Source organism: Acerihabitans sp. TG2 (assembly GCF_035013185.1).
In the GTDB taxonomy this organism is placed as follows: Bacteria; Pseudomonadota; Gammaproteobacteria; order Enterobacterales; family Enterobacteriaceae; genus Acerihabitans.
The window spans coordinates 1-114005 of the sequence record NZ_JAYGJO010000016.1; the positions used below are offsets into that span (position 1 = coordinate 1).

Below are 114005 nucleotides of genomic sequence, written 5' to 3' on the forward strand. Positions count from 1 at the left end.
GGCCGCGCGCATTCACCCGAATCACTTACGTGAGTAAGCTCATCGGGGTTCTTTTGCTTGCCGTTTTTGGACCATGCAAACGCATCACCTGTGGTAATTTTGCATCTTTTAGCACTCATGTTAACGTGCTGTAATTAGTTTATTAATCAGTTTTTTACCGGTATATGTTGATGTTTAACCATTTTTTATAGCGAATAAGGTGTTTTTTGCCGAGTAATAATTATTATTAGGCTGAGGATGTCGAATTTTGTCATTTGCCTGCCTTATCAACAGGCGTTATCGTTACCAGTCATAAATTAATAACAAAAATAATGCAGGGGCAGTTTTTCTCTTCCCTATCGTCAAACGGCAGTTGTTGTCGCGCTGTCGGAGAACCTACGTAAGCCTGGAGGCAAACCCATGGAGATGTTGTCAGGAGCCGAGATGGTGGTCCGGTCGTTAATCGATCAGGGCGTGAAACATATATTCGGTTATCCCGGCGGAGCCGTATTGGACATCTATGATGCGCTGCATACGGTGGGGGGCATTGAACATATTTTAGTGCGCCACGAGCAGGGTGCCGTACATATGGCCGACGGTTACGCACGTGCCACCGGTAATGTTGGCGTGGTGCTGGTGACCTCCGGTCCGGGTGCTACCAATGCGGTGACCGGTATTGCTACCGCCTATATGGATTCCATCCCGCTAGTGGTGATTTCTGGTCAGGTAGCCAGCTCGCTGATTGGTTTTGACGCCTTTCAGGAATGCGATATGGTGGGCATTTCCCGCCCGGTGGTCAAACACAGTTTTTTGGTGAAAAGGGCCGAGGATATTCCCGGCATCTTAAAAAAAGCCTTTTACCTCGCATCCACCGGTCGACCCGGTCCGGTAGTGATTGATGTGCCGAAAGATGTTGTCAATCCGGCCAATAAATTTCCTTATTTGTATCCTGACTCCGTCTCCCTGCGCTCATATAACCCCACGGTTCAGGGCCACAAAGGTCAGATTCGCCGCGCGTTGCAGACCTTGCTGGGTGCCGAGCGGCCGGTATTGTATGTTGGCGGAGGGGCCATAACCTCGGGTTGTCACCGGGAACTGCGTCAACTGGGCGAAAAACTCAATCTGCCGGTGGTGAGCTCTTTGATGGGGCTAGGCAGTTTTCCTGGCACTCATCGCCAGAGCCTGGGCATGTTGGGTATGCACGGTACTTATGAAGCCAATATGGCCATGCACCGTGCCGATGTCATTTTTGCCGTAGGGGTGCGCTTTGACGATCGTACCACCAATAATTTAACAAAATACTGCCCTGAGGCCACGGTATTGCATATCGATATCGATCCGGCCTCAATCTCCAAAACCGTGCCAGCAGATGTGCCCATTGTGGGTGACGCACGCCAGGTGTTGTTCCAAATGCTGGAACAATTAGAACTGGCGGAGACCCAGCAATCCTTCGACGCCCTGCGTGATTGGTGGCGGGATATTGAGCAATGGCGCGCTCGTCACTGTTTGGATTACGACCACACCAGCGGTAAAATCAAACCGCAGTCGGTCATTGAAATGCTGTACCGCCTTACCGATGGTAAAGCCTATGTCACCTCGGATGTTGGCCAGCATCAAATGTTCGCTGCGCTCTACTATCCGTTCGATGAACCCCGCCATTGGATAAACTCTGGCGGCCTAGGCACCATGGGCTTCGGTTTGCCCGCCGCCCTAGGGGTGAAACTGGCGTTGCCCGATGAAACCGTTATTTGCATCACCGGCGACGGAAGTATTCAGATGAACATTCAGGAACTGTCCACTGCGCTGCAGTATGGTTTGCCGGTAGTGGTCGTGAGTCTCAATAACCGCTATCTGGGTATGGTAAAGCAGTGGCAGGATATGATCTATTCCGGACGTCACTCACAATCCTATATGCAATCACTGCCAGATTTTGTCAAACTCGCCGAGGCCTACGGTCACGTGGGTATCTCGATTCAGTCACCCGACGAATTAGAAAGCAAGTTAGCCGAGGCCCTGGCGCAAAAAAACCGCCTGGTGTTTGTGGATGTCATGGTCGATAGCACCGAACACGTCTACCCCATGCAAATACGCGGTGGCGGAATGGATGAAATGTGGTTAAGCAAAACGGAGAGGACCTGATCATGCGGCGGATTTTATCAGTCTTATTGGAAAACGAATCGGGAGCCTTGTCGCGGGTCATCGGCCTGTTCGCCCAGCGCGGCTATAACATCGAAAGTCTCACCGTGGCGCCCACTGACGATCCTACCTTGTCCCGCATGACGATTCAAACCATGGGTGACGCCAAGGTATTGGAACAAATAGAGAAGCAATTGCATAAGTTGATTGACGTGCTACGCGTCAGCGAACTGGGGCAAGGTTCTCATGTAGAACGGGAAATTATGCTGGTAAAAGTGCTGGCCAGCGGAGCAGGTCGCGAGGAAGTTAAACGCTGCACCGACATTTTCCGTGGCCAAATTGTCGATGTCTCTCCGGCGATGTATACCGTACAACTCGCCGGCACCAGCGACAAATTAGACGCCTTCCTCGCCACCATCAGGGAAGTAGGGGACATTGTTGAAGTGGCGCGCTCGGGTATCGTGGGCCTGGCCCGTGGTGATAAAGTGATGCGCTAACGATACCCGCCATTCTTCACGCCGCAGGTGCGTTGGCAATACTCGGCCCTTCCCTGGGCCTCGCCCCAAAAGGGGCCGCGACAGGTCACGTTCAAATCTGTTCCCGACAGATTTGTCCTCGCTCACCCCAGTCACTTACTAATGTAAGCTCCTGGGGATTCGCTGCGTTGCCGCCTTCCTGCGACGCGATATACCCGTCATTATTCACGCCGCAGGTGCGTTGGCAATACTCGGCCCTTCCCTGGGCCTCGCCCCAAAAGGGGCCGCGACAGGTCGCGTTCAAATCTGTTCCGGACAGATTTGTCCTCGCTCACCCCAGTCATTTACCGATGTAAGCTCCTGGGGCTTCGCTGCGTTGCTGCCTTCCTGCGCCGCGAATTATTTAGGCTATTTCGTTATTTTTCCAGTCGCAGGTGCGAGTCAGCAAACTTCAGCATTTATCGGCATACAGGGTTAACCTTGTCCGACAATTTCGGTTGTTCCATGCATAAATACGACATATCTCCAAGGTAAGCCGGAGTTGTAACGTTTCAGCTAAATCTTTTCAGGCATTTACTTCTTAGCGTTTTTTGCTGATAGTTGTAGCATAGTCATATACCCCGTTGACACTATGGATATCACGGGAATTGTTAATTCTTCAGCGCCAAGGAGTCTATGTGAAACTGGATGAAATCGCGCGCCTGGCTGGCGTTTCGCGCACTACCGCCAGTTATGTGATTAATGGTAAGGCGAAGCAGTACCGCGTAAGCGATAAAACTGTGGAAAAAGTGATGGCGGTGGTGCGCGAGCATAACTACCATCCGAACGCAGTGGCGGCGGGACTCAGGGCGGGGAGAACCCGTTCCATTGGGTTGGTTATCCCGGATTTGGAAAATACCAGTTATACCCGGATCGCCAACTATCTAGAGCGGCAAGCACGCCAGCGGGGTTACCAGCTATTAATTGCCTGTTCAGAAGACCAGCCAGATAATGAAATGCGCTGCGTTGAACATCTGCTGCAACGGCAAGTTGATGCGATAATTGTCTCCACCGCGTTGCCGCCTGAACACCCGTTTTATCAACGCTGGGCCACCGATCCGCTCCCCATTATCGCCTTGGATCGTGCCCTTGATCCCGATCACTTTATCAGTGTGGTCGGTGCAGATCAGGCGGATGCGGAAATGCTCTCTCGCGAACTGCGCCATTTTAGCGGCGACGCGATCCTCTATCTGGGCGCATTGCCTGAGCTGTCGGTGAGTTTTTTACGGGAACAGGGGTTTCGGCAAGGCTGGAGTGGTGATGATCGCCAACCGGATTTCCTGTACGCCAACAGCTATGAGCGTTCGTCTTCGGCGGTGTTATTCAGCCAATACCTGGAAACCCATCCCATGCCGCAGGCCATATTTACCACTTCGTTCGCGCTGCTGCAGGGCATAATGGATGTGACGCTCAAACGCAATGGTCGTCTGCCAGCTGATCTGGCGATAGCCACCTTCGGTGACAATGAATTGTTGGACTTTCTGGAATGCCCGGTCCTTGCCGTAGCGCAACGTCACCGGGAAGTCGCTGAACGGGTGCTGGAGTTGGTTTTGGCCAGTTTGGATGAACCACATCGGCCGAAACCAGGGTTAACCAGTATCCGGCGTAGCCTGTTCCGCCGCGGCTCGCTTAGCCGAACCTAAGACCAATAATCACGTGCCGCCGGCCGGCGTGGGTTACGCCCACCCGCTGGCCGGTATAGGGTCATTAAACATACCTCGACACGTGAAATAGTCGACGACAGTATTCTAAGAAATAGCCGTAGACCACCCCTAGCATCATTGAACTTATCGCATTTGAGGTGACGGCTGTCATGATTTGTTGTTCGTCCGCACCCACCACCAGCAAAATCAAGGCATAAACCGGGGATTGGAAGCTAACGTAGGCGACTAAATCAACCAGATTGCGCATCCAGAAACGCCCGGAACAGTGGCGACGCGCCAGGCGCAGCATTGCATCGCGGTACAGGCCAAACGGCCACGCGATAGCAACATTAACCGGAACCGACAGCAACCTTGAAGACAAGGATTGTTGCAGGGTCATGCCGGACAAGCAGATCTCAATGATCATCCCGGCGATAAAGCAGTATACCACTAGCGCAAAGGTGTCAGCCGCAGCCATGCGTAAACGTGACGAGCGCGAAAACATAACGGGTAACTCCATGAAAAATTCTCGGTCAAATAGCCAATGATGCAATAGTTCGCAGGCTATAGTGTTTTATTATGCATATTTTATGGCGTATAGCTTACATCACTGCCTGCAAGTAGTTAACTAGCTAAAAGTATTTATTTTTGCATTATAATCAGAACATAACACTTAAAAAAATATTTAGTGGGTCGTGCTAGGCTATTTAGTATGGTATAGACAATAAAAACATTATTTTTCAATTAGTTATTTTATTCTGATGTAAAAGGGTTTATCGCTGATGGGGGGGGTGGCTTTCGTGCGCTTTGGACGTCGTTCAGCTATTACTACACTAAAAATAGTAACTAGGAATATTCCGATTGGCTAATTAATATGGGCATTCATAAATAAAAAAACGAAGATAAAATCGCCAGCAACATAGATAAATAAAAGTGAAGGTAAAATGTATTAACGTGTTAGACAGGAATATATTCTACCAATAATTTTGGTTTTCAAAAAGCAAAGGGTTTTAAAAAACCGCTCCTGACACAAATGGTCGTTAAATCGCAACCAAATGGTCGTTGAGCCTAGCCTGTGGATCAGCGTATAATCGCCGCCGTTGCTCGCATCGTGAGTGGGACCACGCTGGCTTGGTTTTATATTACAAAATTGCTAATTTTTAATCAGAACCCCTCATTTATGAATATCATGATGTTATTTGTATACTTTTTTTGTCATCCGCAACTAATTCCCGCGAGAGTTTGATCATTCGTACATAAATAATCCCATTCTTCTACGTTAGTCGCTTGACAATGTTTTAATACCATTCGTACACTCTTTCGGTGGGAATAAGTGGGGTTTAGTGGTGAAAAGGGTTTTTTTAGAGGTAAATTAGCATATGTTCCGTGGGGCAACGCTGGTTAATCTCGACAGTAAAGGCAGACTTGCCGTGCCAACCCGTTACCGGGAGCAGCTGATCGGGGAAACGGAGGGATTAATGGTTTGTACCATTGACCTTCATCAGCCATGCCTGTTGCTTTACCCATTGCCTGAGTGGGAAATCATCGAACAAAAGCTGTCTCGGCTCTCAAGCATGAACCCTGCGGAACGCCGCGTGCAGCGTTTGCTATTGGGGCACGCCAGTGAATGCCAAATGGATGGTGCCGGCCGTTTGCTGATTGCACAGACCTTACGTGTTCACGCTGGACTTACCAAAGAAGTGATGCTGGTTGGACAATTCAATAAATTTGAATTGTGGGATGAACAGACCTGGTATCAACAAGTCAAGGATGATATCGACGCTGAACTGTCGGCACAGGAACCACTCTCTGTGCGACTACAAGACTTGTCACTATAGCTATGGCAGAAACTTATCAACATACCACCGTCTTGCTGGATGAAGCGGTAAACGGACTGAATCTACGCCCCAATGGTATCTACATTGACGGCACTTTTGGCCGCGGTGGTCATTCCCGGCTCATTCTGTCCCAATTGGGAGCGGATGGCCGACTGCTGGCTATTGATCGCGATCTACAAGCCATTGAAGCCGCTCGGGCAATCCAGGATCCCCGTTTTAGCATTATTCACGGACCGTTCTCCGCCATCGTTGACTATATGGCTGAACGTGAACTCACCGGACAAATCGACGGAATTCTATTGGATCTGGGTGTTTCATCACCGCAACTCGACGATCCTGAACGTGGATTTTCGTTTATGCGCGACGGACCGCTGGATATGCGCATGGATACCACCCGCGGTTTGTCCGCCGCCGACTGGCTTGCCAAGGCCAGCGCTGAAGATATCGCCTGGGTCCTAAAGACCTTTGGCGAAGAACGGTTCGCCAAACGTATCGCCCAGGCGATAGTAGAACACAATCAACAATCGCCAATGACCCGCACCCATGAACTGGCCGAGCTTATTGTTAATGCCAGCCCGTTTCGCGAAAAGCATAAGCACCCGGCCACCCGGAGCTTTCAGGCGATTCGTATCTATATCAACAGTGAGCTCGACGAGTTAGAGCGTGCGTTGGACGGTGCTCTGGATGTATTGGCGCCAGGCGGCCGCCTGTCGGTAATCAGTTTCCACTCGTTGGAAGATCGGTTGGTCAAGCGTTTTATTCGCGACCAGAGCCGGGGCCCACAGGTGCCGGCGCGCATGCCGCTTACCGAAGCGCAGATTGCACAGCAGGGTGGCAAGGCGCGCATGAAGCCGATCGGGAAAATGCAGCCTTGCGAGGACGAAGTCGCGCTCAATCCACGAGCACGTAGTTCAGTGCTGCGATTTGCCGAGAAACTGCCCTTATGATGGGTACCGAGCGCCATGGACTGGTAGGCGTAATCGGTGGGGATTTGCTGCGCACTGGCAAGATCCCGGTAATTTTACTGATTGCGGTATTGGTGTCAGCGATGCTGGTGGTGACGACCACCCATGAGACGCGACATCTGACCGCGCAACGTGAGCAGTTGGTTGTGGAACGCGATGCCTTGGATATTGAGTGGCGTAACCTGATTCTTGAGGAAAATGCACTAGGGGATCATAGCCGCGTGGAACGCATTGCCACTGAAAAATTGAAGATGCAGCACGTCGACCCATCACAGGAAAATATTGTGGTTCAACCCTAAAAGCCAATGGAAAACTGATAAATTAGATGAAAGCCGCACGAGCGATAAAATTGAAACGCTACGTAGATCAGGCCAGCTTTGTAAGCTGGCGTTTTGCGTTGTTATGCGGCTGTATTTTATTGGCGTTACTGGGTTTGGTATTCCGGGTCGGTTACCTTCAGGTGATTAATCCGGACATGCTGGTACGAGAGGGTGATATGCGCTCTCTGCGCGTGCAGGAAGTGCCCACCACCCGCGGTATTATAAGCGATAGGGGCGGACGTCCGCTGGCGGTCAGCGTACCGGTCAGCGCTATCTGGGCCGATCCCAAGGAAATCAGTGAACAGGGCGGCATTTCGGTGGACAGTCGCTGGAAAGCGCTATCGGATACGTTATCCATCCCTCTCGACCAACTGGCCGCGCGCATTAATGCCAATCCCAAAGGGCGTTTTGTTTACCTGGCTCGCCAGGTGAATACCGACATCGGCGATTACATCCATAAACTCAAGCTGCCTGGTATCTATTTGCGTAAGGAATCGCGCCGGTATTACCCAGCCGGCGAAGTCACTGCCCATCTGATCGGGGTAACTGACATCGACAGCCAAGGCGTCGAAGGCGCAGAGAAAAGTTTTGACCGTTGGCTGACCGGCCGGCCCGGGGAACGTACCGTGCGCAAAGATCGTTTTGGCCGGGTTATCGAAGATATTTCCAGCGTTGACAGCCAGGCAGCGCATAATTTGGTGCTGAGTATAGATGAACGGCTACAGGCTGTGGTCTATCGCGAACTGAATAATGCTGTGGCGTTCAATAAAGCGGAATCCGGTACCGCCGTGTTGGTGGATGTGAATACCGGCGAAGTGCTGGCCATGGCCAACAGCCCGTCCTACAACCCCAACAATAAGGCCGGCATTACCAAGGATGTCATGCGCAACCGTGCGATCACCGATATTTTCGAACCGGGTTCTACGGTGAAACCCATGGTGGTAATGACCGCGCTACAGCGTGGTGTAATCAAAGAAAATAGCGTCCTTAACACCATGCCTTATTATATTAATGGCCATGAAATCAAAGATGTAGGCCGTTATGCTGAGTTAACCCTCACCGGAGTTTTGCAAAAATCGAGTAACGTCGGTGTTTCTAAACTGGCGTTGGCGATGCCCTCCTCGGCGCTGGTAGATACCTACTCGCGTTTTGGTCTGGGTAAGGCGACCAATTTGGGATTGGTCGGAGAAAGTAGTGGCTTATTTCCCCATAAACAACGGTGGTCTGACATAGAGAGGGCCACCTTTTCTTTCGGCTACGGGCTAATGGTAACGCCGTTACAGTTAGCGCGGGTTTACGCGACGGTGGGCAGCATGGGTATTCTGCGGCCATTGTCGATTACCAAAGTGGATCCGCCGGTGGCGGGTGAACGGATATTCCCCGAGCCGCTGGTGCGTACCGTGGTGCATATGATGGAGAGCGTGGCTCTGCCCGGCGGTGGGGGGACCAAGGCGGCTATCAAGGGATACCGTATTGCGATTAAAACCGGTACGGCCAAGAAGGTTGGGCCCGATGGCCAATATATTAATAAATACATCGCTTATACCGCCGGTGTTGCGCCGGCCAGCCAACCCCGTTTCGCGCTGGTGGTGGTCATCAACGATCCCCAGGGCGGAAAATATTACGGTGGTGCGGTTTCTGCCCCGGTATTTGGCGCAATTATGGGCGGTGTATTACGAACGATGAACGTGGAACCGGACGCACTTCCTTCCGGAGATAAAAATGAAATGGTAACTACTTTAAAAGAGGGATCAGGTGATCGATCTTAATTTGCGCGAACTATTGGCTCCTTGGACGCCTTCGGCGCCAGAGCTAAAACTGCGGGAAATGACGCTCGACAGCCGCACGGCTGCCGCCGGGGATCTGTTTGTTGCGATCGCCGGCCACCAGGTGGACGGGCGTGGTTATATTCCCCAGGCTATTGCGCAAGGCGTGGCCGCCGTGGTGGCGGAAGCAGACGGTGTGGCGCAAAACGGCGAACTGCGCGAGCTGCACGGTGTCCCGGTAATCTATCTCAGCCATTTGAATCAGCATCTTTCAGCGCTGGCGGGGCGTTTTTATCACCAGCCTTCCCAGGCGCTGCGACTGGTTGGTGTGACAGGCACCAACGGCAAGACCACCACCACTCATCTGTTGGCCCAGTGGTCGACGTTGATGGGAGAAACCAGTGCCGTCATGGGGACCGTAGGCAATGGCCTGTTTGGTCAGATCGTGCCGGTGAGCAATACCACCGGTTCGGCGATTGACGTCCAGCAGACATTACATCAACTGCAGCAGCAGGGGGCAACTTTTGCTGCCATGGAAGTCTCCTCACACGGTCTGGTACAGCATCGGGTAGCGGATTTGCATTTTGCTGCGGCGGTATTTACCAATCTCAGTCGTGACCATCTCGATTACCATGGTGATATGGCAAACTATGAAGCAGCCAAATGGCGGCTGTTTGCCAATGATCAGGTGGCGGAGCGCATTATCAACGCTGATGACGCCACCGGTTTACGCTGGTTGGCCAAACTGCCGCAAGCGGTGGCGGTTTCCATGGGCAACCATCTACCACACCCTCACCCCGGTCGCTGGCTGCGGACCACCTCTGTGCATTATCACAACACGGGAGTGGAGATCGGTTTTGATTCCAGTTGGGGCACCGGACACATCAAAAGCCGGCTGATTGGCGAGTTTAATGTCAGTAACCTGCTGTTGGCGCTGGCAACGCTGCTGTCCTTGGGGTATCCGTTGGACCAACTGACGCGTACTGCAGGCATGTTGCAGTCGGTTTGTGGACGCATGGAGGTGTTCCACGCGTCCGGCAAACCCACGGTGGTTGTGGATTACGCTCATACGCCGGATGCCTTGGAAAAAGCGCTGGCAGCGGCACGGCGTCATTGCCACGGCAAACTCTGGTGCGTGTTCGGCTGTGGCGGGGATCGTGACAAAGGTAAGCGCCCACTTATGGGCGGCATCGCTGAACAGTATGCTGATCGGGTGGTGATCACCGACGATAACCCACGCGGTGAAATCCCCATGTCCATTATTAACGATATCCTGACCGGGTTGCTCAATCCGGGTAGCGCGAGCGTCATCCCCGACAGGGCCGAAGCGGTCACCAGCGCCGTGATGCAGGCTGCTGAACAGGATGTGGTGCTGGTGGCGGGCAAAGGCCATGAGGATTACCAACTGATTGGCCAGCGCCGTCTGGATTATTCCGACCGTACCACTGTGGCGCGTTTGCTGGGGGCTATTGCATGATTAGCGTATCCCTGAACACACTCATATCGGTGCTGGATGCCGAATATCTCGGTGCTAAGGCGGCGGTTGAAACGCGCGTTTGTGCGGTATCGACCGATTCACGTGATATCGGGGAGTCATGCCTGTTTGTCGCGCTTATTGGCGAAAAATTTGATGCTCATCTGTTTGCTCACCAGGCTGTTGCCGCTGGTGCAAAGGCTTTGCTGGTGAGCAAGCGCTTACCGCTGGACGTTCCCCAACTGCTGGTCTCCGATACTCGTCGGGCATTGGGACTGCTTGCCGCTTGGGTGCGCAGGCAGGTGCCAGCCCGGGTAGTGGCGCTCACCGGCTCGTCGGGTAAAACCACAGTCAAGGAAATGGCCGCTGCCATACTGCGCCAATGTGGACGGGTGTTGTATACCGAGGGAAATTTTAACAACGATATCGGCGTACCGCTGACGCTGCTGCGGCTCACGCCGGCGGATGATTTTGCGGTGATCGAACTGGGCGCCAATCATATTGGCGAGATCGCTTATACCGTCGATTTGGTCCGTCCGGAAACGGCGCTGGTGAATAACCTTTCCGCCGCGCATTTGGCCGGTTTTGGTTCGCTGAGCGGTGTTGCTCAGGCCAAGGGCGAAATATTCGGCGGTCTAGCGCCGCACGGACGCGCCATTATCAACACAAACAGTCATGACTGGCCTCATTGGCAGGCGTTACTGCAGCATCAGCAGGTATGGCGCTTCTCGCCGCAGTCGGGCGATGAAGCGGACTTTTATGCCAGCAATATCAGTTCATCCCAGACGGGGGTGAATTTCACTCTGCACAGTCCCATGGGGGAATGCGCGGTGAAACTGCCGTTGCCCGGTCGCCACAATGTTGCCAACGCGCTGGCAGCCAGCGCCTTGGCGCTGTCGGTGGGCGCTACCCTGGCGGCGGTGAGTCAGGGGCTTGCCGGCCTGAGCGCGGTGCCGGGTCGGTTATTTCCCATTGCTCTTGGTCAAGGGCGACTGCTGCTCGATGACAGTTACAACGCCAACGTCGGTTCGATGATCGCCGCCGCGCACGTTCTGGCGGACATGCCAGGCTATCGGGTCATGGCAGTAGGCGACATGGCGGAACTGGGTGATGAGGCGCAAGAATGCCATCGCCAGGTAGGAGACGCCATTCGCATGGCGGGTATCGATAAAGTATTAAGTGTCGGGACGCTTAGCCGGTTTATCGGTGAGGCCAGCGGTCGGGGTGAACATTTCCAGGATAAGGCGTCGCTGACTTCACGTCTTACGCAGTTACTGTCTGAACATGCGGTAATTACTCTATTAGTTAAAGGTTCACATAGTTCCGCAATGGAGCAGGTAGTGCGTGCGTTACAGGAGAAAGCAACATGTTAGTCTGGCTGGCCGAACATTTGGTCCCTTTTTATTCGGGTTTTAACGTCTTTTCATATTTGACGTTTCGCGCCATCGTCAGTCTGTTGACTGCACTGTTTATTTCGTTATGGATGGGGCCACATATGATCGCCTGGTTGCAGAAGTTGCAAATTGGCCAGGTCGTGCGCAGTGACGGACCGGAGTCACATTTCAGTAAACGCGGCACCCCGACCATGGGCGGATTGATGATCCTCACCTCGATTACCATTTCGGTACTGATGTGGGCTTATCCTTCCAACCCCTACGTCTGGTGCGTGTTGTTTGTGCTGTTGGGATATGGCGTGATCGGGTTTATCGATGATTATCGCAAGGTGGTGCGAAAGGATACCAAAGGGCTGATTGCCCGCTGGAAATATTTTTGGCAATCGGTTATCGCGTTGGCGGTAGCGTTCACGATGTATAGCGTGGGTAAAGGGACGCCGGCCACTCAATTGGTGGTGCCGTTTTTTAAAGACATCATGCCGCAACTGGGTCTGCTGTATATCCTGCTGGCCTATTTCGTTATTGTCGGCACCAGCAACGCGGTCAACCTGACCGACGGGTTAGATGGACTGGCGATTATGCCGACGGTGTTCGTTGCTGCCGGGCTGGCGCTGGTCGCGTGGGCCACCGGCAATATGAATTTTGCCAATTATTTGCATATCCCCTATATCCGATTCGCGGGGGAACTGGTGATTGTGTGTACCGCCATCGTGGGGGCCGGGTTGGGATTCCTCTGGTTTAATACCTATCCGGCGCAGGTCTTTATGGGCGATGTGGGGTCGCTGGCGCTGGGAGGGGCTTTGGGCACCATTGCGGTTCTGCTGCGCCAGGAATTTCTGTTGGTGATCATGGGTGGGGTTTTTGTGATGGAAACCCTGTCGGTGATTTTGCAGGTGGGCTCGTTTAAACTACGCGGTCAACGCATTTTTCGTATGGCGCCCATTCATCATCACTACGAGTTGAAGGGCTGGCCGGAGCCGCGGGTGATCGTGCGCTTTTGGATAATTTCGCTGATGTTGGTCCTGATTGGACTGGCAACGCTTAAGGTACGTTAATCATGATGGATTATCAGGGTAAAAACGTCGTCATCATCGGGTTAGGCTTAACCGGCCTGTCCTGTGTTGACTTTTTTATCAGCCGGGGTGTAACACCGCGGATGATGGATACCCGTTTTAACCCACCAGGCCTGGATAAACTGGCCGCCAATGTGGAACGACATCTGGGCAGTTTGAACGAAGATTGGCTGCTGGATGCGGATCTGATTGTCGCCAGCCCCGGTATCGCGTTGGCGCACCCGGCACTCAGCGCTGCAGCACAGGCCGGGATTGAAATCGTCGGTGATATTGAACTGTTTTGCCGCGAAGCCCAAGCCCCGATTGTGGCCATTACCGGTTCCAATGGTAAAAGTACCGTGACCATGCTGGTGGGCGAGATGGCGAAAAGCGCCGGTGTGGACGTGGGTGTGGGTGGCAATATTGGCTGGCCGGCGCTGATGTTGCTCAATCAACCTTGCCAGCTCTATGTACTGGAGTTGTCGAGCTTCCAGTTGGAGACCACCACCAGTTTGCAGGCGGCTGCCGCGACTATCCTGAATGTTTCCGAAGATCATATGAATCGCTACCCACTGGGTATGCAGCAGTACCGCGCCGCGAAGTTACGGGTTTACGAACAGGCGCGGACCTGCGTGATTAATGCTGACGACGTGCTGACGTTACCGATACGTGGACGGGATCCGCGCTGCGTCAGTTTTGGCGTTGCTGCAGGCGATTATCACCTTGAACAACAACAAAATCGGTTATGGCTGAATATCAAGGGCGAAAATGTCCTTGCCGCCGATGAGATGCATCTAACCGGTCGGCATAATTATACTAATGCCCTGGCGGCGCTGGCGTTGGCTGACGCGGTAGGCATCGCACGTGACGCGAGCCTGCGGGCATTGCGATCGTTTAGCGGATTGGCCCATCGGTTTCAGTTGGCCTATCAGCACCGGGGAGTACGCTGGATTAACGACTCCAAGGCCACCAATGTCGGCAGTACCGAGGCGGCGCTTAACGGGCTGCAGGTGACGGGAACATTGCATTTATTACTCGGTGGCGATGGTAAAGATGCGGATTTCGAACCCTTGCTACCGCTGCTGCAGGGCGATCGGATCAGGCTTTACTGCTTTGGCCGCGATGGCGGCCAGTTGGCTACGTTGCGCCCCGAGGTTTCCGATTTGACCGACACGATGGAGCAGGCGATGACGCGGGTTGCCGAACGGGTAAAGGAGGGTGATATGGTGCTGTTATCTCCAGCGTGCGCCAGCCTTGACCAGTTCCGTAGCTTTGAGCATCGCGGTGATGAATTTGTTCGACTGGCAAAGGAGTTAGGCTAAATGCATATGCCAGGGTTAAGCCTGTTCGGCAGTTTAAAAGAGTGGATAATGGGGGCACGCGAAGCCGAAACGCCGAGCAGTGTGCTCTACGATCGCACACTGCTGTGGCTAACTCTGGGGCTGGCCTGCTTAGGCTTTGTGATGGTGACATCAGCCTCAATGCCAATCGGTCAGCGCTTATCGGGTGATCCGTTTTATTTTGCTAAACGCGACGCTTTTTATCTGGCATTGGCTTTCGGTTTGTCACTGGTGACCCTGCGCATCCCAATGGCCGTCTGGCAGCGCTATAGTTCGGTCATGCTGTTGGTGACCATGGCCATGCTGTTGGTGGTTCTGGTGGTGGGCAGTTCAGTGAACGGCGCCTCGCGCTGGATTTCCCTTGGACCATTGCGTATTCAGCCGGCCGAGCTATCCAAGCTGGCACTGTTTTGTTACCTGGCCAGTTATCTGGTGCGCAAGGTTGAAGAGGTTCGCACGAATTTTTGGGGTTTTTGCAAACCCATGAGCGTGATGGTTGTGCTGGCGGTGCTGTTGCTGGCACAGCCGGATTTAGGCACGGTGGTGGTGCTGTTTGTGACGACATTGGCCATGTTGTTCCTGGCCGGTGCCAAGCTGTGGCAGTTTCTCTCCATTATCAGTTCGGGCATTTTTGCCGTGGTTCTGTTGGTTATTGCCGAGCCTTACCGTATGCGTCGGGTGACGTCGTTCTGGGATCCCTGGCAGGATCCGTTCGGCAGCGGCTACCAGTTGACGCAATCGCTAATGGCTTTTGGTCGTGGTGAATTCTGGGGTCAAGGATTAGGTAATTCGGTTCAAAAACTGGAGTACTTACCGGAAGCGCATACTGACTTTATCTTTGCAATTCTTGGCGAGGAATTAGGCTATTGCGGTGTGGTATTAGCGCTCTTGATGGTATTCTTCGTCGCTTTTCGCGCCATGTCGATCGGACGTAAGGCGTTGGAAATCGATCAGCGCTTCTCAGGGTTCCTGGCATGCGCCATCGGCATCTGGTTTAGCTTCCAGTCGTTGGTTAATGTCGGTGCGGCAGCAGGTATGTTGCCGACTAAAGGGCTGACCCTGCCGTTAATCAGTTATGGTGGTTCGAGCTTGTTAATTATGTCAACGGCGATTGTCTTGCTAATGCGCATCGATTTTGAAACGCGTCTGACCAAAGCCCAGGCGTTTGTCAGGGGGCCGAGATGACCGATAAATCCAGACGGTTGATGGTGATGGCGGGGGGAACTGGCGGGCATGTGTTTCCGGGGCTGGCGGTAGCTCACTATCTCATGGCCCAAGGTTGGCAAGTGGGTTGGTTGGGGACCGCTGACCGCATGGAGGCCGACTTGGTGCCGAAAAACGGTATTGAAATCAACTTCATCAAGATCAGCGGATTGCGAGGCAAAGGGCTTCGCGCGCAGTTAGCCGCGCCAGTACGTATTTGGCGCGCGGTTCGTCAGGCCAAAGCCATTATCCGCGCCTTTCAGCCGGATGTCGTGCTTGGCATGGGCGGCTACGTTTCTGGTCCGGGTGGATTGGCGGCCTGGCTGTGTGGCGTGCCGATTGTGTTGCATGAGCAAAATGGCATCGCTGGCCTAACCAATCGGTGGCTGGCGAAAATCGCCAAAAAAGTATTGCAGGCGTTTCCCGGCGCGTTTGCCAACGCCGAGGTTGTAGGTAACCCGGTGCGTACCGATGTCCTGGCACTGCCGCTGCCGGCCGTTCGGCTGGCCGGACGCCAAGGGCCGGTGCGGGTGCTGGTGATCGGCGGCAGCCAGGGCGCACGGATATTGAACCAGACCATGCCCGGTGTTGCCGCACGTCTGGGTGAACGTATTACCCTTTGGCATCAGGTGGGTAAAGGTGCCCTGGATACGGTTAACCAGGCTTATGCGGCGGCGGGGCAGGGCGGTCACAATGTCACGGAATTTATTGAGGACATGGCACAGGCCTATGCTTGGGCGGACGTTGTAGTTTGCCGCGCTGGCGCGCTGACAGTAAGTGAAATTGCTGCTGCAGGACTGCCGGCGATTTTTGTCCCGTTCCAACACAAAGATCGACAACAGTATTGGAATGCCAAACCGTTAGAACAGGCCGGGGCGGCCAGAATTATCGAACAACCGCAATTCTCGGTAGACAGCGTGAGCGACACGCTGGCTGGCTGGGATAGAACAATGCTGCTGGCGATGGCGCAAAGCGCCAGGAAAGCGGCAATACCGGACGCGACGGAGCGGGTAGCGCGGGAAGTGGTGTCGGCGGCCAACGTCAGATAATTGGGCGGTGGGCGTGACAAGACCTTTACCGGGTGGACCTTGGGTCCTATCCGCTGAGAAAACATATTACTAAAGTGATTAAAACGTGAATACACAGCAACTGGCTAAACTGCGAACTTTTGTGCCCGAGATGCGACGCGTCAGGCAAATCCATTTTGTCGGCATCGGCGGTGCAGGCATGGGTGGTATCGCGGAAGTGCTGGCGAATGAAGGCTATCAGATCAGTGGATCAGATTTAACGCCGAATGCCGTTACGCAACAATTGATCGAATTGGGGGCGAAGATTTTTTTCAATCACCGTCCTGAGAATATCAGCCAGGCCAGCGTAGTGGTGGTATCGAGCGCCATTGCCAGTGACAATCCGGAGATTGTCGCGGCCAAGGAAGCGCGGATCCCGGTGATCCAGCGCGCGGAAATGTTGGCTGAGCTGATGCGTTTTCGCCATGGTATCGCTATTGCGGGAACCCATGGCAAGACCACAACCACCGCCATGGTAGCCAGTATTTATGCCCAGGCCGGGTTGGACCCGACCTTTGTCAACGGCGGACTGGTGAAAGCGGCGGGAGTGCATGCCCGTTTAGGTTGCAGCCGTTATCTGATCGCCGAGGCGGATGAAAGCGATGCATCATTCCTGCATCTGCAGCCAATGGTGGCGATTGTGACCAATATCGAAGCCGACCATATGGACACTTACCAGGGCGATTTCGAGCTGTTGAAGCAAACGTTTATTACCTTTTTGCATAATTTACCGTTTTATGGTCGTGCGGTGATGTGCATGGACGATCCGGTGATCCGCGAACTGCTGCCTAAAGTCGGCCGCTATATCACCACTTATGGGTTTAGCGACGATGCGGATGTGCGTATTGCCGATTATCGGCAGAAGGGCGCTCAGGGAATCTTCAAGATTTACCGACAGGATAAAGCGGTGTTGTCGGTGGAACTCAACGCCCCTGGACGCCATAACGCACTGAACGCTGCGGCGGCGATTGCCGTGGCTACCGAAGAGGGTATTGACGATGATCATATTTTACAGGCACTGCTGCAGTTCCAGGGCACGGGGCGCCGGTTTGATTTCCTCGGTACCTACCCTTTAGACAAGGTCAACGGCAAAACGGGCCAGGTGATGCTGGTGGATGATTATGGTCATCACCCCACCGAAGTGGACGCTACCATCAAGGCAGCGCGCGCCGGTTGGCCCGACAAGCGTTTGGTGATGGTATTCCAGCCACATCGTTTTACCCGTACGCGGGATTTGTACGAGGATTTTGCCAATGTATTGTCCGGCGTGGATGTGCTGTTGATGCTTGATGTCTACCCGGCTGGCGAAGTGCCAATACCAGGGGCCGACAGCCGTTCGCTTTGCCGTACCATCCGTGGCCGCGGCAAAATTGATCCGATTATGGTACCGGATATGGATGCCTTGCCGGAAATGCTGGCACTGGCGTTACAGGATAATGATCTGGTACTGATGCAAGGCGCCGGCACTGTTGGCAAGATCGCGCGTAGCCTGGCTGATGCCCATTTGCAACCACAACCAGAGACCGAGGAGCGACATGCCTGACTTTATAAATATCGATAAATTTGTTGCCATTGGTGGTCTGTCATGTCCCAGGCAGCGATAAATATACGCAGCCGTGAAGTGGAGACGCCCACTTCCGGGCGTAGCAACGGCAGTCAACTGGCTGGGGTGTTATTTCTGGTCATGGTGCTGGGCACTATGGTTTGGAGCGGTTGGATAGTGGTCGGGTGGATGAAGGATGCTCATCGCCTGCCGCTGTCCCAACTGGTGGTGACCGGATCACGGTTTTATACCACCAATGACGACATTCGCCAGGCCATTTTGTCCCTGGGACCGCCGGGCACATTTATGACCCAGGATGTCAACGTGATTCAGCAGCAGATTGAGCGACTGCCGTGGATCAAACAGGCCAGCGTACGTAAACAGTGGCCGGATGAATTAAAGATTCACGTGGTGGAATATGTCCCGGTGGCGCGATGGAACGATTTGCATATGCTCGATACGACGGGGACGTCATTTAGCGTTCCCGCAGAGCGGATGGGGAATAAGACGATGCCGCTGTTGTATGGGCCGGAAGGCGGTGAGCAAGATGTGCTTGCGGGATATCGCACCATGAATCAGGTGATGTTGGCCAACAAGTTTCAGGTGAAAACGGTCAGTATGAGTGCCCGGCACTCCTGGCAAATCACCTTGCAAGACGATATCCGGCTTGAACTCGGTCGGGAAGACCGGGCTCGCCGTTTACAGCGCTTTATCGGGATTTATCCGGTTCTTCTCCAGCAGGCCCGGGCCGATAATAAACGTATTAGTTACGTGGATTTGCGCTACGATTCCGGCCTGGCCGTTGGCTGGGCACCGGCGTTTATCGATCGACAAGATAGCATTTCGCAACAGAATCAAGCACAGGCTAAACAACAATGATCAAGTCGACGGACAGAAAACTGGTAGTTGGACTGGAGATCGGTACGGCAAAGGTTGCCGCATTGGTAGGAGAGATTCTGCCCGATGGCATGGTCAATATTATCGGGGTGGGCAGTTGCCCGTCACGGGGTATGGATAAAGGTGGCGTAAACGATCTCGAATCGGTGGTGAAATGTGTGCAAAGAGCCATAGATCAGGCTGAACTTATGGCCGATTGTCAGATATCTTCGGTTTATCTGGCATTATCGGGCAAGCATATAAGCTGCCAAAACGAAATCGGGATGGTTCCTATTTCGGAAGAGGAAGTCACACAGGAAGATGTTGAAAACGTTGTCCATACGGCAAAGTCCGTGCGCGTGCGTGATGAGCATCGCATATTGCATGTGATACCGCAGGACTACGCCATTGATTACCAAGAGGGCATCAAAAACCCGGTTGGATTATCCGGTGTGCGCATGCAGGCCAAGGTTCACTTGATAACCTGCCATAATGATATGGCAAAGAATATTGTTAAAGCCGTTGAGCGCTGTGGTTTGAAAGTCGATCAACTGATCTTTGCGGGTTTGGCATCAAGCTATGCAGTGCTCACCGAAGACGAACGGGAATTGGGCGTGTGTGTGGTGGATATTGGTGGCGGCACCATGGATATCGCGGTGTATACCGCAGGCGCGCTGCGGCACACTAAAGTGATCCCCTACGCGGGCAACGTAGTGACCAGCGACATCGCTTACGCGTTTGGCACCCCCCCCGCGGATGCGGAGGCCATTAAGGTCCGCTACGGGTGTGCGTTGGGCACCGCAGTCAGTAAAGATGAGACGGTTGAAGTGCCAAGCGTCGGCGGGCGGCCACCCCGCAGTCTGCAACGGCAAACGCTGGCCGAAGTTATCGAGCCGCGTTATACGGAATTATTGAATCTGGTGAATGATGAAATCCTGCAACTCCAGGAACAGCTTCGCCAGCAGGGTGTAAAGCACCATTTAGCTGCGGGTATCGTGTTGACCGGTGGCGCAGCGCAAATTGACGGCCTGGCAGCCTGCGCCCAGCGGGTATTCCATACGCAGGTGCGTATTGGCCAACCATTGAATATTACCGGTCTGACGGATTATGCGCAGGCAACGTATTATTCTACCGCTGTCGGGTTATTGCACTACGGTAAAGAATCTCATTTGAGCGGTGAGATTGAAGTTGAAAAACGTACCTCGGTAAGCAACTGGGTCAAGCGGATCAGTAGCTGGCTGAGGAAAGAGTTTTAATTGTTTATTTGCGGAGCCATGCTGTGCAGGCGGCGGGCTCAGACGCGACAGGCACAAATCGGAGAGAAACTATGTTTGAACCTATGGAATTAACCAACGACGCGGTGATTAAAGTCATCGGCGTCGGCGGCGGCGGCGGTAATGCTGTTGAGCACATGGTACGCGAACGTATTGAGGGCGTGGAGTTTTTTGCGGTGAATACCGATGCTCAGGCGTTGCGTAAAACCGCAGTGGGCCAAACCATTCAAATTGGCGGCGGCATTACCAAAGGGCTGGGAGCCGGAGCCAATCCCGAGGTAGGACGCAATTCGGCAGAAGAAGATCGTGAAGCGTTGCGCGCGGCGTTGGAAGGCGCTGATATGGTGTTTATCGCAGCAGGCATGGGCGGTGGTACCGGTACCGGTGCGGCACCGGTAGTGGCTGAAGTGGCTAAAGAGTTAGGTATCCTAACCGTGGCCGTGGTCACCAAACCGTTTAATTTCGAAGGCAAAAAACGTATGGCTTTTGCCGAACAGGGCATTGCCGAGCTGTCCAAGCATGTGGATTCGCTGATCACTATCCCTAACGATAAGCTGCTCAAGGTATTGGGTCGCGGTATCTCGTTGCTGGATGCTTTTGGTGCGGCCAATGATGTATTGAAAGGTGCCGTACAGGGGATTGCTGAACTGATCACCCGTCCGGGGCTGATGAACGTCGATTTCGCCGACGTGCGTACCGTAATGTCCGAAATGGGTTATGCCATGATGGGTTCTGGCGTCGCCAGCGGTGAGGATCGTGCTGAGGAAGCGGCGGAAATGGCCATCTCCAGTCCGCTGTTGGAAGATATCGATTTGTCCGGTGCACGCGGTGTCCTGGTGAATATCACTGCCGGCTTCGATTTGCGTTTGGATGAGTTTGAAACCGTGGGTAATACTATTCGCGCATTTGCTTCGGATAATGCAACGGTGGTTATCGGGACCTCCCTTGATCCGGATATGAACGATGAACTGCGTGTGACTGTGGTGGCAACGGGTATCGGCATGGATAAACGTCCTGAAATCACCCTGGTGACCAATAAGCAAAATAGCCAACCGGTAATGGACAACCGTTATCAGCAGCATACTCACGGCATGTCGCCGATTCAGCAAGAGCAGAAGATTGCGGCCAAGGCGGTCAATGAGCAAAATGCTCAGGCTGGCAAAGAGCCTGATTATCTGGATATCCCGGCGTTCTTGCGTAAGCAGGCCGATTGAAAACAGAGTACATTGGGAATCACCGCTCTTTGTGCTAAACTGCCCCACCGGCTATGCATTATACTGTGACGGTGGTATGGCTAACATTGCGAGATAAACTGATGATCAAACAGCGGACACTAAAGCGTATTGTGCAGGCCACAGGCGTTGGTTTACATACTGGTAAAAAGGTAAAACTGACGTTGCGACCAGCGCCGGCTAACACCGGGGTTATCTATCGCCGTACGGATTTAACGCCTCCGGTGGATTTCCCGGCGGATGCTAAATCGGTGCGAGATACCATGCTTTGCACGTGTCTGGTCAATGAGCATGATGTTCGTATTTCTACTGTCGAACATCTTAATGCTGCATTGGCGGGTTTGGGCATCGACAACATCGTCGTTGAAGTCAATGCACCAGAAATTCCGATCATGGACGGCAGCGCCAGTCCATTTGTGTATCTGTTGATGGACGCCGGTATTGAGGAGCTTAACAGCGCCAAGAAATTCCTGCGCCTTAAAGATACGGTACGTGTGGAAGATGGTGATAAATGGGCTGAGTTGTCGCCGTATAATGGCTTCAAGCTTGATTTCACCATTGATTTCAAACATCCTGCGATCGATGCGGGCTCGCAACGTTACTGCCTGAATTTTTCCGCTGAGGCTTTTGTTCAGCAAATCAGCCGCGCGCGTACCTTCGGGTTTATGCGTGATATAGAATATCTCCAGTCCAAAGGCCTGGCCTTGGGTGGCAGTTTCGATTGTGCGATCGTTGTTGACGATTACAAAGTGCTGAACGAAGACGGATTACGTTTCGAAGATGAATTCGTGCGCCACAAAATGCTCGACGCGATCGGCGACCTGTATATGTGCGGTCACAACATTATCGGTGCGTTTACGGCGTTTAAATCAGGCCATGCCATGAATAATAAACTGTTGCAGGCTGTTTTGGCCCGACAGGAAGCATGGGAACTGGTGACATTCGAAGACGAAGCCGACATGCCGCTGGCATTTAAGGCACCTTCGTTCGCCATTGCCTGATGGCGCGGTGTTAGCACAACCCGTAAAATTACTTCCCACCTCGGGTGGGGTTGGCACTATCTCCGGCCAGCCCCGCCAGTCGTTCGAGTAGCTTTTGCAGCTTCTCGGGGCTACGTGCGGCCAAATGACGGATCGCCTCTGCACTCTGCGGGCTTAACCGGCGTTTATGCATTTCCTCTCCCTGGCTTTTTTTCTGCGCTTCGCCGCTATTTTGCATCATCGTCTGCCCTTTTGTCGCAAGTGTTGGGTTAATCCTGATGTCGATCGAGGACAATGATGGTAGAATCTGCGCTCGTAACGCGGATAATATTCGCGATTGTTCATAGCGTAACCTCATCATCCAACTGGCATTGGCGGTTTCAAGCACCAAAACACCTTGGCGGAAATTGGCTACGCGACACCAGGGTTGCATTGGTGCCGGCAGCAGGGCTGCCACAGCCTGGTTCAGTTTGAGCAGCGCAACGGCGCGCTCTTGGATCTGTTTTAGCGTATGGCGTTCAGGCGTCGCGATAATAGTAAACAGGGTATCAATGGATTTTGGGCGACTGTTGCGCATAAGAACTCCGACGGAATACATTAATTAATGGGCATCTTAAATCGTTGGCGACAATTTGGCAGACGTTATTTCTGGCCGCATCTTCTCTTGGGGATGGTCGCGGCGGGTTTTGGCGTGCCTTATATGCTCAACAACGGGCAGGAACAGGCGCATCTTGCTAACGCTCTGCCGAGCCTGAGCCGGCAAAATGCCTTTAACGCCGGCTTCGATCGGCTCGCCCTATTAAAAGACGTTCAGAGACGCCCTTCGTTCAGCGTAGATTATTGGCATCAGCATGCCATTCGCACCGTTATCCGTCATTTGTCCGCCGCCTGGGCTCCGCAGCATCTCAGCCCGCAACTGACATCGGCGGAAATCGTCACGCCGCTCAAGGCGCAGCATCAGGTACTGCTACGCACACTTAACGCATTACTTACCCTCGAATCAAGACCCGCAGCGGTTGTGCGCCAAGTTGCACACGTCGACTACCGGTCCACTATCGATCATCGTACAGGAATTCGCCTGACCCAGGTACAGGGAATTCGCGCCGGACCTGCCCACATCGGTTAACCGGGTACTTACTCTGTGCCACGGACTCAGTTTACACCTCCTTACGTTTTTATTGGCCGCTGCCTGTTAAACAGGCCTGCCGTGACGAGATTTGAATAATTATGTTATCTAAACTGCTTACAAAAGTTTTTGGTAGTCGCAACGATCGTACCCTGCGTCGCATGGGTAAAACCGTTGAGCTGATTAACCGGATGGAACCGGATCTGGAAGCGCTGACAGACGAACAACTGACGGCTAAAACCATCGAGTTTCGAGCGCGCCTGGAAAAAGGCGAAAGCGTCGACAGCTTGTTACCTGAAGCTTTTGCCGTGGTGCGCGAAGCCAGCAAACGGGTTTTTGCCATGCGCCATTTTGACGTGCAATTGCAGGGTGGTATGGTGCTCAATGACCGCTGTATCGCGGAAATGCGTACCGGTGAAGGTAAAACCCTGACCGCGACTTTGCCTGCCTACCTGAACGCGCTCAGCGGTAAAGGTGTCCACGTCGTCACGGTCAATGATTATCTGGCACAGCGTGATGCGGAAAATAACCGCCCGCTGTTTGAATTCCTTGGCCTTACTGTGGGTATCAATTTACCGAACATGCCGGCACCGGCCAAACGCGCTGCCTATAATGCCGATATTACTTATGGTACCAATAACGAATATGGCTTTGACTATCTGCGCGACAACATGGCTTTTAGCCCTGAAGATCGCGTACAGCGCAAACTGCATTACGCGCTGGTGGATGAGGTCGACTCCATCTTGATCGATGAAGCACGTACGCCGTTGATTATCTCTGGCCCGGCAGAAGACAGCTCTGAAATGTACCAGCGGGTGGATAAGCTGATCCCGCATTTGATTCGCCAAGATAAAGAAGATTCCGACACCTTTCAGGGCGAAGGGCACTTTTCCGTGGATGAAAAGTCCCGTCAGGTGAACCTGACCGAGCGTGGGTTGGTGCTGATCGAAGAACTGATGGTCGACGCTGGCATCATGACTGAAGGCGAATCGCTATACTCCCCGGCCAATATCATGCTGATGCATCACGTTACCGCCGCGTTGCGCGCGCATGTGCTGTTTGCCCGTGATGTGGATTATATCGTCAAGGACGGTGAAGTTATCATTGTCGACGAACATACCGGGCGCAGCATGCCTGGACGCCGCTGGTCCGATGGTTTGCACCAGGCAGTGGAGGCGAAGGAACATGTCGACATCCAAAATGAAAACCAGACCCTGGCGTCGATTACCTTCCAGAACTATTTTCGTCTGTATGAAAAACTGGCCGGGATGACCGGTACCGCCGATACCGAGGCGTTTGAATTCAGTTCAATCTACAAGCTTGATACCATCGTGGTGCCGACCAACCGCCCGATGATCCGTAAAGATTTGCCGGATTTGGTCTATATGACCGAAAAAGAAAAGATCGACGCAATCATCGAGGACATCAAAACCTGCTCCACCAAAGGGCAGCCGGTGCTGGTCGGGACCATCTCCATTGAAAAATCGGAAGTGGTATCGCAAGCGTTGGATGACGCCGGTATCGAACATAAGGTGCTGAATGCCAAATTCCATGCCATGGAAGCGGATATCGTGGCACAGGCCGGTTCCCCAGGTGCGGTCACCATTGCCACCAATATGGCCGGTCGTGGTACCGATATCGTACTTGGCGGCAGTTGGCAGGCTGAAATATCCCATCTGGAAGACCCGACCGAGGAACAGATTGACGCAATTAAGACCGCTTGGCAGATTCGCCACGATGCGGTATTAGCCTCTGGTGGCCTGCATATCATCGGTACCGAGCGCCATGAATCGCGGCGTATCGATAACCAGCTGCGTGGTCGTTCCGGACGACAGGGCGATGCCGGCTCATCGCGTTTCTACCTGTCGATGGAAGATGCCCTGATGCGTATCTTTGCCTCCGACCGTGTTACCGGCATGATGCGTAAGTTGGGTATGAAACCTGGCGAAGCCATTGAACATCCCTGGGTGACCAAAGCGATTGCCAACGCACAGCGCAAGGTTGAAGGCCGCAACTTCGATATTCGTAAGCAACTGTTGGAGTACGATGACGTAGCTAACGACCAGCGCCGGGCCATTTATAGCCAGCGTAACGAATTACTGGACGTGGCGGATGTCAGTGAAACCATTAACAGTATCCGTGAGGATGTGCTGAAAACCGTCATTGATAACCATATTCCGCCGCAGTCGCTTGAAGAGATGTGGGACGTGCCTGGGCTGGAAAAACGGTTGAAGGACGATTTCGATCTTGAACTGCCGATTACCGAATGGCTGGATCAGGAGCCAGGCTTGCACGAAGAGACTCTGCGCGAACGGATCCTGGAAAAAACGCTAGAACACTATCTGCGTAAAGAGGAGGTGGTCGGCACCGATATGATGCGCAACTTTGAAAAAGGCGTGATGTTGCAAACGCTGGATTCGTTATGGAAAGAGCATCTGGCGGCTATGGATTATCTGCGCCAAGGCATTCATTTGCGCGGTTATGCCCAAAAAGATCCAAAGCAGGAATATAAACGTGAATCCTTTGCCATGTTTGCCGCCATGCTGGAGTCACTGAAATATGAAGTGATCAGCACGCTGAGCAAAGTACAGGTACGGATGCCGGAAGAAGTCGAAGCATTGGAACAGCAGCGTCGCGAGGAGGCCGAGCGTCTGGCGCGCCAGCAACAGCTCAGCCATCAATCCTCAGAGATGGCGTTAGCAACCCACCCGTCGCTGGCCAAACCTCCGGTGGTTGAAGGTCGCAAAGTGGGCCGAAATGATCCTTGTCCTTGTGGCTCGGGCAAAAAATATAAGCAGTGTCACGGAAAATTGCAGCAATAATTAACGGGGTGGCATCCCCAAAGGTGCCACCCTGATTTTGTTGGCCAACGCGGTGCAGGACCGCTGACAAGAGACGTCCCTATGACAATGACTTTATGCACTATTGCCGTGGGCATTATCCGTAATGCACAGCAACAGATTTTTATCGCTCAGCGTGCGGCTGACGCCCATATGGGCGGTTTTTGGGAGTTCCCTGGCGGTAAAATGGAAACGGGCGAGACGCCAGAGCAGGCGCTGACACGTGAACTGCTTGAGGAAACGGGCATTGTGGTGGCGCAGGCCGAACTGTTGGCGACCAGCCATCATCAATTCGCTGAAAAACAAATGGCCTTTTATTTTTATCTGGTTGAGCAATGGCATGGTACGCCATATGGCAAAGAAGGTCAGCCGGTGCGCTGGTGCCCACAGGCCGAGCTGCTCGCCGACGAATTCCCACCGGCCAATGCGGCCATTATTCGTCAGCTTATCGCCAGCCAATAACCCAAGGTGCACGGTTGTCTGCGCTACGGTCAATGACCAGTAAGTGGCCATTTGCTGATGGCCATTTACTGATGATCATTGTTTGCAAGCCGGAAGATTGGCTAGCGGCACCTAAGCACTATTCGCCGTCAACGCAAGTCCAGTGCGGGGCTGTCACCGCTGATTTTCACTCCAATCATCGCTGTCGGTGATGTTGACATCACTGGCAATATATTTCTCTTCATCCGCCCATTCGCCCAGATCGATTAACTGGCAGCGCTTACTACAGAACGGTCGGAATTTGCTTTGCGGGCCCCATTCAACGTCGGTACCGCAGGTAGGACAATTTACTATAATGATGTCATCGCTCATTTAATACTCCAACTACTTACTACACAGCTAAACGTCTTAATGATACGTTTTCAAGTACAGATTTCAACTAGGTGTTTTAGTAACAGGACAATCAAGCGTGTTGGGATGCCGACTCAAGGCTGCTAGCAGCACGCTAATTCGAACGGCAGACGAGCCGGAATGACACCTTTGTCACTGTCCAATGACAGAAACCGAATGGCATAGCGGGTTTTATAGCCGGAAACCTGTGGGTAAAGCTGATACTGCAGCGGGATGCGCAGCCGTAATAAATCGGCATCCTCGGCGTTGTCCTGGAAAAAACCATTCAGACTGATCAGGTTTTTAAACGGCTCGGTATGACGTACCAAATCCAGTACCATGGTCAAAGCATTACGCAGGGGATCCAGGGTTTTTAGCCAGATTGTCGTTTGGCTGTCGCGCTGCTCCTGGGGTAAATGCAGCCAAATATGCAGACCGGGTAAATCGAAACTGCAGCAGCCACCGGGTATCGACAATCGCGCACGCACTGAAATGATTAGACGATCCTCACGCAGTGCCTGGCCCAGGCGTGGCACCGACATTAGCACTGCCGCGCTATTTTTGAGTTCGCGGCGCAACGTTTGTACGCGCTCGCTATCTACGCCAGGTACGCCGTCCCATTGCAGCATTTTTTGCTGCTGGCGCTCCAGTTCCTTTAACATTTCTGTGCGTACATCACCGCGTTCTAGGACATCCAGTAGGTCGGCGATGGTGCGGAAAAAGGGCAACGCGCTCGAGATGTCATTCAACGTTGGACAGTGATAAAGTTGTTGCAGCAAGAATTCCAGACGCAGCCAAGTGCGCATTTTTTCATTTAACGGATGCTCGAAAAGCACCGATGTCGAGTAAACGTCACTCATTATAATTAATCCTGTCGAGTTGCTGATGTCGCAAGCTGGATATAATGACGATGTAGCTTAGCTACGTTAGCCGTTATCGCATTTGGACGCCCGCTATTATCAATAATATCGTCGGCACAGGCCAAGCGCTGCTCGCGTGTAGCCTGTGCGGCAAGAATGTTCTCAATTTGCTCACGATCGATACCGTCGCGGCGTAGGGTTCGCGCAATTTGCACCTCGGGTTCCACATCCACCACCAGTACTCGGTCGGCTTGTGATTGCAGATGATTCTCCAGGAGCAGTGGCACCACCCACAATACATAATCGCCCGTCGCGTTGGCGATGCGTTGCCGGGTACCATGCTGAATCAAGGGGTGAAGCAACGCGTTTAGCCACACCTTATCCTGCGGTGAACTGAAAATACGCCGGCGAAGCAAGGGGCGATTGAGCATGCCGTCGGGCAGGAGAATATTGTCACCAAAACGGGCATGTATCGCACGCAAAGCCTCACTACCCGGTTCCACGACCTGGCGCGCGATCACATCTGCATCGACAATCGTGGCACCCAGTTCGGCAAACGCATTGGCCACGGTGCTTTTGCCACTGCCGATGCCTCCTGTTAGTGCAACAATATAGTGCATTGAGTTTATTGTCTCCGTCTCTGCCCGACCGCAGGTAAATTGGTACGATTGTAGCGTAAATCCGCACGTTTTCGCAGTCTTGCCGTAAGAATAATCTGGCGTATGATACCGTCACTGGTATTGGGTGTTTCGTGCCCGAATTTTATAAGCGACGTATCGCCACCGACCAGGAATAGCTTTTATGCGTATTGAAGAAGATATTAAATTAGGATTTAAAGATGTGTTGATCCGCCCGAAGCGGTCAACTCTGAAAAGCCGCTCTGATGTTGAATTGCAACGCGAGTTCACTTTTAAACACCCAGGCTGTACCTGGTCCGGTGTGCCGGTCATCGCCGCGAATATGGACACGGTTGGTACCTTTCGCATGGCGCAGGCGCTGGCAGCCTTCGATGTTCTCACTGCGGTACATAAGCATTATAGCGTTGAACAATGGCGTGATTTTGTTGCGCGAGTCCCGGAATCCATTTTACGGCACGTTATGGTCTCCACCGGTACGTCGCAAGCCGATTTTGTGAAAATGAAGCAGATCCTGGCGCTTTCGCCCTGTTTGACCTTTATCTGCATCGATGTTGCCAATGGCTACTCTGAACACTTCGTCAATTTTGTGCAAAAAGCCCGTGAGGCTTGCCCTGACAAAGTGATTTGCGCGGGTAATGTGGTGACCGGCGAGATGGTAGAAGAACTGATACTCTCCGGCGCTGATATCGTAAAAGTCGGCATCGGTCCTGGCTCGGTATGCACTACCCGTATTAAAACCGGCGTAGGGTATCCGCAGCTTTCCGCCGTGATTGAGTGCGCTGATGCTGCACATGGCCTAAGCGGTCAAATTGTCAGCGACGGTGGGTGTTCCGTGCCGGGTGATGTGGCCAAAGCTTTCGGTGGTGGTGCGGACTTTGTCATGTTGGGTGGTATGTTGGCCGGCCATGACGAATGTGAAGGCAAACTGGTGGAAGAAAATGGCGAGAAGTTTATGCTGTTTTACGGTATGAGTTCCGAATCCGCGATGAATCGACATGTGGGCGGCGTGGCGCAGTATCGCGCGGCGGAAGGTAAAACCGTCAAGCTGCCACTGCGCGGACCGGTAGACAACTCCATCCGCGATATTTTGGGCGGCTTGCGCTCGGCCTGTACCTATGTGGGTGCTTCACGTTTGAAAGAGCTGACCAAGCGTACCACCTTTATTCGGGTGGCTGAGCAGGAAAACCAGGTTTTCACTCAGCTCTAGGCGGTATCACCCATTTCACCCTACTGCTCGCAGGCAATAGCGGCGCCTCGCGAGCCAGTGCAATACCGTTGGCCAGGTTTACTCCGGTTCAACCACCCTCTTTTTAGCTCAGTAGTGGCCAAACACATCGCCTAATTGCATTAACGGCAGATATAACATCATCATCAGCGCACAGACGATGCCGCCTAAAATCAGCAACAGCAGCGGTTCGGCCATTTGCGCCAGTGCATCGGATAACTGCTGCGTTCGCTGTTCATGCATCAGGGATAATTGTTGGAATACCTGGTCCAAGGTACCGGAAAATTCTCCGGTTTTGATCAATTGATGACAATGGGGCGGAAATAGGCGATGACGGTAAAAGGCTTGATGGAGGGCGTATCCCCGCTGGATATGTCGGCGCAGGCCGAGCACGGCCTGGCGGTAGCCGTGATGGCTTACGGCACGAGCAGCCACCGCCAGACTGCTATCAAGCGTCACCCCGGCTGGATGGGTCATCGCCAGGCTCTGGAACAGCTGGTACAGATTGTGATGTCGTATCAGTACACCCAGTCCCGGCAAATACAACAGCCAGGCCAGAACGTGGTGGCGTAATCCCGGATAGAGATGGCATAACCGCCTATAGAGGGCATATAACATGACGAAAAGTATCAGTACCGTCAGACAAAAACCGCCGGCATGTTCCACCAGCCCCAGTAGACAACGGGTCGATGCCGGTAAAGGTGCATTTAACTGGGCGTACAGTCTGGCAAATTCCGGTAACAGCACCATTAGCATCAGCCCGATGACCGCTGATGCCGTAAAAAGGATGAATAGGGGATAACGTAAAGCGGCCAGCACCCGTTTGCTGAGCCGATCCACTCTGGCTTGTTGTTCTGCCAACGTATGGCAGCACTGATCCAGCCGGCCGGTGAGTTCACCCAGCGCCATCATGGCACAATATACCGGCGGAAATATCTGGGGGAAATCCGCCAGAGCCTGCGATAGCGTCAGCCCTTGTTCGATTTTACTGTTCAGTAGGCGTAGCAGACATTGCCAGCCGGCACGAGGATGATCTTCTGCCAACAGCCCCAGACTCTCCCGCAGCGGCAGCCCGGCGCCAAGCAATGATGCCAATTGCGCCATCAATGCAGCTAACTGGTGTTTGCGCCAATAGCCTGGTCCGATATAACCGGCGGTGCGTATACTCAGTGGCTGCAGGTTTTGCTCAATCAATGCCCGTCGCACTGACATGTTATCGGTGGCCATAAGGTGCCCAATGCTGATGTTGCCCTCAGGGTCCAAACCGCGCCACCGGTATAACCATAGCCACGTGCCGCTCATGCTGGCTCCCCGAGTACCCTTATTAATTCCTCCCAAGAGGTCGTCCCCTGTTCCACTAACGCCAACCCGGCCCGCCATAAGCCATCGGCTTGCACCTGAGTACCGCTTGCAGTCATCGGCGATAACATATGGAACACGCCGCATCGGCCAGTGTAACCACTATCGCAATGCTCGCAGCCGGGGGCACACCAGCGACGGCGTGGCACCAGGTCGGCGGCAAACCGCGTGGCAAGGGCATGTGCTTCGGTGGTCTCGTAGCGGCATTGTTCGCAAAGGCGCCGCACCAAACGCTGCGCCATGACCATGAGCAGTACGGATTTTATGAGGGCGGCATGAACCCCAAACTGCGCTAAACGCAGCGGCACCTCAGCGGCCGATAAGGCGTGCACGGTGGACAGTACCAGATGGCCGGTTTGTGCGGCGTGAACGGCAATGGCCGCCGTAGTGCGATCGCGGATTTCGCCCACCATGATAACGTCCGGATCCTGGCGCAGCAGGGCGCGCAGCAGTGTGGCAAAATCCAGCTGTGCCTTGAGATTGACCTGACATTGCGTTACCCCGGCCAACGGGATTTCCACCGGATCCTCCACACTGCATATGTTGAGTTGGTCACGGCGCATGGCGTTCAGAGCGGCGTACAACGTCATGGTCTTGCCGCTGCCGGTAGGGCCAGTGAGCAGCACCAGCCCCTGAGGCCGCCGTAGTAGACGCAAAAAGATGCGCTTCATGGCGTCGGGCATACCCAACCACGCCAATGACAATCCTTCCCGCTGGCCGCGCAGCAGACGTAGGACGATTTTCTCGCCCCGCAGCGTTGGCAGGGTGGAAACCCGAAAAGAGCATCTTGTCTCTGGCGGTCCAAAAATGAACTGCCCATCCTGTGGGCGACGTCTTTCGGCAATATCCAACTGGGCCATGATTTTTAAACAGATGACCAGCCGTGTAGCCAGAGCAGAAGGACAGGGCGCACCTTCCCGCAACACTCCGTCAATGCGCATGCGTATCACATAATCGGCCGATAGCGTGGGCTCAATATGGATATCCGACGCTCGCCGATCGATACCTTGGTGAAGCAATCCGTCAATAAATTCTTCCAATGCCGTATCACTGCTCATCACGGTCATGCGGATTCCCCCTGCTCGTGGTTAAATCGAAACAGGGCCTGGCAGGGGGCAATGAGATGCTGCGCCCCTTGCTCGGCCCGGCAAGCGCGCGACCAGCGTAATCCGCCATCACGCCGTGACGGTGTTAGCGTGAGCGTCAAGCCCCGCAACGCCTGTCGCCCAAGCAGATCAATGACGCCATCCCGTACCTCGATCCGATCAACGTATCGCGAAGAGAGTCCTTCGGGGATACCGGACTGGCCCGTTTGGCAGGCGGTCAACCCATCATGCTGCAAGGCGCAAAGCTCCACCGAAGATTTATAGGGGGCCAGCATATGCAGCATCTCCGTCATGGCGGCGCGGTCTAAATAGCGTTGATAGCCGGGTAAACCGATGGCGCTTAGCGTGGCGATAATGGCCATCACCACCATGAGTTCCACCAGCGTGAATCCTTGTTGGTTATTCACCTGCATCTCCCTGTGCGTGTGTGTTGTCTTTACCCTACTCATAACCTCACTGAACGGCCAACAAGGGGTAGCGATCTGGGAAGATGGGGTGAAATAAAAACGGTGGGTTTACCTGGGTTGCAAGATTTTTGCGCGAGAAACCGCAAACAAGAAGTCCCTGAATCAGAATAGCGATCGTACCATCATACTGGCGAAGTATTATGCTGACTGCGCCACTCATCTTCGCGTATTAGTCAATGGTGCGTAAGTCCCCGCCCAATCGGGGTGCTTACGCGGTGCTATTCAGGGGGGCTTGCTACCAGAGCCTGAGGAGCCTAGCCGTTCAGGGCGGGAAGCGGTGACTTTGCGGTGAATATCACTGGAATCGCATGGAGAGATCGAGCGCGTGGATATGTTTGGTTAATGCGCCGACTGAGATAAAATCGATGCCTGTTTGGGCAAAATCGCGCAGGGTTGCCAACGTCACGTTGCCGGACACTTCCAGCAGCGCGCGGCCTTGGGTGATGGCCACCGCCTGCTGCATATCCGCCAACGAGAAATTATCCAGCATGACAATATCAGCATCAGCAGCCAGCGCTTGTGTCAATTCCTCGAGGTTTTCCACTTCGACCTCGACTGGCACATCGGCGCGCAGTGTCATGGCGTGTTTCACCGCATTGGCGATGGAGCCGGCGGCAATGATATGATTTTCCTTGATCAGGAAAGCGTCGGCCAGCCCCAGCCGGTGGTTAGCGCCGCCGCCGCACAGTACCGCGTATTTCAGGGCGGTGCGCAGGCCGGGCAGGGTCTTGCGGGTATCTAACAACTGGGTGCCGGTGCCAGCGAGAAGATCCACGTAGCGTTTGACCTCCGTGGCCACACCGGACAGGGTTTGCACGAAATTAAGCGCGGTGCGCTCGCCGGTTAACAGGATATGCGCCGGTCCCTGTAATGTGCACAGCGGCTGGTTGGCTTTCACACCATCACCATCGTTAACCAGCCATTCCACCGTAACCTGTCCACCGAGCTGGCTGAACACCTCCAAAAGCCAGCCCTGACCACAAAATACGCCGTCTTCACGGGTGATAACCGTCGCTTTGGCCTGATTGTCGCGCGGTAGCAGCAGAGCGGTGATGTCCGCCTGTGGATCAACTACCCCACCCAGATCTTCACGTAACGCCAGGGTAACGGACAAGGGAATATCATGTTTAACGCGTGCGAGCAAATCGGCCCGGCGGCGTTCGGTATCATAACGACGTGTCGGCATCAAAAACTCCGAAATTGCGAATAAAGAGTAGAGGAGAAACATGCTACCCTGTTGCTGGGATAAGTGCCACCACCGGACCGTGGAGCAGACAGATGCAGTTGATAAATAGCTGGATTTCAGGCGTTAAGCGGGTGCCTTCGCCCTATTGCGACGCCCGTCCTCATCATGAGGCGCCTTCGCTGCTGGTGGTCCATGGTATCAGCCTGCCGCCAGGGCAGTTTGGCGGTCCTTACATCGACCAGCTTTTTACTGGTACGCTTAGGCTCGACGACGAGCATCCTTTTTTTCAGCAGGTGTATGAATTACGTGTTTCCGCCCATTGCCTCATCCGACGTGCGGGTGACGTGGTGCAGTATGTGCCTTTCGATAAACGGGCATGGCATGCCGGCGCGTCAATGTTTGCCGGCCGACCGAATTGTAACGATTTTTCCATTGGTATTGAGCTCGAAGGCACCGATAATTTAGCCTATACCCAAGAGCAATACCGTAGTTTGGCCGAGATGACCCGCTTGTTAATGCAACATTATCCCATCGTGCCACAGCGGATCATCGGTCATAGTGATATTGCCCCCGATCGTAAAACCGATCCTGGTCCGGAATTTAACTGGCACTGCTATCGACAATTGCTTTCACCCCGCGCTGACGGTGATAACAGGGAGAATCCCGCTTTATGACGCTGTTCACGTTACTCTTGGTACTGACCTGGGAACGTTTGTTCAAGTTCGGCGAGCATTGGCAACTGGATCATCATCTGGCGCGTTTATTCGCACGGATCCATCATGCTTCTCTGTCCATGACACTGTTCATTGCCTTGTGCTGGATGCTGATAGTCGCCTTGAGCCTGCAATTGGCCGCCAATTGGTTTTTCGGTTTGCCGTTACTGCTATTGTGGGTGCTCATATCGCTGTTGTGCATCGGCGCGGGTGAGGTTCGCCAACATTACCGGGCTTATATGATGGCCGCCGGGCGTGGTGACAGCCATGCTTGCGACGCCATGAGCGATGAACTGACACTGATACACGGGTTGCCGGTGGACTGCGATAAAGAAGCGCGTTTGCGGGAACTGCAAAATGCCTTGCTGTGGATTAACTTTCGTTTCTACCTGGCTCCGCTGTTTTGGTTGGTGGTGGGGGGCCCCTTTGGGCCGGTGTGTCTGGCCGGATATGCGTTCCTGCGCGCTCAGCAGACCTGGACGGCACGTCACTCCACGCCGCTTAAACGCGCACAGTCAGGTATCGATAGGCTGCTGCACTGGTTGGACTGGGTTCCGGTGCGTCTGGCGGGCGTCGCTTACGCGCTACTGGGTCATGGAGAAAAGGCGCTTCCCGCCTGGTTCGCTTCGCTGGCGGACTTGCACTCCGGGCAATATCAAGTGCTTACCCGGTTAGCGCAGTTCTCCTTGGCACGTGAACCGCACCTGGACGACGTCAATACGCCCAGAGCGGCGGTGCTGTTAGCCAGAAAAATCACCCAGGTTATTGTGGTGGTGGTGGCCCTGTTAACCATTTATGGTGCGTTGATTTAAGCCGACGTCGGTCGCGCGTTATCCGCCGGTGGTTCGCCAAACTGTGGCATGCCATTCTCATCCCACTCGAATGCCTTCACCCGAGTATGGCGGTTGGGGTCATAGAGTGGATCGCCGGTAATCTCGGTATAGGGCCTGGCGTGATAGACCAGGACATCCTCCCCCCGCTCGCCAACGGTAAAGCTGTTGTGACCAGGTCCAAACTGGCGGTTTTGCCATTGGGTGCGAAAAACCGGTTGCGGCAGTTTATGCCAGCATCTGGCGTCAGTAATATCGTCCTCAGCGTCGGCCCACAGCAAACCGATACAGTAATTTTCATCGGTTGCGCTGGCGGAGTAAGTGATAAACAGCCGCTGCCCGTGGTGTATTACCGCGGGGCCTTCATTGACCCAGAACCCTATGGTTTCCCACGGAAGTTCCGGTTTGCTGATCATCACCGGCGGCGTTTTTAGCGACCAGGGGGTTGCCATTTCTGCCAGGTAGAGATTGGAATTACCCCGAATCGCCGGATCTTTCTGCGCCCAGAGATAAAAGTGTTTTCCCTTATGGGCAAATACCGTCGCATCCAGGGAAAAGGTATCTAATGGGGTGACAACCCGGCCTTTTTCCTGCCAGTGGCCGGTTAATGGGTTGTCGTCGGCGCACTCTATGACAAACATACGGTGCTGGAACAGTCCATCGACGATCTCCGCGTCATGGGCAGCAGCAAAATAGAGATACCATTTGCCATTAATGACATGCAGTTCCGGTGCCCAGATGAGTGCGCTCATCTCCCCTTGTTGGTGTTTACGCCATACCACGACCGGCTCGGCTTGGGCGAGACCGGCCAAGCTGGCCGACCGGCGAATTTCCAGCCGATCATATTCGGGTACCGACGCGGTAAAATAATAATATCCATCATGATGGCGATAGATAAAGGGATCGGCCCGCTGCTCGATCAGCGGATTGGGCCATGCTCCGTCTTTCATCTTATTTCCTCCTATCAATGACGGGTGGATGGATAACGCCGCCATGGTGAGCTGGATTTAGGGGTGTTTGATTTCCAACGGGGTGTTCGGTGTCCATTGGTCGCCTTCATGGTAATTTTCCCGGCGTGTTTGCAGGTCGGTCTGAATTTGCTGCATTAGCGTACGATCGACTTTAAGTAGCCTGACCACGCCGGCGGTAATCAAATAACCTACGCCGGGGATCACGGTGAACAACAGTACTATTCCCTGCACGGCGCCCGGCGATTGCCGAATCGCGTCGCCTTGGTAACCATAGGCCGAGAGCACGAAACCCACAAAGGCGCCGGCAACGGCCAGTCCGACTTTGAGGAAAAACAGGTTCCCGGAGAAGCTGATACCGGTGATCCGCTTGCCGGTTTTCCATTCGCCATAATCATCCACATCCGCCATTAACGACCAGTGCAGCGGTGAAGGTATCTGGTGCAAGATGTTCAATAAGAAATACATCACCAATATCAACGCGGTGATATGGGGATTAAGGAAATAAAAGCCACAGGAAAACAGGGCCAGAATAATATTGGTCCAGAAAAACACCTTCAGCTTACAAAACTTGTCGGTAAGCGGTTTGGCCAGCGCGCTGCCGATCATCATGCCCACTACCCCCAGGCTGATAAACAGGCTGGCGAAGCCGGTAGACTGGTTCATTGCATAGGTAACGTAGTACATGGTGGCCGCCATACGGATAAAACCGGGGCAGACGTTAAAAAAGGTCAGCATCAGTATCCGTACCCACTGATCGTTTTTCCAGACATCGCGCAGATCCGCTTTTAGCGCATCGTTGGTGGGAATGGCCGGTTTTACCCGTTCACGCACCGTGGCGAAGCAAAATATAAACATCAAACAACCGATAATCGACAGTACCGTCATGGCCCACTGAAACCCTTTGGCCCGGTTGCCACCGCCAAACCAATCCACCATCGGCAATAGCGTCAGAGAGATAATCAGCGTTGCCACGCCCACCAGGATAAAACGCCAGGACTGACAGGAGACCCGTTCTTGCGGATCGTTTGAGATCACGCCGCCCAGAGAGCAATAGGGAATATTAATGGCGGTGTAGATGAGCGACATCAGGAAATAGGTGACAAAGGCGTAAACCACTTTCGCGGTATAACTCCAATCCGGCGTGGTGTACATTAAAATGCTAAACACCGCGAAAGGTACTGAGAGCCAGAGCAGATAGGGTCGAAAACGGCCCCAGCGCGAACGCGTGCGATCGGCAATGGCACCCATGATCGGATCGGTCACCGCGTCAACCACGCGTACTGATAACAGCAACACCCCTACCAAGGCGGGTGCCAGGCCAAATACGTCGGTGTAGAAATAGGCAAGAAACATGGTAATGGAACCCCAGACCATATTGCAGCCGGCGTCGCCCATCCCAAACCCGATTTTTTCCTTTAAGCTCAAGGCCTGTGCTTTCATGGATCCACTCTCCGTTGTCAACACAACAAGAATAACTGACTGTCAGTATTGTCTTATTTGGCTTAATGCACGCAGTAACAATGGGTTGTGGAGATGGACAAACTTGTCATAAGAGTGAAACTGTGAGGTAAATAACAGGGTTGCAGTGCGAGGGAAGGGCACCGCGCCGCCCGAAATCCGGTGACGCGGTCAATGAACTTACATCATCTAGGATACCTCTGTACCCAAGGCCCGCTGCGTTTTTTGCTTGTAGTAAAAACCAACCGCCAACAGGCATAACCATGCCGGAATCAGATAAACCGAAATTTCCATGCCCGGCGTCATGAGCATCACCACCAGGATCGCAACCATAAACAACAGGCAAAGATAATTACCAAACGGATACCATAACGCCTGGAATTGAGTAACCTTTCCCTGTCGTGCCATGGCCCGTCTGAATTTCAAATGCGCCAGGCTTATCATGCCCCAGTTGATCACCAAGGCGGACACCACCAGTGACATCAGTAGGCCGAAGGCCTTGCCGGGCATCAGGTAATTAATCAGCACACAAATGGCGGTGGCCAGCGCCGAAACGCCGATGGCCATCACCGGCACGCCGCGCTGATCGACCTTCGCCAGAACTTTGGGACCGTTACCTTGGCGCGATAGGCCATACAGCATACGGCTGTTGCTGTACACACAGCTGTTATACACCGACAGCGCAGCGGTCAGCACCACGATATTGAGTATGGTGGCGACCCAATCACTGTCGAGCGCATGGAAAATCAGCACAAACGGGCTGCCGCCTTCCACCACTTTCCCCCAAGGGTACAGTGAGAGTAAAATAGTTAGAGAGCCTATGTAAAACAGCAGGATACGATAAATAACCTGGTTGGTGGCCTTGGGAATGCTGTATCGAGGATTATCCGCTTCCGCTGCGGTAATGCCCACCAGTTCCAAGCCGCCGAACGAGAACATAATCACTGCCATTGCCATGACCAGGCCGTTGACGCCATGAGGGAAGAATCCACCCTGCGCCCACAGGTTGGTCATGCTGGCTTGCGGACCACCGTGGCCGCTGAATAATAACCAGGCGCCGAAAATAATCATCGCGATGATGGCCACCACTTTAATGATGGCAAACCAGAATTCCATTTCGCCGTAGATTTTCACATTGGACAGATTAATCAGGTTAATCAGCACAAAAAATACGGCGGCGGATACCCAGGTGGGTAACTCGGGCCACCAGTAGTGCATGTAAATGCCTACCGCGGTTAATTCGGCCATGGCAACCAACACATACAGCACCCAATAATTCCAACCGGAAGCGAATCCAGCGAAACTTCCCCAATACTTATAGGCAAAATGGCTAAAGGATCCGGCAACCGGCTCTTCAACCACCATTTCGCCCAATTGCCGCATAATCAAAAACGCGATAAAGCCCCCGATGGCATAACCCAGGATCACCGACGGACCGGCCATCTTAATGGTCTGCGCAATGCCGAGGAATAACCCGGTGCCAATGGCGCCCCCTAAGGCAATAAGTTGAATATGCCGGTTTTTTAGCCCACGTTTCAGCGTCTCTGTGCGCTGTTTCCCATCCATCGTTAATTCCTCTGTCGTTGCGGTCAGCGGTAAATTGCAAGGATATGCCCGTCATACTTCACGTTGCAGTTGTGATGGTTTCCCCTGTCACGTGAACTATGTAGGGCATAGATGCAAGATGTACGCCATACACTACAATTTATGTACATAATTTTTTACGCAAGCCGAAAGGCGAATAACATCCACAGGCTGTTGTCGGAACAAGAATAGTGGTATGTAAAAAAGTTTGCACCTGATTTGTTGGGCATCTGGCGTAAATTCCTAAAACCATGATCTGACGCATCCCATGCTTAAGCTGTCACGAGAAGGGTGAGTAATAGGCAGCGTTAAAAACACGTGAAATTAAATAACAATGCATAAATTAGCTTATTTTATGCATTTATTATTGAGCTCAAACGGTTCAGCATTAACGCATATGCGTTAATGAACGGTTAAATGCACCATTCACCTATTTCACTTAATGAAGACGGTTAGTTATCAAAATGCAGCACAAGCTTAGTGCAATTGTTTAAATGTGCTGGCTTTTATGATTTAAGTCAAAGCCGCCATGGACAGGAGGTGAATACTTTGTTACTTTAGCGTCACGTTTATGAAATTGGTATTACCAATTGACTCCGGGCAATTTGCACAGATGATTATAAATGGCCTATAGTAAAATCCGCCAAGCAAAACTTTCGGATGTTATTGAGCAGCAGCTGGAGTACCTGATACTCGAAGGGACGCTACGTCCCGGTGAAAAACTGCCTCCCGAACGCGAACTGGCAAAACAGTTTGATGTATCCCGCCCCTCACTGAGGGAAGCGATCCAACGCCTGGAAGCAAAAGGGTTGTTGATGCGCCGCCAAGGCGGCGGCACCTTTGTCGAGAATAATCTCTGGCAGAGCTTTAGCGATCCGCTGGCTGAATTATTGGCCGAACACCCCGAATCACAATACGATCTGCTGGAAACCCGTCACGCCCTGGAAGGCATTGCTGCCTATTATGCCGCATTGCGTGGAACCGAAGAAGATATCGATCGGATACGAGATTGCCACCAGATCATTGAGCTGGCTCAGAAAAACGGCGATCTCGAGGCCGAGGCCGATGCCGTTTTGCAGTATCAAATCGCCGTGACCGAAGCCGCCCATAATGCGGTTTTATTGCATTTGGTGCGCTGCATGGGACCCATGCTGGAAAAAAACGTGCGTCAGAATTTTGAATTGCTCTACTCGCGCCGGGAAATGCTGGCACAGGTGAGCAGCCACCGCGCTGGAATTTTTGCGGCGATCGTGGCCCGCGAGCCGGAAAAGGCCCGTGAGGCGTCACACCGCCATCTGGCGTTTATTGAGGAAGTATTGCTGGACCTCAGTCGGGAACATAGTCGGCGTGAACGATCGCTGCGCCGACTCCAGCAACGCAAGGACTAAGTGCCCGGTTGACGGGTGCTGAATACGGCAACGAAAGCAATGAGCCTGTCTTCGTGCGCTCCGGGCGCCGGAACGCAGGAAGACAGGCTCCAACTAAACCAATTATTAGCGATAGATAAGGAACACCACCATGTCAGAACGTTTATACAATGACGTGGATCCGATCGAGACACGCGACTGGCTACAGGCGATCGAATCGGTTATCCGTGAAGAGGGTATTGAGCGCGCACAGTTCCTGATTGATCAGGTGCTTGATGGTGCACGCAAAGGTGGCGTTAGTATCGCTGCTGGTGCCTCGGGCCGCAATTACATCAATAGCATCCCGGTTGAAGACGAGCCTGAGTATCCCGGTAATCTGGAACTTGAACGCCGCATTCGTTCGGCAATCCGCTGGAACGCGGTCATGGCCGTCCTGCATGCGTCGAAGAAAGATCTGGATTTGGGCGGCCACATGGCTTCTTTCCAATCTGCCGCGACAGTTTATGAAGTCTGCTTCAACCATTTCTTCCGTGCCCGTAGTGACAAAGACGGCGGCGATCTGGTCTATTTCCAGGGCCATATCTCTCCGGGGATCTACGCCCGTGCTTTCCTGGAAGGGCGCCTCACCGAAGAGCAAATGAACAACTTCCGCCAGGAAGTGCATGGTAAAGGTCTACCTTCTTATCCCCATCCCAAACTATTGCCTGAATTCTGGCAGTTCCCAACTGTTTCCATGGGGCTGGGACCCATCGGTGCTATCTATCAGGCCAAGTTCCTGAAATACCTGAACCACCGTGGCCTGAAAGATACCAGTGCGCAGACGGTTTATGCTTTCCTGGGCGATGGCGAAATGGATGAGCCGGAATCCAAGGGTGCAATCACCATTGCCACCCGTGAAAAGCTCGATAACCTGGTCTTCATCATTAACTGCAACCTGCAGCGCCTGGACGGTCCGGTTACCGGTAATGGCAAAATCATTAACGAGCTGGAAGGCATTTTCGCCGGCGCCGGCTGGGAAGTGATCAAGGTGATTTGGGGCGGCCGTTGGGACGCACTGCTGCGTAAAGATACCAGCGGTAAGCTGATTCAACTGATGAATGAAACGGTTGATGGCGATTACCAGACCTTTAAGTCGAAGAACGGCGCTTATGTGCGTGAACACTTCTTTGGCAAATATCCTGAGACTGCTGCACTGGTCAAGGATATGAGTGACGATGAAGTCTGGTCATTGAACCGTGGCGGTCACGATCCGAAAAAAGTTTTCGCTGCACTACAAAAAGCCCGTAAAACGACCGGTAAACCGGTGGTGATCCTCGCCCATACCATTAAAGGCTACGGCATGGGTGAAACGGCGGAAGGCATGAACATTGCCCACCAGGTCAAGAAGATGAACATGGACGGCGTGCGTTACTTCCGCGATCGTTTTAATTTGTCTCCGCTGGTGCCCGATGATCAGCTAGAAAAACTACCCTACATCACGTTCAAGGAAGGTTCGGAAGAATATTCCTACCTGCATGAACGCCGTCAGGCGCTTAACGGGTATCTGCCGACTCGACTGAAAAACTTCACCAAGCCGTTGGAACTGCCAACCCTGGAAGATTTTGGCGCGCTGCTGGAAGAACAAAAGAAAGAGATTTCTACCACTATTGCCTTTGTTCGTGTGTTGAACGTGATGTTGAAGAACCCGTCGATTAAAGATCGCCTGGTGCCGATTATCGCCGACGAAGCGCGCACCTTTGGTATGGAAGGTCTGTTCCGCCAGATTGGTATTTACAGTCCGAACGGCCAGCAGTACACCCCGCAGGATCGCGAACAGGTTGCCTACTATCGTGAAGACGAGAAAGGCCAGATCCTCCAGGAAGGTATCAATGAACTGGGTGCGGCCTCATCATGGCTGGCTGCGGCAACGTCATACAGTACCAATGACCTGCCGATGATCCCGTTCTATATTTATTACTCAATGTTCGGTTTCCAACGGATCGGCGATCTGTGCTGGGCGGCTGGCGATCAGCAGGCCCGTGGGTTCCTGATCGGCGGTACGTCGGGACGCACCACGCTTAACGGCGAGGGGTTGCAGCATGAAGATGGTCACAGCCATATCCAGTCTTTAACCATTCCCAACTGTATCTCGTACGATCCGGCTTATGCCTATGAAGTCGCCGTCATCATGCACGACGGTCTGACCCGGATGTACGGCGAGCAGCAGGAAAATGTTTATTATTACCTGACGACGCTGAACGAAAACTACCACATGCCAGCCATGCCTGAAGGTGCGCAAGATGGTATCCGTAAAGGTATCTATAAGCTTGAAACCCTCGACGGCGCCAAAGGCAAGGTTCAACTGATGGGTTCCGGTGCGATTTTGCGCCATGTGCGCGAAGCGGCTGAGATCCTGTCCAAGGATTACGGCGTGGGTTCTGATGTGTACAGCGTAACGTCATTCACTGAGTTGGCGCGAGACGGTCAGGATTGCGAACGCTGGAACATGCTGCATCCGGGTGAAACGCCGCGGGTGCCTTATGTTGCCCAGATCCTTAGCGATGCGCCAGCCGTGGCGTCCACCGACTATATGAAACTGTTTGCCGAGCAGATCCGCAACTTTATTCCGGCTAGCGAATTCCGCGTGCTGGGTACTGATGGGTTTGGCCGTTCCGACAGCCGCGAAAACTTGCGCCACCATTTTGAAGTGGACGCATCCTATGTGGTTGTGGCTGCGTTGGGAGAACTGGCTAAACGTGGGGAGATCGGTACCGACATCGTTGCGAAGGCCATCACCAAGTTCGGCATCGATGCGGATAAAGTCAACCCGCGCCTGGCATAAGAGGTAGAAAAATCAATGGCTATTGAAATTAACGTACCGGATATCGGTGCTGATGAAGTTGAAGTCACCGAAGTGCTGGTCAAGGTCGGCGACAAGGTTGAAGCCGAGCAATCGCTAATTACCGTCGAAGGTGATAAGGCGTCCATGGAAGTCCCCTCGCCGCAGGCGGGGGTCATTAAAGAATTGAAAGTGACTGTCGGCGATAAAGTTACCACAGGTTCACTGATCATGATTTTTGACGATGCCGAAGGTGCGGCGGCTCCGGCTCAACGCGACGATAAACCGGCTCCAGCTGAACAGCAGAGCGTGGGTGGTGCGGCGGTCAGTAAAAATATTGATGTGCCGGATATCGGTGGTGACGAAGTGGAAGTCACCGAAGTACTGGTAAAAGTCGGCGACCAGGTTGAGGCTGAGCAATCTTTGATTACCGTTGAGGGTGATAAGGCCTCAATGGAAGTCCCAGCACCTTTTGCCGGTACCGTGAAAGAGATCAAGGTCAACACCGGTGACAAGGTCAGCACCGGTTCGCTTATCATGGTGTTTGAAGTGGCAGGCGCCGCCGGTGAAGCGACGGCCCCCGCGGCACCTGCCCAGGCTAGCCAGCCAGCGGCTGCACCGGCCCAACCTGGCGGTAGCAAGGACGTTAATGTTCCTGATATCGGCGGCGACGAAGTGGAAGTCACCGAAGTGATGGTGAAAGTCGGTGATAAGGTTGAAGCAGAGCAATCCTTGATTACCGTTGAAGGTGATAAAGCCTCGATGGAAGTGCCCGCACCTTTCGCGGGTACGGTTAAAGAGATCAAAATCAGCACTGGTGATAAGGTTAGCACCGGCTCGTTGATCATGGTGTTTGAAGTGGCTGGCGCGGCATCCGCCGCGGCTCCGGCTGCCGGTAAGACTGAAACTGCCGCAGCGGCGGCGCCAGCACCCGCGTCCCAGGCGAATAAAAACACCGCCGCCCAGACCGGATCGGCCGCTAAGGGCGAGTTTGCTGAAAATGATGCTTATGTACATGCTACGCCGGTGATTCGTCGCCTGGCGCGCGAGTTTGGCGTCAATCTGGCCAAGGTAAAAGGTAGCGGACGTAAAGGCCGTATCCTGCGTGAAGATATCCAGACCTACATCAAAGATGCGGTTAAACGCGCTGAGTCAGCATCGGCTTCGACAAGCGGCGGATCGCTGCCAGGTCTGCTGCCGTGGCCGAAAGTCGACTTCAGCAAGTTTGGTGACACTGAAGAAGTGGAACTGGGTCGAATCCAGAAGATCTCTGGTGCCAATCTGCATCGCAACTGGGTCATGATCCCCCACGTCACTCAGTTTGACGAAGCGGATATCACCGAAGTGGAAGCGTTCCGTAAGCAGCAGAACGCCGAAGCCGAAAAGAAAAAGCTGGACGTGAAAATTACCCCGCTGGTGTTCATCATGAAAGCGGTGGCCAAAGCGTTGGAAGAGTTGCCGCGCTTTAATAGCTCTTTGTCGGAAGACGCGCAGAAACTGACGCTAAAAAAATACATCAATATCGGTGTGGCGGTAGATACCCCCAATGGCCTGGTAGTGCCAGTATTCCGCGATGTAAACAAGAAGGGCATCGTCGAGTTGTCCCGCGAGCTGTCAGTTATCTCCAAAAAGGCCCGTGACGGCAAGTTGACCTCGTCAGATATGCAGGGCGGGTGTTTTACCATTTCCAGCCTTGGCGGTATCGGCGGCACGTCCTTTACGCCAATAGTCAACGCGCCGGAAGTGGCAATCCTGGGTGTTTCCAAATCGGCCATGAAGCCAGTATGGAACGGTAAGGAGTTCACACCACGACTGATGCTGCCTCTATCCTTGTCCTACGATCACCGGGTCATTGACGGTGCGGCGGGCGCGCGTTTTATCAGTTTCATCAACGACGTGATGTCCGATATTCGTCGCCTGGTGATGTAAACCCGAGGCCGGTGTTAACAGACCGGCCTGATTGTTGGATGTGGCCCCGCCGGGCCAGTTGGCAGGCACCGGCAGGGCTAACAGATCGCGCCCCGTCCGAACATGCTTTGCAGAGTATTAACAATTCTGTAAACTGGTTTTGCTGGAGGCGTCCCGGTGGCGTCCGTGCGTTATGCCCTTAATTCGCCAGAAAATTAACGCCTTACCCGCCGGACAAACAACTAAGAGGTCATGATGAGTACTGAAATCAAAACCCAGGTCGTGGTACTTGGGGCGGGTCCGGGAGGATATTCCGCCGCCTTCCGTTGTGCAGATTTAGGTTTGGAGACCGTGCTGGTGGAACGTTACGCCACCCTGGGTGGGGTTTGCTTGAATGTCGGTTGTATACCGTCCAAGGCCCTGCTGCATGTCGCCAAAGTGATTGAAGAAGCGAAAGCGTTAAGTGAAAACGGCATCACCTTCGGCGAGCCTAAAACGGATATTGATAAAGTCCGTAAATGGAAAGAACAGGTTGTCAACCAGTTGACCGGCGGTTTGTCCGGTATGGCAAAGGCCCGTAAAGTGACGGTGGTTAATGGTGTCGGCAAGTTTACCGGCGCTAACACCCTGCAAGTTGAGGGTGAAAAAGGCGTTACCACCATTAATTTTGATAATGCGATTATTGCCGCAGGCTCACGGCCGATCAAGCTGCCGTTCATTCCTCATGACGATCCGCGCGTGTGGGATTCTACCGACGCATTGGCGTTAAAGACAGTGCCGGAAAAACTGCTGGTGATGGGCGGCGGTATTATCGGCCTGGAAATGGCGACGGTCTATCATGCTCTGGGATCGAAAATCGACGTGGTTGAAATGTTCGATCAGGTGATCCCGGTGGCGGATAAAGACATCGTCAAGGTCTATACCAAACGCATCAGCAAGCAGTTTACTCTGATGCTGGAAACCAAAGTGACCACGGTTGAAGCCAAGGAAGACGGCATCTATGTCACGATGGAAGGTAAAAAAGCACCCGCTGAACCGCAGCGCTATGATGCGGTGCTGGTAGCCATTGGCCGGGTACCGAACGGTAAGATGCTTGATGCCGGCCAGGCCGGGGTAGAAGTGGACGATCGTGGTTTCATCCGGGTGGATAAACAACTGCGTACCAACGTGCCCCATATCTATGCTATCGGCGATATCGTTGGTCAGCCGATGCTGGCGCATAAAGGTACCCATGAAGGTCATGTGGCGGCGGAAGTTATCGCTGGCAAAAAACACTATTTCGATCCCAAAGTGATCCCATCCATCGCGTATACCGAGCCGGAAGTGGCTTGGGTCGGTTTGACCGAGAAAGAAGCGAAGGAAAAAGGCATCAGCTATGAAGTGTCTACCTTCCCTTGGGCGGCATCGGGTCGCGCCATTGCATCTGATTGCCAAGACGGCGTTACCAAGCTGATTTTCGATAAAGAAACGCATCGGGTGATTGGTGGTGCGGTAGTGGGTGTGAACGGCGGCGAACTCTTGGGTGAAATCGGTCTGGCAATTGAAATGGGCTGTGATGCCGAGGATATTGCGTTGACTATTCACGCTCACCCGACGTTGCATGAATCGGTTGGCCTGGCGGCAGAAGTGTTTGAAGGTAGCATTACCGATTTACCTAACGCTAAGGCAAAGAAAAAGAAATAATCCATCCTACTCAATGAGTTTGGTGATAAAACGGCTCCTTGGGAGCCGTTTTTGCGTTGGTGTGCCACGTGTTGATCGAGTAGGTTATTTACCTAGCGTGAGCAGCAAACTCCGCCAGTCGCTCAACGACGCGCTTATGCCCATTCTCCTCTGCAAACATCGCCGCAGTTTTGTTAACATAGTTAGCGTTGGGATAGGCATACGCCCCTTTTTCCAGTAAAAAATTCACACTTTCTAGTTGTCCTTTTTTTGCTGCAATGCTTAATACCGTGAGTCCGTGGGACGTATTTGCCGCCAATAATCTGTTGAAATAGCTTTTGTCATCATAGGTGAGCAAAAATTGCGCTACCTCAATATTAGAATGTACTATCGCATTTCGTAATAAAGGCAAAAGGAATTTTTTGAATATCGCTTGGGCGGGGGTTCTATACATACATTTATTCAATAACAACTTAAATGTATCTAACGGGGTTTCGGATTTGATTAAGTAATGAAAAATAGAATGACGCTGGTTATCCCGTATTGCTAACAGCCGCTTGACTGTCAGGTCTGGCAGGCTGTCGAGCATCTTGGTGATAACCGATTGTTTGTCCAACTTCACCGCATACATCAGTGCATTCATACCGTTTATATCACGGTGATTAAGGAGAACTTTTTTTAGCCGCGGATTGACGCGTTGCACTATTTTTTCAACTATCTCAATAGAGGCATTTTCCAGCGCACAAATGAGCACGTTTTTATGCTGCTCACCATAGACAGTTGTGGGGATTTTAGCGCCAGAAGACCACAATAATTCATTCATCTCAAAATTGTTTATTGGCAACGCATACGCCATCACATTCTTGTCGTTATTATCGTGAGCGTTAACTAATGCTGCTGACTTTTCTCCGGCATAGTTGATCAACGCCTTTAGACTTTTCACACTACCCGCTTGTGCCGCCAGCATGGCGGCAGTCTGGTCGTTGAGGTTGGTGAGCATAGGATTGGGGTTGGATTTTAATAGGCGGGTAAGTATTCTGGGATCAGAACGGTCTGCCGCCATCATCAACGCGGAAAATCCTTGGCTGTCTTGTAAGTCAACCATTGGTATCATTTGTGGTATATCCTGAATGCTATTTTTTAATAATTTATCAACTATCAATATGTTGCCTTGTTTTACAGCATACATCAGCGCAGTTTGATCCTGCTTGCAGACAACTGAGCGAGAGGCGCCCCGTTTCAGTAATACCGTTAACGCACGTAGACTATTAAACTCAGCGGCATACATAAGGGGGGAGCGGCCCTTTGCATCTTTCATGTCTATCGTGGGATTGGATTTCAGCAATGACTTTAATAAACTGACGTTATTCTCCGCCGCTGCGACCATTAGCGGTGATATTTGTGTACCCGCAACCGCGCGGATAAAGGCCTCATGCGGATCCTTTGGTACAGGGACAGAAATAACAGTATATCCACTTTGCAGGTCACCCGTGAAATAGTGCTCTGCCCTTGGTGCCGTTCTATTGATGCTATAAGGATCAACTGGCGTAGCATTTTTTGCACTAATCAAATGTCTTGTTATGCCAGATAAATTTTTTGAATTTTTTGAATTTTGTGAAATAACAAATAGTAATTCGGTAGTATTATAGATCTGGGTTGGGGTGTCTGTGCTACTGTTATATTTCAGCCCCGAGGTCCACGTCGGGGTGGAAAGTGAAGGTAAAGATGACAATATATTAAACATGATAAGTTATTCCTTAAAAATAAAAGATCGGTTGATGTACTTCACTGAATGGTCCTGGAGTGATTTATAATTTTGCATTAAATTAACGATCTTAGGTGCCTATATTAAACGAAATAAATTAAAATAAATTAATTTTTTAATCTGATATATACAACGTTGAAATAAACAGTGTCAAGGGGTGAAAATCCTGGGACTGACGCATCTGCACTAGCTTAAATGATCAAAAAAAATGGTGATTGATTGCTCTGACCACACTGACTTGCTCGCAAAACCTCATCTTAATCGCAACTGGTAACATCACTCACCAGAGAACAATTAGTAAATAAAAATAATTATCGCCATGCATTTTAGTGCAATGCCATTTATTGATTTTTTAATACTAATTTTTGGAATTGCCTTGCTGATAAATATATGTAATTGTAATTTTTATAGTTAATGTAATTAACAAAACGAATTATATATCATCTGGATTGTGTGAGTTTTATGTTATCTATTCGATATAACCCTATATTTATGAGGTAAATATAATGGAATCATTCAATAGCGTTGCGTTTGATGAGTTACCAGTAACTAATGATCTTACTGGTAGTTTTTCAGCCAGGATATGTTATGCACAAAATATAACTATTTATCAAAGACCTACCCCCAATGATAGTCGCCCTCGGTTGGTCGCGCAACGCGATACTTTATTAATGGTACAACCGGTATCGACACAACCTGCGTCAATTTCAGTCACTGGCACACGCGCTGATGGTCTGCGCTTGGGTACTATTGATCTTGCTTCGCCAGCTCAGTTACCCGCAGTGGATTCACCAGGGAATACCAATATTATCTATGCGCGGAATATGTGGACATTGAACCTTCCCGCGAATTGGATAAACCCGGGGTTAACCCTGATTTTTAATAGCGGCAATCAGACCGGTAGCCTGAATAATATTATTATTGGTGCGCCTAATGAAGTTATTTTTCAAACGATCGATATAGGCATGCTGGTAACACCGCGTGGACAGTTTCGTTTTGCTAACCAGCCTTCTTTACATCGGGATTATTATCAAAAAATTCCGGTCAGCCGTCTTATTGTTGGTGAGTATGAGCCGGTCCATTTTCCACGAGTTGTTATGCCCAATGGCACCGTCTATACGACCCAATCGGCAACGACGGGTTCCTGGCATACGGGTGATATGCGTGAATATATTGCTAAGATTCTTATCTCCCAAGGGATCAATTGTGCTAATTACGGCATCAATAGCTCAGATGCGACGAGGGAAATACCAAACAGCTACGTCGCATTCATGATTACCGCGCATAATGCACGCGGTCGTTATCAGAATGGTACAATCGTGCATGGCGGCAGCGGGGGAAACGGCATGCTCACTATCGATGACTCCCTTGGTAATGAATGGAGTCACGAAGCGGGCCATGCCTATAGTCTGGGACACTTCCCTGGACAATGGCGGGGATCATCTCATCAACGCCCCAGTCAGACAGGGGTTAACGCTGCATGGGGATGGGATCGCGGCCATAATCGTTTTATTGCCAACTTCTTTTGGAATAGAGGTGGAAATCAGAACTGCTGTGGCGGCAGCGTCCCGCCCTTTCAAGGTAATCAGTTTAATACTGATGCGATGGCAAGCGGCGTCGCAAGTTCTCCACTCTCTGACTACACGTTGCACACTCCTTTTGTGCTTAATATCATCCAAAATTTCATTGAACGGCAGGCTGTTTTTTCTCGCAGCTCACCGACAGGATTCAAAATTTGGAATCCGCAAACCTTGCGTTATATTAACTTCACCAATCGTGTCAGAGCACCAAGTTTCGTTATTGCTCGGCAATCGCAGTTTACCACTATCGCCAATGACCCTTCTGGCAACTTTATCCGATCTCATCTCATACGCCTGGGTAGTGTAGATATAATCCCGACTAATGGTAACTGGACACAAAATGTTAACCTCCCTGTTGCAGGGGCGGCATTAGAAAATACGACCGTTTATGTTGACAATCATGCCCAGTTAACGATGAATATCCGTATTGGTAACCAAAACCATCCTGTTGCATACAGGCATTCCAGTATCTTTGGCGTACGGAATAATACCTGGGTCAGGCTGGAGAATAATACCCCATTTACTGCGGAGATAGCGGATTATAATGTTCTTGAAGATGAGGAGAATGCCGACGGCCAACACAAATCTGACAAATGTGAATGTGGATGTGATAATCACGAGGAATTTAATTCGCAGGATGATGATTTCCAAAATTGGGAATGCGCTGTTAAATTGCCCACAGGTACGCCTTATACCACGATATTACCGCCCTTCTATCCGCCGGTGCCGGCCAATAATTCTACGTTTGTTATCAATAGCATGGCAGAATTGGTGCGATTGGAAAATGATAGAAACGGTACTCGTCTCGCAGAATTATTGCAAAATTTTCTTGAAGTGGAAATCATTACTGAGGATGGTATCTGGGTAAGAGAGATAGCCTTTCCGCCCGCAGCGCCGATTGCGGGTGGCCGGATAATTTCTTTTATTAACCGGGCAACATGGGATGTAGTACTGGTTGTTAATGGGCAAAACCTAACCTATAGTACCGGGGATGTGGTACGCTTTGGAGTTAATAATGGTCGCTGGCTGACGGTGCCGGCCAATAATTCTACGTTTGTTATCAATAGCATGGCAGAATTGGTGCGATTGGGAAATGATAGAAACGGTACTCGTCTCGCAGAATTATTGCAAAATTTTCTTGAAGTGGAAATCATTACTGAGAATGGTATCTGGGTAAGAGAGATAGCCTTTCCGCCCGCAGCGCCAATTGCGAGTGGCCGGATAATTTCTTTTATTAACCGGGCAACATGGGATGTAGTACTGGTTGTTAATGGGCAAGTCCTAACCTATAGAACCGGGGATGCGGTACGTTTTGTGGTTGATAATGACCGCTGGCTGACGCTTGACGGCAACGATCCGGCGGGAACACGAGTACCTCGCGGGTTTGGCGTGCCGGTAGCGACGCTGGTGGGTTACTATGACCCTGAAAGAACGCTGCCCACCACCATATATCCGGCGTTGCATGGTGGGTATGGTTTCGTCTATTCACCGAGCAGGAGCGTCGATCCCAACAGTTGTTATCTAAGGGTCACTACGGCGAACGGCGTTGTTCATTATGAACTGGCCAGAGGTCGTGTGAGTATTGGTGCCATGAATAAATTCCACGTGAATATCAGGCTGGATGATCGGCCCTCTAGAGCGGAGATCGTGGTCAGGGGGGTGGTGGTCGCGTCGCAAACGCTCAATGGCCCAGCAAGAAATCTCGGATACACGATAAATGGAATCTCTTCAACTTCATTTAAAGATATCAATACCAAGTATGAGGTTACGGAACTGAATGATAACCCAGAAAAGCTGGCGGACTACTTAGCGGAGAATTTTACCGTAAGCCTTTATCTGGGAAAATCAGATCGGTTATATACGCTCAAGCTGCCCGTATCAGCGTATGAAGGGCAACAGGTGGTCATAGCTGAAAATGAGGGCTCAGCTATTGACGTCAACTTGGACGATGAACGGCACATTATTGTCGCTAGAGGTGAAATTGGAACATTTATTTTCACGCAGGATAGCTGGCACAAAAAAGTAACCAGTCTGGAAACTCCGCGTGAAGAGAATGAACCTAACGCTGATGGGTTTAGCGCTGATGAGCCAAGCGCCGACGGCACTGATCAATCGTCGGATAAGTAAACGTCCTACCCGATGGAGATAGACTTAACGTAAATAAGGTCCGGTTTGAACGACTTAACCCATCGTCCCGCCACCAAACCGGACCGCGTTTGCCGATTATCGTCCCACTCTTGACCGCTAAGGCTGACCTCCTCTATTTCTCACTGCGTAAGTGACTCGTGCCGTGCCCATCACCTTAGTCATCACTCCACGGAGAGCATCGATACGTCATGACTACCTCGGTGAGGTTGCGTCGCCTTCTTTGCTCGTTGATCGTGTTTTTATGCGTGGCAGCTATGGCTGTTGCACTTAAAAAAGTGTTAATTTGTCATGTCTATAATGCGCTAATGCCTTAACGTTTCAGCGAAAAATTCATGTTGCTTAGATGTAAACAAATTAACAAGATGGCCAATTGCTGGTAGACTGGCTGCACGAAAAGGCAAGGTATTAGCGCTGTTACCGCGCGGATGTTACGCCCGTTCATGTTGGTCGCGGGTTATCACCCAATCAATGTGGCAAGACAAGATTTACTGATGTCATTACATGCTGTGACATCAGTAACTTCAAGGGAATCAGTAGACGCGACGCGGCCAGGCCAAAACGATGGTCGATAGCGGTTGATGTGAGCAATAACTTATAAAAACGAGGAGAATGTCGTGCTAGAAGACTATCGTAAGCTCGTGGCCGAGCGTGCTGCCCAGGGGATCGTACCTAAGCCGCTTGATGCTGCACAGGTGGCGACGCTGGTGACACTGCTGAAAAACCCGCCGATCGGCGAAGAGACCTTTTTACTTGACCTGTTAACTCATCGGGTCCCCCCTGGAGTGGATGAAGCGGCTTATGTCAAAGCCGGCTTTCTGGCGGCGATCGCTAAAGGCGATGCCCATTCCCCGCTGATTTCCCCCGAGCGTGCGATTGAACTGCTCGGCACCATGCAGGGTGGTTATAATATACAACCACTGGTGGATGCGCTTGATCATGCCACGCTGGCACCGATTGCCGCCGGGGTATTAAAATCAATGCTGCTGATGTTCGACAGTTTCTATGACGTGGAAGCCAAGGCCAAAGCCGGTAATGCTTATGCGCTTGAGGTGATGCACGCCTGGGCCGATGCCGAGTGGTTTTTGTCGCGTCCGCCACTGGCGGAAAAAATCACCGTAACCGTGTTTAAAGTTACCGGAGAAACCAATACCGACGATCTGTCACCCGCACCTGACGCATGGTCGAGACCGGATATCCCGCTGCACGCTTTGGCGATGCTCAAGAATGCCCGCGAAGGCATCAATCCTGATCAGCCGGGTAGCGTCGGGCCTATCGGGCAGATAGAGGCGCTTAACCAACAGGGTTATCCACTGGCCTACGTGGGTGACGTGGTCGGCACCGGGTCATCGCGTAAATCCGCCACCAACTCCGTATTATGGTATATGGGCGATGATCTGCCGTATGTGCCCAATAAACGGGGTGGTGGGGTAGTTCTGGGCAGTAAAATCGCGCCCATATTTTTTAATACCATGGAAGACTCGGGCGCGCTGCCGATTGAAGTGGATGTTACCGAGCTGAATATGGGCGATGTGATTGACATCTACCCGTTTAACGGTGAAATCCGTCTGCACGATACCGACCGACTGTTGGCCACCTTCGCACTCAATACCGAGGTGCTGGTGGATGAAGTGCGTGCCGGCGGCCGTATTCCGCTGATTATCGGCCGCGGCCTGACCTCACGCGCCCGCGAGTCGCTGGGTTTACCCGCCAGTGAGATTTTCCGCCACGCCCGCGACGTGGCCGCCAGCACCAAGGGGTTTACCCTGGCGCAGAAAATGGTTGGCCGGGCTTGTGGTGTGACGGGGGTCCGTCCGGGACAGTATTGTGAACCCAAAATGACCTCGGTGGGTTCGCAAGATACCACCGGTCCAATGACCCGTGATGAGCTGAAAGATTTAGCCTGTCTGGGTTTTTCCGCCGATCTGGTGATGCAGTCGTTTTGCCATACCGCCGCCTACCCAAAACCGGTAGACGTGTTGACCCACCACACGCTGCCGGACTTTATTATGAACCGCGGCGGGGTTTCACTGCGTCCGGGAGATGGCATTATCCATTCCTGGCTAAACCGTATGTTACTGCCTGATACCGTCGGTACCGGTGGTGATTCCCATACCCGGTTCCCTATCGGCATCTCTTTTCCGGCCGGTTCGGGCCTGGTGGCGTTTGCCGCCGCCACCGGCGTGATGCCGTTGGATATGCCCGAGTCGGTGCTGGTGCGTTTTAAAGGCAAAATGCAGCCGGGTATTACGCTACGTGACCTGGTGCATTCCATTCCCTATTATGCGATTAAACAAGGGTTGTTGACGGTAGAGAAAAAAGGCAAAAAGAACATCTTCTCCGGCCGGATCCTGGAAATCGAGGGACTGCCTGAACTTAAGGTGGAACAAGCCTTTGAATTGGCGGATGCGTCGGCGGAACGTTCGGCAGCCGGTTGTACCATCAAACTGGACCAGGCACCGATCGTCGAGTACCTCAGCTCCAATATTGTGTTGTTGAAATGGATGATCAGCGAAGGTTACGGCGATCGACGCACGCTGGAACGGCGGATCAAGGGTATGGAAAGCTGGCTGGCCGAACCGCATTTGCTGCAAGCTGACGCGGATGCGGAATATGCCGCCATTATTGATATCGATCTGGCGGAGATTAACCAGCCAATACTGTGTGCACCAAACGATCCGGACGATGCGCGTCTGCTTTCTGAGGTGGCCGGCAATAAAATTGATGAAGTGTTTATCGGATCCTGCATGACCAACATCGGTCATTTCCGCGCAGCGGGTAAATTGCTCGATCAGCATAAAGGTCAACTACCAACCCGCCTCTGGGTGGCGCCACCCACTAAAATGGATGCTGCGCAGTTAACCGAAGAAGGTTATTACAGCGTGTTTGGCAAAAGCGGTGCGCGCATCGAAATTCCGGGCTGTTCTTTGTGTATGGGCAATCAGGCGAGGGTGGCCGACGGTGCGACTGTGGTATCTACCTCAACGCGTAACTTCCCTAACCGTCTTGGCAATGATGCGGATGTCTATCTGGCATCGGCGGAATTGGCGGCGGTGACCTCGTTATTGGGACGTCTACCGACGGTGGAAGAGTATTTGCAAGCCATTGCGTTGGTGGACAAGACAGCAGCAGATACCTATCGTTATCTGAACTTTAATAAATTGGCGGAATATACCGATAAAGCAGAACAGGTGATTTTCCAGACTGCAGTGTAGTTGTGCCTTCATCTTGTGCTGCGGCAAGTCTGCCGCAGCACATCGGTAAATGCTAATATCCCGTCTTTGCAAAATATGTTTGGCTCTATAGATAAATTGCTCTCCAGGAATGTCATTCGATAGGCATGTATGCAGAATATAATAATAAGAACCCTACCCTTCATCCCCCCCTGCCTGCAACGCGAATTATCTCGGTATAATTATTAAGTTATTTTAAGTGATGTGGTTATTATTTATTTTGTTATTATCATAACAATATTCCCTAAACCTATCGACGATTGAGTCTACTAAGACTCTTTGCTTAATTCAATATGGAAATTAACGGGTTTTTTCGTTATAAAATAGATGTTCTTATGACAAAATGGAGTAGTAGGCATTATGATTGGCGAAATGCGTTTTGGCGCGGTAAATAACATTACTACCACCAAAGGAATATATACTCGTGATAACTTCACTCATGCATCTTTTAACCGGTGGGGGGTTCAACAAGAATCGCTGAATGATTCGTTGCGTTACGTCAGAAATTCCCTCTCAAAATATGTTGTTTTCCAAGAAATAAATCATGTTGAACATGATGATACCCAACGGGAGCCCATACAAAAAAGTCTTATCTATGCAGGGCAACCGCAGGGACGGCGAGGAAAACGCCAATTAGGCGATCTACCCATTAGCCCAGAGAAAAGTGGCGATACCCTGAAACAGCAGACTGCCGATAACACCGGGCATCGTCATCGTCATGGGCATGGCGTAAAAGATCCCGATGGGATGACATCCGGCAGCTCGGCTGCAGATGTTTGTGCGAGTGTCGCCAGGAAAAATGAAAAATTTGAAAATAACAACATCGCTATTGATACCACACTTTATCAGGGAAGAACGTTGTTAACCAAGGCGGCAATGAAAGGCTGTGTTGCTGAATTGACAAAATTAATCACCTCAGGAGCCAATCCCTACGTGGTGAGCACCTCAGACCATAACAGAACACCGCTGATTTATGCGGCGAAGAACGGTCATAGTGAGGTAGTGGATATACTTCTTACTTTTTATCAAGCTTTCGGCGATATTAAGGGTATCAGATATGCTGATTCCACAGGAATGTCGGCGCTAATGTATGCTAGAAAAAATAATCATCAGAGCATATACCTTAAGTTGTTTTCAGCAGGTCAGCATGCGCGAAGTGATAGGCCTGCCGTTGACCATCAGTTTCCCCTTTGGGCGGGTGTCACTAACGGTTTGCGACCAAAAAGGAAACTTGCAGTAAGCAGCACCGACTTGCGGTTAGCCAACCGCGAGGACCGGGTGAAAAAAGCGCTTGAGCCGGCATCTCGCGACAACCCAGAAATCGGGGTGGATAGCTTGCTGGGTAACCTAGGCCGCATTAGCATCACACCCATCAACCCTGAGGATAATATTGCAATACTCCACGCCACGCAACGTGATGATATTTCGGCTATCGAGGCGTTATTGGCGCAAGGCGCCGATATTAACGCCGTCGACGACGAAGGGAAAACCGCGTTAATGTGGTCTTCACAGCGCGGTGCCTTGCAAATCGTGGAGACGCTGCTCGAACGTGGTGCCAACGTTGCCATTAAGGATCATGTTAATAAGACGGCGTTACATTATGCGATCGAGTCTGGCCATACGCCGGTGGAAGGCTTAATCATGCAATATATGCCAATCAATTCCGCCACCGCCACCCAGTCTACATTTGCTACCCATGCCTTCCGCTGGCTAAGAAGGGTGCTGCCGTTTGGCTAAATACGGGGTTAAATCCGTGACATTTGACCGGGGCACTCGGTAAAATCCAACTTAGCTAACGATCTTGCGCTGACAAAAGGGTAAAATCACTACCATCAGGTAGCCAGATTGATTGAGCGCGGCGCTGCCTTGCCGTTACGCGGATTATTTAGGGTATACAGCTATGGATTATGATTTTATTCGCGATATCTCTGGGCAGGTCAGCGTCACCTTTTCCATGGGACATGAAGCGCTTGGCCACTGGTTCAATGAAGAGGTCAAGGGCGATCTTGCGCTGTTGGATCAGGTTGAAGACAATCTGCGCCGGTTAGCCGGTGGTCAAGATAGCTGGCAGTGCATCGGTCATGAATATACGCTGTGGACCGATGGCGAAGAAGTTATCGTGCGTGCCAATGATATCGCTTTTGTCACTGACGAATTGGAGGAAGGTTTAAGTTATTACGATGAGGAGAGCCTGTCATTATGTGGCGCCGAGGATTTTCTACAGGTTGTCACTCAATATCGCGATTTTTGTCGTCATACCTGGTGAGTTTTATCAAGGGCGATATACCCGGCATACTTCATACTTCATACTTCATACTTCAGGTGTGTTGGCTTCATTTACATTGGATGATGCAATGAAAAGGAAGCCACAGACCAGTATTTTCTAAAATGATGATGACTGTTGACCCGTTATAACCGGTAGATTGCGACCATAATAAATCTCCCGCATTTCTTTATACAGCAGCTCGGTAATTTCTTTGCGCTCGGTGGCGCTTAAATCTTCCGGTTTTGCATTGAATAGGTAATGCTTTAAGTCAAAATCTTTTAACATCATTTTGGTATGAAAAATATTTTCTTGATAGATGTTAACATCCATCATGTGGTACTGGGCTTTCATATCCTTAGAAAGGAAGTTTTGGATAGAATTGATTTCATGATCTATATAATATTTGATGCCATTGATATCACGGGTAAAACCCCTAACCCGGTAATCCATGGTCACAATATCGGATTCAAGCTGATGAATCAGGTAGTTCAATGCTTTGAGCGGTGAAATCACGCCGCAGGTTGAGACTTCGATATCCGCGCGAAAGGTACAGAGTCCACCTTCAGGATGGCTTTCTGGGTAGGTATGTACGCAAATATGACTTTTGTCTAGATGGGCGACTACCGAGTTCGGCAACGGTCCGGGATGCTCTGACTTATCTATGCTGTGGGGATCTATCGGATCTTCACTGACCAAAATGGTCACACTGGCGCCTTGGGGTTCATAGTCCTGCCGCGCAACGTTCAGTATATTGGCCCCAATCATCGCACAGGTGTCGGTCAGAATCTCGGTAAGCCGGTTAGCGTTGTATTGTTCATCAATATAAGCAATATAACCATCGCGGTCATCGGCCGTTTTGGCATAACAAATATCATAAATACAAAAACCCAAGCTCTTGGTGAGATTATTAAAGCCGTGTAGTTTTAGCTTCTGCAATTGAGTTCACCCCCTTAATGGATGCCGTTAGTATCAGTATTAAGCTGTTAAGGCATTCAGTAAATATTGTGGCAGGGCAAAACTGCCGTTATGTATTGCTGGGTTATAATAGCGGCACTCAAGTCCCGCCGCCGCCACGCGTTGGCGCAATATTTCCGGGTCAAGGTGGCGCAACGCAGCATGTTGGCTGGCCCAAGCGAAGGTCATGATGCCCCCGTAATAGGTGGGCACCGCCGCTTGGTAAAAACTGACATCGCCAAAATAGTGGCTGAGCTTGCGATGACTATTTACCGCTTCATCCTGTTGTAAAAAGCAGACACCGTTTTGTGCGACAAAGATGCCACCTTCATTCAGGCAACGTGCGCAGCCCTGGTAGAAATCAGACGTAAACAGGCTGGCACCCGGCCCGATCGGATCGGTGCAGTCGGAGATGATCACATCGAACTTTTCTTGGCTGCCGGTAACAAAATTCACTCCATCGTCGATAACCAATGTGAAACGCGGGTCGTCAAACGCACCTGCGCTATGTCGAGGTAAATACTGGCGGCAAAAAGTGATCACCCCGGCATCAATTTCAACCATGGTGATCTGCTCCACGCCAGTATGACGACTGACTTCGCGCAGCATGCCGCCGTCCCCACCGCCGATAATCAAGACCTTTTTGGCCTGTCCGTGCGCGATAAGCGGCACGTGGGCCATCATTTCATGATAAATAAATTCATCGCGTTCCGTGGTTTGTACCACGCCGTCCAATGCCATGACGCGACCAAAGGCAGCATTTTCAAAAATAATCAAATCCTGGAGGTCGGTTTTTTGCCGATATAAAAGGGTATCCATGGTGAAATGCTGGCCAAAATGGGCGTGCAGCGTCTCATTCCAGGTGTCTGTAGGTGACTCAATAGGCTGTGGCATGATCAGGCTGATCCTCGGCGTTACCGCCATGGGAAAACGGCGCAATATAATAGCGAAATCCGTACCGGGTTGCACGGATGATTTTCACACTAACGAAAATACAGATGCGCTATTTAGCGTAGGCGAGCAGACTGAGCGAATTGGTGGCCAGGCTTTCACATTTTTTCGGCGTGGGGATGGCGATACCGCTTAGATCGTGGTAGCTGTCCTCACCCAGGGCACGCATGTTGTAGCTGCCGTAATTGCTGAGATCCCAACGGTTTTGTTGAGCGAAGATGAGAATGGCGCGATGGATCTGTGCATTTGGCATATCCGTATAGCCACAATTATTTTTAAGGAAAACGAACACGGCGGTTAAATCAGCCATATCTTCGGCTTCGGGTTCGGTTAAGGCTTGTGACGCAGTGGAAAAACCCAGTATCCCGAGCAACAGCATCACCAATAGGGAGTGTTTCATGTTAAAGCCTGAATCAAAAATTAGAGACTGGCGTTATCATATTTCATGATTTTCGCCCTGGATTTTCTTCGTGCGCCAGATGGGTGACGTTAGCGATATTATACTCAATTATGGAGCAAGTTGCGCTAATTGTCCCGTCTCCTTAAATAAAAAAATGCCCTTTCGCCAGGCTTCGGACATGAGCGGTGATGCACCGATTGTACGCTGGAGGCGCGTCTTGGCAAAGCTGAGACTCAGGGACCTGCGGTTGATGCTAATGTTTAAACTGAATGGTGGTGGTTGAGTGGCTGCTTTATCTGACATAACCACATCGTCACTACATCGTCACTACATCGTCACTACAGCATAACTATACTATTATCGTGCTATTTTTTGCCATCGGTGTGAATAAATTCCACGGCGACATAATTGTTTATTATTCTCATGCAACCAAAATGAGTTATTATTTAAGCACTAAATAATATCAACACTAAATAAGGCAATAAGCGTTCCAAATTATGGTAGAGGTGAGGACTAAATAATTTTAACACTAAATAAGGCAATAAGCGTTCCAAATTATGGTAGAGGTGAGGACTAAATAATTTTAACACTAAATAAGGCAATAAACGTTCCAAATTATGGTAGAGGTGATGTCAGTATAACGTGATGAAGGTAAGGTTTTTTGAGTCTTTTTTTAGTAAAATCCCCCCATGTTGTATCGACATGGTTTTATTGTAAATCAATAAAGTGCTTTTTACATACGGATTAACTATTCCTTTGTTTATATTCCCCATGGGATGAACTATTTTTATCTAATTCATAATGGATATGGTTTTTTAATATTTTTCACGGAAGATACATGTTGAACAGCTATGCCCTTGATGTAGGGGGAAATCGTGTGTGACAACATCACCGCTTAATAATATTATTTATGTGAGGCTAATATATGACATGTCAAACTGGAGTCGCTACGGCGTCGACTCATTCCTACCCGGTGCCATCATCTATTTATTTATGCTGTATATCCGTTAGCTGTAATACGATTTCTTTAGATTGGCGAACAGGGGATTGTGGTTGTGATGAATATACCTACTTCTATATTTATGATGGTTCATCGGTTGTTGGCGGCACGTCGGCGAGTTGCTACACCGTTGTCGGCTTATGCCCTTGTTCTTATCACAATCTCTATGTGGTGGGCATCAAACGCTGTCAAGGCAATGCTGTCTACAGCAACATGTTGACAGTCCAGACGCAGGGTTCGCAACCGGTCTATCCCGATTGTGGACCTCATTATCCCACGCCGTCACAACCACAGCCAAACGCTAATCCATCAACATTTTCACCAAATGACACGGTGATTTTGAATGCCAGACCGAATAATCAAGGAGGACGCTGTTATCCCGCCGCGCCCTGTATGCCACAGTCAAACGCTAATCCATCAACGTTTTCACCCTATGACACGGTGTTTTCTAATGCCAGACCGAATAATCAAGGGGGATGCTGTTATCCCGCCGCACCCTGTATGCCACAGCCAAACGCTAATCCATCAACGTTTTCACCCTATGACACGGTGTTTTCTAATGCCAGACCGAATAATCAAGGGGGATGCTGTTATCCCGCCGCGCCCTGTGATTTAAAAGCGGAGGTCCAACAATCAGTGAGCGTAAATCTGAGGTGGCACGGGAATAATGGCAACGCCCGCAATACCTGCTTCCACGTTTACAAGGATTGTGCCGAAGTGGCGGTCACCTATGATAACTTCTGTCAAATTTGCGATTTATGCCCAGGGCGGCAGTATAATTTTTACGTATACGCACAAGACCGCTACGGCAACTGGAGCCCTTGCAGCAACGTTGTGACTGTTCCCACCAATGGGTATCCTTGTTGTTAGATTCACCGATAATGCGTTATCGCCGGTTAAAAAGGGTGGTGACGCATTACTCATCGATCGTATTTCAAGCCCCTCGCTGCAGGTTATGGTAAAATCTGTTCCCTCACTTTATTTTTGTATGCGACTTTGTTATGAAACACACTGTGGAAGTTATGATTCCCGCCCAGGATATTGCGATGCGTATCGCTCAGCTTGGCCAAGCGATCAACCAACACTACCAGCACAGCGGCAGTGATATGGTGTTAGTCGGCCTACTGCGAGGGTCTTTTATTTTTATGGCCGACCTGTGCCGGGCCGTGACGGTACCCCACGAAGTGGATTTCATAACCGCCTCCAGCTATGGCAGCGGCATGAGCAGCACCCGGGATGTGAAAATTTTAAAGGATCTGGATGAAGACATTCGTGGCAAGGATGTGCTTATTGTGGAAGATATCATCGATTCCGGCAATACGCTGAGTAAGGTCCGCGAAATCTTGCAGCTACGCCAGCCTAAATCCTTGGCCATCTGCACGCTGTTGGATAAGCCCGATCGCCGCGAAGTGCCGGTGCAAGTCGAGTGGGTGGGTTTTACCATCGCCGACGAATTCGTGGTGGGTTATGGCATCGACTATGCCCAACGCTACCGGCATTTGCCCTATGTGGGCAAAGTGGTTATGCAGGACTGAGTTCCTTGCGCGGGCAGATACCTGCCCGGCTAAACGCAATCAACTCTCATGCGGGTGCAATAGCGTGGCGATGCCTTGGCGGTAACGTTGTTCCAGGGTTTCGCGACTGGTGGCAGACACATCGAGATCGCGCAATAAACCATCATGTATACTGTATACCCAGCCATGCAGCGTCACTTTTTGACTGCGTTTCCAGGCCGAACGCATGATGGTAGAATGACCCAGGTTGTAAACCTGTTCGATCACGTTTATTTCACATAAGGTATTGATTCGCTCGTCGGGATGAAGCTCGCCCAGCAGTGAGCTATGCTTGTACCACAAGTCGCGGATATGCAGTAGCCAGTTGTCTATCAAACCCAGTTCAGGATTATCAATGGCTGCCTGAACGCCGCCGCAGCCATAATGGCCGCAAATAATGATATGTTCGACCTCAAGCACATCCACGGCGTATTGCACTACCGACAGGCAGTTGAGATCGGTATGGATGACCAGGTTGGCAACATTGCGATGGACAAACAATTCACCGGGTTCCAGCCCGGTCAACTTTTCCGCCGGTACCCGGCTATCCGAGCAGCCAATCCAGAGAAATCGAGGCTTCTGAGCCAGTGCTAATCGTTCAAAAAAACCTGGATCTTCTTCTTTGAGGTGCTTGGACCAGATTTGGTTGTTGCTGATAAGGTTTGTAATGTCTCTCATTGTGGTTTTTAGCCCGTAACGACCTAATGCTATGCGTTAATATAGGCTACTCGGGCAATTTTTTAAAATAATTCGTCACTTTCGTTTAGGATAAGGTAACCCGTTACATATGACATATGCTTTGGAGTTGGAGCAGTTGACCAAGACCTACGCAGGAGGCGTACAGGCGTTAAAAGGGATTAATCTTAATGTGGAGGCCGGTGATTTTTATGCCTTGCTTGGTCCGAACGGCGCAGGCAAATCTACCACTATCGGTATTATTAGCTCATTGGTAAATAAAACGGCCGGCAAAGCCCGGGTGTTTGGCTATGACATCGATAAAGATATTGTTAACGCTAAACGGCAGTTAGGTCTGGTACCGCAGGAATTCAATTTTAATCCGTTCGAAACCGTCGAGCAAATCGTGGTGCACCAAGCTGGGTATTATGGAGTTGAGCATGCACTCGCAGAGGTTCGGGCGGAAAAATATTTAAAACTGCTGGACCTATGGACCAAACGTAGTGAGCGGGCGCGGATGTTGTCCGGTGGGATGAAACGCCGCTTAATGATAGCCCGTGCATTAATGCATGAACCCAAACTGCTGATCCTTGATGAGCCCACCGCCGGGGTAGATATTGAGCTGCGTCGTTCCATGTGGGGGTTTTTACGTGATCTCAACAGTAGCGGCACCACGATCATCCTCACTACCCATTATCTGGAAGAAGCAGAAATGCTCTGCCGCAATATAGGCATCATCCAAAATGGTGAACTGGTGGAAAATACCTCCATGCGCAACCTGCTGGGCAAGTTAAAATCTGAAACCTTTATCCTTGATTTGGCAGCGAAAAGCCCGCTGCCGAACCTACAGGGATATCGTCACCAACTGCTTGATACCAGCACTCTGGAAGTGGAAGTGATGCGCGAGCAAGGTCTGAACAGCTTATTCAGCCAATTAAGTACCCAAGGGGTACAGGTATTAAGCATGCGCAATAAAGCCAACCGCTTGGAAGAGTTGTTTGTCTCACTGGTTAAAGACGACCGGGCCAGCAAGAGGGCCGCTAAATGATGCATTTATATTGGATTGCGTTAAAAAGCATTTGGCGCAAGGAAGTTAACCGTTTTGGCCGTATCTGGATCCAGACGCTGGTGCCACCGGTGATCACCATGGCCCTTTATTTTATTATCTTCGGTAATCTCATTGGGTCACGCATTGGTGAAATGCATGGGTTTTCCTATATGCAGTTTATTGTGCCTGGTCTTATCATGATGTCGGTAATCACCAATGCTTACACCAATGTCGCTTCATCGTTTTTCAGTGCCAAGTTTCAACGTAATATTGAAGAACTGCTGGTGGCACCGGTGCCAACCCATGTGATCATTGCCGGCTACGTTGGCGGTGGGGTGGCGCGCGGGATTTGTGTCGGCATTCTGGTCACGGCGATATCGCTGTTTTTTGTGCCGTTCCATGTGCACTCCTGGTGGGTGGTCGGTGTGACGCTTATTTTAACCGCCGTGTTGTTCTCTTTGGCCGGGCTGCTCAATGCGGTATTTGCCAAAACTTTTGATGATATCAGCCTGATTCCGACGTTTGTATTGACGCCGTTAACCTATTTGGGCGGGGTGTTTTATTCTCTTTCCTTGTTGCCGCCGATTTGGCAGGCAGTATCGAAACTCAATCCCATTGTTTATATGATTAGCGGTTTTAGGTTTGGTTTCCTCGGCATAAGCGACGTGCCGCTCACCTTCACCTTGTCGGTATTGGTGGTGTTTATTTTGGTATTTTATGGCTGGTGCTGGTATTTGATAGAGAGGGGGACTGGGCTGCGGACCTAGAGTATGCCCGTCATACTTCGCGCTACAGGTGCGTTGGCTGTCCTCGCTCACCCCAGTCTTTTACTCATGTAAGCTCCTGGGGTTTGTCGCGCTGCCCAGGCCGTTAGGCCAGCTGTACCGGTACGGCTTTTGCGGTGCGTTTTAACTGGTTGTCAGCGTCGAAGTAGGCCACTTTGGGCTGATGGTGGCGGGCTTCTTCGTCGGGTATCTGCACGTAGGCGCAGACGATCAGCAGATCACCTACGCAGGCGCAGCGGGCCGCAGCGCCGTTAACCGAGATGATGCGAGAACCACGTTCGGCGGCGATAGCATAGGTGGAAAACCGTTGGCCATTGTTGATATTGTAGATATCGATGGCTTCATATTCTAGTATCCCCGCCGCGTCGAGAAAATCCTGATCGATGGCGCAGGAGCCTTCGTAGTGCAGATCTGCCTGGGTAACATGGACCCGGTGCAGCTTACCTCTCAACATAGTCCGTAGCATAACGTTAAACCTTTTCGTCTCTGTTCCCATCGGAACCGGAGGATAGAATAAACCCGGTCGCTAATCCGGCTAAAGGATTAAATCGACCGCTGCGTTATCAATTAACCGCGCTTTGCCCAGCCAGGCGGAAAGCAAAATCACCGCCCTGGCGCTGTCAGCGTTCAGCGGGCGCAGGGTAGACGCGTCGCGAATGTCCAGCGAATCGGGCTTGAGGCCCCCCTGAGATAAGCGTTGTGCCGCTTGCGCCAGCAGGTCATCGATTTGCCGATCGCCATTTTTCATCTGGGTGACGATAAACTCCAGCACCTCGTGCAACTGTGGCGCCAGTAGCCGTTCATCCGCGGTGAGATAACCGTTGCGCGAACTTAAGGCCAAACCGTCTTTCGCCCGTACCGTCGGCACGCCGACAATCTCGATATCGTAGCCCATGTCGGTGACCATTTGGCGAATCAACGCCAGTTGCTGATAATCCTTTTGGCCAAAACAGGCGATATCGGGCTGTACTAAATTAAATAATTTGCTCACGATGGTCGCCACCCCACGAAAATGACCCGGGCGGATGGCACCTTCTAGAATGCCGGAAAAGCGTGGAACGTCAACATAGGTCTGTTCGCTCAGTCCTTGTGGATAAATCACTGCCGCCGCCGGGGCAAAAACCGTATCTGCACCGCGGCGGGTAAGTTTTTCACAATCCTCCTGCAGACTGTGCGGATAAGCGGCCAGATCATTGGGGCGGTCAAACTGCATCGGATTAACAAAAATACTGACGATCACCCGATCGGCGCGGGCGCGGGCTTCATCCACCAGGGACATATGGCCATCGTGCAGATTACCCATGGTCGGCACCAGCGCAATGCGTTTGCCCTCCAGCTTCCACCGCTTAACCGTTTGTCGTAATACCGGTGGAGTTTCTATAATTAACACGCTAGCTCTCCTGTGTGTCACTGTGAAATCACAGTATCCTGCAACGTCAAATTGATCGGGTTTGCTTATTGAAAACTGTGCTCCGGGCCGGGAAACAGGCCTTGTTCGACGTCGTGGATAAATCCGCTCACCGCCGAGCGGATATCGCCCCCCTGCGCCAGGAAATTTTTGGCGAATTTGGGCGTGCCCTGGCCGGTGATGCCCAGTGCGTCCTGCATGACCAGTATTTGTCCATCGGTAACGTTGCCGGCACCAATGCCAATGGTCGGTATAACCAATGCTTGGGTCACGCGTTGTGCCAACGCCACCGGAATACATTCCAATACCAGCAGTTGCGCACCGGCGCGTTCAAGAGCCAACGCATCGCGCAGCAGTTGTTCTGCACTGTCTTCGTCGCGGCCCTGGACCTTATATCCGCCAAATATATTCACCGACTGGGGGGTCAATCCCAGGTGTCCGCATACGGGTACCGCACGTTCGGTCAGCCCCTTAACGGTCTCTGCCAGCCAACTGCCGCCTTCGAGTTTCACCATATTGGCTCCGGCGCGCATCAGGGTAGCTGCGCTCTCAAAGGTTTGGGCCGGAGTAGCGTAGGACATGAACGGCAGATCGGCCAACAATAGGCACGTCGGGGCGCCACGACGCACACATTGCGTATGGTAGACAATATTGTCCACCGTGACCGGCAGCGTGGAACCGTGGCCCTGCATGGTCATGCCTAATGAATCGCCCACCAACATCACCTGAATACCTTCTTGTTCAAACAAGCGAGCAAAGCTGGCGTCATAGGCAGTAATTGAAGCAAATTTACTTTGCTGCTGTTTTTTGGCGCGCAAATGCGAAATAGTGGTCATTTTCATCACAACCTCCGTCTGGGCGGTAACGTCTTATGGGTAGGCAATGGCGGATTATTCTAAAGGAACCTGTTAACCGGCGATAGCATTGTCTGTGGAAAACATGCGGTCAACCCGCTTGCGTATCCGGCCGATAAGTCGTGCAATGGTGAGTGGGATAGGGGAGGGGCGCGGCTACCAGCGCCGTGGACGAGAATCTGGCGTCCAGAGCGTTAACCCGTTGATGGGCACTTGTGATAATCGATCGCTTAAGTATTCGCCGTCGGGGAACCTCAGGTCGGGAGCCAGTTCGGCCAAGGGATAAAGCATAAATTCGCGGTTTTTCATATCATAGTGAGGGACCGTTAACCGCGTGGTGTGCAGCGTCAGGTCGTCAAACAGCAGAATATCGAGATCCAATGTGCGTGGGCCCCAGCGCTCGGCCTTGCGTGTGCGGCCTTGCCGCTGCTCGATCGCCTGGGTGTGATCAAGCAGTTGTTCGGGTGATAGCCGGGTCTCAAGCGCCACGACCGCATTGAGGTAATCAGGTTGATCCTGCGGCCCCAGCGGCCGGCTGCGATAAAAAGAAGAGCAGGCGGCCAAACGGGTACGCGGCAGACGGGACAGGGCGCTTAGCGCTGCGCTGACCTGCGCCAGCGGTTGCGCCAGATTGCTGCCGATGGCTAACCATACCCACGCCATGTCTTATGCGGGATCGCGGTGCGGCGTGCGACGGCGCGGGCGACGTGGCCGGGAGGGTTTTTCATCTCCAAGCGTGGTCAGCAGGTTCTTCTGTCGCGGTGGTGCGGCGACCTGAAATTCACCCCACCATTGCGTCAGACGTTTCAGCTCGGCATTATTTTCCACTTCGCCACGCAGTGCCAGTAGATCGTAGCCTGCGCGAAATTTCGGATGTTCCATCAGCTTAAACGCGCGTTTGCCCTGGCGCCGGGACAGCCGAAGTTGCAGCGTCCAAATATCGCGCATCAGCGTGGTGAGTCGTTTGGGTATGGCCAGCGAACGGCACTGCTCGTCGAGAATATCATTCAAGGCCAGCGAAAACGCGTCGAAATAAGCCAACCCACCCTCCTGGGCCAACTTCTGCGCTTGCTCCAGCAGTGGGTACCAGAGCATGGCAGAAAACAGGAATGCTGGATTCACCCGCATGTCGCTGTGAATACGCTGATCGGTGTTTTTCAGCACCTGAGTGATCATGCATTCCATGAAACTGTCGCTGTCGGGCGTGAAGTTGCGGCTGATTAATGGGAACATCGGTTGGAACAACTGGTATTCACACAGTAGGCGATAGGTCGGCTCACCATAACCTGCCTGCAGCAGCTTAAGCGATTCTTCGAACAACCGGGCCGCCGGAATATCATGCAGTAACGATGCCAAGCGTGGAATCGGTTCGGCGGTAGCCGCCTCGACGGTCATGTTCATTTTGGCGGCAAATCTTACCGCGCGCAGCATGCGTACTGGATCTTCCCGGTAGCGGGTTTCAGGATCGCCAATCAAACGAATAATGCCGTCATGCAAATCGCGCAGTCCACCCGTGTAATCCCGCACGGAAAAGTCAGCCACGCTGTAGTAGAGGCTATTGATGGTAAAATCCCGGCGTTGGGCATCTTCTTCGATGGAACCGAAGATATTATCCCGCAGCAGCATGCCGTTTTGCCCCTGCAGCGCAGCGACGGGCACGTTGTCATCGACGACCTGGGTAAGGTGGTTACCCCGGAAGGTCGCCACCTCGATGATCTCCGGTCCGAACATCACGTGGGCCAGGCGAAACCGTCTGCCTACCAGCCTGCAGTTACGAAACAGCTTACGCATCTGTTCCGGCGTGGCGTTGGTGGTGATATCAAAATCCTTTGGTTTTCTCCCCAGCAGCAGATCGCGTACACCGCCACCGACCAGATAAGACTCGTATCCCGCCTTGTTTAAACGATAAAGCACCTTCAGTGCATTTTCACTGATCTCTTTACGGGAGATGGAGTGCTGGTCGCGCGGGATAATCGTCAAAGAGCGTCTATCCTCAGGTGGTGGCGTTGCCTCCGTACTTTCACGGCTAAGCACTTTACGGCAGAAGTTGGCTACTCGGGTAAAAATAGTACACCTCAATAGTAACAAATAAACAGGAGCATCTAAAAACAGCAGCTAATCATAGCTCACCCTGCACCCTTTGAGAATGCATGGGCATGTGTTGTGCCCTGCGGCGAAATGGGAATGGTCGCCAGGGACCAATGCATAATGGCCCAGTCTACCATACTCTCTAGGCTCATATCCCGCCAGCCTTGCGTTAACGGTTGATTTAAAAAAACTAACGCATCGGCAAGTATCGGGCGGGGGTCGCCATCGCAAAGCGCTGGCGCATGGTTCTGCTTGGATAATTTAGTGCCGTCAGCGGTCAATACCAGCGGCAAATGCAAATAACCCGGTTCTTTATAACCTAATTGCCGGTAGAGTGCCAATTGGCGAACGGTCGGCTCGATTAAATCCGCACCACGCACCACCTCGGTCACACCTAGCGCCGCATCGTCAACCACGACCGCCAGATTATAGGCAAACAGTCCATCGCGACGACGAATGATAAAATCTTCCCGCGCCAGCGCCGGATCAGCCTGGATATCACCACACAGGCGATCGTGGAAACCCAGAACGGGCAGCGTCTGGTGCAAGCGCACTGCGGTGTTGTGTGCAGCTAAGTGGCGCTGGCGGCAGTGACCGTCATAGCAACCGCCAAGGTGTTGGATGCGGGCACGGGTGCAATCGCAGTGATAACTGAGTCCACGTTGCGCCAGATCGGCGAGTACGTCCAAATAGGCCTGACTGCGCTGGGATTGATAGACAACGGGTCCGTCCCAATACAGCCCATAATGGGTTAATTGCCGTAAAATAGTCTCGGCGGCACCGGGGACTTCGCGTGGGGGATCGATATCTTCAATGCGTACGTGCCACTGTCCGCAACACGAGCGGGCCTGGAGAAAACTTCCCAGCGCGGCGATCAAGGAGCCGAAATGTAGGGCGCCCGAAGGCGAAGGGGCAAAGCGCCCCAGGTAAGTGCTGTGTGCAGCCATAGAGTAGGTAAAAAGAATCCATACGGAAATCGCGGTGTCACGACCCTGTTCCTTGGGTCACACCGCGGTAATCCGAATTGATTATTTAACCGGCCATCTGCTTTTCGCGGATTTCAGCCAGGGTCTTGCAATCAATGCACAAATCGGCGGTTGGCCGCGCTTCCAGGCGGCGAATTCCGATCTCAACGCCACATGAATCGCAGTAGCCGAAATCTTTATCTTCGACTTTTTTCAGCGTTTTTTCGATCTTCTTAATGAGCTTACGCTCGCGATCACGGTTACGCAGTTCGAGGCTAAATTCCTCTTCCTGAGCGGCTCGGTCCACCGGATCAGGGAAGTTGGCCGCTTCGTCCTGCATATGTGAAACAGTCCGACCCACTTCATCCCTAAGCTGGTGACGCCATGCATCGAGGATGAGACGAAAATGCAGCAGTTGAGCCGCGTTCATGTACTCTTCACCCGGCTTCTGCTGGTACGGTTCCACCCCGGCGATGGCGAGAATGCTCAAGGAGGATGTCTTACGGTCTTGCTCTTCTTGCATGTTGCTTCTCCTTCTTAACACGCACTATACCCGTCATATTACGCGTTGCAGGTGCGTTGACCGCGCTGGTTTACCCGAATCACTTATTTGAGTCAGTGATTCGGCATTTTCTCGCTAGCCGCTTTCCCGCAATTCGGAACCTATAGGGTATATCGATCCCCAATGTGGGGAAAAACAGGCCGCTATAAATAACAGATGGCGTGGAAGTTGGCAATTATTCCTGACGCCTACTTGACAAGACTGTGAAGAAAGGCGTAACGGGCGGGAGGGTAACATGAGGAAAATCGGGATGTTTTACCCTAATTCCTCTAAACCCGCCTTTAAATAAATAACGGCAATGTATGATCTAACCACATGCCGTCAGGTGATAATTGCGCACCGTAGCAAATAATTTCTACGCCATTGCGCTGTGCCTGCAATACCAAATCGGCATAATGTGGGTCAATGTGCCGGGCGGGGGCAACCCGGGTGATCCCGGAGTGCAACACCGCGAAAAACAGTACGGCACGATGGCCCAGTTCCGCCATTGCTTGTAATTCTCTTAAATGTTTTTGTCCGCGTAATGTCACCGCATCTGGAAAGTAACCTGAATCCTGTTGCAGTAATGTGACGGATTTCACCTCAATATAGCAGTCGGCGCGATTTTCCGCTGCTAATAACCAATCAATCCGACTATTTTCTACGCCATAGCGTACTTCCGCCGTCAGTTGATCATAGCCGGCAAGTTCGGCAATGACACCGGCGCGCAGCGCCTCGCCAACGAGCTGATTGGCACGCAGAGTATTGACACCTATCCATTGACCACCAGTGGTTTCCGTTAGTTCCCAACTATATGGATAACGGCGTTTACGATTATCTGAGGTGGAGTACCAAACCCTGTCACCGGGCACGGCACAGCCCGTCATGGCGCCCGTATTGGCGCAATGAAGGGTTAATGCTTCCCCGTCCGGCGTGATCACATCCGCCAGAAAACGTTTATAGCGTGAAACCAGTTGGGCTGGTTTTAACATAGGGCTGAATTTCATAGCGGTCCCGGGGCGAATCCTTCTTGTGGGGCCAACGGCCAGTTTTGCAACAATTTGTAAGTCCTACGGCCATGTTCATCACTCGACGCATACAGTCCGAAACTATCGGCTTCAATATGCCACCCCGGCGCGGCGGGTGGCAGGGCCACCGCGTGAGTTGCCTGCCTAAACAGCGTGATATGCGGGTGAAAAGGTAACGGATGTTGGTAGCATCCGCTGCGGGCCGCGCGCGATCGCAGCCACTGCGCCAATTGCAGCAGCCCGCGCGGCGCGCGGCGCATTCCGAGCCAGACCACCCCAGATCCGGGCCAATGCCCGCAATCGTCCAGCGTGAAGGTAAAGGACTTTTGTTGCAATCGGATGGCAGCGGCACGAAGCGCTCGCTCCTTATCGGCGCTGACATCGCCTAGAAACGCCAGCGTCAGATGCAGATTCCCCGCCGCCACTGGCCGGCCGGTTTCTATGGGGAAATGCCCGGCGCGCCAATCCACCACCTGGTGGCAAATAGACTCGGGTAACGCCAAGGCGAAAAAGAGTCGGCGGCTTGCGGTCATCGGATTCCTTAATTTCTGTCCTTCAATCAAGCGATGCTACAATGCCCGTCTCGGAATGTTAACCTTTTATGGAGACGTTGTGGCGTCCTTACCGGTCAGTGCCATTGTCGATGAACTGCTCAGCGCGTTGCAAACTGCGCCGCAAATCCTGCTGCACGCACCTACAGGCGCGGGTAAATCCACCTGGTTGCCGTTAGAGATTTTACGGCGCGCCGGGCTGCCGGGACGAATATTGATGTTGGAACCGCGTCGCTTGGCTACCAAAAACGTAGCGTTGCGATTGGCGCAGCTTCTGGGTGAACGTCCTGGGCAGTCAGTGGGTTACCGGATGCGCGCTGAGGTGTGCAGCGGTCCTGACACCCGATTGGAGGTGGTGACTGAGGGGATCTTAACGCGGATGCTGCAACAGGATCCGGAGCTGACCGGCATCTCGTTGGTGATTCTGGATGAATTTCACGAACGTAGCCTGCAGGCCGATTTGGCCCTGGCGTTGTTATTGGATGTGCAGCAAGGCCTGCGTGCGGATTTACGCCTGTTGATTATGTCCGCAACGCTTGATGACCGTCGGTTAATGTTGTTGTTGCCCGACGCACCGACAATCAGTTCCGTCGGCCGCAGCTTCCCGGTGGAGCGGGCCTACCATCCGTTGCCCACCCAGGGCCGTATGGAACCGGCGATCGCCGCAGCGGTGGGCCGGATGTTACAGTCGTACGACGGTTCGCTGTTACTGTTTTTACCTGGGGTCGGCGAGATCCGTCGCGTTCTGGCCTTGTTAAGCGCCAGCGTGGCCCCGGAGGTGGATCTTTGCCCACTGTACGGTGCTTTGTCGCTGGACGAACAGCAACGTGCCATTAGGCCGGCCGCCGATGGACGGCGAAAAGTGGTGCTGGCGACCAATATCGCCGAAACCAGTCTGACCATCGAAGGGATCCGACTGGTGGTGGATTGTGGGTTGGAGCGGGTGAGCGAATTCGATCCACGCAGCGGCCTGAGCCGATTGAAAACGCAACGTATCAGTCAGGCGTCAATGGCGCAGCGTGCTGGCCGTGCCGGACGACTGTCGCCCGGGGTATGCTGGCATCTGTTTGGTCAGGGACAGGCTGAGCGCGCACCCGAACATAGCCAACCGGAGATATTACACAGCGATTTAAGTGGATTTTGCCTGGAACTGCTGCTGTGGGGCTGTAACGATTTACAGCAATTAAGCTGGCTTGACCTACCGGCCGATCCCATGTTGGCGGCGGCCAACCGTACACTGCGCCAATTGGGCGCGGTCGATGTGTCGGGGCGGCTGACGTCTGCCGGGCGCACGATGGGGGAGTTAGGTTGTGATCCGCGACTGGCGGCGATGCTCTGCCATGGTCATCGCACCGGATCTGGCTTGGCGACCGCCGCCCTGCTGGCGGCAATTCTGGAGGAGCCACCAAGAGCCGGATCGACCGATCTGCGCGATTATCTGGCACACCCAATGCCTCATTGGTTACGCCGTGCCAAACAATTGGCCAAGCGGCTGTCGCCCCGCTGGGGCAACCCGGACAGCGCGCTGGCGCCCGGGTTGCTGGCCTGGGGTTTTCGTGATTGTATCGCCCGCCGCCGCGATGCGACGGGCCGTTATCAACTGGCCAACGGCCTGGGGGGCGCGTTGTATCCTGATGATCCATTGTCAGGCTATGAATGGCTGATCGCCCCAGGTTTACTCCAGTTATCTGCCAGTCCTGACGCCAGCATTCGGCTAGCGCTGCCGGTGGACATTGCGGCATTGACGACGGACCATCCCGATTGGCTGACCGTGACCACCGCCATGGCGTGGGACAAGGACAAGGGTGCTTTACGGGTGCTGCGGCGGGAGCAATTGGGTCAGTTGGTGCTGCGTGAGCAGCCACAGGCTAAACCTTCCGCCGAGCTGATGCAGCAGGCGCTGATGGCCTGGATTGCCGAGCAGGGGTTGTCCGTGCTCAATTGGGATGAACCCGCACTTCAACTGCGCGAACGCCTGTTTTGTGCCCGTGAGTGGCTGCCGGAGCGGCCATGGCCGGCGGTGGATGATGCCGGGTTGTTGGCAACATTAGCCCAGTGGCTACAGCCTTCCCTGCACGGTGTGCATGATGTGCGCGCCCTACGCCAGGTCAATCTTGGTGAAGCCTTAATGCGGTTACTGGACTACTCGCAGCGTCAACGACTGGATACTGTGCTGCCCAGCCATTACACTGTGCCCACCGGTAGCCGCCTACCCATTCGTTACCAGCGCGGCGAGCCGCCGGCGCTGGCGGTCAGAATGCAGGAGATGTTTGGCGAGCGGCAAAGCCCTACGGTGGCGGAAGGGCGGGTTGGTTTGGTGCTGGAGCTATTGTCACCCGCACGCCACCCGTTGCAGATCACCCGCGATTTGGCGGCATTTTGGCAAGGCGCTTACCGTGAAGTGCAAAAAGAAATGAAAGGGCGCTATCCCAAACACCTGTGGCCGGATAATCCGGCTCAGGCAGTAGCGACCAGGCGTACCAAAAAGTACTCGCAATAATGATTTCAGAGATTTCCTCTGCCGGGTTCCTAGGCTGAGGAATAGAGTAGGCGGCTTATCCGCCGGTAGTATGGAGAATCACAACGATGTCTGGGGATGATCGCGAACCTATTGGACGTCACGGAAGACCGTCTGGCCAGAAAGCAACCAATACGCCACCGGGACGACGAAACCGGGATGATTATGATCAGCACGATGGTGATCAGGAAGATAATGATCAAGAGGAAAAGCCAATGCCACCGCGTAAAGGAAAATCACGCCCACCTAACCCGCCGAGAAAAAGACGGCGCCTGCTGGGATTCTTCATCAAACTCTGTTTGGTGCTGGCGGTCCTGCTGGTGATCTATGGCGTCTATCTTGACGCACAGATCCGCAGCCGCATTGACGGCAAGGTATGGCAACTTCCAGCGGCGGTTTATGGCCGGATGGTCAATCTTGAGCCTGGCATGCCTTATAATAAAAATGAAATGGTCAATCTGCTCGAAGGCATGCAGTATCGGCAGGTGACCCGCATTACCCGTCCTGGGGAGTTTACCGTGCACGCCAACAGCATCGATATGTTGCGGCGGCCGTTTGATTTCCCCGACGGCAAGGAGCCGCAGGTTCATGCGGTGCTGACCTTCGATCACAATAGGCTGCTGCAGATCCAAAACCAGGACACCCAGCGCAATTTTGGTTTTTTCCGTCTCGATCCGCGGTTGATCACCATGCTGCAATCGGCCAATGGCGAGCAACGGCTGTTTGTGCCGCGCGCCGGTTTCCCCGATTTGCTGGTGCAAACCCTGATCGCCACCGAAGACCGCCATTTCTATGAGCATGACGGCATCAGCCTCACTTCCATTGCGCGTGCGCTGCTGGCCAATATTACCGCCGGGCGCACGGTGCAGGGCGGTAGCACGCTGACCCAGCAATTAGTTAAAAACCTGTTTTTGACTAATGAACGCTCCTTGTGGCGCAAGGCCAATGAAGCGTATATGGCGTTGATTCTGGATTATCGCTACAGCAAGGATCGCATCCTGGAGCTGTACCTTAACGAGGTTTACCTTGGGCAGAGCGGTAGCGATCAAATTCGCGGTTTTCCTTTGGCCAGCCTCTATTATTTTGGCCGTCCGGTGGACGAATTGAGTCTTGATCAGCAGGCCATGCTGGTGGGTATGGTCAAAGGTGCGTCGCTGTATAATCCTTGGCGCAACCCGAAGTTGGCGCTTCAACGTCGTAATGTCGTATTAAAATTGCTTCAAGATCAGCAGGTTATTGATGCTGACTTGTACAATATGCTCAGTGCCAGGCCGTTGGGCGTTCAGCCGCGCGGTGGGGTTATCACGCCCCAACCGGCCTTTATGCAGATGGTGCGTCAGGAGTTGCAGGAAAAACTGGGCGATAAGATCGACGGCCTGTCCGGTGTAAAGATCTTTACTACCTTGGATCCCATTTCGCAGGATGCAGCGGAAAAAGCGGTGGAGGCCGGCGTGCCGGCGTTACGTGCCGGACGTGGTGTAAAAGATCTCGAGACCGCAATGGTGGTGGTTGACCGGTTTAGCGGCGAAGTCCGCGCTATGGTGGGAGGTGCTGATCCACAGTTCGCTGGTTTTAACCGCGCGATGCTAGCCCGCCGTCCGGTGGGGTCACTGGCGAAACCCGCGACCTATCTCACCGCACTGAGTGAACCGGATAAATATCGACTGAACACCTGGCTGGCCGATGCGCCACTTGCGCTCAAACAGCCTAACGGCACGATCTGGGAGCCGAAAAACTACGATCGAAAGTATAGCGGCAAGGTGATGCTGCTCGATGCGTTGACCTATTCGCTCAATGTGCCTACGGTTAATCTGGGTCTGTCGGTGGGGCTGGCGAATATCAGCGTGACGCTGCAAAAACTGGGCATACCTAAAGATGTGATCAATCCGGTGCCAGCGATGCTGCTCGGTGCGATAAGCCTGACGCCGGTGGAAGTCGCCCAGGAGTACCAAAGTATTGCCAGTGGAGGCAATCGCGCGCCGTTATCGGCAGTAAGGTCGGTGATTGCCCAAGACGGTAAGGTGCTCTACCAAAGCTTCCCCCAGGCGGAACGGGTGGTGCCGGCCCAGGCGGCTTATCTGACGTTATATGCTATGCAGCAGGTGGTGGCGCGTGGTACTTCCCGTTCGCTGTCGGTGAAGTTCCCGAATTTTCATCTGGCGGGTAAAACCGGTACCACCAACGACCTGCGTGATAGCTGGTTCGCTGGCGTGGACGGCAAAGAGGTTACCATCACTTGGGTAGGACGGGATAATAACGGCCCGGCCAAACTGACCGGGGCCAACGGTGCGCTGACCTTGTATCGCCGCTATCTGGAGAACCAACCGCCGCTGGCATTGAATCTGATACCGCCAGAGGGGATCAACCAGATGGCTATCGATTCTGCAGGTAATTTCGTTTGTAATGGCGACAGTAGTCTGCGCACCATCCCGGTGTGGACCTACAACCCCGAGTCGCTATGCTTGGCCAGCCAACCAGCACCGGAACAGCCGCTGCTGCCGCAGGATCAGTCCAACCAGCCGGGTCAACAGCAACCCAATCAGCAGCAGCCTAACCAACAAAAAGGCAGCGACGGCGTCGCCGGCTGGATTAAGGACATGTTCGGCAAATAAGCTCAAAAAACCCCGGTACGCCGGGGTTTCCTTCCTATGACCAACCGGTGTCCATGGGCAAGGGTGCTAGCACGACATAAACGAATTCCTCTTGCAGTAAACAATCCCTTCCGCCTATCATTGCATCTTTGAATAATTATCATTTACTTTATTGGGCCTATGCAAGCTACCGCGCCTCCTTTTGTCGCCGCTACAACAACCGCGCAGAACGTCACTTTCACCTTGGACGAGGTGAGTTTTGCCGTACCGGGACGAGTATTACTCCAGCCGCTAACGTTTTCTTTTCCCCAAGGGAAAGTCTGCGCACTGATCGGTCATAATGGCTCGGGCAAGTCCACCCTATTGAAAATCCTGGGTCGGCATCATGAGGCAACGAGTGGTGTGGCGCGACTTGACGATAAGTCGGTGGGGCAATGGGACAGCAAAGCCTTTGCACGCAAGGTGGCCTATCTGCCGCAGCAATTACCGCCGGCTGAGGGAATGACTGTACGTGAATTGGTCGCCTTGGGGCGTTATCCCTGGCATGGCGCGCTAGGCCGTTTTGGCAGCGTCGACCGCCAGCAGGTGAACGACGCTATTGCGGCGGTTGGATTAGTTTCCCTGGCCCAGCGGTTGGTCGACAGTCTTTCCGGCGGTGAGCGGCAGCGTGCCTGGTTGGCCATGACGTTGGCACAGGATAGCCGCTGTCTCCTGCTTGACGAACCGACGTCGGCGCTGGATATTGCCCATCAGGTTGATGTGCTGGCCTTGATTAAGCGCTTGAGCCGCCAGCGTGGCCTGACGGTTATCGCCGTGCTGCATGATATCAACATGGCGGCGCGCTACTGCGATTGGCTGGTGGCGCTGCGCAACGGTGCCATGATTGCCCAAGGAATGCCGGAGGAGTTGATGCGCGGCGAGGTATTGGAGCATATCTATGGTATCCCGATGGGCATTTTGCCTCACCCGAACGGCGGCGCGCCGGTGAGCTTTGTGATGTGATGCTGATGCCAGGTGACGTGACGCATCTCAACCGGCGACGGCTGCTAAAAGCATTGTTGATGTTGCCGCTGTTGCGCTTGCCGGCGGTGCAGGCCGATGAACCACCTGTAGCCCGGCGAATCATCGCCTTGGAATGGCTGCCAGTGGAGTTATTGTTTACCTTGGGTGTCACGCCGCTGGCGGTCGCCGGCACCCGAGATTACCGGCAATGGGTCCAGGAGCCGGCGTTGCCGGCGCAGGTTATTGATGTGGGCCAACGCAGCGAGCCAAATTTTGAACTGCTTGCTGAACTGCGACCTGATTTGATTCTCTATTCGGCGGGTTACGGGCCACGTCCTGAGCAATTGTCAGCTATCGCGCCCGCCATGGGGTTTAGCTTTACCGACAAGCGGGGCAAACCTCTGGATGTGGTGCGCGCCGGACTGCTGTCTTTAGCGCAGCGTCTGGGACTGGATCAGGTCGCCCAGGCACATTTAGCTTTTTTTGACCGGCAAATAGCGCAAACCCGGCTACAGTTGGCGTCTTATCGCGAGCAACCCTTGCTCGTCTTTTCCCTGTTGGACGAACGTCATGCCCTCATCGTGGGTAAAACCAGCTTATTTGGCCAGGTCATGGAGCAACTGGGTATCGTTAATGCGTGGCAAGGCGACAACAATTTCTGGGGTACCTCAGTGATCGGGATTGAGCGGTTGGCCATGCTGCCCCCGGCGCGAGCCCTGTGCATGGATCATGGTAATGGCGAGATGCTGACGCGGCTTGCCGCGACGCCGCTTTGGCGGGCCATGCCCTTCGTACGGCGTCATCAACTGCGGGTGGTATCGGCGATCTGGATTTACGGGGCGACCTGGTCCGCGTTACGTTTTTGCCGGGCGCTGCGACAGGTGGAAGCACAGTGGTAATTTATTTATGTGCTCACTGGGGTATGGCATGTTGATGACCCGACGTCATGGTCTGATTGCTGCCATCCCATTGTTAATGATGGTTTTGTCTGCGCTGGCGCTGAGTTTGTATAATACGGAGCAGATTTTGCCATACCGGTTATGGACCACTGCGTTATGGCATCCAGACGAGCAGGATATCCGACAGGTCATTTTCTATTACAGCGCGTTGCCACGCCTGGTGATATCGCTGCTAGTGGGGGCGGGGTTAGCCTTGGCCGGCGTATTATTCCAACAAGTGCTACGAAATCCCCTGGCTGAACCTTCTACTCTTGGCATTTCCAGTGGCGCACAGCTGGGGATGACAGTGGCAACGTTGTGGACGCTGCCGGGAGGGCAAAATACTCAACAGGTGGCGGCGATGTTGGGGGCATTGGCTATCGGCGTGCTGGTGTTCGGCGTGGCGTGGGGCAAACGTTTGTCACCGGTAACGTTGATCTTGGCAGGACTGGTGCTCAGCCTCTATTGCAGCGCGGTGAATAACCTACTGGCGTTGTTTCATTACCAGCGGTTGGAAAATCTGTTTTTATGGAGCAGCGGGGCGCTAAATCAACAGGATTGGCAAGGCGTGGTGTTTGTATTGCCGCGCCTGGCAATCGCGTTGTTGCTGGCCATGCTGCTCATTCGCCCCATGACGCTGCTGGGGGTCGACGATGGGGTCGCGCGCAACCTCGGCCTCGGGCTGTCTGTGGCGCGGCTGGCGGCGCTGGGACTGGCCATTGTTCTCAGCGCACAGTTGGTGAATGCCGTAGGCATCGTCGGATTTATCGGGTTATTCGCACCGCTGCTGGCCAAGTTGTTAGGGGCGCGACGCCTACGGCAGCGCCTATTGCTGGCGCTGCCGATAGGTGCATTGCTGCTGTGGTTCACCGATCAACTGATGGTCTGGCTAGCCCAAATCTGGCGGGATGTGCCCACCGGCGCGGCCACGGCGCTGATTGGCGCGCCGATTTTGTTAGGCTTATTGCCGCGTTTGCGTTATGCGGTGGCGCCCGCTACGGATGATGCCATTAGCCCGCCCCACCCTGAACGCGCTCATCCACTCCTATGGAGCGGACTGGGTCTGGTAGCGCTGCTGGCGGTGATGGGCATTATGCTGATGCTGGGGCGCGATAGCCAAGGCTGGTTCTGGGCCGGCGCTGACGATCTGGCGCGTCTGCTGCCCTGGCGATGGCCGCGGATGCTGGCGGCGTTGAGCGCCGGCATGATGCTGGCGGTCGCTGGTACCCTGATACAAAAGCTGACCGGTAATCCCATGGGCAGCCCGGAGGTCCTGGGTATCAGCGCTGGTGCAGCGTCCGCTGTGGTATTCATCATGTTTCTGGTCCCGGGCGATGCGTTTATCTGGCTGCTGCCGGCGGGGAGTGTAGGGGCTGCGCTTACGCTGGCTGCCATTCTACTGGTATCAGGACGGCGGCATTTTTCTCCCCAGAGGATGCTGTTGGCGGGAATTGCGCTCGGTAGTGCTTTTACGACCTTGATCACCTTGCTGTTGATCAGTGGCGATCCCCGCCTTGGCGGCCTGCTGAGCTGGATCTCGGGATCCACTTATGGCGTGCGGGCGCCGACGGCCATCGCCAGCACCCTCACTGCATTGGTATTGTTCGCGCTCATTCCGTTGTGCCACCGTTGGTTAGCCATGTTGCCGCTGGGTGGTGATACTGCACGTGGACTGGGTCTACCGTTGATGCGTGCGCGGATGACGGTATTGCTGTTGGCGGCAATGTTGACTGCCGCCGCAACCCTGACCGTCGGCCCATTGAGCTTTGTTGGGTTGATGTCGCCGCATATGGCCAGGATGATGGGATTTCGTAAGGCGCCAGCGCAAATGACGGTGGCCGCGCTGCTCGGCGGCGCACTCATGCTGATTGCCGACTGGTGTGGCAGGATGCTGTTGTTCCCCAATCAAATTCCAGCGGGGCTACTGGCAACCTTTATCGGCGCGCCCTATTTTATTATTTTGCTGCGCCGGCAGGCGCACTGAGCGGTTCGTCGACGGGACAATCGCGGTATCCGTGATTGAGTGTGGTGCCTTCCCGCTCAATAGTCCCAGTATCATGCTGGCGGGGACCGGACAGACTGAAGCCTGCTCGTATACCCGCCATCCTATGATTGATGGGGCTTAAGCGCCGCTGGTGGCACGCATTTTGGCAAAACTGCGACGGGCGGCATCGATGGTGCGATCAAGCTCCGGTTCCCCATGGGCCAAAGACATGAATCCGGCCTCGAACGCTGACGGTGCCAGGTAAATCCCCTCATCAAGCATCAGGTGGAAAAACTGTTTAAACCGCTCGACGTTGCAGGCCATCACATCCTGGTAGCAGGTGACGGTAGGGGATTGGGTGAAAAACAAGCCGAACATGCCGCCCACGTGATTGACCACCAGCGGGATACCTTGCTCCTGCGCCACACGGAGTAACCCGTTTGCCAATCGGTCGGTTAGTCCGGTAAGGGTTTCATAGATGCCGGGGCGGGAGATTTCGTTTAGGCAGGCGAACCCGGCGGCCATGGCGATGGGATTGCCCGAGAGTGTACCGGCCTGATAAACCGGTCCGGTCGGCGCCAGCGCCTGCATGATGTCACGCCGCCCGCCAAAGGCGCCTACCGGCATACCGCCGCCGATGATTTTACCCAGGCAGGTCAGATCCGGTACCACACCGTAATAGGCCTGAGCGCCAGCCAGCGCTACCCGAAAACCGGTCATGACTTCGTCGATTATCAGCAGTGCACCGAACTCATCGCACAGCGTGCGCAGACCCGGTAAAAATTCCGGTAGCGGCGGCACGCAATTCATATTGCCGGCTACGGGCTCGACGATAATACAGGCGATTTCCTGTGGGTAGCGCACCAACATCTGGCGTACCGAGTTCAGGTCGTTGAAGGTGCAGGTGAGGGTATGTTTGGCAAAATCCTCCGGCACGCCAGGGGAACTTGGCTGGCCGAGGGTCAGCGCGCCCGATCCGGCTTTAACCAGCAAGCCGTCGGCATGTCCGTGATAGCAGCCTTCGAATTTGATGATTTTATCGCGCCCGGTATAACCACGGGCCAGTCGGATAGCGCTCATGGTGGCTTCGGTGCCGGAATTCACCATCCGTACCATATCCATGGTCGGCACCAGTTCAGTGACCAGGGCGGCCATTTTCACTTCAATGGCGGTGGGCGCGCCAAAGCTCAGCCCCCGACCCACGGCTTCGAGCACCGCTTCGCGTACCGCCGGGTGATTGTGACCTAACACCATCGGCCCCCATGAACCCACGTAGTCGATATAGGCTTTGCCGTCGACATCGTACAACCAGGCGCCGTCCGCTCTGTCGATAAACAGCGGTGTGCCGCCGACGCCATTAAATGCGCGCACCGGAGAATTGACTCCGCCGGGGATCAGTTGTAGCGCCTGGGCGTACAGGTTTTCGGATTGACTCATGAATCGACTCCTAAGAGAAAACAACAACATTTGCCTAGTAGTGTAATAAACTGGCCGATAATAAGACATCGTTGTTAGCCCCCGCCTGAATAACTTTTAACAGACGGCCTGTTACGGCTGGGGTAGAATAGCTGACCCCTTGGTTTTTCATATGATTGACCCCCTGTCGTTACACCCGCTTAAGGTTATGGTGTTTTTTATGGCTGAGATCGAACCCTCTTCCACCTCGGTGCCGGTCGGGCGCTTCGCGCGTGGGCAAATGTTTCGCCGCCTGCTTTATCGTGATAAAACGCCGGTGATTGTGCTGATAATGGCGGCTATCGTTGGAACCTTGGTCGGTTTTGTCGGTGTGGGCTTCGAAAAAGCGGTGGATTGGGTCCAGGCCAATCGTCTGTCAATGCTGGCCGCCATACCGCACCATTGGCTGCTGCTTGCGCCGGCGGCGTTTATCCTTTCTGGGCTGCTGGCTATGATGGGCTATTATCTGGTGCGGCGTTTTGCTCCCGAAGCGGGAGGGTCGGGGATCCCGGAAATCGAAGGTGCGCTCGAGGAACTGCGGCCAGTACGCTGGTGGCGGGTGATCCCAGTCAAGTTCCTCGGTGGCTTGGGGACACTCGGCGCTGGCATGGTCCTAGGGCGCGAGGGGCCGACCGTGCAACTGGGCGGTAATCTTGGCCGCATGGTGCTGGATATTTTTCGGTTGCCCGGCGCCGAGGCCCGGCATTCGCTGTTGGCCACCGGTGCGGCGGCGGGGTTAACGGCGGCGTTTAACGCGCCACTGGCTGGAATATTGTTTATTCTGGAGGAAATGCGACCGCAGTTCCGCTATAACCTGATTTCAGTGAAGGCCGTGTTTATCGGCGTCATTATGTCGAGCATTGTGTTTCGTCTGTGCAACGGCGATCGTGCGGTGATTGAAGTGGGTCGATTGGCCGGTGCGCCGATCGATACGCTGTGGCTCTATTTGGTCCTGGGGATGTTGTTTGGTGTCGTCGGTGTGATGTTTAACCGGCTGATTTTTATGACTCAGGATATGTTTTTTCGTCTGCACGGCGGCCGGCTCGGTAAATGGGTGCTGATCGGCGGTCTGCTCGGCGGCCTGTGTGGTGTACTGGGCCTGATTGAGCCCGAGGCTGCGGGAGGGGGATTTAGCCTTATCCCCTTAGCGGCGGCGGGTCATTTTACTGCGGGTTCTCTGCTGTTTATTTTTATTGCTCGCATGGCCACGACGTTGCTGTGTTTCGGCTCCGGCGCGCCGGGGGGCATTTTCGCGCCGATGCTGGCGCTCGGCACCCTACTTGGTACCGCCTTTGGCATGGCGGGTAGCGCCATGTTTCCTCACTATGGGTTACAGCCAGCAACTTTTGCTATTGCCGGTATGGGGGCACTCTTTGCCGCATCGGTACGTGCACCGCTGACCGGTATTGTCCTGGTGCTGGAAATGACCGATAACTATCAGTTGATCCTGCCGATGATCATTACCTGCCTTGGTGCGACGCTGCTAGCGCAGTTCCTCGGTGGCAAACCACTCTACTCGTCTATCCTGGCCCGTACCTTACAACGCCAGGAGAACCTGGAGGACCAGGAGAAGAAACAGGATAAAGAGTGCCAACCGCACGAGGCGGTAAACAAACTATCCTGAATGCGCAATACTTGTACGCTATGCTAAGCTAGCGGATAATGAAGTTTCACGCTGGGCTGTATACCCCGAATAATTCGCGTGACAGGAAAACCAACGCAGCTGCGACGTGAAGTATGACGGGGAATACCCTTGATGATTTTGGTGGGAGTAGATAATGAGTGAAACGGCGACATTGCCTTTACAATTTACCGATTCAGCGGCAAAAAAAGTGAAAAACCTGATTTCTGAGGAGGAAAATCCCAACCTCAAATTACGGGTTTATATCACCGGCGGCGGCTGTAGTGGTTTTCAGTATGGCTTCACTTTCGATGATAAAATCAATGAAGACGACTTGACCATTGAAAAACAGGGCGTGGCGCTGGTAGTGGATCCCATGAGCCTGCAGTATCTGATCGGCGGGTCGGTGGACTATACCGAGGGGCTAGAGGGTTCGCGTTTTGTTGTCACCAACCCGAACGCCAAAACTACCTGCGGCTGCGGATCGTCATTTAGTGTCTGAACACCGATGACCCATGGCAAAAATTCCGGTGCGGCCAATGCGCAGCGGTTTTTTTTTGCCTGTGGGCTACACGCAGGCCATCTGCCATTACGCGAGTCACAGCTCAAATGTTGGTAATTTCAGATGCCAGCGAATGGCCGCCAGCCGAATACCCAGGGTAATGGCCATGCCAAGGATAGCGGCATGCTGCGCGTCAATATGGAAAGTATGAAACGCGGTGGCGTGCACGATACCGCCGATAATACACGCAGTGGCATAGACCTCGGTGCGCAGGATCATTGGAATTTCCCGCGCCAGCACGTCGCGAATCATGCCGCCGCCCACACCGGTAATCACCCCCATGCAGATGGCAATCAGCGGGCCGGTGCCGCTGGCAAAGGCTTTGTTTACGCCGATACCGACAAATACCGCCAGCCCGATGGCGTCCAGCACCGGCAGTATCCAGGGTGGCAATCGGCGCGGTTGTCTTATCACCATTATGGTGACGAAGCAGGTTATCATCGCCACCACCAGATCGGTGGGATCAGCAACCCAGAACACCGGACCGTGGTTCAATGCCATATCCCGGATGGTGCCGCCACCCACGGCGGTCACAACACCCAGTACTAGCACGCCGAAGGGATCCATGCGCAGCTTGCCCGCCAGCAACACCCCGGAAACGGCAAATACTGCCGTGCCCAATATATCAAGAAAGCCCAACATCACTTAACCCCAGTCGTTGGCATAGCCGCCAGTTCGCGGCACAATTTTGCCGCCGCCAGAAGGATACGCGGGCCGCTGCGATTAAACCAATCTTCATTCAGGGCAATCACTGGCACCGACAACTGAGGGTGCCAAAAATGTTGGATGACGGCGATGCGGGCATCGCCGCCGGCAATCACAATGAGCTGAGGCCGGCGAATCAGCACCTGCTCACGGCCAATCTGCGGCCAGGGTACCGGGCTATCGGCAAAAATATTACGTGCGCCGCACAGGCTAAGCACCTGGCTTTGCAAGGTGTTTGGCCCGGCGGTAAACAAAGGCTGGGTGCCGAACTGCAAAAATACCCGAGTAGGGGGATTGCTGGCATAGCGCTGTTTTAAATCGACAATCTGCTGTTTTATGTCGCGCGCGGCCTGATGCGCCAGCTCGGGATGCGGACTGAAACGGGCCAGGTTATCAAGGGCGCGGGGCAAGTCATCGATACTGAGTGGGTCAATATAAACAATGGGAATGCCGAAGGTCGCCAGTTGGTCCAGTTGGCGCTGCGGATTGCCTCCGCGCCAGGCCAAGATCAGATCCGGTTTTAACGCCAGTATCCGCTCCACATTGATGCCCTGCCAAGAGGCGACGTGCTCCAACCGCCGCGCGGCCGGTGGATAATCTGACCAGGCGCTGGCCGCCACCAAAACGTCCCCCATCCCCGCCGCATAGGCCAGTTCGGTAATGTGCGGTGCCAGGCTTATCACCCGGGTAGCGGCATCGACTGGCAGCGTACTCAAGCCCAGCAACAAGACGATGGCACGCAACAGTCTTATGCCTACCCACCAACCCGCTGCCGGCATTATTGGCGCTGTCCGGCCAGGGAGTGCAGCATCGCTTCCACCAGGCGACTGGATTGTGTGGCTGCGACGGCTAAAAATTCGTCAAAACTCAAATGGGATGTTTGATCCGCCACATCGGAAATGGCGCGCACGACCACAAATGGCACGCCAAACTGATGGCATACGTGGGCAATGGCAGTCGCTTCCATCTCTACCGCAATCGCCTGGGGAAAGGTGGTCCGGATATGCTCAAGTGGCTGCGCGCCGTTGATAAAGGCGTCGCCGCTGACCACCAGGCCGCGTACCGCATGCTGCTCCAACTCGGCGATGCAACGTTCCGCCAGCGCGACCAACGCCTGATCCGCCACAAATGCGGCGGGGCACTGCGCCATTTGTCCAGGCACATAACCAAAGGCCGTCACGTCTACATCATGATAGCGTGCCTCGGAAGACACCACGATATCCCCCACCTTGAGCAACGGATCCAGACCGCCAGCGGAACCGGTATTGATCACCTTATCGGGATGGAAATGATCCAGCAGCAACGTGGTGCTCAGGGCGGCGGAAACCTTGCCAATGCCGGATTTCACCAGCGCTACGTCAATGCCCTGCAAGGTGCCGCTGTATATTTCGCATCCCGCCTGCTGCCAGGTAGTCCGGTCTTTAATTTGATCACGTAGCAGGGCGACCTCTTGTTCCATTGCGCCGATAATGCCTACTCTCATGTGGTTATCCTTTTGGTCATTAAGAAGGGGTAATGTGACGGCTCCCGCCGTCAACGGCGAGACTGGCCACTTTTCGTGCCGCGACCATCAATATGACGGATTTACACCGGCCTCAGTGGGCATACCTGAATAGTCTATCACGCCTGACGGCTGGAAATAATTACCGCCAGGGTTGCATTTAGCCTTGGGTATGGGTATCACAGTACTCAGGGAAATTAATCCGGGGATCATGATGTCCGCAATCGACTTTAGTAAAAAAATCAGTTTTCAGCGCCCATTCAGTTCCCCTATCACCGCAACGGACGAATATAGCGTGATCCGCCAATTTGAAAGCGATCGCGGACGTATCATCAATTCCGCCGCCATCCGCCGTCTGCAGCAAAAAACCCAAGTCTTTCCCTTAGAACGCAATGCCGCAGTACGCTCGCGCCTTACCCACTCCATGGAAGTCCAGCAGGTCGGGCGGCATATTGTCAAAGAGGTGTTCCACCAGCTAAAACGCGAACAAAGAATTGTACCGCTCGGCTTAGCGCAACTGGAAGCCCCTTTTGAGAGCATAGTGGAAATGGCCTGCTTGATGCACGATATTGGCAACCCGCCATTTGGCCATTTCGGCGAGGCAGCGATCAATGACTGGTTCAGCCAGCGCTTGGATATCGCGGGCCTTGGCAATGAAGCCCAGGGCAATGACCGATGCCGCGTGGAGATCCTGCGTCTGCGCGCCGGGGAAGATGACAATAATGCCCTGCGCAGCCGCATCCGACTCGATTTATGCCATTTTGAAGGCAATGCCCAGGCGATACGTATGGTGCATAGCCTGCTAAAACTTAACCTGACCTACGCCCAGGTTGGATGTATCTTGAAATATACCCGACCGGCCTATTGGCAAGGCCAAGTGCCGGCCGATTTCAGCTATCTGATGAAAAAACCGGGCTACTATCTGGCAGAGGAAGAGTATGTCAAAACATTGCGCGAGCAACTTGGACTGGGCGAATTTCATCGTTTTCCCCTGACCTATATTATGGAAGCTGCCGACGATATATCCTACTGTATTGCCGATCTGGAAGACGCCGTGGAAAAAAAAATCTTCACCGTTGAACAGCTCTATCATTATCTGCGCGATGAATGGGGTAACGTGGAGACCGGTGACCTTTTCCAACGGGTGGTCGTGACGGTATATGAAAAGATTAAACGCAACCAAGGATTGCGCAGTGGTGACCAATTCTTTATGCATTTACGAGTCAATACCGTAGCATGTCTGGTACCCCATGCAGCACAACGGTTTTTAGATAACCTGGCCCCGGTATTTGATGGCTGTTTTAATCAGGCGCTGCTCGAAGACTCAAGTCCTGCTTATCGATTGCTAAAAATATTCAAGGCGGTGGCGTTTAAACATGTTTTCAACCATCCGGAAGTTGAACAGCTTGAATTACAAGGCTATCGGGTGATAAACGGCTTACTTGAAATTTATAGTCCCTTACTGGACATGCCGCTAGAGGCATTTCGTGAGCTAGCGACACAGGATTTTCATCGTGACTATATGATCCCCACCCGATTGTTTCATAAATTATCCATGAAACATCGCCTAGCCTATGGTGAAGCGGTGGCTGATTTAAGCCATTATCCGCAACGCCAACAGCCAATGATGGAATTTTATTATCGCGTACGTTTAATTCAAGACTATATTAGTGGAATGACCGATCTGTATGCGTGGGATGAATATAGGCGTTTGATGGCCGCAGAATGATATACCCGTCATACTTCACGTTGCAGCTGCGTTGGCTGTCCTCGCTCATTCCAGTCTTTTACTTGAGTAAGCTCCTGGGAATTCGCTGCGTTGCCGCCTTGCTGCCACGCGAATTATTTAGGGTATACCCGTCATACTTCACGTTGCCACGTTGCCACGTTGCCACGTTGCCACGTTGTCAGTGGCATAGGTAATAAAGTAGGGATTTGTAAATGGGCCCAATAATTATTTACTATTGACGTTTTTATGACGCTGAACTTTAGGTTATTTCATATATCTCACATATATGGCCACAGCAATGGTCTGCATCCTTATCTGATATTCACAATAGAGACAACACTAGATGAAAAACACAAATTTGGCCCTAAGCGCACTGGCATTTAGTTTAAGTCTGGCGCTGTTTCCGGTATCCACCTTAGCGGCGGAAACTGCTTCTGCGGTACCCACCGCGGCTACCAACCAGCCACTCCCCAGTCTGGCCCCTATGCTGGCAAAGGTGATGCCGTCGGTGGTCAGTATTAGTGTCGAGGGCAGTACCTCAGTACCCGCATCATCGCGGGTGCCAAACCAATTGCAGCAATTCTTTGGCGACAATTCGCCGCTGTGTCAGGAGGGGTCGCCATTCCAAGCCTCGCCGTTGTGTCAAAACGGTGGTGCCGGTGAAGACAATACTCCGCCAACCCAAGAGAAATTCATGGCACTGGGTGCCGGGGTGATTATTGATGCTCAGAAGGGGTATGTCGTCACCAATAACCATGTGGTTAAAGATGCCACCAAAATCCAGGTCCAACTCAATGATGGTCGTCGCTTCGATGCCAAAATTATCGGCAAAGACCCCCGCTCCGATATTGCTTTAGTACAGTTGATCAATTTTAAAAACCTGACTGCCATCAAGATGGCTGATTCGGATCAACTGCGGGTAGGGGATTATACCGTAGCCATCGGCAATCCTTACGGGTTGGGTGAAACCGCGACCTCAGGGATTGTCTCCGCGCTGGGACGCAGCGGGCTTAACGTTGAAAACTACGAAAACTTTATTCAAACCGATGCCGCCATCAATCGGGGCAACTCAGGCGGGGCGCTGGTAAATCTTAATGGTGAGCTGATCGGTATTAATACCGCAATACTCGCGCCGGACGGTGGCAATATCGGCATTGGTTTTGCCATTCCCAGCAACATGGTGAAAAATCTGACGGCGCAAATGATCGAATATGGTCAGGTAAGACGCGGTGAAATTGGCATCTTGGGCACCGAGTTGAATCCAGAGTTGGCCAAGGCGATGAATGTCGATGCCCAGCGCGGCGCGTTTGTCAGTCAGGTCTTGCCAAAATCCGCCGCGGCCAAGGCCGGCGTCAAGGCCGGGGACGTTATCGTTTCCTTGAATGGGCGTGCTATCAGCAGTTTTGCTGCATTCCGCGCTGAGGTCAGCTCCAAGCCGGTAGGCACCAAGGTGACACTTGGCCTGTTGCGCGAAGGCAAACCCGTGACGGTGGATGTCACCCTTGAACAAAGCACTCAATCGCAAGTGGATTCAGGTTTTGTCTTTACCGGTATCGAAGGCGCCGAGTTGAGTAATAACAGCGATCCCAAGGGTGTTAAGGTAGACAATGTCAAAGCCGGCAGCACGGCGGCGCGCATCGGCCTGAAAAAAGACGATATCATCCTGGGTGTTAATCAGCAGCCAGTACAGGATCTGGCCGAGCTACGTAAAATTATCGAGACTAAACCCTCGGTGCTGGCATTAAACGTACAGCGTGGCGACACTACGCTATACCTGCTAGCGCAGTAACCTTTCCCTCCGGCCATTTTCCCCGGTCGGGTTTGTTGCATCGCATAGGCGGCGTCTTTATGGCGCCGTTTTTCGGTTTTTATACCCGTCATACTTCACGTTGGAAGCGGTGTGTTGGTATTTCTGTCACGCGAATTATGTAGATATTTGTGATATCCCCCACAAATTTTGTGCATAAGGTTTCTGTTTGTGCATCTGCACAATGTATGAGCCTAACCGCCCGTATACAATAGGGCAAAGGGCTTAATGGACCGGGGGTGAGGATGGCTACGTATCATCTTGATGCGAAGTTGGCACAAGACATTGTGGCAAGGACCATGCAGATCATCGACAGCAATATCAACGTAATGGACGCCAGGGGCCGGATTATCGGCAGTGGCGATGAAGAACGTGTCGGTGAATTGCACGAAGGCGCGTTGTTGGCGTTATCCCAGGCACGGGTGGTGGATATTGACGATGGCGTAGCCCGTCACCTCCACGGCGTCCGTCCGGGCATCAATTTGCCGCTTAAAATAGATGGCAATATTGTGGGTGTTATCGGACTGACCGGTAATCCAAGCCAGCTCAGGCAGTATGGTGAACTGGTCTGTATGACGGCGGAAATGATGCTTGAACAGGCTCGTTTACTGCATATGCTGGCCCAGGATAGCCGTCTGCGTGAAGAATTGGTGCTCAATTTAATCCGTGCCGAGGAAGTGACCCCGGCGTTGATTGAATGGGCTCAGCGCCTAGGCATTGATATTAATCAACCGCGGGTGGCTGCGGTGGTGGAAGTGGATAGTGGCCAGTTAGGCGTTGATAGCGCCATGGTGGAGTTGCAGCAACTACAGACGCTGCTGACCACCCCGGAGCGGGATAACCTGATAGCGATTGTATCGCTCACGGAGATGGTGGTGCTAAAACCGGCGCTTAATAGCCATGGCCGCTGGGATGCTGAGGAGCATCGTCGTCGGGTGGATACCCTGTTTTCCCGCATGAACGAAAGCAGCCGTCTTCGGGTGCGTATCGCCCTAGGCAACTATTTTCCTGGTGCCGGCGGTATCGCGCGATCCTGGCGTACGGCCCGCACTACCATGTCGGTAGGTAAACAGCGCCTACCCGAACAGCGTCGATATTTTTATCCTGATCTGATGCTGCCGGTGCTGCTTGACAGTTTACGCGGCGGTTGGCAGGCCAGTGAACTGGTGCGTCCGCTGGCAAAGCTAAAAGCCATGGATAATAACGGCTTGCTCCGGCGTACGCTAATTGCCTGGTTTCGCCATAATGTTCAACCCACGCCGACGTCTAAGGCATTGTTTATCCACCGCAACACGCTGGAATACCGTCTGAACCGCATCTCAGAAATGACCGGCCTGGATTTGTCCAATTTTGACGATCGCCTGCTGCTGTATATCGCCTTGCAATTGGATGATGAAGCGTAGCCCACGCAGGTGCGAGGATGTATGGGGAATGATTAGTACAGCATTTATTAGCCTACAGGGAAATATTCACTCTTGAGGAAAGTTTTTGTTTGAGATAATATAAGCGTCTTGACAAGGAGGTTGTATGTTCGATTTACTTTACCATCCGGACGCGGTGCGGGAGCTTGCCGAGTTACCTGCTACGCTGCGTGGTAAAATGGCTCGTCTGCTGGCGCTGCTGGCGCTGCTGGCGCTGCTGGAGCAGCGGGGCAATAGTTTACGCTTTCCACAGACTAGACCGGTCGAAGACGGATTGTTTGAGCTGCGAGCCTCTGGTGTTGATATCGCCAGGGCATTTTTTGTATTTCAACAGGGAAAACGCATCTTCATTCTGCGCTGTTTTGTCAAAAAAACCGAAAAAACGCCGCGTAATGAAATTTTGCTCGCATTGCAACGGTTGGAGGAGCTCACTGATGACTAAGGTCGTAGCCATTAAACATGCCGAGGTTATGAAGCGTCTGCTGGATAGCCCGCAAGCCATTGCCGCCTATGAAGAGGCGATGGAAGAAGACCTGCTGCTGGAACAGTTAACACAATGGCGTGAAAATGCAGGTCTCACCAAAACTGAGATTGCCCGGCGGATGGGGGTCAATCCACCGGCGATTAACCGCCTTGAGCGTAACGTGACCAAAGCGTCTTATCATACGCTCAAACGCTACGCGGCAGCCTGTGGCGTCAATATGAAGCTGGCCACCGACAGCTAAGCCAGTACTGCCATCCACGCACGGGAAGATATCGGGGTATGCTAATCCGTACCCCAGAGGTCTAACGCACGAGTGCCGGCCGTTTTCGGTCAAAGGCCCAGCCCGGAATCAAATACTGCATTGCTGTGGCGTCGTTGCGCGCGCCAGAAGGCATTCTTTTATAGCGCTCATGTTGTTTTTCCACGAGTGCCATATCAATGTCCACTCCTAGCCCCGGCTTATCGGTCAATTTTACCGCGCCGTCGATAATTTGTAGCGGATCCTTAGTGAGATGCTCACCTTCCTGCCAAATCCAATGGGTATCGAGCGCGGTAGGTTTGCCCGGCGCGGCGGCACCCACATGCACAAACATCGCCAGCGAAATATCAAAATGGTTATTGGAATGGCAACCCCAGGTCATGCCCCATTCATCACACAACTGTGCAACACGTATCGCGCCCTGTAGGGTCCAAAAATGTGGATCGGCAAGAGGAATATCAATGGCGTTAAGTTGTACCGCATGGCACAGTTCACGCCAGTTGGTGGCGATCATATTGGTTGCTACCGGTAGACCAGTGGCGCGTTTGAACTCCGCCATCACCTCGCGCCCGGAGAAACCTTGTTCTGCACCGCAGGGTTTTATGAGTGGCAATACTAATAGAGTTATCGGCCATATTTCCTCTTCCCGGCTAGGGAATGATTGTTTATCTGCCTGATGTGTAAGATGCTGTAAATTCAACATAGTGGCGCTGACATGTTTAAATGCATCTTATGATTATTCACTCTGAATACAAGCAAAGTATAAATATTATCGCCAAACAACACATTGTGCTAATGACTTAATTAAGTGCGATAAAACAATTTATTTTATGGCTAAAGTCCATGCCGATATGATCCATATCTATTTATGGCAATCCTTTTCCATGGTCTGATAAGGATGTAAATATATGCATATGGCCGCATTAACGTTTAACCGGAAAGTGATAAAATCCACGTGAAAAAATGTGAGAAAGGGTTTCAACATCCTTGCCGATTTTTATCAGAAAACTCATAGTTATTCCGGTTTTTACATTTCTATTTTGAGACAAGATTCATGGTAATAGGACATTGGGTGTGTTTTGTCTATGGTTAACCCAACAGCATTATGCATTTGCATAATGTAATGCGTTCAACCCAAGGTTATAGTGGTCACAGACTTTATCTTGCCGACCGGCTACTTCCCGGCCTGGACTTATTCAGCCAAGGAAAGATTATGACCCCGATTATTACCAGCATGAACATCATCCCCGTCGCTGGCCATGACAGTATGTTATTAAACCTCAGTGGTGCCCACAGCCCTTTTTTCACCCGCAACATCGTGATTCTGACCGATAACAGCGGTCACCAGGGCGTGGGCGAAATTCCCGGTGGGGAAAATATCCGCAAAACGCTAGAGGACGCCGCCGCGTTGGTTGTGGGTAGGACGTTGGGTGAATATAAAAATGTTATGCAGGCCGTTCGCCGACAATACGCCGACCGGGATGCCGATGGGCGTGGCGCGCAGACCTTTGATTTACGCACTACCATCCATGTGGTCACCGGTATTGAGGCCGCGATGCTAGATTTGCTGGGGCAATTTCTTGATGTGCCGGTAGCCGCGTTATTAGGGGATGGACAACAGCGCGACGAGGTAGACATGCTGGGCTACCTGTTTTACATCGGCGATCGGCGCTTGACTGATCTGGCCTATCGCAGCCAAGAGGGTGAGACCTGTGACTGGTATCGCTTGCGCCATGAAAAGGCACTTACCCCAGAAGCGGTAGTGCGCCTGGCTGAAGCAGCTTATGAAAAGTATGGTTTTAATGATTTTAAGCTAAAAGGTGGCGTACTGGCGGGCCAGGAGGAGGTCGCGGCGGTCACCGCACTGGCTAAACGTTTCCCGGACGCACGCATTACCCTCGATCCCAACGGGGCCTGGTCGTTGGCTGAAGCTATCGCCCTGGGTAAACAACTGCGCGGCGTACTGGCCTATGCCGAAGACCCCTGCGGCGCCGAACAAGGCTTCTCTGGGCGGGAGGTGATGGCCGAATTCCGGCGTGCCACCGGTCTGCCTACCGCCACGAATATGATTGCCACCGACTGGCGGCAAATGGGGCATGCTCTGGCCCTGCAATCAGTGGATATTCCCCTGGCCGACCCGCATTTTTGGACCATGCAGGGCTCGGTTCGGGTGGCACAGTTGTGTGATGAGTGGGGACTGACCTGGGGATCGCACTCCAACAATCACTTTGATATTTCGTTGGCCATGTTCACCCATGTCGCTGCGGCTGCACCAGGGAACATCACTGCGATTGATACCCACTGGATTTGGCAGGAAGGGGATCAACGACTCACTTGTGAACCGCTGCGCATTGTTGGCGGTAAAGTTAAGGTGCCGGAAAAGGCGGGGTTGGGCATTGAACTGGATATGGATCAGGTCATGAAGGCCAATGCACTCTATCAGCAGCATGGTTTGGGCGCGCGTGATGATGCCATGGCCATGCAATATCTGATACCCAATTGGCGCTTTGATAATAAGCGCCCGGCGCTGGTCAGGTCATAAACCGAGCAGGCCAGGGGCAGCCTTGGCCCGTTTCGCCCGAAGGACGGTGTTGCGGATGTCAAATAGGAAAAAGGCCGGGATGTCCGGCCATATTTGCTGAAGAAACGATAGGGCCTAGCGACGGGAATCAGGTCACTGGCGCAGGGTTGAAGACGGACAGGGCGTTGTGAATACCCCATTGATCAGACCAGGTTTTTTTGCGGCCGCTGGCGATGTCCAGGATCAGCTCAAACAGTTGCCAGCCCACATCCTCGATGGTTGCTTGGCCGGTGGCGATACTCCCGGCGTTAATATCCATTAAATCAAACCAGCGATCGGCTAACGCATCACGCGTCGCCATTTTGATCACCGGTACCGCCGCCAGACCGTATGGCGTACCACGTCCAGTGGTGAACACCTGCACGGTGATCCCAGACGCCAACTGCTGGGTACCGCAAATAAAGTCGCTGGCCGGGGTAGCGGCGAAAATCAACCCCTTTTTGGTTGGACGTTGTCCAGCGGAGATCACCTCAACGATAGCGCTGGAGCCTGATTTGGCAATCGAACCCAACGATTTTTCAACAATATTAGCCAATCCGCCTTTTTTATTACCTGGCGTGGTATTGGCACTGCGATCGGTTTTCCCGTCACTAAGATAATCATCATACCAGGCCATTTCCTCGAGCAAACGGCGTCCCACCTGTTCGTTTGCCGCACGTGGCGTCAGCAGATGGATGGCGTCGCGCACTTCGGTGACTTCCGAAAACATCACCGTAGCACCGCAGCGTACCAGCAGATCTGAGGCAAAACCCACCGCCGGATTGGCCGTCACGCCAGAAAATGCGTCGCTGCCTCCGCATTGCGTACCCACCACCAAATCGGAGGCGGGGCAGGTTTGGCGCTGACGGGCATTCAGGCGGCGCAGATGGTCTTCAGCCACCGCCAGGATGTCATCTACCATGGACTTAAAGCCCACATGTTTCTCATCTTGCAGACGGGTAATACTCACTCCGGGGCGGGTCATCTGAATAGGAATGTCATCCTCGGTGCCGGTTAACAGACGCTCCGGTGGTAATTTTTCGCAGCCCAAGCCAACCACCATAATTTCGCCGCCAAAATTAGGATTTAAAGCGATGTTATGGATGGTGCGAATAGGTACCACTGCGGCGGGAGCATTGATGGCCACACCACAACCGTAAAGATGGTTCAGGCCCACCACGCCGTCCACGTTCGGGTATTTAGGCAACAGATCACGTTCGATCAGTTTAACGACAAAATCAACCACCCCGGCGACGCAATGCACGCTAGTGGTGATACCCAACAGGTTTTTGGTGCCGACGCTGCCGTCAGCATTGCGATAACCTTCAAAGGTGTAACCTTCCAGCGGGGGCAAAGGTTGGGGTACCTTGGTGGCTAATGGCAGGGTTTCCAAAGGCGGGGCCGACGGCATCACCACCAGGGATTCATCGATCCAACTGCCTTGTTTGATATCGCGCACGGCATAACCAATCACTTCACCATAACGCACGATGTCACCGTCCTTGGCGATATCCTGTAATGCCACCTTATGTCCTTGGGGAACATGCTCAATGAGCGTCAAGCCGTCTGGGAATTGGCTTCCGGCGGGTAAACCATTATTGTTCACAATAATCGCGACGTTGTCGCTGCTGTGAACCTTAATATACAATGCTTTTTCCGCATTAGTAATGATTGATGACATAGACTTCTCCGCAAATACTAACCAGATGTTTTTATACCCGTCATCGAAATCTATCGGTTATAACAATACGGGTGATGGGGACATTATAAGCGCAAACCATCGCCGACTCATTGTGCGTATGACTATTTTTAGCAACTTATAACGTTAATAAAATGAGCATATGCCATATAAAATGTGATGAGTATCACTGCATTCCGCGATCAAAACCCCCGCCAAAAAATAACGTGACATAGGTCGTGCTTTGATGTGCGTATGTCTAAAAAAACAGTCATAAAACATTTAATAATTATGCTTTTGCACAGTGTTATTTTAAGTGATGGTTTTTATACTATCGGTGTCGCTGGGATAAAACCTAGATCGTACCACCAGTGACTGAAAAACCTATTAGTCGTATTTATTAACTTATTATACCGAAACGTGGCGCAAACCCATTAGCCGGATTTTGTGCTGTAAGTAGCCTACCGTCCTAGTAGAGTATATAAAATGAGCGTGACAAAACCTCTAATTTCTACAAGAACCAAAACGCATGTCCGTTATGTAATTTTATTAATTATATTCCTGGTTACTGCGGTTAATTATGCCGACCGGGCGACATTGTCCATTGCCGGTAGCAGTGTTGCCAAAGATTTGGGACTGGATGCTGGCCAGATGGGGCAGATTTTCTCGGCGTTTGGCTGGGCCTATTTGGTGATGCAAATTCCCGGGGGCTGGTTGCTGGATCGGTTTGGTTCAAAACGAGTTTATACCTGTAGTTTGTTCTTTTGGTCGCTTTTCACTTTACTACAAGGTTTTGTGGGCTGGTTTCCCCTGGCCTATGGCGCGATGACCCTGTTTATCCTGCGCTTCATGCTGGGTTTTTCCGAGGCACCGTCCTTCCCGGCCAACGCCAGGATCGTAGCCGCCTGGTTCCCGACAATAGAGCGTGGCACCGCATCGGCCATCTTTAACTCGGCACAGTACTTTTCACTGGCGATCTTTTCCCCGTTGCTCGGCTGGTTGACCTATGCCTGGGGCTGGGAACATGTGTTCACCGTGATGGGCGTCATTGGTTTCGGGCTGACGATTGCCTGGGTGAAATACCTGCATAACCCCAATAAACATCCGAGCGTTTCGCAAGATGAGCTGGACTATATTACCGCTGGCGGTGCTGTGGTTGATATGGATACCCCGAGTACCACCGGGAAGAAAAAAGACGGACCAAAATGGAGCTACGTTAAGCAAATGCTGAGTAGCCGCATGATGCTCGGTGTATTCCTCGGCCAATATTTTATTAACAGCATTACCTGGTTCTTCCTCACCTGGTTCCCGATTTACCTGGTGCACGATAAAGGCATGTCGATTCTGAAAGTGGGTCTGGTGGCAGCCATCCCGGCACTGTGCGGTTTTGTCGGCGGTGTATTGGGCGGTGTGGTATCCGACTTTCTGGTTAAAAGCGGATTTTCACTTACCGTGGCGCGTAAGATCCCCATTGTGGTTGGCATGTTGTTGGCCACCAGCATTATCATGTGCAACTACACTGACAATACTGTGATCGTGGTGGCGCTGATGGCTCTGGCGTTCTTTGGTAAAGGGTTCGGTGCGCTGGGTTGGCCGGTTATCTCCGATATTGCCCCTAAAGAAGCTGTTGGCTTGTGCGGTGCGATTTTCAACGTGTTTGGTAACGTTGCTTCCATTGTCACCCCGCTGGCAATTGGTTATATGGTTAAAGAACTGCATTCATTTAACACCGCGCTGGTTTTCGTCGGCTGTTCGGCCCTGGCGGCCATGCTGTGCTACCTGGTGGTGGTCGGCGACATCAAACGACTGGTGCTGGTGAAAGCCTGATCGCGCCGGGCTGCACGTGGCGGCCCGCTAACATGTTGTTTTATTGCATAGAGGTAAATTATGACTACTCCACTACTGCCAAACCGTTTTCGTCAAAACCTGCTTAAGGGTGAAACCCAGATCGGTTGCTGGTGCGCATTGGCAAACCCGATCACCACGGAAGTGCTGGGTTTGGCGGGATTTGACTGGCTGGTATTGGACGGCGAACACGCGCCCAATGATATCACCACCTTTGTGCCGCAGTTGATGGCGCTAAAAGGAAGCCATAGCGCACCGGTGGTCCGTCCGCCGACCAATGAGCCGGTGATCATCAAACGTCTGCTGGATATCGGGTTTTATAATTTTCTGATTCCTTTTATTGAAACACAAGAGCAGGCACTGCGCGCAGTCGCTTCCACTCGCTACCCGCCTGCCGGTATCCGCGGCGTTTCGGTCTCGCATCGTTCGAACAACTTCGGCACGGTAGTGGATTATTTCAACACCATTAACGACAACATCACGGTACTGGTGCAGATCGAAAGCCAGCAAGGCGTTGACAATATCGACGTGATCGCTGCTGTAGACGGTGTTGACGGCATTTTTGTCGGTCCTGGCGATCTCTCGGCGGCCTTGGGTTATTTGGGCCAGCCAAACCATCCGGACGTGCAACGTGTGATCCGTCATATTTTCGACCGCGCCAAAGCCCATGGCAAACCCAGCGGCATCCTGGCGCCGGTGGAAGCCGACGCGCGCCGTTATCTGGAATGGGGGGCGGGTTTTGTGGCGGTGGGCAGCGATTTAGGCGTATTCCGCGGCGGCACCCAGGCACTGAGCGACAAATTTAAAAAATAACCGAGTCGGCGCGCGGTGCGCGTCGTGTCTCCTACACAGCATGTTAAGAGGTCATAGTAATGAAAATTGGATTTATTGGCTTAGGTATTATGGGAAAACCAATGAGTAAGAACCTGTTGAAAGCGGGCTACTCACTGGTGGTGATGGATCGCAATACTGAATCGGTTGCCGAACTGGTGGCCGCTGGCGCCACCGCTGCCCCAACGGCGAAGGCGGTTGCCGAACAAGTCGACGTTATCATCACCATGCTGCCCAACTCCCCGCACGTTAAAGACGTCGCCCTGGGCGAAAATGGCCTGATTGACGGTGCCAAACCCGGCACGGTGCTTATCGATATGAGCTCGATTGCGCCTTTAGCCAGCCGCGAAATTGCTGCAGCATTGGCGGAAAAAAACATCGCTATGCTGGATGCCCCGGTCAGCGGCGGCGAACCTAAAGCTATCGACGGTACCTTATCGGTGATGGTCGGTGGTGATAAGGCGCTATTCGACAAATATTATGACATGCTGAAAACCATGGCTGGGTCGGTGGTACATACCGGCGATATCGGTGCCGGCAATGTGACCAAGTTGGCTAACCAGGTTATCGTGGCGCTGAATATAGCGGCTATGTCAGAAGCCTTGGTCCTGGCCACCAAAGCCGGCGTGGATCCTGAACTGGTATTTCAGGCGATCCGTGGTGGATTGGCCGGTAGCACAGTACTTGAAGCCAAGGCGCCGATGGTACTTGATCGCAACTTCAAGCCAGGTTTCCGTATCGATCTGCATATTAAGGATTTGGCCAACGCGCTGGATACCTCACATGGCGTAGGTGCGCAATTACCGTTAACCGCTGCGGTTATGGAGATGATGCAATCCCTCAAGCAAGACGATTTAGGCAACGCGGATCACAGTGCACTGGCCTGCTATTATGAAAAACTTGCTAAAGTTGAAGTTAAGCGGCGATAAATTGGTCGGGTGCCAATACGGCGCCCAATGAGGCGGGGGAATCATGATTCCGCCAGCTCAGCTCAACAGACGCAGGTAGTCTATGAAAATAGTAATAGCACCGGATTCTTACAAAGAGAGTTTATCTGCTTTGGAAGTCGCAACGCAGATTGAACAGGGATTTCGTGACGTGTTTCCCGATGCCCATTACGTTAAATTACCGGTGGCTGATGGCGGTGAAGGAACCGTGGAGGCTATGGTGGCAGCGACGCAGGGTGAAATTGTCAACGTTCGGGTGACCGGACCATTGGGCGACCAGGTTGACGGTTTTTTCGGCTTGTCTGGGGATAAGCAAACCGCATTTATTGAAATGGCCGCCGCCAGCGGGCTGGAGATGGTGCGAGCCTGCGATCGTAATCCGTTGCTTACCACCTCCTTTGGTACTGGTGAACTGGTTCGCTCCGCTCTGGATTATGGTGTGAAACATTGCATTATCGGCATTGGTGGCAGCGCGACGAATGATGGCGGCGCGGGCATGGTGCAAGCGCTGGGCGGCAAACTGCTGGACCACCAGGGACGGCAAATCGGTTATGGCGGCGGCGAATTGAGCAAACTGGCGCGCATTGACATTAGTCAGTTGGATCCGCGTATTGCACAATGCCGTTTCGAAGTGGCCTGCGATGTGACGAATCCCCTGACCGGCGATGAAGGGGCTAGCGCTATCTTTGGACCGCAGAAAGGCGCTACGCCTGACATGATCACACTATTGGATGCGGGCCTCAAGCATTATGCAGCCATTATCAAGCGCGATCTGGATAAAGATGTCGAACATATCCCCGGGGCTGGCGCGGCCGGCGGCATGGGTGCCGGTTTACAGGCGTTCTGTGGTGCACAACTGCGCAAAGGCATTGAAATCGTCACCGAAGCGTTGGGACTGGACGCCATCGTACGCGACGCGACCCTGGTGATCACCGGTGAAGGGCGCATCGATAGCCAGACCATCCACGGCAAGGTGCCGATTGGTGTGGCGCTGGTGGCTAAACGCTACAATAAGCCGGTCATCGGGATTGCTGGCAGCCTGACCGACGATGTCGGCGTCGTGCATCAGCACGGTATTGACGCGGTATTCAGCGTGCTGTATGAAATTTGTACGCTCGATGAGGCACTGGAAAACGCAGCGCGCAACGTGCGTATGACTGCCAGAAACATTGCCGCCACCATCAAATTGGCTCAGGACATGAATTAACGTTTGATAAAAGGCGCCGAAGCCAGCGCTACATTGTCGAACTCATCGAGCATTTCCAGCCATTCCGGTTCCAGGTCAACCACTGCTGAGCCAGCACGCAGTTGACCTTCGATATCCGCACACAAGCGCTTGAGCTTGGGTACGCCACTGTAGCTGCAACTGCCATGCAGTTTGTGGATTAATGCGCCAATGTGCTCATCGGCGCCGCCGTTCAGGATAGCCACTATCCGTTGTTTTACCTCGGGCAGAAACGCAATTAGCATGGTGAGCAGATCTTGCGCCAGTTCCGGTTTGTTCGCCGCCTGGCGCAGCGCCAATGGCCAATCCAGCGTGCTGTCCATCATCGCGTCTGTCGCGCCGGCGTGATGGCAATAACGTGTCAACAAACGCCGCAGCATTTGCTCATCAATGGGTTTGGCCAAATAATCATCCATGCCCGCGGCTTGCAGCTTCTCTTGTTGGTTGCCCACGCTATGGGCGGTGACCGCAACGATGGGCGTATGGGCATGACCGGGCAGTTGCCGAATCAATTCAGACGCACGCAGCCCGTCGATCTCCGGCATTTGGATATCCATCAAAATAATGTCCACTGAATGCTGGCCGGCGTAGGCCAGCGCCTCACGTGCGTTGGCACATAAAATTGTTTGCCCGACCTGCTCTTGCAGCAGCGCGCCGATCAGCTTGAGGTTAGCGGGATTATCATCTACCGCCATCACCCGCAGGGCTAAGCGTGGCGATGATGTCGTCGGTCGCAGGACAGGCCCGTGCGGCTGCGGGTTTAACAATGGCAGTAAACGGTTGGCTGACACCGGTTTTGTCAGGCAGGCAAAGGCCCCCATGTGTTTAATATGCTCGGCTTCCACCATACTCTGACTGGGTAACACCAGGATAATGCAACTGGAATAGTGGGCGGCCAGCGCCAGTTCGCGCTTAAGATCAATCAGTGAAAGGCGTTGGGTGACGGGTTTGCCGAGCAACAAAAAATCAAAACGTTCTGCTGGCAACTGCTCAAGGGTGGGACTGAAACTGACCATTAATGGTGTGGCTGCCAATATATTCAGCGTCGCCTGCGCGGCAGCAGGATTATGTTCGACCAAAGCCATCCGTTTAGTGCGTAGGTGTTGATACGCGGGTGGAACATCATCCGCGCCACCGTCGATCTGCAGCGGAATCTGAAACCAGAACGACGACCCGCAATTTTTTTCACTGCGAAAGCTGATAGACCCCCCCATTTCCTTAACCAGCTTTTGGGTGATCACCAAACCCAGACCGGTACCTCCGTGGCTGCGGGTAATGCTGGCATCCGCTTGGCGAAATGCCTGGAAAAGCTGCGATTGCTGATCTTCGGCGATGCCGATACCCGTATCATGGATCTGCATTTCCAATTCCATCTGGTGATGGTCCGCGCTGTGCTTTTCGATACGAATATCAATATTGCCCTGTTCGGTAAACTTAATCGCGTTGCCCAACAGATTGGTCATCACCTGCTGCAGGCGCAACGGGTCGCCGATCACCCGATCGGGGACGTCCTGCTGGACGTCGAGGGTGATTTCCAAACCTTTTTCATGGGCGGTTTGCGCCAATAAGACAATCACATCATCAAATGTGCTGCGCAACGCGAAGGGGATGGCTTCTAACATCAATTTTCCCGCTTCCAGTTTGGAAAAGTCCAGCACGTCGTTAATGATATCCAGCAGAGTGGTTCCAGAGCGTTCAATGGTGTGTAAATAATCGCGCTGGGTGGGCGATAGTGAGGTCTTGAGGGTCTGCCGAGTGAAGCCGATCACCCCATTAAGTGGTGTGCGCAGTTCATGAGACATGTTGGCCAGGAATTCGGACTTAATACGTACCGCTTCCTGGGCACGTTTTTTCGCCAGATCCAATTCAACATTTTGAATCTCCATCTGTTCAAGGGTTTCCCGCAGATCTGACGTGGCCTGATCAATATTTTGCTGCATCTCTTCATGATAGGCTGCCAGTGACACGGCCATCGAGTTAATGCCATTTTTCAACATAGCCAGCTCGCCAAGCATATAACCTTCTACCCGGCTATCAAGTTGGCCGCGGCGGATGCGGTCAACGGTATTGACCATATTGCGGATGGGGCCGGTCACATCGCGCATCAGGCGATAGGCGAACAACATGGCGATGCACAGACACAACAACAGAAGTAAGGTCGAGACCAATGCCGCTTCATATTGCTGTACCCGCACCGAATCCAGATTGAGTTCTAGGGTGATGTAACCTAGTGGGGCCAGGGTGGCGGTCTGATTCCCCGCGGAAGGTAAATCATCCTCGGAAACGATTGGCGTGCGCATAATCAACGCGCCGCCCTGATACTCCAGTGTCATCTTTTGGGGGAGAGGGCTGCCGGCGGGAAGCTGCAACTGGCGGATATTCTGGTGATAGTTCGAGGAAACAAACAGCTGATTATTGGCGTCAAACACGTTGATGGAACGCACGATATTTGAATGATGGCGGTGCAGTAGGTTAACCAACTGTCGCACCGAATCCCGGTTATGCAATGTCATCCCGTTAACGCTTGCCATCGCCAGAGGGTCGATAATACTCGCGCCGGCACTCACCACCTGGTTTTGTAACTCGTGATAGCGATGAACCACGAAAAATGCGCTAAGCAGTAGACCGATCAATAACGTCGGGGCCAAAATCAGTATCATCATCCTTGCGCGCAAGCTGTATTTGGTCATAGCGTTCCGATATGGGAGAATAGTAAACCGGATCTCCTGGAAACCCGTTTAAACAATTATGGCGCAATTCTACTCTGCAAACCGTCGCGTGGCGACACAGCAAACCCTTAGTGTAACCTGCCATGATTTAGATAATTTCGGCCAAGGTGTGGCACGTTTCGCAGGTAAAACCGTGTTTGTCGCCAACCTGTTGCCCGGCGAAAGCGCTCAGGTGCGCATCACCGAGGATAAGCGCCAATTTAGCCGCGCACGGGTCACTAAACGGCTAAATGACAGCCCGCAGCGGGTAACACCCCGTTGTCCGCACTATAATGAATGCGGTGGCTGCCAGCAGCAGCATATCGCGCAGGCACTGCAACAAAGCAGTAAAGCCGCCACGTTGCAAAAACTGCTGGTACGGGATACCGGCGCGGTCATCGATAGTGTTGATATCGTTGGCGGCGCGGGCTACGGTTACCGACGGCGGGCGCGCCTAGCACTGGACTATCGGCAGAAAAACCGAGGCCTGGCGATGGGCTATCGTCAGGCTAAATCCAGCGAGGTGGTGGATATCACCTGTTGCCCTATTTTGCGTACGGAACTGGAGCAACTGCTGGTGCCGCTAAAAAATTGCCTGTCCGGTCTGGCGGCGGTGAAGCGCCTGGGACACGTGGAATTGGTGATGGCGGATAATGGGCCGCTGGTGATTCTGCGCCACCTGGATGCCTTGAGCAGCGCCGATCGCGCGCGCCTGCTGGCGTTTGCCGAGGCGCAGCGGGCAATGTTGTGGCTGGCGACCGACGGTGATGCCATGGAATGCCTACAGGGTGAGCCGCCGGTGTACTATATTGACGATTTGCGACTACAGTTCAGTCCACGGGATTTTATTCAGGTGAATGCCGAGGTTAATCGGCAAATGGTGGACTTGGCGCTGGAATGGCTGGCACCACAGGCTGGCGAACGGGTACTGGATTTGTTTTGCGGCATGGGCAATTTTACCCTGCCGCTGGCCAAACGCTGCGCCCAGGTTATCGGCGTGGAAGGGGTTGCGGCGCTGGTGGCGAATGGGCAATATAATGCTCAACGTAATTTACTGAACAATGCACTTTTCTTTCAGGCAAATTTGGAAGAGGACGTGTCAACACAGCCTTGGTACCACCAGGGATTTGATAAAATATTGCTTGATCCGGCACGTGCCGGAGCCCTGGGCGTCATGTCACGGATTGCCGCCTGGTCGCCCCGGCGTATCGTCTATGTGTCTTGTAATCCCTCAACACTTGCTAGGGATAGCCAAGCGTTGATGTCGTCAGGGTATACCCTGGCGCGCGTGGCTATGCTGGATATGTTTCCGCATAGCGGACATCTTGAGTCGATGACGCTGTTCCTGAAAAATACCGGGGTCAGTGCAAAGTAGGGAGTGGATATGGTTGCGGTAAGAAGTGCGCATTTGAACACCGCGGGAGAATTTGTCCCGGAAGACTGGATAGCCAGTCTGGGTCTTTCTAACCCGCAGTCAAGTGAGCGGCTGGCCGAAACCTGGCGTTACTGCGAGCAAACGTGCAAAAACCACGTCGACTCCGCGCTGTTGCTTTGGCGTGGCATCGAGATGGTGGAAATCCTGTCCATGCTCAGTATGGACTGCGATAGCCTGTGCGCGGCCATGCTGTTCCCCCTGGCCGATGGCAAGGTGGTGGAAGAGTCGGTGCTTGAAGCGACGTTCGGCAAAAAAATCGTCGATTTGGTACATGGTGTGCGCGATATGGATGCGATACGCCAGCTAAAAGCCACCCATAACGACGACACCATGGCGCCCGAGCAGGTGGATAACGTGCGGCGCATGCTGCTGGCCATCGTCGAGGATTTTCGTTGTGTGGTGATTAAGCTTGCCGAACGTATCGCCCATCTGCGGGAACTCAAAGATGCACCGGAAGATGAGCGGGTGTTGGCGGCCAAAGAGAGCTCCAATATCTACGCGCCGTTGGCCAATAGGTTGGGCATCGGCCAACTGAAATGGGAACTGGAGGACTTTTGCTTCCGTTATCTGCATCCCGACGAATATAAGCGCATTGCCCAGTTACTGCATGAACGGCGTATCGACCGTGAACAGTATATTGATGATTTTGTCGCCAGCCTGCGTGACGCCATGAAAGAAGAAGGGATAAAGGCCGACATCTATGGCCGGCCTAAGCACATCTACAGCATCTGGCGCAAGATGCAGAAAAAATCCCTTGAATTCGATGAACTGTTTGACGTACGAGCAGTACGGGTGGTGGTGGAGCGCTTACAAGATTGCTACGCCGCCCTGGGGATTGTGCATACCCACTTTCGTCATTTGCCCGATGAATTCGATGACTATGTTGCCAATCCCAAGCCCAACGGTTACCAATCCATCCATACCGTGGTACTGGGCCCGCGTGGCAAAACGCTGGAGATCCAGATCCGCACCCGGCAAATGCATGAGGACGCCGAACTTGGCGTGGCGGCCCATTGGAAATATAAAGAGGGCACCACCGCCACCACCGGCGTACGCTCCGGCTACGAAGAACGCATTGCCTGGCTGCGCAAACTGCTGGCCTGGCAGGAGGAGATGGCGGATTCCGGGGAAATTCTCGACGAAGTGCGCAGTCAGGTGTTTGACGATCGGGTGTATGTATTTACACCCAAAGGCGATGTTATTGATCTGCCCGCCGGTTCGACCCCGCTGGATTTTGCCTACCATATTCACAGCGATGTCGGCCACCGCTGCATTGGCGCCAAGATCAGCGGGCGCATTGTGCCCTTTACCTACCAGTTACGCATGGGCGATCAGGTGGAGATCATCACCCAAAAGCAGCCCAATCCCAGCCGCGACTGGTTAAATCCCAATCTTGGTTTTGTCACCACCAGCCGTGGCCGCTCGAAGATCCACAACTGGTTCCGCAAACAGGACCGGGATAAAAATATCATCGCCGGCCGTCAACTGCTCGACGATGAACTGGAACACTTGGGGTTAAGCATCAAGGAAGCGGAACGCCTGCTGCTGCCGCGTTATAACGTCAATAGCCTCGACGAGCTGCTGGCGTCGATTGGCGGCGGCGACGTGCGCATCAATCAGATGATCAACTTCCTGCAAGGCAAGCTGAACAAACCCAGCGCCGAGGAGCAGGATCGCGAGGCACTCAAGCAACTGGCCCTGCGGCCGACAACAGTTCCACGTTCGAAAGACAATGGGCGGGTCGTGGTGGAAGGTGTTGGCAATCTGATGCACCATATCGCCCGCTGCTGCCAGCCGATCCCCGGCGATGAGATCACCGGTTTTATCACCCGGGGACGCGGTATTTCCATTCATCGGGCCGACTGTGAACAATTGGCGGATCTGCAGGCTAACGCGCCGGAACGCATCGTCGACGCGGTCTGGGGTGAAAGCTACTCCAGCGGTTATTCGCTGGTGGTCAGGGTGGTAGCCAACGATCGCAGCGGTCTGCTGCGCGATATCACCACCATTCTGGCCAATGAGAAGGTCAATGTGTTGGGCGTAGCCAGCCGCAGCGACACCAAGCAACAACTGGCCACCATCGACATGGATATCGAAATTTACAATCTTCAGGTTCTGGGCCGTGTGTTGTCCAAACTGAATCAATTGCCGGACGTCATCGACGCCCGCCGCCTGCATGGAGAATAATATGTCCGGTTCCACCCTGGGTGCCAACCCACTACCGCGCCTGTTGGCCATCATGACCCGTCTGCGCGACCAGGAACACGGCTGTCCTTGGGATCGGCGCCAGACCTTCGATACCATCGTGCCTTACACGCTGGAGGAGACCTACGAAGTTATTGATGCTATTGCCCGGCGCGATTACGACGATTTGCGCGGTGAACTGGGCGACCTGCTGTTCCAGGTGGTGTTTTACGCTGAACTGGCGCGTGAGCAGGGCAAGTTTGATTTTGCCGACGTGTGCAATGCCATCAGCGACAAACTGGAGCGCCGCCACCCGCATATTTTCACCCTGACGGACGGTGCCGAGGAACACGGTCAGGCACATCCTGGGCAGTGGGAAAATATCAAGGCGCAGGAACGGGAGAGCAAGTCCCTGTTGTCTCCTCTGGACGATATCCCTGATGCGTTGCCGGCGCTGATGAAAGCACAAAAAATCCAGCAGCGCTGTGCCAGCGTCGGATTTGACTGGACTACGCTGGGGCCGGTGCTGGACAAGGTCTATGAAGAAATCGACGAAGTGATGCATGAGGCCCGCCAAGTGGTGGTGGATGAGGACAAGCTGGAGGAAGAGTTGGGTGATCTGTTGTTTGCCACGGTGAATCTGACCCGCCATTTGGGTAAAAAAGCCGAAACGGCGTTGCAAAAGGCCAATCGTAAATTTGAACGCCGTTTTCGCCAGGTAGATGAGATCATCCAGTCTCAGGGACAAAGTTTGCACCAGGCCAGCCTCGAGCAGATGGAAGCGGCCTGGCAGCAGATAAAACAGCAGGAAACGGGCGCGTAGCGAAATCACATTTAGCAAAACGAACGTTTGTGGCGGATTCCCGCTTAAGGTATACTATTTTCCCGTCTTGGTTATTCCGTCTTTACACCCAAAATCTCAGGTTCAGCATGACAACTAATTATATTTTTGTAACCGGCGGGGTCGTATCCTCATTGGGTAAAGGTATTGCTGCAGCCTCGCTGGCAGCCATTCTCGAAGCCCGTGGACTCAACGTTACCATCATGAAGCTGGACCCCTACATCAATGTGGATCCCGGCACCATGAGTCCGATCCAGCATGGTGAAGTGTTCGTCACCGAAGACGGTGCAGAAACCGATCTGGACCTGGGCCACTACGAACGTTTTATCCGTACCAAAATGTCCCGGCGCAACAACTTTACCACCGGGCGCATCTACTCCGATGTGCTGCGTAAAGAACGTCGTGGCGACTATCTTGGCGCCACCATTCAGGTGATCCCCCATATTACCAATGCCATTAAGGAACGCATCCTGGAAGGCGGCGAAGGCCATGATGTGGTGCTGGTGGAAATCGGCGGCACCGTGGGTGATATCGAATCTTTGCCGTTCCTGGAAGCCATACGCCAGATGGCAGTGGACGTCGGGCGCGAGCACACGATCTATATGCACCTGACCCTGGTGCCTTATATGGCAGCGTCGGGAGAGGTCAAAACCAAACCTACCCAGCATTCGGTCAAGGAACTGTTGTCCATCGGTATCCAACCGGATGTATTGATTTGCCGCTCTGACCGGTCAGTGCCCAATAACGAGCGGGCAAAAATTGCTTTATTCTGCAATGTGCCGGAAAAAGCGGTTATTTCTCTTAAAGACGTTGATTCAATTTATAAAATTCCAGCCCTATTGAAATCACAGGGCCTGGACGATTACATTTGTAAACGATTCAGCTTGAACTGTCCCGAAGCCAACCTGTCCGAGTGGGAGCAGGTGGTTTATGAACAAGCCAATCCGGGCGGAGAAGTGACCATCGGCATGGTGGGCAAATACGTCGAGCTGCCGGACGCCTATAAGTCGGTGATTGAAGCGCTGAAACACGCCGGGCTGAAAAACCGCCTGACGGTGAATATCAAGCTTATCGACTCCCAGGATGTGGAAACCCGCGGCGTCGAGATTTTGAAGGATCTCGATGCGATCCTGATCCCCGGTGGGTTTGGTTACCGGGGCGTGGAAGGTAAAATCCTGACCGCGCAGTATGCGCGCGAAAATAAGATTCCTTACCTGGGCATCTGCCTGGGGTTACAGGTGGCACTGATTGAGTTTGCCCGGCACGTAGCCGGCATGGAAGGCGCCAACTCCACGGAATTTGTGCCAGACTGTAAGTATCCGGTGGTCGCGTTGATTACCGAATGGCGCGACGAGAATGGCATCGTCGAGCAACGTAATGAACAAAGCGATTTAGGTGGCACCATGCGCCTGGGTAGCCAGGTGTGTCAGCTTACCGAAGGTAGCCTGGTCCGCGGCATGTACGGCGAATCCAGTATCGTCGAGCGCCACCGTCATCGTTACGAAGTCAATAATATGCTGTTGAAGCCCATTGAAGCCGCTGGCCTGCGTATTGCCGGATTATCGGGTGATAACCAACTGGTTGAGATTATCGAATATCCCGATCATCCGTGGTTTGTGGCCTGTCAGTTCCACCCCGAGTTCACCTCGACGCCCCGGGACGGTCATCCGTTGTTTACCGGCTTCGTTAAAGCGGCCGGTGAGTTCCAAAAGCGTCAGATGAAATAAAAATGCTACGGCGGGCGGCGCGCGGTCTTTCGCGACCGCGCGTGGTTTGCCAGGAATTTTGTTTTAACTTGTACTGAGGAAATACTAATGTCCAAAATTGTTAAAGTCATCGGCCGTGAAATTATCGACTCACGCGGCAATCCGACTGTTGAAGCAGAAGTACATCTGGAAGGCGGTTTTGTTGGTTTGGCCGCCGCACCGTCGGGCGCCTCTACTGGTTCGCGCGAAGCGCTGGAACTGCGTGACGGCGACAAATCCCGTTTCCTGGGCAAAGGCGTCACCAAAGCGGTTGCCGCTGTTAATGGCCCGATTGCCGCAGCCGTGCTGGGCAAAGACGCTAAAGACCAGGCCAATATCGACCAGATCATGATCGATCTCGACGGTACTGAAAACAAATCCCAGTTTGGCGCCAACGCCATCCTGGCAGTGTCCCTGGCTGCTGCCAAGGCTGCGGCTGCGTCCAAGGGCATGCCTTTGTACGAACATATTGCTGAACTGAACGGCACCGCCGGCAAGTTCTCTATGCCGTTGCCGATGATGAACATCATCAATGGCGGCGAACATGCCGACAACAATGTCGACATTCAAGAATTCATGATTCAGCCGGTAGGCGCTAAAACCGTCAAAGAAGCCATCCGTATGGGTTCTGAAGTGTTCCACAACCTGGCTAAAGTGCTCAAGGCCAAGGGTCTGAACACCGCAGTGGGTGACGAAGGCGGCTACGCGCCTAATCTGGAATCCAACTCCGCTGCCTTGGCTGCTATCAAAGAAGCCGTGGAAAAAGCCGGTTATGTACTGGGTAAAGATATTACCTTGGCCATGGACTGTGCTGCTTCCGAGTTCTACAACAAAGACACCGGTAACTATGAGCTCAAAGGCGAAGGCAAAACCTTCACCAGCCAAGAGTTCACGCATTACCTGGAAGGCTTGACCAAAGAGTATCCGATTGTCTCCATCGAAGATGGCTTGGACGAATCAGATTGGGACGGCTTTGCTTATCAGACCAAAGTGATGGGCGACAAAATCCAGCTGGTCGGTGATGATCTGTTCGTCACCAATACCAAGATCCTCAAAGAAGGTATCGACAAGGGTATTGCCAACTCGATCCTGATCAAGTTCAACCAGATTGGTTCGTTGACCGAAACCCTGGCTGCCATCAAGATGGCCAAGGATGCCGGTTATACCACCATCATTTCTCACCGTTCCGGTGAAACCGAAGACGCCACCATTGCCGATCTGGCCGTGGGCACCGCCGCCGGCCAAATCAAGACCGGTTCCATGAGCCGCTCTGACCGCGTAGCCAAATACAACCAGCTGATTCGTATCGAAGAAGCGTTGGGCTCACGCGCACCGTTTAATGGTCTGAAAGAAGTGAAAGGCCAGGCGTAAGCCATGGACAAAACGACCTGAAATAAATAGCCCCGCCCTTGGAGTAATCTGAGGTGGGGCTTTTTTATGGGTTAACGATATCAACTTCAATCGACATCAAACGTTTCGGGAATCCTGTAATCAATGACTGCATCCGTCACTGGAAGACGAACAAGGCTGCCTGATTAAGGCAGCCTTGGAAAGGGAAGTCACTATCTGATGATGAAGGCTATTGAAGCATTAACCAGACAAATTCCCACTAAGCTTCACCAGGCCGAAGAGGTCTTGGCTCTATATTTGGAGCAACCCAAAATCTGGCTTCATAGTTTGCTCCCTGCCAAGTAACCCTAGAGAACTGGACATAAGCTCTGCCTGTTTGCCATTCCGGGTAGACCGGTGGTGGCGGCGGAGGAGGCGGTGGATTTGGACCACCGCCTCCTTGTTGTGGTCAACAATTTCCGGACAGTAAATTAGACTTATTTTCAGCTGATACGGGTGACATACCCAGGTTATAGCTGTGTGGTCTGATTTTGTTGTAATAACGCATCAGGTAATCTCCCAAGTCTTTCTTAGCCGCCCAGATATTGGGATAACCTATTTTCGGCATCCATTCGCTTTTCAAACTTCTGAAGAGCCTTTCCATCGCTGCGTTATCATAACAATTACCACGACGACTCATGCTTTGCGTCATCCGGTAGCGCCACATTCGCTGACGGAAGGCCCGGCTGCCAAATTGACTTCCT

At 52.9% G+C, this 114005-nt stretch carries 91 protein-coding genes and 1 pseudogene; 57 read left to right on the forward strand and 35 right to left on the reverse strand.

Annotated features, from left to right (window positions below):
* The first annotated feature begins 399 nt into the window (after nucleotides 1–399).
* Together ilvI and ilvN are read left to right on the forward strand one after the other, a co-directional pair.
* Complete coding sequence (gene ilvI / locus SJI19_RS14675) at nucleotides 400–2118, forward strand: acetolactate synthase 3 large subunit (protein WP_323479012.1); 1719 nt, start codon at nucleotides 400–402, stop codon at nucleotides 2116–2118.
* Between the two features lie 2 nt (nucleotides 2119–2120).
* Entirely contained in the window at nucleotides 2121–2612 is a 492-nt protein-coding gene (gene ilvN / locus SJI19_RS14680) for an acetolactate synthase small subunit (RefSeq protein ID WP_323479013.1), read from the forward strand.
* 91 nt (nucleotides 2613–2703) lie between these two features.
* Here the strand turns inward: ilvN and SJI19_RS14685 are convergent, their stop codons facing one another.
* Nucleotides 2704–2895, reverse strand: coding sequence for a hypothetical protein (locus SJI19_RS14685; protein ID WP_323479014.1), 192 nt, complete (start codon nucleotides 2893–2895; stop codon nucleotides 2704–2706).
* Nucleotides 2896–3268: 373 nt separating this feature from the next.
* Between SJI19_RS14685 and cra the strand changes: the two genes are divergently transcribed.
* On the forward strand, nucleotides 3269–4273 hold the full coding sequence (cra, locus tag SJI19_RS14690) for a catabolite repressor/activator (protein WP_323479015.1): 1005 nt from the start codon (nucleotides 3269–3271) through the stop codon (nucleotides 4271–4273).
* Nucleotides 4274–4337: 64 nt separating this feature from the next.
* On the opposite strand, the gene SJI19_RS14695 is transcribed toward cra, so the two are convergent.
* A complete protein-coding gene (locus SJI19_RS14695; protein ID WP_323479016.1) occupies nucleotides 4338–4778 on the reverse strand; it encodes an L-alanine exporter AlaE in 441 nt (146 codons plus the stop codon).
* 874 nt (nucleotides 4779–5652) lie between these two features.
* Between SJI19_RS14695 and mraZ the strand changes: the two genes are divergently transcribed.
* The 15 genes from mraZ to lpxC all read left to right on the forward strand — a co-directional run bounded on the left by mraZ (nucleotide 5653) and on the right by lpxC (nucleotide 22618).
* Nucleotides 5653–6111, forward strand: a complete 459-nt coding sequence (mraZ, locus tag SJI19_RS14700) for a division/cell wall cluster transcriptional repressor MraZ (protein ID WP_323479017.1) — start codon at nucleotides 5653–5655, stop codon at nucleotides 6109–6111.
* Between the two features lie 2 nt (nucleotides 6112–6113).
* Nucleotides 6114–7058 carry a 16S rRNA (cytosine(1402)-N(4))-methyltransferase RsmH gene (gene rsmH, locus SJI19_RS14705; protein WP_323479018.1) on the forward strand — a complete coding sequence of 315 codons (945 nt, stop codon included), beginning with the start codon at nucleotides 6114–6116 and terminating at the stop codon, nucleotides 7056–7058.
* Nucleotides 7055–7375, forward strand: a complete 321-nt coding sequence (gene ftsL / locus SJI19_RS14710) for a cell division protein FtsL (RefSeq protein WP_323479019.1) — start codon at nucleotides 7055–7057, stop codon at nucleotides 7373–7375. Before rsmH ends, ftsL begins: the two co-directional genes overlap by 4 nt.
* Nucleotides 7376–7401: 26 nt before the next feature.
* Entirely contained in the window at nucleotides 7402–9165 is a 1764-nt protein-coding gene (locus SJI19_RS14715) for a peptidoglycan glycosyltransferase FtsI (protein ID WP_323479020.1), read from the forward strand.
* Nucleotides 9152–10639, forward strand: coding sequence for a UDP-N-acetylmuramoyl-L-alanyl-D-glutamate--2,6-diaminopimelate ligase (gene murE / locus SJI19_RS14720; RefSeq protein ID WP_323479021.1), 1488 nt, complete (start codon nucleotides 9152–9154; stop codon nucleotides 10637–10639). The genes SJI19_RS14715 and murE overlap by 14 nt, the downstream gene beginning before the upstream one ends.
* Entirely contained in the window at nucleotides 10636–12009 is a 1374-nt protein-coding gene (murF, locus tag SJI19_RS14725; RefSeq protein ID WP_323479022.1) for a UDP-N-acetylmuramoyl-tripeptide--D-alanyl-D-alanine ligase, read from the forward strand. Before murE ends, murF begins: the two co-directional genes overlap by 4 nt.
* Nucleotides 12003–13085: a phospho-N-acetylmuramoyl-pentapeptide-transferase gene (gene mraY / locus SJI19_RS14730; RefSeq protein WP_323479023.1), complete on the forward strand. Its 1083-nt coding sequence runs from the start codon at nucleotides 12003–12005 to the stop codon at nucleotides 13083–13085. Before murF ends, mraY begins: the two co-directional genes overlap by 7 nt.
* Before the next feature lie 2 nt (nucleotides 13086–13087).
* Complete coding sequence (gene murD, locus SJI19_RS14735; protein ID WP_323479024.1) at nucleotides 13088–14404, forward strand: UDP-N-acetylmuramoyl-L-alanine--D-glutamate ligase; 1317 nt, start codon at nucleotides 13088–13090, stop codon at nucleotides 14402–14404.
* On the forward strand, nucleotides 14405–15607 hold the full coding sequence (gene ftsW, locus SJI19_RS14740; protein ID WP_323479025.1) for a cell division protein FtsW: 1203 nt from the start codon (nucleotides 14405–14407) through the stop codon (nucleotides 15605–15607).
* Nucleotides 15604–16674 (forward strand): undecaprenyldiphospho-muramoylpentapeptide beta-N-acetylglucosaminyltransferase, encoded by a 1071-nt coding sequence (gene murG, locus SJI19_RS14745; protein ID WP_323479026.1) that lies wholly within the window; start codon nucleotides 15604–15606, stop codon nucleotides 16672–16674. Before ftsW ends, murG begins: the two co-directional genes overlap by 4 nt.
* 85 nt (nucleotides 16675–16759) lie before the next feature.
* Nucleotides 16760–18235 (forward strand): UDP-N-acetylmuramate--L-alanine ligase, encoded by a 1476-nt coding sequence (gene murC, locus SJI19_RS14750; protein WP_323479027.1) that lies wholly within the window; start codon nucleotides 16760–16762, stop codon nucleotides 18233–18235.
* 42 nt (nucleotides 18236–18277) lie between these two features.
* Nucleotides 18278–19114, forward strand: coding sequence for a cell division protein FtsQ (gene ftsQ, locus SJI19_RS14755; RefSeq protein WP_323479028.1), 837 nt, complete (start codon nucleotides 18278–18280; stop codon nucleotides 19112–19114).
* Nucleotides 19111–20367 (forward strand): cell division protein FtsA, encoded by a 1257-nt coding sequence (gene ftsA / locus SJI19_RS14760; RefSeq protein ID WP_323479029.1) that lies wholly within the window; start codon nucleotides 19111–19113, stop codon nucleotides 20365–20367. The genes ftsQ and ftsA overlap by 4 nt, the downstream gene beginning before the upstream one ends.
* A 71-nt stretch (nucleotides 20368–20438) precedes the next feature.
* Nucleotides 20439–21599, forward strand: a complete 1161-nt coding sequence (gene ftsZ, locus SJI19_RS14765; RefSeq protein WP_323479030.1) for a cell division protein FtsZ — start codon at nucleotides 20439–20441, stop codon at nucleotides 21597–21599.
* Between the two features lie 101 nt (nucleotides 21600–21700).
* Nucleotides 21701–22618, forward strand: coding sequence for a UDP-3-O-acyl-N-acetylglucosamine deacetylase (gene lpxC, locus SJI19_RS14770; RefSeq protein ID WP_323479031.1), 918 nt, complete (start codon nucleotides 21701–21703; stop codon nucleotides 22616–22618).
* Nucleotides 22619–22646: 28 nt separating this feature from the next.
* Here lpxC and SJI19_RS14775 read toward each other — a convergent pair whose 3' ends face one another.
* Nucleotides 22647–23174: a DUF721 domain-containing protein gene (locus SJI19_RS14775; protein ID WP_323479032.1), complete on the reverse strand. Its 528-nt coding sequence runs from the start codon at nucleotides 23172–23174 to the stop codon at nucleotides 22647–22649.
* A gap of 27 nt (nucleotides 23175–23201) precedes the next feature.
* Here SJI19_RS14775 and secM point away from each other — a divergent pair, with 27 nt between their 5' ends.
* The 3 genes from secM (at nucleotide 23202) to mutT (ending at nucleotide 27025) form a co-directional block, all read left to right on the forward strand.
* Entirely contained in the window at nucleotides 23202–23723 is a 522-nt protein-coding gene (secM, locus tag SJI19_RS14780; protein ID WP_323479033.1) for a secA translation cis-regulator SecM, read from the forward strand.
* A gap of 101 nt (nucleotides 23724–23824) precedes the next feature.
* Nucleotides 23825–26545, forward strand: a complete 2721-nt coding sequence (gene secA / locus SJI19_RS14785; protein ID WP_323479034.1) for a preprotein translocase subunit SecA — start codon at nucleotides 23825–23827, stop codon at nucleotides 26543–26545.
* A gap of 87 nt (nucleotides 26546–26632) precedes the next feature.
* On the forward strand, nucleotides 26633–27025 hold the full coding sequence (mutT, locus tag SJI19_RS14790; RefSeq protein ID WP_323479096.1) for an 8-oxo-dGTP diphosphatase MutT: 393 nt from the start codon (nucleotides 26633–26635) through the stop codon (nucleotides 27023–27025).
* A gap of 153 nt (nucleotides 27026–27178) precedes the next feature.
* Here mutT and yacG read toward each other — a convergent pair whose 3' ends face one another.
* From yacG to coaE, 3 genes are all read right to left on the reverse strand, one after another.
* Nucleotides 27179–27376 carry a DNA gyrase inhibitor YacG gene (gene yacG / locus SJI19_RS14795; protein ID WP_323479035.1) on the reverse strand — a complete coding sequence of 66 codons (198 nt, stop codon included), beginning with the start codon at nucleotides 27374–27376 and terminating at the stop codon, nucleotides 27179–27181.
* Nucleotides 27377–27498: 122 nt separating this feature from the next.
* Nucleotides 27499–28254, reverse strand: a complete 756-nt coding sequence (gene zapD / locus SJI19_RS14800; RefSeq protein ID WP_323479036.1) for a cell division protein ZapD — start codon at nucleotides 28252–28254, stop codon at nucleotides 27499–27501.
* Nucleotides 28255–28259: 5 nt separating this feature from the next.
* Entirely contained in the window at nucleotides 28260–28874 is a 615-nt protein-coding gene (gene coaE / locus SJI19_RS14805) for a dephospho-CoA kinase (RefSeq protein WP_323479037.1), read from the reverse strand.
* 181 nt (nucleotides 28875–29055) lie between these two features.
* Between coaE and SJI19_RS14810 the strand changes: the two genes are divergently transcribed.
* Nucleotides 29056–30099 (forward strand): GMP reductase, encoded by a 1044-nt coding sequence (locus SJI19_RS14810; RefSeq protein ID WP_323479038.1) that lies wholly within the window; start codon nucleotides 29056–29058, stop codon nucleotides 30097–30099.
* Nucleotides 30100–30207: 108 nt separating this feature from the next.
* On the opposite strand, the gene hofC is transcribed toward SJI19_RS14810, so the two are convergent.
* The 4 genes from hofC to nadC all read right to left on the reverse strand — a co-directional run bounded on the left by hofC (nucleotide 30208) and on the right by nadC (nucleotide 34235).
* Nucleotides 30208–31419 carry a protein transport protein HofC gene (hofC, locus tag SJI19_RS14815; protein ID WP_323479039.1) on the reverse strand — a complete coding sequence of 404 codons (1212 nt, stop codon included), beginning with the start codon at nucleotides 31417–31419 and terminating at the stop codon, nucleotides 30208–30210.
* A complete protein-coding gene (locus tag SJI19_RS14820) occupies nucleotides 31416–32543 on the reverse strand; it encodes a GspE/PulE family protein (protein ID WP_323479040.1) in 1128 nt (375 codons plus the stop codon). Before SJI19_RS14820 ends, hofC begins: the two co-directional genes overlap by 4 nt.
* Nucleotides 32540–32989, reverse strand: coding sequence for a prepilin peptidase-dependent pilin (gene ppdD, locus SJI19_RS14825; protein ID WP_323479041.1), 450 nt, complete (start codon nucleotides 32987–32989; stop codon nucleotides 32540–32542). Before ppdD ends, SJI19_RS14820 begins: the two co-directional genes overlap by 4 nt.
* Before the next feature lie 355 nt (nucleotides 32990–33344).
* Complete coding sequence (gene nadC / locus SJI19_RS14830) at nucleotides 33345–34235, reverse strand: carboxylating nicotinate-nucleotide diphosphorylase (RefSeq protein ID WP_323479042.1); 891 nt, start codon at nucleotides 34233–34235, stop codon at nucleotides 33345–33347.
* A gap of 92 nt (nucleotides 34236–34327) precedes the next feature.
* Here nadC and ampD point away from each other — a divergent pair, with 92 nt between their 5' ends.
* Nucleotides 34328–34909, forward strand: a complete 582-nt coding sequence (gene ampD / locus SJI19_RS14835) for a 1,6-anhydro-N-acetylmuramyl-L-alanine amidase AmpD (RefSeq protein WP_323479043.1) — start codon at nucleotides 34328–34330, stop codon at nucleotides 34907–34909.
* Nucleotides 34906–35760, forward strand: a complete 855-nt coding sequence (gene ampE, locus SJI19_RS14840; protein ID WP_323479044.1) for a beta-lactamase regulator AmpE — start codon at nucleotides 34906–34908, stop codon at nucleotides 35758–35760. The genes ampD and ampE overlap by 4 nt, the downstream gene beginning before the upstream one ends.
* Here the strand turns inward: ampE and SJI19_RS14845 are convergent.
* The 3 genes from SJI19_RS14845 to SJI19_RS14855 all read right to left on the reverse strand — a co-directional run bounded on the left by SJI19_RS14845 (nucleotide 35757) and on the right by SJI19_RS14855 (nucleotide 39773).
* Nucleotides 35757–36728, reverse strand: coding sequence for a family 43 glycosylhydrolase (locus SJI19_RS14845; protein WP_323479045.1), 972 nt, complete (start codon nucleotides 36726–36728; stop codon nucleotides 35757–35759). The genes ampE and SJI19_RS14845 overlap by 4 nt on opposite strands.
* A 57-nt stretch (nucleotides 36729–36785) precedes the next feature.
* A complete protein-coding gene (locus SJI19_RS14850; protein ID WP_323479046.1) occupies nucleotides 36786–38189 on the reverse strand; it encodes an MFS transporter in 1404 nt (467 codons plus the stop codon).
* Between the two features lie 207 nt (nucleotides 38190–38396).
* On the reverse strand, nucleotides 38397–39773 hold the full coding sequence (locus SJI19_RS14855) for an amino acid permease (protein ID WP_323479047.1): 1377 nt from the start codon (nucleotides 39771–39773) through the stop codon (nucleotides 38397–38399).
* A gap of 641 nt (nucleotides 39774–40414) precedes the next feature.
* Here SJI19_RS14855 and pdhR point away from each other — a divergent pair.
* From pdhR to lpdA, 4 genes are all read left to right on the forward strand, one after another.
* Nucleotides 40415–41179, forward strand: coding sequence for a pyruvate dehydrogenase complex transcriptional repressor PdhR (gene pdhR / locus SJI19_RS14860; protein WP_323479048.1), 765 nt, complete (start codon nucleotides 40415–40417; stop codon nucleotides 41177–41179).
* Between the two features lie 130 nt (nucleotides 41180–41309).
* Nucleotides 41310–43979, forward strand: coding sequence for a pyruvate dehydrogenase (acetyl-transferring), homodimeric type (gene aceE, locus SJI19_RS14865; RefSeq protein WP_323479049.1), 2670 nt, complete (start codon nucleotides 41310–41312; stop codon nucleotides 43977–43979).
* 15 nt (nucleotides 43980–43994) lie between these two features.
* On the forward strand, nucleotides 43995–45905 hold the full coding sequence (gene aceF / locus SJI19_RS14870; RefSeq protein WP_323479050.1) for a pyruvate dehydrogenase complex dihydrolipoyllysine-residue acetyltransferase: 1911 nt from the start codon (nucleotides 43995–43997) through the stop codon (nucleotides 45903–45905).
* Nucleotides 45906–46139: 234 nt separating this feature from the next.
* Nucleotides 46140–47567 carry a dihydrolipoyl dehydrogenase gene (lpdA, locus tag SJI19_RS14875; RefSeq protein WP_323479097.1) on the forward strand — a complete coding sequence of 476 codons (1428 nt, stop codon included), beginning with the start codon at nucleotides 46140–46142 and terminating at the stop codon, nucleotides 47565–47567.
* A gap of 88 nt (nucleotides 47568–47655) precedes the next feature.
* On the opposite strand, the gene SJI19_RS14880 is transcribed toward lpdA, so the two are convergent.
* Nucleotides 47656–49290 carry an ankyrin repeat domain-containing protein gene (locus SJI19_RS14880; RefSeq protein WP_323479051.1) on the reverse strand — a complete coding sequence of 545 codons (1635 nt, stop codon included), beginning with the start codon at nucleotides 49288–49290 and terminating at the stop codon, nucleotides 47656–47658.
* 527 nt (nucleotides 49291–49817) lie between these two features.
* Here SJI19_RS14880 and SJI19_RS14885 point away from each other — a divergent pair.
* From SJI19_RS14885 to SJI19_RS14900, 4 genes are all read left to right on the forward strand, one after another.
* Nucleotides 49818–53018: a M66 family metalloprotease gene (locus SJI19_RS14885; RefSeq protein WP_323479052.1), complete on the forward strand. Its 3201-nt coding sequence runs from the start codon at nucleotides 49818–49820 to the stop codon at nucleotides 53016–53018.
* Between the two features lie 635 nt (nucleotides 53019–53653).
* On the forward strand, nucleotides 53654–56251 hold the full coding sequence (gene acnB, locus SJI19_RS14890) for a bifunctional aconitate hydratase 2/2-methylisocitrate dehydratase (RefSeq protein WP_323479053.1): 2598 nt from the start codon (nucleotides 53654–53656) through the stop codon (nucleotides 56249–56251).
* Between the two features lie 378 nt (nucleotides 56252–56629).
* Nucleotides 56630–58006, forward strand: a complete 1377-nt coding sequence (locus SJI19_RS14895) for an ankyrin repeat domain-containing protein (RefSeq protein ID WP_323479054.1) — start codon at nucleotides 56630–56632, stop codon at nucleotides 58004–58006.
* 163 nt (nucleotides 58007–58169) lie between these two features.
* Complete coding sequence (locus SJI19_RS14900) at nucleotides 58170–58535, forward strand: YacL family protein (RefSeq protein ID WP_323479055.1); 366 nt, start codon at nucleotides 58170–58172, stop codon at nucleotides 58533–58535.
* Between the two features lie 117 nt (nucleotides 58536–58652).
* Here SJI19_RS14900 and speD read toward each other — a convergent pair whose 3' ends face one another.
* The 3 genes from speD to SJI19_RS14915 form a co-directional block, all read right to left on the reverse strand.
* Complete coding sequence (speD, locus tag SJI19_RS14905; protein ID WP_323479056.1) at nucleotides 58653–59471, reverse strand: adenosylmethionine decarboxylase; 819 nt, start codon at nucleotides 59469–59471, stop codon at nucleotides 58653–58655.
* Nucleotides 59472–59510: 39 nt separating this feature from the next.
* Nucleotides 59511–60383: a polyamine aminopropyltransferase gene (speE, locus tag SJI19_RS14910; RefSeq protein ID WP_323479057.1), complete on the reverse strand. Its 873-nt coding sequence runs from the start codon at nucleotides 60381–60383 to the stop codon at nucleotides 59511–59513.
* 109 nt (nucleotides 60384–60492) lie between these two features.
* Nucleotides 60493–60840: a YacC family pilotin-like protein gene (locus tag SJI19_RS14915; RefSeq protein WP_323479058.1), complete on the reverse strand. Its 348-nt coding sequence runs from the start codon at nucleotides 60838–60840 to the stop codon at nucleotides 60493–60495.
* Between the two features lie 2001 nt (nucleotides 60841–62841).
* On the opposite strand from SJI19_RS14915, the gene hpt reads away from it, so the two are divergent.
* A complete protein-coding gene (gene hpt / locus SJI19_RS14920; RefSeq protein ID WP_323479059.1) occupies nucleotides 62842–63375 on the forward strand; it encodes a hypoxanthine phosphoribosyltransferase in 534 nt (177 codons plus the stop codon).
* Nucleotides 63376–63414: 39 nt separating this feature from the next.
* Here hpt and can read toward each other — a convergent pair whose 3' ends face one another.
* A complete protein-coding gene (gene can, locus SJI19_RS14925; protein WP_323479060.1) occupies nucleotides 63415–64071 on the reverse strand; it encodes a carbonate dehydratase in 657 nt (218 codons plus the stop codon).
* 109 nt (nucleotides 64072–64180) lie between these two features.
* Here can and SJI19_RS14930 point away from each other — a divergent pair, with 109 nt between their 5' ends.
* Nucleotides 64181–65116 (forward strand): ABC transporter ATP-binding protein, encoded by a 936-nt coding sequence (locus tag SJI19_RS14930; protein ID WP_323479061.1) that lies wholly within the window; start codon nucleotides 64181–64183, stop codon nucleotides 65114–65116.
* Complete coding sequence (locus SJI19_RS14935; protein ID WP_323479062.1) at nucleotides 65113–65883, forward strand: ABC transporter permease; 771 nt, start codon at nucleotides 65113–65115, stop codon at nucleotides 65881–65883. Before SJI19_RS14930 ends, SJI19_RS14935 begins: the two co-directional genes overlap by 4 nt.
* Before the next feature lie 103 nt (nucleotides 65884–65986).
* Here SJI19_RS14935 and panD read toward each other — a convergent pair whose 3' ends face one another.
* The 9 genes from panD to thpR all read right to left on the reverse strand — a co-directional run bounded on the left by panD (nucleotide 65987) and on the right by thpR (nucleotide 73318).
* Nucleotides 65987–66367, reverse strand: coding sequence for an aspartate 1-decarboxylase (gene panD, locus SJI19_RS14940; RefSeq protein ID WP_323479063.1), 381 nt, complete (start codon nucleotides 66365–66367; stop codon nucleotides 65987–65989).
* A gap of 69 nt (nucleotides 66368–66436) precedes the next feature.
* Nucleotides 66437–67291 carry a pantoate--beta-alanine ligase gene (gene panC, locus SJI19_RS14945; RefSeq protein ID WP_323479064.1) on the reverse strand — a complete coding sequence of 285 codons (855 nt, stop codon included), beginning with the start codon at nucleotides 67289–67291 and terminating at the stop codon, nucleotides 66437–66439.
* Nucleotides 67292–67356: 65 nt separating this feature from the next.
* Nucleotides 67357–68151 (reverse strand): 3-methyl-2-oxobutanoate hydroxymethyltransferase, encoded by a 795-nt coding sequence (gene panB, locus SJI19_RS14950; RefSeq protein WP_323479065.1) that lies wholly within the window; start codon nucleotides 68149–68151, stop codon nucleotides 67357–67359.
* Between the two features lie 168 nt (nucleotides 68152–68319).
* A complete protein-coding gene (gene folK, locus SJI19_RS14955; protein ID WP_323479066.1) occupies nucleotides 68320–68826 on the reverse strand; it encodes a 2-amino-4-hydroxy-6-hydroxymethyldihydropteridine diphosphokinase in 507 nt (168 codons plus the stop codon).
* Between the two features lie 3 nt (nucleotides 68827–68829).
* Nucleotides 68830–70230, reverse strand: coding sequence for a polynucleotide adenylyltransferase PcnB (gene pcnB, locus SJI19_RS14960; RefSeq protein ID WP_323479098.1), 1401 nt, complete (start codon nucleotides 70228–70230; stop codon nucleotides 68830–68832).
* Between the two features lie 59 nt (nucleotides 70231–70289).
* On the reverse strand, nucleotides 70290–71198 hold the full coding sequence (gene gluQRS, locus SJI19_RS14965; RefSeq protein WP_323479067.1) for a tRNA glutamyl-Q(34) synthetase GluQRS: 909 nt from the start codon (nucleotides 71196–71198) through the stop codon (nucleotides 70290–70292).
* Nucleotides 71199–71283: 85 nt separating this feature from the next.
* Nucleotides 71284–71739 carry an RNA polymerase-binding protein DksA gene (gene dksA, locus SJI19_RS14970; RefSeq protein ID WP_323479068.1) on the reverse strand — a complete coding sequence of 152 codons (456 nt, stop codon included), beginning with the start codon at nucleotides 71737–71739 and terminating at the stop codon, nucleotides 71284–71286.
* Between the two features lie 320 nt (nucleotides 71740–72059).
* Complete coding sequence (gene sfsA / locus SJI19_RS14975) at nucleotides 72060–72764, reverse strand: DNA/RNA nuclease SfsA (protein WP_323479069.1); 705 nt, start codon at nucleotides 72762–72764, stop codon at nucleotides 72060–72062.
* Nucleotides 72761–73318, reverse strand: coding sequence for an RNA 2',3'-cyclic phosphodiesterase (gene thpR / locus SJI19_RS14980; RefSeq protein WP_323479070.1), 558 nt, complete (start codon nucleotides 73316–73318; stop codon nucleotides 72761–72763). Before thpR ends, sfsA begins: the two co-directional genes overlap by 4 nt.
* A 79-nt stretch (nucleotides 73319–73397) precedes the next feature.
* On the opposite strand from thpR, the gene hrpB reads away from it, so the two are divergent.
* The 5 genes from hrpB to fhuB all read left to right on the forward strand — a co-directional run bounded on the left by hrpB (nucleotide 73398) and on the right by fhuB (nucleotide 82369).
* Complete coding sequence (gene hrpB, locus SJI19_RS14985; RefSeq protein WP_416347552.1) at nucleotides 73398–75836, forward strand: ATP-dependent helicase HrpB; 2439 nt, start codon at nucleotides 73398–73400, stop codon at nucleotides 75834–75836.
* A gap of 86 nt (nucleotides 75837–75922) precedes the next feature.
* A complete protein-coding gene (gene mrcB / locus SJI19_RS14990) occupies nucleotides 75923–78466 on the forward strand; it encodes a bifunctional glycosyl transferase/transpeptidase (RefSeq protein ID WP_323479072.1) in 2544 nt (847 codons plus the stop codon).
* A gap of 159 nt (nucleotides 78467–78625) precedes the next feature.
* A complete protein-coding gene (gene fhuC, locus SJI19_RS14995; RefSeq protein WP_323479073.1) occupies nucleotides 78626–79447 on the forward strand; it encodes a Fe3+-hydroxamate ABC transporter ATP-binding protein FhuC in 822 nt (273 codons plus the stop codon).
* Nucleotides 79447–80346 (forward strand): Fe(3+)-hydroxamate ABC transporter substrate-binding protein FhuD, encoded by a 900-nt coding sequence (gene fhuD, locus SJI19_RS15000; protein ID WP_323479099.1) that lies wholly within the window; start codon nucleotides 79447–79449, stop codon nucleotides 80344–80346. Before fhuC ends, fhuD begins: the two co-directional genes overlap by 1 nt.
* 34 nt (nucleotides 80347–80380) lie before the next feature.
* Entirely contained in the window at nucleotides 80381–82369 is a 1989-nt protein-coding gene (fhuB, locus tag SJI19_RS15005) for a Fe(3+)-hydroxamate ABC transporter permease FhuB (protein ID WP_323479100.1), read from the forward strand.
* Between the two features lie 138 nt (nucleotides 82370–82507).
* On the opposite strand, the gene hemL is transcribed toward fhuB, so the two are convergent.
* Nucleotides 82508–83806: a glutamate-1-semialdehyde 2,1-aminomutase gene (hemL, locus tag SJI19_RS15010; protein WP_323479074.1), complete on the reverse strand. Its 1299-nt coding sequence runs from the start codon at nucleotides 83804–83806 to the stop codon at nucleotides 82508–82510.
* A gap of 199 nt (nucleotides 83807–84005) precedes the next feature.
* Between hemL and clcA the strand changes: the two genes are divergently transcribed.
* Nucleotides 84006–85448 (forward strand): H(+)/Cl(-) exchange transporter ClcA, encoded by a 1443-nt coding sequence (gene clcA / locus SJI19_RS15015; RefSeq protein WP_323479075.1) that lies wholly within the window; start codon nucleotides 84006–84008, stop codon nucleotides 85446–85448.
* Between the two features lie 154 nt (nucleotides 85449–85602).
* Complete coding sequence (gene erpA / locus SJI19_RS15020) at nucleotides 85603–85947, forward strand: iron-sulfur cluster insertion protein ErpA (protein WP_323479076.1); 345 nt, start codon at nucleotides 85603–85605, stop codon at nucleotides 85945–85947.
* 96 nt (nucleotides 85948–86043) lie between these two features.
* On the opposite strand, the gene SJI19_RS15025 is transcribed toward erpA, so the two are convergent.
* From SJI19_RS15025 to mtnN, 3 genes are read right to left on the reverse strand one after another with little or no spacing between them, the layout of a single operon-like run.
* Nucleotides 86044–86649: a TRIC cation channel family protein gene (locus SJI19_RS15025; RefSeq protein WP_416347553.1), complete on the reverse strand. Its 606-nt coding sequence runs from the start codon at nucleotides 86647–86649 to the stop codon at nucleotides 86044–86046.
* Entirely contained in the window at nucleotides 86649–87491 is an 843-nt protein-coding gene (gene btuF / locus SJI19_RS15030) for a vitamin B12 ABC transporter substrate-binding protein BtuF (protein ID WP_323479078.1), read from the reverse strand. The genes SJI19_RS15025 and btuF overlap by 1 nt, the downstream gene beginning before the upstream one ends.
* Complete coding sequence (gene mtnN, locus SJI19_RS15035) at nucleotides 87491–88195, reverse strand: 5'-methylthioadenosine/S-adenosylhomocysteine nucleosidase (protein ID WP_323479079.1); 705 nt, start codon at nucleotides 88193–88195, stop codon at nucleotides 87491–87493. Before mtnN ends, btuF begins: the two co-directional genes overlap by 1 nt.
* Nucleotides 88196–88427: 232 nt before the next feature.
* On the opposite strand from mtnN, the gene dgt reads away from it, so the two are divergent.
* From dgt to SJI19_RS15060, 5 genes are all read left to right on the forward strand, one after another.
* Nucleotides 88428–89942, forward strand: a complete 1515-nt coding sequence (gene dgt, locus SJI19_RS15040) for a dGTPase (RefSeq protein ID WP_323479101.1) — start codon at nucleotides 88428–88430, stop codon at nucleotides 89940–89942.
* A 343-nt stretch (nucleotides 89943–90285) separates the two neighbouring features.
* Entirely contained in the window at nucleotides 90286–91731 is a 1446-nt protein-coding gene (degP, locus tag SJI19_RS15045; protein WP_323479080.1) for a serine endoprotease DegP, read from the forward strand.
* 263 nt (nucleotides 91732–91994) lie between these two features.
* Nucleotides 91995–93152: a CdaR family transcriptional regulator gene (locus tag SJI19_RS15050; RefSeq protein WP_323479081.1), complete on the forward strand. Its 1158-nt coding sequence runs from the start codon at nucleotides 91995–91997 to the stop codon at nucleotides 93150–93152.
* Nucleotides 93153–93276: 124 nt separating this feature from the next.
* Nucleotides 93277–93612, forward strand: a complete 336-nt coding sequence (locus SJI19_RS15055; RefSeq protein ID WP_323479082.1) for a type II toxin-antitoxin system RelE/ParE family toxin — start codon at nucleotides 93277–93279, stop codon at nucleotides 93610–93612.
* Complete coding sequence (locus SJI19_RS15060; protein ID WP_323479083.1) at nucleotides 93605–93895, forward strand: helix-turn-helix transcriptional regulator; 291 nt, start codon at nucleotides 93605–93607, stop codon at nucleotides 93893–93895. Before SJI19_RS15055 ends, SJI19_RS15060 begins: the two co-directional genes overlap by 8 nt.
* Nucleotides 93896–93956: 61 nt before the next feature.
* Here the strand turns inward: SJI19_RS15060 and SJI19_RS15065 are convergent.
* Nucleotides 93957–94511, reverse strand: a pseudogene (locus SJI19_RS15065) (enolase C-terminal domain-like protein); the annotation flags it as partial.
* Between the two features lie 615 nt (nucleotides 94512–95126).
* Here SJI19_RS15065 and gudD point away from each other — a divergent pair.
* Complete coding sequence (gene gudD / locus SJI19_RS15070; RefSeq protein WP_323479084.1) at nucleotides 95127–96455, forward strand: glucarate dehydratase; 1329 nt, start codon at nucleotides 95127–95129, stop codon at nucleotides 96453–96455.
* Between the two features lie 127 nt (nucleotides 96456–96582).
* Here gudD and garD read toward each other — a convergent pair whose 3' ends face one another.
* The gene (garD, locus tag SJI19_RS15075) at nucleotides 96583–98154 is read right to left on the reverse strand and encodes a galactarate dehydratase (protein WP_323479085.1); all 1572 of its coding nucleotides are present in this window, start codon (nucleotides 98152–98154) and stop codon (nucleotides 96583–96585) included.
* A 483-nt stretch (nucleotides 98155–98637) separates the two neighbouring features.
* On the opposite strand from garD, the gene SJI19_RS15080 reads away from it, so the two are divergent.
* The 4 genes from SJI19_RS15080 to SJI19_RS15095 all read left to right on the forward strand — a co-directional run bounded on the left by SJI19_RS15080 (nucleotide 98638) and on the right by SJI19_RS15095 (nucleotide 102981).
* Nucleotides 98638–99978 (forward strand): MFS transporter, encoded by a 1341-nt coding sequence (locus SJI19_RS15080; RefSeq protein WP_323479086.1) that lies wholly within the window; start codon nucleotides 98638–98640, stop codon nucleotides 99976–99978.
* 60 nt (nucleotides 99979–100038) lie between these two features.
* Nucleotides 100039–100809: a 2-dehydro-3-deoxyglucarate aldolase gene (garL, locus tag SJI19_RS15085; RefSeq protein ID WP_323479087.1), complete on the forward strand. Its 771-nt coding sequence runs from the start codon at nucleotides 100039–100041 to the stop codon at nucleotides 100807–100809.
* A 53-nt stretch (nucleotides 100810–100862) separates the two neighbouring features.
* Nucleotides 100863–101756, forward strand: a complete 894-nt coding sequence (gene garR, locus SJI19_RS15090; RefSeq protein WP_323479102.1) for a 2-hydroxy-3-oxopropionate reductase — start codon at nucleotides 100863–100865, stop codon at nucleotides 101754–101756.
* 82 nt (nucleotides 101757–101838) lie between these two features.
* Nucleotides 101839–102981: a glycerate kinase gene (locus tag SJI19_RS15095; RefSeq protein ID WP_323479088.1), complete on the forward strand. Its 1143-nt coding sequence runs from the start codon at nucleotides 101839–101841 to the stop codon at nucleotides 102979–102981.
* Here the strand turns inward: SJI19_RS15095 and barA are convergent.
* Nucleotides 102978–105689 carry a two-component sensor histidine kinase BarA gene (gene barA / locus SJI19_RS15100; protein WP_323479089.1) on the reverse strand — a complete coding sequence of 904 codons (2712 nt, stop codon included), beginning with the start codon at nucleotides 105687–105689 and terminating at the stop codon, nucleotides 102978–102980. The two genes, SJI19_RS15095 and barA, sit on opposite strands and share 4 nt — an antisense overlap.
* A 58-nt stretch (nucleotides 105690–105747) precedes the next feature.
* On the opposite strand from barA, the gene rlmD reads away from it, so the two are divergent.
* From rlmD to eno, 5 genes are all read left to right on the forward strand, one after another.
* Entirely contained in the window at nucleotides 105748–107082 is a 1335-nt protein-coding gene (rlmD, locus tag SJI19_RS15105; protein ID WP_323479090.1) for a 23S rRNA (uracil(1939)-C(5))-methyltransferase RlmD, read from the forward strand.
* Nucleotides 107083–107091: 9 nt separating this feature from the next.
* On the forward strand, nucleotides 107092–109329 hold the full coding sequence (gene relA / locus SJI19_RS15110; protein ID WP_323479091.1) for a GTP diphosphokinase: 2238 nt from the start codon (nucleotides 107092–107094) through the stop codon (nucleotides 109327–109329).
* Nucleotide 109330: 1 nt separating this feature from the next.
* Nucleotides 109331–110149, forward strand: a complete 819-nt coding sequence (mazG, locus tag SJI19_RS15115; protein WP_323479092.1) for a nucleoside triphosphate pyrophosphohydrolase — start codon at nucleotides 109331–109333, stop codon at nucleotides 110147–110149.
* 107 nt (nucleotides 110150–110256) lie between these two features.
* Complete coding sequence (gene pyrG, locus SJI19_RS15120; RefSeq protein ID WP_323479093.1) at nucleotides 110257–111894, forward strand: glutamine hydrolyzing CTP synthase; 1638 nt, start codon at nucleotides 110257–110259, stop codon at nucleotides 111892–111894.
* 87 nt (nucleotides 111895–111981) lie between these two features.
* Entirely contained in the window at nucleotides 111982–113283 is a 1302-nt protein-coding gene (gene eno, locus SJI19_RS15125) for a phosphopyruvate hydratase (RefSeq protein WP_323479094.1), read from the forward strand.
* 427 nt (nucleotides 113284–113710) lie between these two features.
* Here eno and SJI19_RS15130 read toward each other — a convergent pair.
* The coding region (locus tag SJI19_RS15130; protein WP_323479095.1) for an integrase core domain-containing protein at nucleotides 113711–114005 on the reverse strand (295 nt) is incomplete at its 5' end.

Coding starts and splice junctions, on each gene's coding strand:
- SJI19_RS15060 (WP_323479083.1), top strand. CDS start 93,605: ATGACTAAGGTCGTAGCCATTAAACATGCCGAGGTTATGAAGCGTCTG.
- ftsL (WP_323479019.1), top strand. CDS start 7,055: ATGATGGGTACCGAGCGCCATGGACTGGTAGGCGTAATCGGTGGGGAT.
- SJI19_RS15055 (WP_323479082.1), top strand. CDS start 93,277: ATGTTCGATTTACTTTACCATCCGGACGCGGTGCGGGAGCTTGCCGAG.
- SJI19_RS14845 (WP_323479045.1), bottom strand. CDS start 36,728: ATGAAAGACGGAGCATGGCCCAATCCGCTGATCGAGCAGCGGGCCGAT.
- SJI19_RS15050 (WP_323479081.1), top strand. CDS start 91,995: ATGGCTACGTATCATCTTGATGCGAAGTTGGCACAAGACATTGTGGCA.
- mtnN (WP_323479079.1), bottom strand. CDS start 88,195: ATGAGAGTAGGCATTATCGGCGCAATGGAACAAGAGGTCGCCCTGCTA.
- speE (WP_323479057.1), bottom strand. CDS start 60,383: ATGCCACAGCCTATTGAGTCACCTACAGACACCTGGAATGAGACGCTG.
- fhuB (WP_323479100.1), top strand. CDS start 80,381: ATGACCCGACGTCATGGTCTGATTGCTGCCATCCCATTGTTAATGATG.
- SJI19_RS14695 (WP_323479016.1), bottom strand. CDS start 4,778: ATGTTTTCGCGCTCGTCACGTTTACGCATGGCTGCGGCTGACACCTTT.
- barA (WP_323479089.1), bottom strand. CDS start 105,689: ATGACCAAATACAGCTTGCGCGCAAGGATGATGATACTGATTTTGGCC.
- rlmD (WP_323479090.1), top strand. CDS start 105,748: ATGGCGCAATTCTACTCTGCAAACCGTCGCGTGGCGACACAGCAAACC.
- coaE (WP_323479037.1), bottom strand. CDS start 28,874: ATGCACTATATTGTTGCACTAACAGGAGGCATCGGCAGTGGCAAAAGC.
- panD (WP_323479063.1), bottom strand. CDS start 66,367: ATGCTACGGACTATGTTGAGAGGTAAGCTGCACCGGGTCCATGTTACC.
- mrcB (WP_323479072.1), top strand. CDS start 75,923: ATGTCTGGGGATGATCGCGAACCTATTGGACGTCACGGAAGACCGTCT.
- pyrG (WP_323479093.1), top strand. CDS start 110,257: ATGACAACTAATTATATTTTTGTAACCGGCGGGGTCGTATCCTCATTG.
- mazG (WP_323479092.1), top strand. CDS start 109,331: ATGTCCGGTTCCACCCTGGGTGCCAACCCACTACCGCGCCTGTTGGCC.
- ftsW (WP_323479025.1), top strand. CDS start 14,405: ATGCATATGCCAGGGTTAAGCCTGTTCGGCAGTTTAAAAGAGTGGATA.
- mraY (WP_323479023.1), top strand. CDS start 12,003: ATGTTAGTCTGGCTGGCCGAACATTTGGTCCCTTTTTATTCGGGTTTT.
- dksA (WP_323479068.1), bottom strand. CDS start 71,739: ATGCAAGAAGAGCAAGACCGTAAGACATCCTCCTTGAGCATTCTCGCC.
- SJI19_RS15025 (WP_416347553.1), bottom strand. CDS start 86,649: ATGTTGGGCTTTCTTGATATATTGGGCACGGCAGTATTTGCCGTTTCC.
- relA (WP_323479091.1), top strand. CDS start 107,092: ATGGTTGCGGTAAGAAGTGCGCATTTGAACACCGCGGGAGAATTTGTC.
- thpR (WP_323479070.1), bottom strand. CDS start 73,318: ATGACCGCAAGCCGCCGACTCTTTTTCGCCTTGGCGTTACCCGAGTCT.
- secA (WP_323479034.1), top strand. CDS start 23,825: ATGTTATCTAAACTGCTTACAAAAGTTTTTGGTAGTCGCAACGATCGT.
- SJI19_RS14855 (WP_323479047.1), bottom strand. CDS start 39,773: ATGGATGGGAAACAGCGCACAGAGACGCTGAAACGTGGGCTAAAAAAC.
- ampD (WP_323479043.1), top strand. CDS start 34,328: ATGCAGTTGATAAATAGCTGGATTTCAGGCGTTAAGCGGGTGCCTTCG.
- can (WP_323479060.1), bottom strand. CDS start 64,071: ATGAGAGACATTACAAACCTTATCAGCAACAACCAAATCTGGTCCAAG.
- murF (WP_323479022.1), top strand. CDS start 10,636: ATGATTAGCGTATCCCTGAACACACTCATATCGGTGCTGGATGCCGAA.
- yacG (WP_323479035.1), bottom strand. CDS start 27,376: ATGAGCGATGACATCATTATAGTAAATTGTCCTACCTGCGGTACCGAC.
- erpA (WP_323479076.1), top strand. CDS start 85,603: ATGAGTGAAACGGCGACATTGCCTTTACAATTTACCGATTCAGCGGCA.
- SJI19_RS14880 (WP_323479051.1), bottom strand. CDS start 49,290: ATGTTTAATATATTGTCATCTTTACCTTCACTTTCCACCCCGACGTGG.
- lpxC (WP_323479031.1), top strand. CDS start 21,701: ATGATCAAACAGCGGACACTAAAGCGTATTGTGCAGGCCACAGGCGTT.
- clcA (WP_323479075.1), top strand. CDS start 84,006: ATGGCTGAGATCGAACCCTCTTCCACCTCGGTGCCGGTCGGGCGCTTC.
- folK (WP_323479066.1), bottom strand. CDS start 68,826: ATGGCGTGGGTATGGTTAGCCATCGGCAGCAATCTGGCGCAACCGCTG.
- murD (WP_323479024.1), top strand. CDS start 13,088: ATGATGGATTATCAGGGTAAAAACGTCGTCATCATCGGGTTAGGCTTA.
- dgt (WP_323479101.1), top strand. CDS start 88,428: ATGTCCGCAATCGACTTTAGTAAAAAAATCAGTTTTCAGCGCCCATTC.
- garL (WP_323479087.1), top strand. CDS start 100,039: ATGACTACTCCACTACTGCCAAACCGTTTTCGTCAAAACCTGCTTAAG.
- eno (WP_323479094.1), top strand. CDS start 111,982: ATGTCCAAAATTGTTAAAGTCATCGGCCGTGAAATTATCGACTCACGC.
- ampE (WP_323479044.1), top strand. CDS start 34,906: ATGACGCTGTTCACGTTACTCTTGGTACTGACCTGGGAACGTTTGTTC.
- hofC (WP_323479039.1), bottom strand. CDS start 31,419: ATGAGCGGCACGTGGCTATGGTTATACCGGTGGCGCGGTTTGGACCCT.
- SJI19_RS14850 (WP_323479046.1), bottom strand. CDS start 38,189: ATGAAAGCACAGGCCTTGAGCTTAAAGGAAAAAATCGGGTTTGGGATG.
- lpdA (WP_323479097.1), top strand. CDS start 46,140: ATGAGTACTGAAATCAAAACCCAGGTCGTGGTACTTGGGGCGGGTCCG.
- sfsA (WP_323479069.1), bottom strand. CDS start 72,764: ATGAAATTCAGCCCTATGTTAAAACCAGCCCAACTGGTTTCACGCTAT.
- ilvI (WP_323479012.1), top strand. CDS start 400: ATGGAGATGTTGTCAGGAGCCGAGATGGTGGTCCGGTCGTTAATCGAT.
- gudD (WP_323479084.1), top strand. CDS start 95,127: ATGACCCCGATTATTACCAGCATGAACATCATCCCCGTCGCTGGCCAT.
- SJI19_RS14810 (WP_323479038.1), top strand. CDS start 29,056: ATGCGTATTGAAGAAGATATTAAATTAGGATTTAAAGATGTGTTGATC.
- ftsZ (WP_323479030.1), top strand. CDS start 20,439: ATGTTTGAACCTATGGAATTAACCAACGACGCGGTGATTAAAGTCATC.
- zapD (WP_323479036.1), bottom strand. CDS start 28,254: ATGAGTGACGTTTACTCGACATCGGTGCTTTTCGAGCATCCGTTAAAT.
- SJI19_RS14885 (WP_323479052.1), top strand. CDS start 49,818: ATGGAATCATTCAATAGCGTTGCGTTTGATGAGTTACCAGTAACTAAT.
- SJI19_RS15095 (WP_323479088.1), top strand. CDS start 101,839: ATGAAAATAGTAATAGCACCGGATTCTTACAAAGAGAGTTTATCTGCT.
- aceE (WP_323479049.1), top strand. CDS start 41,310: ATGTCAGAACGTTTATACAATGACGTGGATCCGATCGAGACACGCGAC.
- SJI19_RS14915 (WP_323479058.1), bottom strand. CDS start 60,840: ATGAAACACTCCCTATTGGTGATGCTGTTGCTCGGGATACTGGGTTTT.
- nadC (WP_323479042.1), bottom strand. CDS start 34,235: ATGCCGACACGTCGTTATGATACCGAACGCCGCCGGGCCGATTTGCTC.
- fhuD (WP_323479099.1), top strand. CDS start 79,447: ATGCTGATGCCAGGTGACGTGACGCATCTCAACCGGCGACGGCTGCTA.
- SJI19_RS15080 (WP_323479086.1), top strand. CDS start 98,638: ATGAGCGTGACAAAACCTCTAATTTCTACAAGAACCAAAACGCATGTC.
- rsmH (WP_323479018.1), top strand. CDS start 6,114: ATGGCAGAAACTTATCAACATACCACCGTCTTGCTGGATGAAGCGGTA.
- ilvN (WP_323479013.1), top strand. CDS start 2,121: ATGCGGCGGATTTTATCAGTCTTATTGGAAAACGAATCGGGAGCCTTG.
- aceF (WP_323479050.1), top strand. CDS start 43,995: ATGGCTATTGAAATTAACGTACCGGATATCGGTGCTGATGAAGTTGAA.
- btuF (WP_323479078.1), bottom strand. CDS start 87,491: ATGCCGGCAGCGGGTTGGTGGGTAGGCATAAGACTGTTGCGTGCCATC.
- pdhR (WP_323479048.1), top strand. CDS start 40,415: ATGGCCTATAGTAAAATCCGCCAAGCAAAACTTTCGGATGTTATTGAG.
- mutT (WP_323479096.1), top strand. CDS start 26,633: ATGACTTTATGCACTATTGCCGTGGGCATTATCCGTAATGCACAGCAA.
- SJI19_RS14930 (WP_323479061.1), top strand. CDS start 64,181: ATGACATATGCTTTGGAGTTGGAGCAGTTGACCAAGACCTACGCAGGA.
- secM (WP_323479033.1), top strand. CDS start 23,202: ATGGGCATCTTAAATCGTTGGCGACAATTTGGCAGACGTTATTTCTGG.
- ftsQ (WP_323479028.1), top strand. CDS start 18,278: ATGTCCCAGGCAGCGATAAATATACGCAGCCGTGAAGTGGAGACGCCC.
- panB (WP_323479065.1), bottom strand. CDS start 68,151: ATGAAAATGACCACTATTTCGCATTTGCGCGCCAAAAAACAGCAGCAA.
- hpt (WP_323479059.1), top strand. CDS start 62,842: ATGAAACACACTGTGGAAGTTATGATTCCCGCCCAGGATATTGCGATG.
- SJI19_RS14820 (WP_323479040.1), bottom strand. CDS start 32,543: ATGACCGTGATGAGCAGTGATACGGCATTGGAAGAATTTATTGACGGA.
- SJI19_RS14775 (WP_323479032.1), bottom strand. CDS start 23,174: ATGCGCAACAGTCGCCCAAAATCCATTGATACCCTGTTTACTATTATC.
- SJI19_RS14895 (WP_323479054.1), top strand. CDS start 56,630: ATGATTGGCGAAATGCGTTTTGGCGCGGTAAATAACATTACTACCACC.
- SJI19_RS14900 (WP_323479055.1), top strand. CDS start 58,170: ATGGATTATGATTTTATTCGCGATATCTCTGGGCAGGTCAGCGTCACC.
- ftsA (WP_323479029.1), top strand. CDS start 19,111: ATGATCAAGTCGACGGACAGAAAACTGGTAGTTGGACTGGAGATCGGT.
- fhuC (WP_323479073.1), top strand. CDS start 78,626: ATGCAAGCTACCGCGCCTCCTTTTGTCGCCGCTACAACAACCGCGCAG.
- hemL (WP_323479074.1), bottom strand. CDS start 83,806: ATGAGTCAATCCGAAAACCTGTACGCCCAGGCGCTACAACTGATCCCC.
- degP (WP_323479080.1), top strand. CDS start 90,286: ATGAAAAACACAAATTTGGCCCTAAGCGCACTGGCATTTAGTTTAAGT.
- SJI19_RS14715 (WP_323479020.1), top strand. CDS start 7,402: ATGAAAGCCGCACGAGCGATAAAATTGAAACGCTACGTAGATCAGGCC.
- gluQRS (WP_323479067.1), bottom strand. CDS start 71,198: ATGGCTGCACACAGCACTTACCTGGGGCGCTTTGCCCCTTCGCCTTCG.
- mraZ (WP_323479017.1), top strand. CDS start 5,653: ATGTTCCGTGGGGCAACGCTGGTTAATCTCGACAGTAAAGGCAGACTT.
- SJI19_RS14935 (WP_323479062.1), top strand. CDS start 65,113: ATGATGCATTTATATTGGATTGCGTTAAAAAGCATTTGGCGCAAGGAA.
- garD (WP_323479085.1), bottom strand. CDS start 98,154: ATGTCATCAATCATTACTAATGCGGAAAAAGCATTGTATATTAAGGTT.
- murG (WP_323479026.1), top strand. CDS start 15,604: ATGACCGATAAATCCAGACGGTTGATGGTGATGGCGGGGGGAACTGGC.